Raw genomic sequence first — 112,659 nt, 5'->3', positions numbered from 1 at the left:
ACCCTGCGCGAGCGCGACGGCGTGCACCTGTTCGGCGTACGCCATCACAGCCCGGCGTGCGCGGTCGCCGTCGCCGCGCTGGTCGAGGAGGTGCGCCCGTCGGTCGTGCTCGTCGAGGGCCCGGAGGAGTACACGCGGCTCCTGCCCGCGCTGCTCGACGAGCGGACGGTCCCGCCGGTCGCCGTCCTCAGCCTCGCCGGCGACCCCGCGGACGCGGCGGGAGGCGGTGCGCGCGGCGCGGGGTTCTACCCGCTCGCACGGTACTCGCCCGAGTGGGTCGCGCTCCGGGCGGGGCACGCCCTCGACGCGCGGCTCGCGTTCGTCGACTCCCCGTGGGGTGCGCGGCAGGCGGAGGACGACGGCGAGGGCCCGGCGGCCCGCACCGTCCTCGTGGAGCGGCACCTCGCGCACTCGCGCACCGTCGCGCGGCTCGCCGAGCGCCTCGGGTGCCGGGACCACGACGAGCTGTGGGACCACCTGTTCGAGGCACGCGACACCGCGCGGCTGCGCGGCTGGCGCGAGCTCGCCGACGACGTGTTCGCCTGGGCGGCCCTCGCTCGCCTCGACTACGAGGACGAGGCGCTCGTGGCCGACGGGTCGCTCGACCGGGAGGCGCGGATGTCGGCGCGCGTCGCCGAGCACGCGGCGCGCGCTGACGGACCGGTCGTCGTCGTGACGGGCGCGTTCCACACGCTCGCCCTCGTCGAGGCGCTGTCGGGGAGCACGCACGGCGAGGCCGTCGTCGCTCGCCGCCCGGCGGGCGGGTACGGCGACCTGGCCGACGCGCCCGCGTGGCTCGTGCGGTACGACGACGAGCGGCTCGACGCGCTGCGCGGGTACGGCGCCGGGATGCCGACGCCCGGGTACTACGACCGGCTGTGGGCCGCGCACCACGCCGCGGGCGGTCCCGCGGGCGCGGCGAACGGCGTCCTCGTGGACGTCGGGCGCGGGGCGAGCGCCCGCGGTGCGCTCGTGAGCGTGGCGCAGTCGCAGGCCGCCGTCGAGCACGCGCACCGGCTCGCGGCGCTGCGCGAGCGGCCGTGGCCGTGCCGCACCGACCTGCTCGACGCGATCACGTCCTGCTACGTCAAGGACGCTGACGACCTCGACGCGGCGGGCGACCGACCGCTCGGGCTCGCTGTCGCGGAGGTGTTCGCCGGGCGCGCGCTCGGCGAGGTGCCGCCCGGGGGCGCGTCGCCGCCGCTCGTGGAGGAGGCGCGCTCGCGCGCGCGGGCGCTGCGCCTGGACGTGTCCGACTCGGTGCCGCGGACGGTGCGGCTCGACGCGCGACGCCGGGCCGCGCACCGCGACCGGCGCCGGTTCCTCGCGCTGTGCGCGTTCCTCGAGCTGGGGTTCGCGCGCCGGGTCTCCGGCCCCGACCACGTGGCCGGGCGCGGCCTCGGCCTGGTGCTCGAGGAGTGGGAGTACGCGTGGACGCCGCTCGTCGAGGCGCGGCTCGTCGAGCTCTCCCACCGCGGGGCGACGCTCGACGCCGTCGCCGTCGCGCTGCTCGACGACGCGCGCGACCGGGCGCGGGAGGAGCGGTCGAGCGACGCAGTGGCGCGGCTCGTCGCGCAGTGCGTGGTGGTGGGCCTGCCCGACCGCCTGCCCTCGCTGGTCGCCCTCGTGCGCGCGACGCTCGACGTCGACCCGTCGCTCGCCTCGGTGGTCGCGGGCATGCGGCGCCTCGTGGGGCTGTGGCGCGCGCGCACGGAGCTGGAGCTCGGCGAGCACGCCGAGGCGCTGCTCGACCTCGCGGAGCAAGGGCTCGCCACGGCCGCCTACCTCGTCCCGGACCTCGCGGCCGCGGACGAGGCGACGCAGGACGACGCGCTGACGAGCCTCGTCGCGCTGCGTTCCCTGGTCCGGGACCTGCGCGACGCCGGCCGCGACGGCACGGGCTCGGCGTCGGAGTCCGTGGCGCGAGCCCTCGTGCACGTGCGCGAGGACGACGACGCGTCGCCCGCGGTGCGGGGTGCGCTCACGGCGTTCGCCGCCGTCGACGACGAGCTGGACGACGGGCCGGGCGGCGACGGCCTCGTCACGCGTGTCCGGGCGCAGCTCGCACCCGGCGCGGACCCGGTGGCGGCGACGGCGTTCCTCGGCGGCGTGATGCGCGCCGCCCCCGACCTCCTGCTCCACACGCCGGAGATGTTCGACGCGGTCGACGAGGGGCTGCGCGGCCTCGACGAGGACGCGTTCCGGGCGGTGCTGCCGGACCTGCGCCGGGCGTTCACCTGGCTGCGGCCCACCGAGACGCACCGGCTCGCGGAGCGCGTCGCGGCGCGGACCGGGACGAGCGCCGCCGCGCTGGACCGGCACGTCGACGTGACGGAGGACGACCTGCGCGCGGGGCTGCTCGTCGAGCGCGAGCTCGTCGCGGTCCTGGAGCGCGACGGCCTCGGCGCCTGGGTCGCCGGGGGTGCGCAGTGACGGCCGCGGGTCCGGGCACGGCGGACGTGCCGGGGGCGACGTCGACCCGGACCTCGCCGGACGGCCCCGGTCCCGTGGCGAGTTGGCGCGCCGAGGGCCGCGCGGACGACCACGAGGCTGCGCGCCGGTGGCGGCTCGTGCTGGGCCGGTACGCGGGCGACGCGCTGCCCGTCCCGGCGGCGGACCAGGGCCTCGACCGGACGCTCGGCCACCTGTACGACCGCGAGTACACGGCCCGCGGGCACCGGCACGGCAGCGGTGACGGGCCCGGTGACAGGCGAGGCGACGGGCGGGGCGCGGGCGGGCGTGGCGGCTCCGTCGTCGCGGGGCTGGACTGGCTCGAGTCCGCGCGCGAGCTGTTCCCGCGCGAGACGTTCGAGCGCATGCAGGTCGAGGCCGTGGGCCGGTACGGGATGACGGAGCTGCTCGCCGACCCGCGCGCCGTCGACGCGGTGGAGCCCAGCACGGAGCTCGCGTCCGCGCTGCTGCGCGCCCGGGGACGGCTCGGGCCCGGGGTGCAGGACGGTCTGAAGCGGCTCGTCGCGCGCGTGGTGGAGGATGTCGTGAAGCGCCTGCGGCCGCGCTTCGAGACCGCTGTGGACGGCCGGCGCGACCGGTCGCGCCGCTCGTTCGTGCGGTCGAGCCGCACGTTCGACGCGGCCGCGACCGTGCGCGCGAACCTCGGGCGCTGGGACCCGGAGCGGCGGCGCCTGCTCGTCACGGACCTGCGCTTCTCGGCGCGGCGCCGTCGCGCGCTGTCGTACGACGTGGTGCTGCTCGTCGACCAGTCCGGGTCGATGGCCGCGTCCGTGCTGTACAGCGCGGTGAGCGCCGGCATCCTCGCGGGGCTGCCCGGCATCACGGTGAGGCTCGTGCTGTTCGACACGTCCGTCGTCGACATGTCGCACCTCGCGCACGACCCCGTGACGGTGCTCCTCACGGCGCAGCTCGGCGGCGGCACGGACATCGCGCGCGCGGTGCGCTACGCGGAGCAGCACGTGCGCGACCCTCGCCGGACCGTGGTGGCGCTCGTCACCGACTTCGAGGAGGGCGGCTCCGTGTCGCAGCTCGTGGCGAGCGTCGGGCGGCTGCACGCGTCCGGCGTGCGGCTGCTCGGCCTGGCCGCGCTCGACGGCCAGGCGAACCCCGCGTACGACCGCGGCGTCGCCCGGCGGCTCGCGGAGCAGGGCATGGAGATCGCGGCGCTCACCCCGGAGCGGTTCGCCGAGTGGCTGGGCGAGGTGCTCCCGTGAGCGGCACCACCGGTCCCGTCCCGTGGGCGGCGGTGTACGCCGGGTACGACGACGCCGCGCTCGCCACCCTCGCCAACGCGGGCCTGGTGCGCCGCGCCCGCAAGGACGTCGCCGCGGGGAAGGTGGAGGTGCTCGAGCTGCGCGGGGACGGTGCCGCGCTGTCCGTCGGGGGCGCGCGCGTCGAGCTCGACGCGCGCGGTCCCGCGGGTGCGCGGTGCGCGTGCCCGACGCCGGGTGCGTGCCAGCACGTCGTGGCCGCGTGCCTGTGGGCGCGCGACGCAGCCGCCGAGCCGGTGGCCGATGCGGCGACCGAGCACCTGGAGCCCGTCGCGGCGGCCCGTGACGACGCGGCGGTGGTGCGGCCGACGGCCGACGCTCCCGCCGATGCCGATGCCGATGCCGATGCCGATGCCGATGCCGGCGCCGACTCCGGCGCCGACTCCGATGCCGATGCGGACGCCGGCCCCGATGCCCGCCCCGATCCCGCAGCCGTCCGCGCGCGTCACGGTCGAGCCGACGCCGGTTCGGCGGGTCCGACGGCGCAGCGCATCGAGGCAGGCGCGCCCCCGGAGCCAGACGCTGGTCCTCGTGCCGCGTCGGGGGCCGACCCGCTGGGCGAGATCCTCGCGCTCGACCCACGGGCGGTGCACCGGGCGGCCGGGGCCGTCGTGGTGCGCGTGGTCGCCCAGGAGCTGCGGGAACGCGCGGACACGCCGACGCGCGGCTCGACGGACGTGACGGTGGACGGTCCCCGCGTGGTGATCGCCTGGCCCGGCGCCCCGCGCGTGACCTACGTCGCGGGCGCCGGGTTCGCGGGGATGCTCGTGGAGCGCGAACGTCCCGGCGCTTCGCCCTCGGCGGCCAGGGCGGACGACCGTCGGTGGCGGCTCGAGGCGCTCGCCCGCGTCTGGCGCGCCCACGGCCGTGCCTGGCCGTGGCCCGAGGAGGCGCCCGCCGCGGCGCCGCGCGCGACGGGGGTCCCCGACGCCCGAGCGGTGGCGGACGAGGTCGCGCGCGCGGTCGAGCGGGTGCTCGACGTCGGGCTCTCGCACCTCGGCCGCGACGACCTGGAGGAGCTGCGCGGCGCCGGTGTGCTCGCGCGGCTGGGGCGCCGGCCCGCGGTGCAGCGGCTCGTCACGTCGGCGGTCGGGCGGCTCGAAGCGCTCGCGGACCGCCGGGACGCCGTCGACGAGGAGGAGTGCCTGCTCGCGCTGGCCGAGCTCTGGGCGTTCGTGCGGGCCGAGCCCGCGCCGGACGCCGCGGCACCGGACGAGCGCGTGACGGACCTCCCGCACCTCCTCCCGCTCGGGGCGCGCTGGTGGGTCGCCGCCTCGGGGGCGCGCGGGGTGACCGTGCACCTGTGGGACGTCGTCGAGGGCCGGACGCGGGCGGTCACCACCGGCCGGCCGCCCGGTGCCGACCCCACGTTCCGCCGCTCCTGGGACCTCCCGCTCGTGTGGGGGCGCTCGGTGGAGTCGCTGTGCCGCGGCCCGTTCGCCCTGCGCGGCGCGACCGAGCGCGCGGGGACGCTGCGCGCGGGCGAGGGGCCCGGCGTCGAGCCGCTGGGGACGCTCGACGCCGACGCGCTGCGGGACGTGGCGGAGCGGACTGCGTCGCTCGACGCGCGGGCCGAGGTCGGGTTCGGGCGGAGACCCGCCGTGGTCCGCGTCGTCATGGTCCGGGACGCGGGCCGCATCGGCGTCGACGAGGTCGCGCAGGAGCTCACGTGGCACCTCGTGTCCGCGGACGGCACCCCGACCGTCGTGCGCGTCGACGCCGCGGACGAGGCGGCCTGCGACACCCTGCTCGGGGTGGCGGCGGGGAGCCGCCGGCTCGTCGCCGTCGCGGTCGAGCACGACCTCGACTCCGGTGGGGTCGAGGCCGTCGGCCTGTTCGTCGAGCGCCCCGGCGGCGGGCTCGGGCTCGTCGTGCCCACGCTCACGCCCGCCTACGACCACCGCGCCTGGTCGAGCACGTGGACCCGGCTGCGCGCACGCGTCCGGGCGCTGCGCGGGCGCGCCACGACCCAGGTGCACGAGGTCACGGCACCGGCCCCCGTCGAGGACGTCTGCGCCACCGTGCTCGACGCCGCCGTGGCGCTCGCCGCGACCGGCCGGCGGCACCTGAGCCCCCAGCAGGAGGCCGCGCTCGCGCGCGCGGCGCGGACCGCGGACGACGTGGGGGCGCCGACGCTCTTGGGCGCGGTCGCGCTCGTCGCCCGCGAGCCCGACGCCGCGCGGCTCCTGCGCGCGGCGCTCGTCGCGTCGCGCGGTCGCGCTCTCGCGCGCGCCGTGACTGCCCCGAGTGGCACGGCCGACCGGGCGGCGCGGGCATGAGCACCTACGCCGTCCGCATGGGGCCGCCGGACCGGGCCCGGGTCGAGCACGTCGTCGACGGCCCGGCGGACCCGGTCCGCGAGACGTGGGACGACACGAACCGGTGGTACCCGCGGCTCCTCGCGGAGGGCCGGCGCGTGGAGCGGTCGCACGACCTGCGCCTCTCCCACGTCCTGCTGCGTCGTTCACAGCTCGCGGCGGGGTCGGTGCTCGCGCGGCGCGACCCGGGGCCGTGGGACGCGCTCGCCGCGGTGCCCGCAGGCCGCGAGCCGACGGCGGTGCCGCGTCCCGTCGGCCTGTTCGAACTCGGGCCGCAGGACGCACCGCGCGTCGAGCTGGACACGGTGGCGGAGCTGCGCGACCAGCTCACCGCGGTCGCGGGCGCCGACGGCCCGGGCGGACCGGGGCGACTGCGGATGCTGCTCGCCGCCGAGTCGGCGGGTGCGCTGGTCGCCGCGGAGATGCACCACGCGGGCGTCCCGTGGCGCGCCGACGTGCACGACGCGATCCTCACGGACGCGCTGGGCCCGCGTCCGCGACCGGGCGAGCGGCCCGCCCGCATGGAGGACCTCGTCGCGCGCATCCGCGTCGCCCTCGACGCGCCACCGACCCTCAACCCGGACTCGCACCCGGACCTGCTCAAGGCCCTGCAGTACGCGGGCGTCGGCGTGCGGTCGCTGCGCAAGTGGGAGCTCGAGCGCGCCGACCACCCGGTCGTTGAGCCGCTGCTCGAGTACAAGAAGCTCTCACGCCTCTTCACCGCGAACGGCTGGTCCTGGCTCGACACGTGGGTCCACGACGGGCGGTTCCGCACCGAGTACGTCGTGGGCGGCGTCGTCACGGGCCGGTGGGCGTCGAGCGGCGGCGGGGCGCTGCAGCTCCCCCAGCAGGTGCGGCGCGCGGTCGTCGCCGACCCGGGCTGGAGGCTCGTCGTCGCGGACGCCGCGCAGCTCGAGCCGCGCGTGCTGGCCGGGCTCGCGCACGACGAGCGCATGGCGGCGGCCGGGCGCGGGGGCGACATGTATGCGGGCATCGTCGCGTCGGGGGCGGTCGCGACGCGCGACCACGCGAAGGTCGGGATGCTCGGGGCGATGTACGGGGGCACGACCGGCGACAGCGCCCTCGTCCTGCCGCGGCTCGCGAAGGCGTTCCCCGACGCGATCGGCCTCGTGGAGCGCGCCGCGCAGGCGGGCGAGCGCGGCGAGGTCGTGTCGACCCTCCTGGGCCGCAGCTCGCCGCGCCCCGGCGAGTCGTGGCAGGCCGCCCAGGAGGGCGCGTACGCGGTCGAGGACGGCGCGGACGACGTCGAGAGCGGCCGGACGGGCGCGGACGCGCAGGCCCGCGCCCGGTCGTACACCCGCGCGTGGGGCCGGTTCACGCGGAACTTCGTCGTGCAGGGCACGGCGGCCGAGTGGGCGCTCTGCTGGCTCGCGTCGATCCGTCGCCGTCTGTGGGAGCTGCCTCTCGCCGCGACCCCGGGTGCCGCCCCAGCGCCGTTCGCGGACCGGGCGCACCTCGTGTTCTTCCTCCACGACGAGGTCGTCGTGCACGCGCCGGCCGAGCTCGCCGAGACGGTGGCCGACGAGGTGCGCGCGGCCGCGGCGGAGGCGGGTCGCCTCCTCTTCGGGGAGTTCCCGGTCGACTTCCCGCTCACCGTCGCGGTGGTCGACCACTACGCCGAGGCGAAGTGAGGGGCGGGCGACGGGTCGCCGCGGACCCGTCGCCCGGTGGTGTCGTCGCCCGGCGGCGTCAGCGCCGCGGCTCGCCCCGGTAGGTGCCGAACGACCACAGGTTGCCCTCGGGGTCCTGGAGCACGAGCTCGCGGCTCCCGTAGTCCGTGTCCCGGAGCGGGACGACGACGCGTCCCCCGGCTCCCGGCGCGCGCTCACGGAGCCGCGTGCCGAGCGCCTCGATCTCGTCGTCGGGGACGACGACGTACGTGCCGCAGGTCCCGGGCTCGCGCGACCACTCCCGGTCGGGGGAGTGGCTGCCGAGCATGATCCCGCCGCCGTGCGGCCAGTCGAGCTGGGCGTGGGCGACGTCGCGGTCCTCGCCCGCCATGACGGCCGTCGCGACGAACCCGACGACGTCGGTGAGGAACGTGACGAGCGCGCGGGCGTCGCGCGCCTGGAGCGTGGGCCACACCAGAGGCTCGGGCCGTTCCCCGTCGGTGACGGTGGTGCCCTCAGCGTGCTGCGCCGTGCTCTCGTGGATGCTCATGCTCGTCCTCCTGCTCGGATGTTTGCTCGTGCTCCCAGCCTGGGCCGTCGGAGTGCCCGCCGGCTTGGATGTTCCCGAGCTCTTCGCGGACCCAGGCCGTCGGGCTCGTGCCGGCGAACCGGCGGAAGTCGCGCACCAGGTGGGAGTGGTCGGCGTACCCGGTCCGCGCGGCGACGTCGGCCAGCGTCCGGGCGCCCCGGCCGAGGGCGAGGCGCTGCACCTGGCGGCGCGCGGCGTCGAACCGCACGAGGCCGCGCGCGGCCCGGGGCGTGACGCCGAGCTCGGCCCGGAACAGCGTCTCGAGCTGACGCTCGCCGAGGGCCACGTGACGCGCGACGTCACGCACGCGCGCCCGGCCCCGGGTCCGGACGAGCACGCGCCAGGCCTCCGCGACCTCGGCGCGCACCTCGGCGCGGACGGGGAGGGCTCCGGGACCGCCGGGCCGGCCGTCCCGGCCGGCGAAGGCCGCGAACACCGCCTCGAACGCGGCAGCCCAGGAGCCCGCCTCGGCAGCCTGCTCGCGCAGCCGCGCGGCGGCGGGGCCGAGGACGGCGTCGCCGTCCTCGACGAGCCCGAGGTCGCCCGCGCGCACGCCCAGCAGCGCCCGGCAGGCGAGCGGGTCGAGCGCGAGCTGCACGCCCGCCTGCTCCTGCGGCTGGTGGATCAGGGCGGGCCGGGTGTGCAGACCGCCGACGAGCGACTCGTACCGCACCGGCACGGCGTCCGGCCCGGGCGACGTCGGGACGACGCCCGCGGTGCTCACGACGAGCGTGAGCCACGGCGAGGGCAGCCCACGGTGGACGGACGGCGCGCCGTCCGTTGTCTCCGTCCGCAGGCGGTACCCGACCATCGACACGACGCCGGGCGGCAGCGTGTCGGACGGGGCTCGCACGAACTCGTGCACCGCTCCAGGCTAGGCAGTCAGGTCGACGGGCGCAGCCCCCGCACCTGGGGGACGTCCGTGCCCCGGGCGGCGCGGCGCACGTGGGAGCGCGCGTGCTCGATCGCGTCGTCGAGCGTGTCGAAGAGGTGGTTCTCGTGGCGGAGCTCGGCGAGCGCCCCGACGTTCGTGAGGAGCGACCGGTGCCGTTCCTGGACGCCCTTGACGAGCACGGTCACGCCCCGTGCCTCGAGCCCTTCCACGAGATCGCCGAGCGCCCTGGCACCGGTCGCGTCGACCATGCGGAGCTGGGAGAGCCGCAGGACGACGACCGCGACGTCGTCGTGCGCCGAGGCGTCGGTCACCTCGGTGAGCACGCGGTCCGCGGCACCGAAGAACATGGAGCCCTCGAGGCGGAAGAGCGCGACGTGCTCGTCGCCCGGCTCGGCCGGCCCGGGGAGCGGGTCGCGGTGCACGGCGGAGGCGCGGGCCACGGTCCGCAGCGCGAAGAACGCGGCGACGAGGATGCCGATCTCGATGGCCTGCACGAGGTCGAACGCGACGGTGACGACGGCGGTGACGACGAAGGTCGCGGCGCTGGACCGCCCGGCGACGACCACCGAGCGGATCGTCCGGGCGCCGATCATCCGGAAGCTCGTCACCATGAGCACACCGGCGAGCGCGGCGAGCGGGATCCGGGAGACCGGGCCGGTGGCGAGGTAGATGACGGCGAGGATCACGACCGCGTGCACGACGGCGGCGAGCCGCGTGCGGGCGCCGGAGCGCACGTTGACCGCGGTGCGGGCGATGGCTCCCGTGGCGGGCATGCCGCCGAAGAGGCCGCTGGCCACGGACGCGAGGCCCTGTCCGACGAGCTCGCGGTCGGGCTGGTAGACGGAGCCGCCGGGCGACCCGGTCTGCACCATGGACGCCGCGACGCGGGCGGACAGCAGCGACTCGATGGCTGCGAGCGCGGCGATCGTGAGGGCGGCGCCGCCGAGGTCGCGCAGCGCGCCGGGGGTGAACGTCGGCACGACGGGCGCGGGCAGCGACGACGGCAGGGCGCCGATGCGCGGGACGGGCGCGCCGAGCGCCTCGACGAGGACGGTGGCCAGCACGACCGCGACGAGCGACGCGGGGATCGCCGCGTGGAGGCGGGGGAGCAGCAGCATGGTCGCGGCGACGAGCGCGACGCACCCGAGCGTCCACAGGACCGGGGCGGGCGGGACGTCGGTCACGGCGGCGCGCACGGCCTCGACCGCGGTCACGAACGTGTTGTGACCGGGGGCTGCTTCGACCCCGACCGCGGCCGGGACCTGCTGGAGGAAGATGATGCAGGCGATCCCGAGCGTGAACCCCTCGACGACCGGCCAGGGGATGTACGTGACGACGCGCCCGAGCCGGGCGAGCCCTGCGACGAGGACGACGAGCCCGCCGAGGACGGTGACGAGCGCGACGGAGCCCAGGCCGTGCGTGACGACGATCGGCGCGAGCACGACGGCCATGGCCCCGGTCGGGCCGGAGACCTGGTGGTTCGACCCGCCGAGCACGGCGGCGACGACGCCGGCGATGACGGCGGTGACGAGCCCGGCCGCCGCCCCGACGCCGGAGCTGACGCCGAACGCGAGCGCGAGCGGGAGGGCGACGACGCCCACGGTGACGCCCGCGAGCAGGTCGGCGCGCAGGGTCCGGGGTCGCAGGTCGTAGTCGGAGCGGCGGGGGAGCAGGTCGCGGACGGCGGCGAGGCGGCTCATGCGGAGGCGGTCGACGTGGTCGCGTCGAGCACGGCCCGCGCCGACGCGCCCGGCAGGGCGGGGAGCCGTCGCGCGGCCTCGAGCTGGTCGGACGCGCCCGCGAGGCTCGAGAGGAGGAACGCGCGCGCGACGACGAGGAGCTCGGCGACGAGGGGCTCGGCGAGGCGGTACTCGACCGCGTTGCCGCTGCGGGTCGAGGTGACGACCCCGGCCCGGCGCAGCACGGCGAGGTGCTGGGAGAGCTGGGAGGGCTCGCACCCGGTGACGTCCAGGAGGTCGGACACGGGCGCGGTGTGGTCGGCGTCGGCCGCGAGGACCTCGAGCACCTGGATGCGGGTGGGGTGCGCGAGGCACCGGAAGAGCTCGGCCTTGATGCGGTAGAGGGGAGCGGCCTCGTCGGTGCCGTGGGCGCCGTCGTCGGGCCGGGCGGGTCGGGGTGTGCGGGACACGGGTCCTCCGGGGCAACGGAATGATGGATTGCGCAATCCATCAAACCATGTCCGGCGGCACCCCGTCGCCCCGCGCGGGATAGCCTGCCGCCATGACCGTCGCGCCCGATCCGAGCACCGAGACGAGCACCGCGACGACGAGCGCCGACCCCTCGTCCGCCGTCCCCGTGGCCGACGACGCCGCGCGCCCGACGCTCGGCCGTGTCGTGCGGACGCTGGACGAGCTGTACCCGCCGTCGACCGCCGAGGCGTGGGACGCCGTCGGGCTCGTGGCCGGGGACCCGGGCGCTCCCGTGCGCCGGGTGCTGTTCGCCGTCGACCCGGTCGAGGAGGTCGCCGACGAGGCGCTCGCCTGGGGCGCGGACCTGCTGGTCACGCACCACCCCCTGTTCCTGCGGCCCGTGCACTCGGTCGCCGCGACGACGTTCAAGGGCTCGCTCGTGCACCGGCTCATCCGGGGCGGCTGCGGCCTGTACGTCGCGCACACGAACGCCGACGCGGCGGAGCGCGGTGTCGCCGACGCGCTCGCGGACGCCCTCGACCTGCTGCACCGCGTGCCGCTCGTCGCCCACCCGGCGCCGTCTCCGCACGAGGCGGCGTCGACCGGTACGGGCCGGGTCGGGCGCCTCGCGGAGCCGACGACGCTGCGCGGCTTCGCGCAGCGCGTCGCCCAGGTGCTCCCGCCCACGGTCCAGGGTGTGCGCGTCGCGGGCGACCTCGACGCACCCGTGGAGTCCGTCGCCGTCGTCGGCGGGTCGGGCGACTCGCTGTTCGACGCCGTCCGTGCGAGCGGCGCCGACGTCTACCTCACGTCGGACCTGCGGCACCACCCGGTCTCCGAGCTGCGCGAGCGCGCGCGGCTCGAAGGCGGTGGAGAGGCGGGGACACCGTTCCTCGTCGACGTGCCGCACTACGCCTCCGAGTGGCCGTGGCTCCGTTACGCTGCCGAGGACCTGGCTCGCGTCCTCGCGCGCGCGCAGCCCGGGACGGTCGTCGAGACGCGCGTGAGCACGCTCGTCACGGACCCGTGGACCGCACGGATCGCGTCCGTGCCGGCCGACTCACCCGCCGATCCGCGAGCCGACCCGCACGCCTGACTCCCCGACCCCGCACGCCGGCCCCGCACAGGGCCCACGAAAGGAACCACCTGTGGCCACCGCACCGCCCGCCGACCAGCTCCGCCTGCTCGACGTCCAGGAGCTCGACACGCGGGCGCAGCAGCTCGCGCACCAGCGCAAGAACCTGCCCGAGCACGCGCGCATCGCCGAGCTCGACGCCCAGATGGCGGACCTGCGGGGCAAGCTCGTCGAGTCCCGCACCGCGGTGAGCGACCTCAAGCGCGAGCTCACCAAGGCCGAGACCGACGTCGAGCAGGTGCGCACGCGCGCGACGCGCGACCAGTCGCGGCTCGACTCGGGGCAGGTCGGGGCCAAGGACGCGCAGGCGCTCGTCGCGGAGCTCGAGTCCCTCGCGCGGCGCCAGGGCGTGCTGGAGGAGGTCGAGCTGGACGTCATGGAGCGGCTCGAGGCGCACGAGGAGGCGCTCGCCAAGCTGGAGTCCGCGAACGCCGAGCTGGAGGCCGCGAAGGCCGAGGTCGTGGCCGCTCGGGACGCGCGCTACGCCGAGCTCGACGCCGAGGCCGGCCAGGTCGCGGGCAAGCGCACCGACGCCGTCGCGGGCCTCGACGCCGGGCTCCTCGCCCTCTACGAACGCGTGCGCGACCAGAACGGCGGCCGGGGCGTCGTCGCCCTGCGCGGCCAGCACGTGGCCGGGCTCAACGTCTCCCTGAGCCCGGCCGAGCTCGCAGCGATCACGTCCGCCGCGCCCGACCAGGTGGTGCGCCTCGAGGACTACGGCCACATCGTCGTGCGGCCGGAGGGCGCCGGCGCGTGAGCGCGGACGGTCGACGGCACCTCGTCGTCGAGGCCGACGGCGGGTCCCGGGGGAACCCCGGACCCGCGGGCTTCGGCGCGCTCGTGCGCGACGGCGCGAGCGGGCAGGTCCTCGCCGAGCGCGCCGCGTTCCTCGGGACGACGACGAACAACGTCGCCGAGTACTCCGGCCTCGTCGCGGGGCTGCGCGCCGCCGCGGAGATCGACCCGGACGCCCGGGTGACCGTGCGGATGGACTCGCGGCTCGTCGTCGAGCAGATGTCGGGGCGCTGGCAGATCAAGCACGACGACATGCGCCGCCTCGCCGCCGAGGCCGCCGCGGTGCTGCCGGCGGGCCAGGTCGCGTACGAGTGGGTGCCGCGCGCGCAGAACTCCGCGGCGGACGCCCTCGCGAACGAGGCGATGGACACGGCGGGCACGGTCGTGCGCGACTACCCGGCGGGCGCTGCGCCGGGTGACCCCGACCGCGATCCGGGTCTCGACGCGGCCGAGGCGTCCACCGACGTCCCGGGCGAGTCGGCCGCGTTCGACACCCCCGCCCGCCCGTCCGGCGCCGCGGTCCGGTTCGACGACGCGCCCGCGCTCACGGTCGTGCTGGTGCGCCACGGGCAGACGCCGCTCACGGTCGCGGGTGCGTTCAGCGGGTCGTCGGTCCCCGGCCCGTCGCTGACGGCGCGCGGCCGCACGCAGGCCGCGCAGGCGGCCGACCTGGTGTTCCGGATCGGCCGCCAGGCGTGGCCCGACCTGCCGCGGCCGTCCGCGATCGTCGCCTCGCCCATGGTGCGCGCGCAGGAGACCGCGCGAGCGGTCGGCCGCCGGCTCGGCGTCCACGTCACGACGGACGACCGGTTCGCCGAGGTCGACTTCGGGGAGTGGGAGGGGCTCACGGCCGCGGAGGTCGACGCCGCGTGGCCGGGCCGCCTGCACGCCTGGCACACGACCGGCACGACCGCGGCCCCGGGCGGCGAGTCGTACGCCGACGTCGGCGCGCGCGTCTGGCACGGGCTCCAGGACCTCGTCGACACGCTCCTGCCGGGTGCGGGTGCGGGTGCGGGTGCGGGGGCGGCGGGCCGGACGGCGGTCGTCGTGGGCCACGCGGTGCAGGTGCGCGCCGCGATCGGCACGGCGATCGGCGCGCCGCCGTCGCAGTGGTCGCGCGTGCGGGTGCCGCCGGCGTCGGTGAGCATCCTGCGCCTGTGGGCCGACGGCACGAGCGAGCTCACCGCCCAGGGCGTCCCGAGCGACCTCTGACGTCCGTCCTCCGCCAGATAGAGCCTCCGGTCGCGAGGTAGAGCTCCGCGCGTTCTACCCCGAGGCGGCGGGTTCTACCTCGCCGTCGGAGTCTGACGTCGATCGGGCGGGTCACACTTTCCGGGGCTTCTTCGCCTTGGCGGGTTCCGTGAGGGCGTGCTCGACGGCCGTCGCGACCCACGCGTCGAGCTCGTCCGGGTCGGCGACCCGCGCGCCCTCGACGAGGATCATCCCCGTCATCGGGCGACCGCCCATCTCCATGACCGTTCCGCCGCGTTCGAGCGCCGCGCCCGTGCCGTCCTTGCCGACCCGCACCATGAGGTCGTCCCGGGTGACGCCGAGCGCCAGGTGCGTGTTGACGAGGAACGCGATGCCGCCGAACATCCTCCGCTCGTCGAACGGGGCGCGCGGCCCCAAGGCGCCGCGGATCCGCTCGGCGAGGTCCTCGCTGTAGACCATGGGTCCACTGTGGACCTCGCCGCGCCGGGCCGCAGTGCGTGCGAGCCCAGGGTTCCGTCGATCGCTCGGCCGATCGCTCAGGCGATGACGAGCTCGAGCGTGCGCGGCCCGTTCCGGGTGGTCGCGTCGTGGAGCGTCGTCTCCAGGAGGCGATAGCTCAGGCCCGAGCCCACCTCGGTGCCGATCACCGTGCCGACGAGCTCGCCCGCGGCGTCGAGCAGCTCGGCGGCCGACGACGGCGACGCCGCGGCCCGGCGCAGCAGGTGCCCGGCGAGCACGCCGCGCGTGTGCTTGGCGTTGTGCGAGACGACGGTGCGCTTCCCGGCGTGCTCGCGCACCACCCGCACCGCGACCCAGTCGGCCGAACGTGGCCCGGAGGTCGAGGGCTTCCACGCGCCCACGTACGTCGCGGACCGGCAGTCGACGACGACGTCGCCCGCCGCGCGCTCGTCGAGCACGGGGGCGAGGTGCGGGCGCCACGCGGTCGCGAGCTTCCCGACGCCGGGCAGGTCGACCGCCATGGAGAGCCGGTACGCCGGGACGCGGTCGGCGGGGGAGAGTGCGCCCCACAGCGCCGACACGACGCGGACGTCCTCGCGCGTCCGCCGCGCGGCCTCGCCGCCCGACGCGAGCGCGCCCGCGAGGTCGGCCGCACCGTAGAGCACGCCCGTGTAGACGTCGGCGGCGGTACCCGCCGGTGCCGTCCGCAGGGACGCGTTGCGGCGCACCTCGTCGGCGAGCCCCGGCGTCGTGCCGAGGACGTCGTGCGCGTCCGGGCGCGCGCTCGCGGCCGCGAGCGCGTCGAGCACCTGCGCGCGGTGCGCGGTGAGGGCGGGAGAGGTGAGCGCGGCGAGGTCGACCGGCGTGGCGCCGTCGGGCGCGGGAGTCTTGCCCTCGGACGGGGGGAGCAGCACGAGCACGCGGCCACTCTACGAGCGGACGCCGCGTCGTCGCGGCGCGTGACCAGGGACGACGGCGTGGGGTGCGTCACGGCTACGCTCGCCCGATGGCCCAGGTGAAGATCTACGGACGGCGCAGCGTGTGGGGCGAGCGGCGGGCGGAGGTGTCCGACGCACTGCACGACGCGCTCGTGCGCACGTGGCAGCTCCCGCCGGACAAGCGGTTCCACCGCTTCCTGCTCCTGGACGACGACGACCTGGTCGCCCCCCGCTCGGACGCGTACCTCGTCGTCGAGGTCGTGTGCTTCACGGGCCGCACGCGCGAGGCCAAGCGGGCGCTGATCGCGGCACTGTACGACGACGTCGTGCCCGCCCTCGGCCTGACCCCGGACGACGTGGAGCTCGTGATCCTGGAGAGCCCGCGCGAGAACTGGGGCATCCGCGGGGTCAGCGGCGACGAGCTCGCGCTGTCGTACCGCGTCGACGTCTGACGCCGGTCCCGGGTCTTGCCCCGCCGCAGGCGACGGGGGACGGCCCCGAGCCCGGGGTGCGCCGGCTCATCCCGCCTCGGCGACGACCGCCAGCACCGCGTCGCCGTACCGGGCCAGCTTGTTCTCGCCGACGCCGCTCACCAGCGCGAGCCCGTCGAGCGAGGCGGGCCGAGCGGTCGCGATCCCGCGGAGCGTCGCGTCCCCGAACACGATGTACGCGGGCACGCCCTGGGTCTTCGCCTCGCCCGCCCGCCAGGCGCGCAGCGCCTCGAAGAGCGGGACGTCGGCCTCGGCGAGCTCGGCGCCAGCGGCCGCCTTCCGTACCTTCGTCGCGCGCACCGGACGCGCCGGCTCGTGCCGCATCCGGACCTCGCGTCGCTGGGCCAGGACCTCCCCGCTCCCCGCGGTGAGCACGAGCGTCCCGTGCACGCCCTCGACCGTGAGCAGCCCCTGGGCGAGCAGCTGACGCACCACGGCTCGCCACTCGTGCTCGGACAGGTCCTTCCCGACCCCGAACACCGACAGCTCCTGGTGCCGGAACCGTCGGACCTTCTCCGTGTCCCGGCCGAGGAGGATGTCGACGACCTGCCCGACGCCGAAGCTCTGCCCGCGCTCGCGGTCCAGACGGAACACCGTCGAGAGCACCTTCTGCGCGGCGACCGTCCCGTCCCAGGCCTCGGGCGGGGCCTGACACGTGTCGCACGACCCGCAGCCCCCGGGGTGGTCCTGGCCGAAGTAGGCGAGGAGCTGGGCGCGGCGGCACTCGACGGTCTCGCAGAGGGCGAGCATCGCGTTCAGGTGCTGGCCCAGGTTGCGCCTGTGCGCGGCATCACCATCGGACGTCGCGATCAGCTTGCGCTGCTGCACGACGTCGGCGAGGCCGTAGGCCAGCCAGGCGGTGGACGGCAGCCCGTCACGCCCGGCGCGCCCCGTCTCCTGGTAGTACCCCTCGACGGACTTGGGCAGGTCGAGGTGCGCGACGAACCGGACGTCGGGCTTGTCGATGCCCATGCCGAAGGCGATCGTCGCCACCATGACCAGGCCGTCCTCGCGCAGGAACCGGGACTGGTTCGCGGCGCGCACCGACGCGGGGAGCCCCGCGTGGTAGGGCAGCGCCTGGATCCCGTTCTCGACGAGCGTCGCGGCGGTCTTCTCCACCGACGCGCGCGAGAGGCAGTAGACGATCCCCGCCTCCCCGGCGTGCTCGGTGCGCAGCAGCTCGAGCAGCTGCTTCTCCGGCCGGTCCTTGGGCACGATCCGGTAGGTGATGTTGGGCCGGTCGAAGCTCGAGACGAAGTGCCGCGCGCCCTCCAGGTCGAGGCGCTGGGCGATCTCGGCCCGCGTGGCCGCCGTCGCCGTCGCCGTCAGCGCGATGCGCGGGACGGACGGCCAGCGCTGGTGCAGCACCGACAGCTCGAGGTAGTCGGGCCGGAAGTCGTGGCCCCACTGGGACACGCAGTGCGCCTCGTCGATCGCGAAGAGCGCGATCTGCGTCCTGTCGAGCAGGTCGAGGGTGGCGCGGCTCCGGAGCCCCTCCGGTGCCACGTAGAGCAGGTCGAGCTCACCCGCCACGAGCGCGCGCTCCACGGCGCGGCGGTCCTCGACGGACAACGTGGAGTTGAGGAACGCCGCGCGGACGCCGAGCGCCGCGAGGGCGTCCACCTGGTCCTGCATGAGGGCGATGAGCGGTGACACCACGACGCCGGTCCCCGCGCGGACCAGGGCGGGGATCTGGTAGCACAGCGACTTGCCCCCGCCGGTGGGCATGAGGACCAGGGCGTCTCCGCCCCCGACGACGGTGTCGATGATGGCGGCCTGCTCGCCCCGGAACGCGTCGTACCCGAAGACCCGCCGGAGCACGTCGAGCGCGGTGTTCGTCGCAGTGTCGGTCGCAGTCGTTGTGGCCACCCGGGCACCCTACCGACGAGGACCGACACGGCGGCCCGGCGCGTCCGTCCGGCGCGCCGAGGCGCACGTCAGGGGCGGCGGAGCTCGGCGGGCAGGTCGTCCCGGTGGCGGACGGCGAGCGACGTCACCGCGCGGGTCAGGCAGACGTACAGTCGCCGCAGGCCAGTGACCCGGTCGGGCTCGCCCCGGACGACGCCCTCCGGGTCGTCCAGCACGACGTGGTCGAACTCGAGCCCCTTCGCGAGCGACGCGGGCACGAGGTCGAGGCGCGCGTCGAACTCGACCGTGCCCGCGTCGTCCGACCCCTCGCCGACGACCGCGAAGGGGAGGCCGGCCTGGGTGAGCGCCCTGCGCGCGGCCTCCGCGCCGCCGTCGGGCACGATGAGCCCGACCGAGCCCTCGCGGCCGAGCGCCGTGCGGACCAGGTCCACCAGCGGGCCCGTGGTGAGGACCAGCTCGCCCCGGGCGCGACGGACGGCGACCGGCGGGTCGAGGTCCGGCGCGATCGAGGGCAGCAGGCGGGCCGCGTACTCGATGACGTCGCCGGGGACGCGGAAGCCGGCGGTGAGCTGCTCCACGTGGCCGTCGGGCTTGCCGAGGTGCGTCAGCGCGTCGGTCCACGAGGAGACTCCCCACGGCGTGGTCGCCTGGGCCAGGTCGCCCAGCACCGTCAGCGAGCCGGTGCGCGCCCGGCGCCCGAGAGCGCGCAGCATCATGGGCGACAGGTCCTGCGCCTCGTCCACCACGACGTGCGCGACCGACGCGCCGCGGGCCAGCAGGTCGGCGACCTCGTCGAGCAGGACGAGGTCGGCCAGCGTCCAGCGGGCCGTGCCCGGCGTGCGGGACGGTCGGGCCGGGCGCAGCAGCTCCTGCTCGGCCGTGGTGAGCACGCCGTCGGCGCTCGCGGCGAGGAACGCGGGGTCGACGAGGAGCCGGTGCAGAAGCGCCGGCGGCGTGACCTTCGGCCACACCGCCGCGGTGTAGTCCCGGACAGGCCGGGTGCGCGCGAGCGCGTCCCAGGCCCGCTCGTCGAGCGCCTCGCCGGACTCCTCGATCTGCACGAGGATCCGGTGCGCGAGCGCGTGGCGCAGGTGGTCGCGGCCGGCGTCGAAGCGCGGCTCCCGGCCGACCACCTGGGCCACGGCCTCGCGTGCCTCGTGCGCGGCGACGCGCCAGCGGCGCGCACCGCGCGGCAGCACCAGCGCCTCGGACGGCTCGACGAGGTGCGACCACACGGCGCGTCGGAGCACCTCGGCCATGCGGACGTCGCCCTTGAGCCGGGCGACGTCCGCGGGCTCCGTCCCGCGCAGGCGGCCGTGCGCCGTGACGATCTCCTCGACGGTGGTCTGGGTCGCGTCGACCTCGCCGAGGGCGGGCAGGACGTCGCGGATGTACCGCAGGAAGCTCGCGTTGGGCCCCACGACGGTCATGCCGGCACGGCTCACCCGCTCCCGGTGGGAGTACAGCAGGTACGCGGCACGGTGCAGCCCGACGGCGGTCTTGCCGGTGCCGGGCGCCCCCTGCACGACGACGGTCCGGTCGAGCCCGCTGCGCACGATGACGTCCTGCTCGGGCTGGATGGTGGCGACGATGTCGCGCATCGGCCCGGTACGGGGTCGCTCGATCTCGGCCTCGAGGATCGCGGAGGACTCCGCACCGGGACCCGGGGCGGTGAGCGACTCGTCCTCGAATCCGGTGAGGGCACCGCGCTGGAAGCCGTAGCGGCGGCGGGCGGCGACGCCCATCGGCTCGGTGCGGGTGGCCCGGTAGAAGGGCGTGCTCACCGGGGCGCGCCAGTCGACGACGAGCGGGTCGCCCTCGGGGTCGGAGACGTGACGACGCCCGATGTGGAAGACCTCGGCGGGCTCGTGGTCCACGGCGTCGAGGTCGATGCGTCCGAAGAAGAGCGGGACCTCCGGGTCGTCGGCGAGCTGGGCGAGCCGGCGGGCGAGCGCCGCCTCGAGGTACTCGGCGCTGACCCGGTCCCCGGCGAGGGCGTGGAGCGACCCGGCCCGCTCGCGCATGCGGGCGAGCTGCGTGCGGGCGGCGGCCAGGAACTCCTGCTCCCGCGCGAGCTCGCCCGAGGCGTCCCCGGCAGGTGCGCCGGTCGGTGCGTCGGGGCCGGACGGTACGGCGGGGGCGGGCACGTCAGACCTCCGGGATCCGGGTGTGAGGGGGGCGGGCCATCCTACGGGGCCGCCGCCCCCTCAGGTGGGCCGGTCGCTGGTTCGACGATCCGCCCGGGACCGGTAATCTTGCCGGTGCGGACGAGTCGGTCGGACGGTCGCGTCGAGGGGCCTCGTGCTCCTCGCCGAGGAACGTCCGGGCTCCGAAGGGCAAGGTGGTGGGTAACGCCCACCCGGGGTGACCCGCGGGACAGTGCCACAGAGAACAGACCGCCACGTCAGGACGGGCTTCGGCCCTGCCCGGCGCGGTAAGGGTGAAACGGTGGTGTAAGAGACCACCAGCGGGCCGGGTGACCGGCCCGGCTCGGTAAACCCCACCTGGAGCAAGGTCAGACAGACTGTGTCTGAGGGCTGCCCGCCCGATTCTCCACGGAGAAGCACAGTCGGGTAGACCGCTCGAGCCCTGCGGCGACGCAGGGCCTAGATGGATGACCGTCGCCCGCGCGAGGGTGACCTCGCGCGGGAACAGAACCCGGCGTACAGACCGGCTCGTCCGCCCGCCTCCCGGCACGACCGGGACGACGGCACTCCGTCCTACTCGTGCCGAGGAGCACCATGTCCCACCACGACGCGCACACGCCCCCGCTCGCCTACGTCATCGCGGGGTCGGAGGCCACCGGCGGTGCCGGGATCCAGGCCGACCTCAAGACGTTCCAGGAGCTCGGTGCGTACGGCGTCGGCACGCTCACGTGCATCGTCTCGTTCGACCCGAAGAACGACTGGGGCCACCGGTTCGTCCCGGTCGACCCTCAGGTGATCGCCGACCAGTTCGAGGCGGCGACGGTCACGCACGAGCCGTCGGTCGTGAAGATCGGCATGCTCGGCACGCCTGCGACGATCGACGTCGTCGCGGAGTCGCTGCGCTCTCGCACGTGGGAGCACGTGGTGCTCGACCCGGTGCTCATCTGCAAGGGCCAGGAGCCGGGCGCGGCGCTCGACACCGACACCGCGCTGCGCGCGCAGGTCCTCCCGCTCGCGACCGTCGTCACGCCCAACCTCTTCGAGACGCGCACGCTCGCGGGCGTCGAGTCGATCGAGACGGTCGAGGAGCTCGTCGACGCGGCGCGCAAGGTCCAGGCGCTCGGCCCGCGCGCCGTCGTCGCGAAGGGTGGCGTCGAGCTGCCCGGCCCGGACGCGGTCGACGTGCTGGTCGACGGCGACGAGGTGCACGTGCTGCGCACGCCGAAGATCGGCGAGGAGCGCGTGAGCGGAGCGGGCTGCACGTTCGCCGCCGCGATCACCGCCGAGCTCGCCAAGGGCGCCTCGGTGCTCGACGCCGCGCGCGTCGCCAAGGACGTCGTCACCGCCTCGATCGAGGACCGCGTGACGTCGAACGCGCCGTTCGACGCGGTGCGCGTCGGCGCGCGCCGCTGACGGCGACCGGTCCGGGGTCGCGGGCTGCGACCCCCTGCCGACCGGTGCTCGACCGACGATCACCCCTCGGACGCCTTCACGTCCCCTGACGGTCAAGGAATACTCTCGTCACCGTGAACGACCTCTCCCCTTCGGAACTGTCCCCGTCGCCGGGTGCTGCCGACGGCCCTGACCGGGCCGCCGCCGACGTCTCCGACGACACCGGGCACGCAGGGCGCGGCCTCGCCCGCCACGACGTGCCCGCCCCGCTGCGCGACGACGTCCGCCTGCTCGGCGGTCTGCTCGGCACCGTGCTCCGCGAGACGGGCGGCCAGGACCTGCTCGACGACGTCGAGCGCCTGCGCGAGCTGTCCATCCGCGCGTACGACGACCCGTCCGGCACGGTGCTCGCCGAGGCGGAGACCCTCGTCGAGGGCCTCTCCATGGCGCGCGCCGAGCAGGTCGCCCGGGCCTTCACGTGCTACTTCCACCTCGCGAACCTCGCGGAGGAGTACCACCGCGTGCGCGTCCTGCGCGAGCGCGAGGCCGAGTTCGCGACCCGCGCGACGACGCCCGACGACTCCCTCCCGGAGGCGTTCGAGCAGCTCGTCGGCGAGGTGGGCCGTGAGGAGGCGCTGCGCCGGCTGCGTCGCCTCGAGTTCCGCCCGGTGCTCACGGCGCACCCGACCGAGGCCCGCCGTCGTGCGGTGTCCGGCGCGGTGCGCCGCATCGCGACCCTGCTCGACGAGCGGGACGCGCAGCGCCTCGGCGGCACGTCGCTCGCGGAGAACGAGCGCCGCCTGCTCGCCGAGATCGACACGATGTGGCGCACCGCGCCGATCCGCGAGCACAAGCCGTCCGTCCTCGACGAGGTGAAGACGGCGCTCGGCGTGTTCGACGCGACGATGTTCGACACGTTCCCCACGGTCTACCGGCGCCTGGACGACTGGCTCCTCGGCGACGAGGCGGGGCGCGAGGAGCCGCTCGTGCGGCCGTTCGTCAGCCTCGGCACGTGGATCGGCGGCGACCGTGACGGCAACCCGAACGTCACGGCCGAGGTCACGCGCCAGGCGGCCGCGATCGCGGCGGACCACGCGTTCGCCGCGCTCGAGCAGCAGACGCGCCTCGTCGGGCGCAAGCTCACGCTCGACCAGGACGGCACGCCGCCGTCGGACGGGCTGCGGGCGCTCTGGGAGCGGCAGCGCCGCCTCTCGGAGGCCGTGACGGCCGCCGCGTCGGCGGCGTCCCCGGGCGAGCCGCACCGTGCGGTCCTGCTCGTCGTGGCGGACCGGATCGCCGCGACGCGCGCCCGCAACGCGGACCTCGCGTACGCGACCGCGGAGCAGCTCGAGTCCGACCTGCGCGTCGTCCAGGAGTCGCTCGTCGCGGCGGGCGCGCCCCGCGCGGCCTACGGGGACCTGCAGCAGCTCGTCTGGCAGGTGGAGACGTTCGGCTTCCACCTCGCGGAGCTCGAGGTGCGTCAGCACTCGCAGGTCCACGAGGCCGCGCTCGCGGAGATCGCGGAGAAGGGCCTGCGGGGCGACCTGTCCGACCGCACGCGCGAGGTGCTCGACACCTTCCGCGCTCTCGGCGCGGTCCAGGAGCGCTACGGCGTCCGCGCCGCGCGCCGCTACATCGTGTCCTTCACGCAGAAGCCCGAGCACCTCGCGGCGGTGTACCAGCTCGCGGAGCTCGCGTTCGAGGGCGCCGACGAGGTGCCGGTCGTCGACGCGATCCCGCTGTTCGAGACCTTCGCGGACCTCCGGGCGAGCGTCGACATCCTCGAGTCGATGCTCACGCTTCCCCAGGTGCAGCGCCGGCTCGCCGAGAACGGGCGCCGCGTCGAGGTCATGCTCGGCTACTCGGACTCGTCGAAGGACGTCGGTCCGGTCTCGGCGACGCTCGCGCTGCACGACGCGCAGAGCCGCATCGCGCAGTGGGCCGAGCGGCACGACATCACGCTGACGCTGTTCCACGGCCGTGGCGGTGCGCTCGGTCGCGGGGGCGGTCCGGCGAACCGTGCGGTGCTCGCCCAGCCGCCGGGCTCGGTCGACGGCCGGTTCAAGCTCACGGAGCAGGGCGAGGTCATCCTCGCGCGCTACGGCGACCCGACCATCGCGTCGCGCCACATCGAGCAGGTCGCCGCGGCGACCCTGCTGGCGTCGGCGCCGTCGACGGAGAAGCGCAACGCCGAGGCGACCGAGCGGTACCGCGACCTGGCCGCGGCGCTCGACGTGTCGTCGCGCCGCCGGTTCCACGAGCTCGTGCGCGCGGACGGCTTCCCGCAGTGGTTCGCCGAGGTGACGCCGCTCGAGGAGGTGGGCCTGCTGCCCATCGGCTCGCGTCCGGCACGCCGCGGCCTGTCCGTCTCCTCGCTCGACGACCTGCGGGCCATCCCGTGGGTGTTCTCGTGGTCGCAGGCCCGCATCAACCTCGCGGGCTGGTACGGGCTCGGGACGGCGTTGAAGGAGTTCGGCGACCTCGACCTGCTGCGCGAGGCGCACCGCGAGTGGCCGCTGTTCGCGACGCTCCTCGACAACGTCGAGATGTCGCTCGCCAAGACGGACGAGCGCATCGCGGAGCGGTACCTCGCGCTCGGCGAGCGCGACGACCTCGCGCAGGCGATCCTCGACGAGCTGCGGCTCACGCGCGAGCAGGTCCTCGCCGTCACGGAGAACGCCTGGCCTCTCGCCGGGCGCCGCGTCCTGGGCCGCGCGGTCCAGCTCCGCAGCCCGTACGTCGACGCGCTCTCGCTGCTCCAGGTGCGTGCCCTGCGCGGCCTCCGCTCGGGCGCGGAAGGGCCGGTCAAGGACGAGCTGCAGCACCTCCTGCTGCTCACCGTGAACGGCGTCGCCGCCGGCCTGCAGAACACGGGCTGACCCCGCAGCGCCCACGCGCACGACGGCCGCCACGCCGACCCGGCTCAGGGTCGAGTGGCGGCCGTCGCCGTCTGGACACCCGTCCAACTGTTGAATGAATCCTCAACGATCGCTCCGGTGAACGATATCGACGGCCTCCAGGGTAAAGCCTTCGCCAGAGGCCTACCTGCCCGCGGCATCCGTGGGGTACGCTAGCGACGACCGATCACGCCGGAGCCTCGTTGTCGCCCGACGACGTACGACATCAGGTAACGACCGATCGGAGCGTCAGGCAGGAGGCGCGGTACTCGTCGGGGTGGGCGAGGCAGGGCGGGACGAAGGGCGGGGCAGTGTTGGTGCAGGAGCTGGAGCGGAACGACGCCGAGGCGGGGACGGGCGGCATCCGGCTGCTCGAGGAGCCCGAGGCGAGCGTCGTGGACATGTGGGGCGAGATCGACGTCGCCCTCCGCAGCGAGGCGAGCGCCGCGCTCGCGAACGCGCTCGAACGGGACGTCCCCGTGGTGATCGACACGTCCAAGGTGACGTTCATGGACTCCACGGGCATCGCGTTCCTCGTGCAGTTCTACACGATCGGCTCCGAGGAGGGGCTGTCCGTCACGCTGCGCAACCCGCCGACGGTCGTGACCGACGTCCTCGAGATGCTCGGCGTCATCGACATCTTCGGCACGGAGCGCCACGAGGTCACGACGAGCTGACTCCGGTCAGCGCGCGTCCGCCGCGAGCGACGCCGCACCGACGATGCCTGCCGCGTTGCGGAGCTGGGCCGGGACGATCGGTGCCCGGAGGTGGAGCAAGGGCAGGAAGTGCTCGTGCTTCTTGCTCACGCCCCCGCCCACGACGATGAGGTCGGGCGAGAACAGGTCCTCCACGACGCCGAAGTAGCGCTGCAGCCGCTCGGCCCACTGCGCCCAGTCCAGGTCCTCCCGGTCGCGTGCGGCGTCGGAGGCGCGCGTCTCGGCGTCGTACCCGTCGATCTCGAGGTGACCGAGCTCCGTGTTCGGGAGCAGGTGCCCGTCGACGACGATGGCGCTGCCGATCCCGGTGCCGAGCGTCGCGACGAGCACGACCCCGTCCGCGTCGCGTGCCGCGCCGTACCGCACCTCGCCGACCCCGGCGGCGTCCGCGTCGTTGACCGCGACGACGTGGCGCCCGGTCTCGCGCGCGACGAGCGCGGGCAGGTCGACCCCGGTCCACGACTGGTCGAGGTTCGCGATGAAGCGCACGACGCCGTGCTGCAGCGGCGCAGGGAACGCGACGCCGATCGGCACGTCCTGCGGGAGGTCGTACTCGCCGACGAGCTCGGCGATCACCTCGGCGACGGCCTGCGGGGTCGAGGGCTGGGGCGTCGGGATGCGGTGGCGCTCCTGCGCGAACTCGCCGGTGGTGAGGTCGACCGGCGCGCCCTTGATGCCGCTGCCGCCGATGTCGATGCCGAAGGCGGTGCGGGGAGCGGAGTGAGAGTCCTGGTGGGCGTTCATGGCAGTGTGAGGATCTCCGCTCCGTCGTCGGTCACCAGCAGCGTGTGCTCGAACTGCGCGGTCCGCGAGGCGTCCGCGGTGACTACCGTCCACCCGTCGTCCCACATCCGCCACTCGGACGTCCCGAGCGTGAGCATCGGCTCGATCGTGAAGACCATCCCGGGCTCGATGACGGTCGCGTGGTCCGGCGCGGCGTCGTAGTGCGGCACGACGAGGCCCGAGTGGAACGCACGCCCGACGCCGTGCCCCGTGTACTCGCGCACGACCCCGTACCCGAACCGGGCCGCGTAGCGCTCGATGACGCGCCCGACCACGTTGATCTGGCGTCCCGGCGCGACGGCCTTGATGCCGCGGGCCAGGGCCTCGCGCGTGCGCTCGACGAGCAGCGCAGAGTCCTCGTCGACCGCGCCGACGGTGAAGGTCGCGTTGGTGTCGCCGTGCACGCCGCCGACGTACGCGGTGATGTCGACGTTGACGATGTCGCCCTCGACGAGCTCCGTCGAGTCCGGGATGCCGTGGCACACGACCTCGTTGAGCGACGTGCACAGCGACTTGGGGAACCCGCGGTACCCCAGGGTCGACGGGTAGGCGCCGTGGTCCAGGACGAACTCGTGCCCGACGCGGTCGAGCTCGTCGGTCGTGACGCCCGGGGCGACGTGGCGTCCCACCTCGACGAGAGCCTGGGCGGCGATCCGCGACGCCACGCGGATGCGGTCGACCGTCTCGGGGTCGTTGACCTCGCTGCCCGTGAACGGCCGCGGTCCCGGCCGCCCGACGTACTCGGGTCGTTCGATCGAGGCGGGCACCGTGCGCAGCGGTCCGACGACGCCCGGGACGAGCGGTCCACGCCGGTCCGGACCGGGGGGCGCGACGGCGTCGGGCGAGGTGGGGGACGGGGTGGGGCTCATGGCGGCCAGTCTACGAAGGTGCGCGGGGCGCGGACGGACAGGCGGCCCGGGATGGGGGAGGATCGGAACATGAGCACCGGATCACGCTTCAGCGACGACGGCGAGCCCGCGACCGAGGACCAGTTCTACTTCGACACCCGCACGGGTGAGGTGCACCGCGGACCGAGCGGCTCGTGGACGCACCGCATGGGGCCGTACCCGACGCGCGAGGCTGCGGAGAAGGCCCTCGAGACCGCCCGTGAGCGGTCCGACGCCTGGGACGAGGAAGAGCGCCGCGAGCGCGGCGAGTGACCCACGGCCCACCACCCGGCCCGCGGCGCGCATGGTCGGGGCGCCTCGGCCTGCTCCTCGTGGGGCTCGCCGTCGGCGCGCTGACGTTCCTCGTCGCACTGCAGGTCCGCGCCGTGTCCGGGGGAGACCCGACGACGCTCGCCCCGTCCGGCGACGCCGTCGCCTCGGCCCCCGCACCCGGGCCGACGACCGCGTCCCCGGACCCGACGGTCACGAAGACCGGCCCGCCGCCCCCGCTCGCCGGCCTCACCGTCGCCGTCGACCCCGGGCACAACGGCGCCAACGGGGCGAACCCGCTCACGGTCAACGCGCCCGTCCCCGACGGGCGGGGCGACACCAAGGCCTGCAACACCGTGGGCGCGTCCACGGACGCGGGCTACCCGGAGCACGCGTTCGCGTGGGACGTGAGCAGCCGCCTCGCGGAGGGGCTCACCGAGCTCGGCGCCGTCGTCGTGCTCACGCGCCCCGACGACGCGGGCGTGGGTCCGTGCGTCGACGCGCGGGGCCGCTTCCCCCAGGAGAACGACGCCGACGTCCTCGTCTCGATCCACGCCAACGGGACCGAGGACCGTCGCGCGCACGGATTCTTCGCGATCGTCTCGGACCCGCCCGTGAACGAGGAGCAGGGAGCACCGAGCGTCGCGCTCGCGCACGAGCTCGTGGCGGCGCTGACCGCGGCCGGGTTCGCGCCGTCGTCCTCGGTCACCGCGGACGACGGTCCGATCCAGCGGCGCGCCGACCTCGCGACCCTCAACCACGCCGAACGCCCCGCGGTCATGCTCGAGCTGGGGGAGATGCGCAACCCCGACGAGGCCGCGGTCATGGAGTCCGAGGAGGGCCGCCAGCGCTACGCCGACGCCCTCGCCGCGGGGCTCGCGGCGTGGGTGGGCGACGGCGGTGCGGACGTCGGCTGACGCCGGGGCTCCCCGCCCTCGGACACCCGGGAGGTCAGCGCGCGAAGCTGTGCGCGTCGTCGGGGAACGTGCCGCCCCGGACGTCCGCAGCGTAGTCGGCGGCGGCCTGGCCGAGCGCGGCGCCGATCTCGGCGTACCGCTTGGCGAAGCGCGGCGACCAGTCCGTCATGCCCGCCATGTCCGTCCAGACGAGCACCTGGCCGTCGCACGCGGCGCCCGCGCCGATGCCGATCGTGGGGATGCGCAGGATCTCGGTGATCCGGGCGGCGACCTCGACCGGGACCATCTCGAGCACGACGGCGACCGCCCCAGCCTCGGCCACGGCGAGGGCGTCCTCGCTGAGCCGCTCGGCGGCGTCGTCGCCCCGACCCTGGACCCGCGGCCCGCCGAGCGCGTTCTCGGACTGCGGCGTGAAGCCCAGGTGGCCGACGACAGGGATGCCGGCGTCGGTGAGCGCGCGGACCTGCGCGGCGACGCGGCGCCCGCCCTCGAGCTTGACCGCGTTCACGCCGGTCTCCTTGAGGAAGCGCACGCCCGTGGCGAGCGCCCGCTCCGCGCTCGCCTCGTAGGACCCGAACGGCAGGTCGACGACCGTGAACGCTCGTCGAGCGGCGCGTGCGACAGCGCGGGCCGGGGGGATCAGGTCGTCGACCGTGACGGGGAGCGTCGTGGCGTGCCCGTGCATCGTGTTGCCGATCGAGTCGCCGACCAGCAGCATGTCGATCCCGGCGTCGTCGAAGATGCGCGCCGTCACCGCGTCGTACGCCGTGAGCATCGTGATCTTCTCGCCGCGCGCCTTCGCCTCGGCGAGGTGGTGCACGCGGACGCGGCGCGGTCCCGTGCCGCCGGTGGCGGCGGGCTCGGGGGCGGTGTGAGCAGACATGACGGCCTTTCCTGGGTGCGGGGTACGGGGCGGACGGCGCGCGGGGTGACCGGCGGCGTCAGTCGAGCGGCTCGCGCCAGCGGTTGGTGATGGGCAGGCGACGGTCGCGGCCGAACGCGAGGGCGGTGACCTTGGGGCCCGGCGGGTACTGGCGGCGCTTCCACTCGGCGCGGTCGACGAGCGTGACCACCTTGTCGACGACCTCGGGGTCGAACCCGCGAGCGAGCAGCTCGGCGCGGCCCTCGGCGTGCTCGATGTAGGCGTCGAGCACCTCGTCGAGGAGGTCGTAGGGAGGCAGCGAGTCCTGGTCGGTCTGGCCCGGGCGCAGCTCCGCGGACGGCGGCTTGGTGATGGACGACTCGGGGATCGGCGGGATCTCGCCCCGGTCGACCGCCTGGTCGTTGCGCCAGCGCGCGAGCCGCCACACGCGCGACTTGTCGACGTCCTTGAGGGGCGCGAAGCCGCCGATGCTGCCCGCGTCGTAGATCGTCGCGTACCCCGTCGCGAGCTCGGACTTGTTGCCCGGCGCGATGACGAGGTGGCCCTCCCGGTTGGAGATCGCCATGAGGATCACGCCGCGCACGCGCGCCTGGAGGTTCTCCTCGGCGACGCCCTCGAGCGCGAGCTCGCCCTGGAACGCGTCGACCATCGGCGCGACGGGCTGGACGCGGTAGTCCCCGCCGAGACGCTTCAGGAGGTCGGCGGCGTCGTCCTTGCTGTGCTCGGACGAGTACTGCGAGGGCATCGAGACGCCGACGACGTTGCTCCCGCCGATCGCGTCCGCGGCGACGGTCGCGGTGAGCGCCGAGTCGATGCCGCCCGACGCGCCGAGCACGACCGAGCGGAAACCGTTCTTGCGGACGTAGCCCGCGAGCCCGGTGACGCAGGCCCGGTAGACCTCCTCGTCGGGGTGCAGCTCCGGGGCGAGGGACCCGCGCGGGGCCCGGCCGTCGTCGGGCAGCTCCCACACCAGCAGGTCCTCCACGAACTGCGGCGAGCGCGCGACGACCGCGCCCGCGGCGTCGGTGACGAACGAGCCGCCGTCGAACACGAGGTCGTCCTGCCCGCCCACGAGGTTGACGTACGCGACCGGGGCGCTCACCTCGCGCGCGCGGCGCGCCGCGAGGTCGGTGCGGACGTGCCCCTTGCCCTCCTCGTACGGGGAGCCGTTGAGCACGAGCAGCAGGTCGAGCCCGTTCCCCGCCTCGTCGAGCGTCGCCATCTCGGCGACCGGGCCGCCGTCCTGCCAGATGTCCTCGCAGATCGCGATCCCCACGCGGCGGCCCTCGACCTCGACGACCGTCGTGGTCTCGCCGGGCGCGAAGATGCGGAACTCGTCGAACACGCCGTAGTTGGGCAGGTGGTGCTTGTCGTACGCGGCCTGCACGACGCCGTCGCGCAGCACGACCGCGCGGTTCGTCGGGAGGTCGGCGGGCGAGCCGGACGCCTCGCGCTCCGCCGCTCCCGCGCCGCGGGGCGCGCCCGCGGTACCCACGGTGCCGAGCACCACGGTGACGTGGCCCAGGCCCTCGGCGTCGAGCCGGGTCGCGATGTCCGCGGCGGCGTCCCACGCCGCGCGCCGGAACGACGCACGCAGGGCGAGGTCCTCGATCGGGTAGCCGGTGAGGGTCATCTCCGGGAACGCGACGAGCCGCGCGCCCGCCGTCGCGGCCTCCCGGGTGCGCGCGAGGACGAGGGCGGCGTTGCCGTCGAGGTCCCCCACGCACGTGTCGACCTGTGCCAGCGCGACGCGCAGATCAGCCATGCGGCCAGCCTAGACGAGCGGGCGCGCGCGATCGGTCCGCGGCGTCGTCCGGACGCGCGACGTCCGCCACACGACCGTGTCACCCGTTCGTCACACGGATCAGGCAGGATGTACCGCATGGACAGGCAGCAGGAGTTCGTGCTCCGCACGGTCGAGGAGCGCGACATCCGCTTCATCCGGCTCTGGTTCACCGACGTGCTCGGGATGCTGAAGTCGGTGGCGATCGCGCCCGCGGAGCTCGAGTCGGCGTTCGCCGAGGGCATCGGGTTCGACGGCAGCTCGATCGAGGGCCTCACGCGCGTGTACGAGGCCGACATGATCGCCAAGCCGGACCCCACCACGTTCCAGGTGCTCCCGTGGCGCGGCGAGCGGCACGGCACCGCGCGCATGTTCTGCGACATCCTCACGCCCGACGGCGAGCCGTCCCTCGCGGACAGCCGCAACGTGCTCAAGCGTGCGCTGGCCAAGGCGAGCGACAAGGGGTTCACGTTCTACACGCACCCCGAGGTCGAGTTCTACCTGTTCAACCAGCCCGCCGACGCCGAGGCGCCGCTCGTCCCGGTCGACCAGGGCGGGTACTTCGACCACCTCGCGCGGGGATCGACGCACGACTTCCGCCGCGCCGCGATCACGATGCTCGAGTCCATGGGCATCTCGGTCGAGTTCTCCCACCACGAGGCCGGGCCGGGGCAGAACGAGATCGACCTGCGCTACGCGGACGCGCTGACCACGGCCGACAACCTCATGACGTTCCGCACGGTCGTCAAGGAGGTCGCGCTCGAGCAGGGCGTGTTCGCCTCGTTCATGCCCAAGCCGATGGCCGACCAGCCGGGTTCGGGCATGCACACGCACCTGTCGCTCTTCGAGGGCGACCGCAACGCGTTCCACGAGCCCGGCGCCCAGTTCGAGCTGTCCAAGACGGCGCGCCAGTTCATCGCGGGGCTCCTGGTCCACGCTGCGGAGATCACGGCGATCACCAACCAGTACGTGAACTCGTACAAGCGCCTGTGGGGCGGCGCCGAGGCGCCGAGCTACGTGTGCTGGGGCCACAACAACCGCTCCGCGCTCGTGCGCGTGCCGATGTACAAGCCGGGCAAGGGCAACTCGAGCCGCGTCGAGTACCGCGCGCTCGACTCGGCCACGAACCCCTACCTGGCCTTCGCCGTCATGCTCGCGGCCGGTCTCAAGGGCATCGAGGAGGGCTACGAGCTCCCCGAGGCCACCGAGGACGACGTGTGGGAGCTCACCGACGCCGAGCGTCGCGCGCTGGGCATCAAGCCGCTCCCGCAGTCGCTCGACGAGGCGATCGCGGTCATGGAGAAGTCGGAGCTCGTGGCCGAGACGCTCGGCGAGCACGTCTTCGACTTCGTGCTCCGCAACAAGCGGCAGGAGTGGGACGGCTACCGCGCGCAGGTCACGCCGTTCGAGCTGAAGCGGTTCCTCCAGGTCCTGTGAGCGGGCCCACGACGACGTCAGGTCGGTCCGGCGGTTCCCGTCGGCCGACGCTCACGGGTCGCCTCGCGCGCGTCGGCTTCGCCGACATCTCGCGCTCGGCAGGCCTGCTCGCGGACCCTGACCTCGCACTCCTGCTCGACGGCGGGCGCCCGCCAGGAGCGGACGGGGAGGCCGCGGACCCGGCGTCCGCGGTGGACGACGAGCTGCTCGCCGCGTTCGGTGCCGCGGCAGATCCGGACCTCGCGCTCCTGCAGGTCGTGCGGCTGGCCGGCACGCTGCGGCCCGACGTCGAGGCGCGGGCGCCGCTCGCGGACCTCGCCCGGCGCAGCCTCGGGCCGGGCGAGGCGCGCGACCGCCTGCTCGCGGTGCTGGGGGCCTCGGTCGCGCTCGGCGACGACGTCGTGCGTCGTCCTGCGTCGCTCGAGGTCCTCGCGGACCCGACCCCCGGGACCGGGGTCGACGTGCGCGACGTGCGGGCCGAGCTCCTGCGCGCGGCGGGCGCCGACCCGGACGCGGCGGTGCCCGTCGCCGACCGGCCCGGGCCGGGACGCGTGGACGCCCTGCGCCGCGCCTACCGTGAGCGGATCCTGCGCATCGCCGCGACCGACCTCACCGTGACCGACCCGCTCACGCGCATGCCCGCCGTCGGCGCGGCGCTCGCGGACCTCGCCGCCGCCGCGCTCGAGGGGGCGCTCGCGATCGCCCGCGCGGAGCTCGACGACCACGGTGCGGGCGTGCGGCTCGCCGTCATCGGCATGGGCAAGTGCGGGGCGCGCGAGCTCAACTACATCTCCGACGTCGACGTCATCTACGTCGTCGAGCCCGCCGAGGGGTACGACGAGGCGTACGCGACGAGCGTCGGGGCGCGGCTCGCGACGAGCCTCGCGCGCGTGTGCTGGGGCACGTCGGGGGAGCCCGCCCTGTGGCAGGTCGACGCCGCGCTGCGCCCCGAGGGCAAGCAGGGCCCGCTCGTGCGCACGCTCGAGAGCCACGTCGCGTACTACGAGCGCTGGGCCAAGACCTGGGAGTTCCAGGCGCTGCTCAAGGCGCGCACGGTCGCGGGGGACCGGGACCTGGGCCGCGCGTACGAGGAGGCGATCGCGCCGTTCGTGTGGTCGGCGGCCGGCCGCGAGAACTTCGTCGAGGACTCGCAGGCGATGCGCCGCCGCGTCGAGGACCACGTGCCCGCGGCCGAGGCCGACCGCCAGCTCAAGCTCGGCAAGGGCGGCCTGCGCGACGTCGAGTTCACCGTGCAGCTCCTCCAGCTCGTGCACGGGCGGTCGGACGAGTCGATCCGCAGTCGCGGGACGCTCACCGCGCTCGCCGAGCTCGCCGCCGCGGGATACGTCGGCCGCGAGCATGCCGCCCGGCTCGGGGTCTGCTACCGGTTCCTGCGCTCGCTCGAGCACCGCATCCAGCTCGTCCGGCTCCGCCGCACGCACCTCGTCCCGACCTCCGAGGACGAGCTGCGCCGTCTCGCCCGGTCGCTCGGGATGCGCACCGACGGCGCCGAGGGGCTCACCGAGCGGTGGCGCGCGACGCGCCGCGAGGTGCGCGGGCTGCACGAGGAGATCTTCTACCGCCCGCTCCTGCCCGCCGTCGCGCAGCTCTCCCCGGACGAGGTGAGCCTGGCGCCCGAGGCCGCGAAGGCCCGCTTCGCCGCGATCGGCTACCGCGACCCCGCGGGCGCGATGCGCCACGTCACCGCGCTCACCGAGGGCGTGAGCCGGCGCGCGGCGATCCAGCGCCAGCTCCTGCCCGTCATGCTCGGCTGGTTCGCCGAGGGCGCCGACCCCGACGCGGGACTGCTCGCGTTCCGCACCCTCTCCGAGACGCTCGGTGCGACGCACTGGTACCTCAAGCTCCTGCGCGACTCCGGCTCCGCGGCGCAGCGGCTCGCGCACCTGCTCGCGAACTCCCGCTACATGGCAGACGCGCTGGCCCGCTCGCCCGAGTCGGTCCGCTGGCTCGCGGAGGACGCCGACCTCGCCCCGCGGGGTATCCAGCGGCTCACGGCCGAGACCGACGCCATCCTCACGCGCGCCGACGAGGTCGATCCGGCGACGGTGAGCCTGCGCGCCGTGCGCCGCCGCGAGCTGGCCCGCACCGGCGCCGCCGAGCTGCTGGGCGTCGTCGACGCCGTCGCCGCCGCGCGGAGCATCTCCGACGCCGCGGACGTCGTGCTCGCGGGTGCGCTCCGCGTCGCGGAGTTCGTCGCGCGCGGCGAGCTCGGGTACGACGCCCAGGACCCGGGCTCCGCTCCGGCGCGCCTGCTCGTCGTCGCGATGGGCCGCCTCGGCGGTCGCGAGATGGGCTACGGCTCGGACGCCGACGTGATGTTCGTGCACGACCCGGTGCCCGGAGCCGAGAGTCGCGACGCTCAGGCGTACGCGCTCGCCGTGGCGACGCGGCTGCGCCAGCTCCTGTCGGCCGTCGGCCCGGAGCCCGCGCTCCCGGTCGACGCCGACCTGCGGCCCGAGGGGCGCAACGGCCCGCTCGTGCGCTCGCTCGCGTCGTACACCGAGTACTACGAGCGGTGGTCGAGCGTCTGGGAGGCGCAGGCGCTCCTGCGCGCGCGCCCGGTCGCGGGCGACCTCGACGGTCTCGGCGACACGTTCACCCGGGTCGTCGACGGCCGGCGCTACCCGCAGGGCGGGCTCGACCTCGCGGAGGTGCGCGAGGTGCGGCGCATCAAGGCGCGCGTCGAGTCCGAGCGGCTCCCGCGCGGCGTCGAGGCGTCGCGTCACCTCAAGCTCGGCCGCGGGGGAGTCTCCGACGTCGAGTGGACCGTCCAGCTCCTCCAGCTCCAGCACGCCCACGAGGTGGCCGGTCTGCGCACGACGTCGACCGTCGACGCGCTCCGGGCGGCCGTGACGGCCGGGCTCGTCGACGCGGACGACGCCGCGGTGCTCGGCGAGGCCTGGCACCTCGCGTCCCGCCTGCGCAGCGCGCTCGTGCTGTGGTCGGGCCGGACGACCGGCTCGACGGTCGACGTGCTGCCGCACGACCGGTTCGCGCTCAACGGCCTCGCGCGCGTGCTCGACCTCCCGGACGTGGACACGGGGGCCGAGCTCGAGGAGCACTTCCTGCGTACCGCGCGGCGCGCCCGGACGGTCATGGAACGCGTCTTCTACGGCGAGGACTGACCGTGGCCCGGCGCGACGAGCCGCCCGTCCCAGGACTGCTCGGCCGGCAGGAGCCCCGCCTGCTCGGCGCGCGCGATCGTCGCGCCGTCGCGTCGGAGCACGGCGGCCGCCCGCCGGGGTCGTTCTACGGCGCGCGCCTGCGCTGGGCAGGGTGGATCGCCTGGGCGCTCGCGGCGTTCGCGGTCGTGCTGGCCGTCGTGTGGCAGAGCCCCGAGCCCCTTGCCGCCGCGGTGCTGTGGGGCCTGGCTGGCCTCGGCTGCCGGCGGTCCGCTCGCCTCGTGGACGGGCCGCTCGAACCGGCCCGCGCGCTCGTGCTCCTCGGCCTCGTGGTCGCGCTCCTCGTGCTGCTGATCGTGGGCGCAGGCCTCGTCGCCCGGGGCGAGCCCGCCTGACGCGCCCGCCCCGGGACCGGGTCAGATCGTGCGGGGCGCGCGGGCGAGGTTCGCGCGCAGCTCGTCGGCGTCCTGGCGCGCGACGTACGCCGGGCGGTCGCGCTCGACGCGCCACGACTCCGCGAGCGGGCTCGTGTCGACGGCGTCGAACCCGATCTCGTCGTAGAAGCGCTCGACCCAGGCCGCGGCCTCCGGGAAGTCGCTCGCGGTCGCCAGGGCCCGACGCCCCGGCGTGCCCGCGGGGGTCCCGTCGGTCGTGATGTGCGCCGACTGGATGTGGTTGAACGCCTTGGCCACCTTGGACCCGGCCAGGTGCTCCTGCAGCAGGCCCGACGACGTGGCCTCGCCCCGGTCGATGGCCTCGACGTGCCCGTCGCGCTCCCAGTAGTAGTTGTTCGCGTCGAGCACGATCTTCCCGTCGAGCGGCTCGACCGGGACCTCGCGGTACGACCCGAACGGCACCGCGACGACGGCGACGTCCGCGGCGCGCGCCGCCTCTTCCGCGGTCGCCGCCCGCGCCCGGGGCCCCAGGTCGGCGACGAGGTCGTCCAGGGTCCGGGGGTCCCGCGAGTTCGCGATGACCACGTCGTAGCCGTGGGTGATCGCGGCCCGCGCGACCTGAGAGCCGATGTTGCCTGCGCCGATGATCCCGAGTGTCGTCATGGTCATCGACAACGCACCGGCGCGCCCACTATTCCGGTGATCTCCCGGACGGGGGTCGTGTGGCATCCTGACGTCCCATGGGGTGCCCATGATCGATCCGCTGGTCGCGACGTTCGTGATCCTGGCGCTGGCGGTCGTGGGCTTCATGACCAACCGGCTCCCTCTCGTCGTCGTCGCGCTGTTCGTGCCCGTCGCGCTCTGGGCGACGGGCGTGCTCCCGCTCGACGCGGCGCTGAGCGGCTTCAGCGACCCGATCGTGCTGTTCATCGCGACGCTGTTCGTGCTGAGCGACGCGCTGGACTCCACGGGCATCACCGCGTGGATCGGGCAGTGGCTCGAACGGCGCGCGTCCCTGGGACGGGCGGGGCTGCTCGCGCTGATGGTCGGGGTCGCGGCGCTCCTCGCGGCAGTCATCAGCATCAACGGCGCCGTCGCGGCGCTGCTCCCGGTCGCGGTGGTGGCCGCCGCCCGAGCCGGCATCGTCCCCTCGCGCATGCTCATCCCGCTCGCGTTCGCCGCGGGCGCCGGCTCGCTCCTGACGTTGACCGGTACGCCGGTGAACATCATCGTGTCCGAGGCGGCGGCCGAGGCGGGCGGCCAGGAGTTCGGCTACTTCGAGTTCGCGCTGGTGGGGATCCCGCTCGTGCTCGCCACGGCGGTCCTCGTGGTGACCTTGGGGGACCGGCTGCTCCCGGAGCGTGTCCCCGAGCACCTGGCCGAGACGACGGCCGACCCTCGCGAGCGGGTGCGCTCGTGGCGCGAGAGCTACCCCGCGGAGCTCGACACCGGTCGCCTCTTCACCGGCGGCACGGGGGTGGTCGAGGTGCTCATCGCGCCGCGCTCGTCCCTGGTCGGGCGTCGGGTGAGCCCCGGCATGACGACGCGGGACGAGGGCCTCGTCGTGCTCGCCATCCGCCGCGGCGACGGCAGCACCACGGGCCCCGAGTCCGAGGCGCCCTCGGGGCCGATGATCCTCCAGCCCGGCGACGCGGTGCTCGTGCGCGGACCCTGGGACGCGCTCCACCGGTACACCCAGTCGCCCGACGTCATCGCCGTCGACTCCCCGCGGAGCCTGCAGCGGGGCGTCCCGCTGGGGCGCGGCTGGCGGCGCTGCCTCGCGGTGCTGGTCGTGACGATCGTGCTGCTCGCGACCGGGGTCGTGCCCCCCGTGATCGCTGGGCTGCTCGCGACGGGAGCTCTCGTGCTCACGAAGGTCGTCACCGTGCCGCAGTCGTTCCGCGCGATCTCGTGGGACACCGTCGTCCTCATCGCGGCCCTCATCCCGCTGTCCGCGGCGTTCGTCTCCTCGGGTGCGGCCGACGCGATCGCGGACGTCGTGCTCCGGCTCACCGGCGGCGGCTCTCCGCACCTCGCGCTGCTCGTCGTGTGCGTGCTCACCCTCGTGCTCGGCCAGTTCATCTCGAACGTCGCGACCGTCCTCGTGATGGCGCCGGTCGCGGTGTCGTTCGCCCAGACGCTCGGGGTGAGCGTGCAGCCGTTCATGATGGCGCTCACGGTCGCCGGCGCTGCGGCCTTCCTCACCCCGATCGCGACGCCGGTCAACCTCATGGTCCTGCAGCCGGGCGGCTACCGGTTCGGCGACTACTGGCGTCTGGGCCTCCCCCTCGCGGTGGTGTTCCTCGCCGCCGCGGTCCTCTACGTGCCGCTCGTCTGGCCGTTCTGACCAGGCTGGTCGGAGGCTGGCCCGCCGTGGCAGGAAGCCCCCGTGCGTGGGACGGTATACCGCATCGCACGGGCCGTCAGCCCGGCGGTGTCCGGACGGATCTGAGACAGGGGAGCGGTGCATGGGCGATGTGGCGAGCGGCGGCGGGACCTACGACGCGGTCGTGATCGGGGCGGGCTTCTCGGGGCTGGCGATGCTCCACCATCTGCGGGAGGTCGGGCTCTCCGTCCTCGTGGTCGACGCCGCCGGGGGAGTCGGCGGGACGTGGTGGGCCAACCGGTACCCGGGTGTGCGCACCGACTCGGAGTACCTCGCGTACGCGTTCTCGTTCTCCCGCGAGGTGCGGGACGAGTGGGACTGGAGCGAGCGCTACCCGCGCGGCGAGGAGATCCGCGCCTACCTGGAGTTCGTCGCCGACCGGCTCGACCTGCGGCGTGACATCCGGTTGAGCACGACCGTCGAGCGGGCCGAGCACTCGGACGCCACGAACCAGTGGACCCTCACCCTCGCCGACGGGTCGACGTTGCGCGCCACCTACCTCGTCTCGGCGACAGGGCTGCTCTCGCGCCCCCTGTACCCGGACGTCCCCGGCCTGGACACCTTCACCGGGCCCGCACACCACTCGGCGAGGTGGCCGCACGAGGGGGTGGACCTGTCCGGCAAGCGCGTCGGGCTGATCGGCGTCGGCGCCTCGGGGATCCAGATGCTCCCGGAGCTCGCCGCCCAGGCGGCCCAGGTCACGGTCTTCCAGCGCACCCCGAACTACGTCCTGGAGACGACGAGCCCCGCCGTGACCGCCGACGAGCTCGCCGCGCTGCGGGCGGACTACGACGCCGTCTTCGAGCGCGCAGCCCAGCACCCGTTCGGCGTGCCGATGGAGGTCCCGACGCGGTCCGCGCTCGAGGTCGACGCCGAGGAGCGCCGTCGGGTCTTCGAGTCACGGTGGGAGGCCGGGGGCTTCCGGTTCGCCAACGAGTGCTTCACCGACCTCGTCTCCAGCCCCGAGGCGAGCGCGCTCGCGTCCGAGTTCCTCCGCGGCAAGATCCGCGAGATCGTCACCGACCCCCGGACCGCCGAGGCGCTCAGCCCCTCCACCTACACGTTCATGGGCAAGCGCCCGCCCACCGGGCACGGCTACTACGCCGCGTACAACCGGGACAATGTCGAGCTCGTGGACGTGCTCGCGAACCCGATCACGCGGGTCACGCCCAGCGGCGTCGTGGTCGGCGGCTCCGAGGACGGGGGCGAGCAGGAGGTCGAGCACGAGCTCGACGTGCTCGTGCTCGCGACGGGGTTCGACGCCATGACCGGCGCGCTCACGGCGTTCGACGTCGTGGGGCGCGAGGGCGTCACGCTGCGGGAGCGGTGGGAGCGGGACGGGCTGCGGACGTACCTGGGGATCTCCGTCCACGGGTTCCCCAACTTCTTCTTGTCGCTCGGCCCGCAGACTCCGCTGTCCAACCTCACCGTGCCGGTCCAGCGTGGTGCGCAGTGGCTCCAGCGGGCGCTCGCGTACGCGCGGGAGAACGGCGTCGCGCAGCTCGAGGCCACGCGCGAGGCCGAGGAGTGGTGGTACGAGGAGACCGAGCGCGCGGGGCGGGCCACGGTCATGTACGAGGAGGGCAAGAAGGCCGGCGCCTGGTTCGTCGGCGGCAACGTCCCCGGCAAGCGCGCGGAGATGGCGGTGTACCTCGGCGGGGGACCCGTCTACCAGGACGAGTGCGCACGGGCCGCGGCCGAGCAGTACGCCGGGTTCCGTCCGGGCTCCGGGCTGCCGACGGCTCACGTGCCCGCCGCCGCCACGCAGACCGCCGCAGTCCCTGCCGCAGGCTGACCGGCGGGTGCGGTGCGCCCCCTGCGCGCACCGCACCCGCCTCACTGCACGCGGGCCAGCCCGGTCAGCAGTACAGGCCCGAGCCCGGGGCCACGCCCAGGACCTCGGTGATGCGCACGTAACGGTCCACCCGGGACTGCACGGAGGCGGGGTTGCCGCCGTCGCACTCGAGCGCACCGTTGAGCGAGTTGATGGTCTGGCCGAACCCGGAACCCGAGACCATCGCCTGGTGCGACGTCATCACCCCGGGGCCGTTCTGCGTGTTCCAGTACCAGAGCGCCGTCTGCCACGCGACGGACGGGTCCTCCTCGACCAGCCACGGGTCGTTCAGCAGGTCGATCCCGAGCGCGTCGCCCGCAGCCTTGTAGTTGAAGTTCCAGCTGAACATGATCGGCCCGCGACCGTAGTACGCCGTCTGGCCGGCGGGGCAGCCGAACGGCTGGGAGTAGTCGCACTTGATCCAGTAGTTCGCCTCGTTGATCTCCTTCACGTACCGCAGGCCCACCGACTCGAAGTCCGCGTGGGTGAGGAACGCCGCGACCTCGCGCGTCCGTGTCTCGGGCGTGCCCGTGCTCGCGAACGCGGGGTAGGCGCCCAGCGCGTCGACGAACCCGTCGTACGTGTAGAACGGGTGCCGGTTCGGGAAGATCGCGTCGAACTCCTCGCGGCTGACGACGAAGTCGTCCCCGCCCCCCGTGCACCGGCCCGCGTCGACCCAGACGCTCGTCGAGCCAGGCGTCTCGCGCTGCGTCCACCAGCGGGCCGTCCAGTTCCGCCCGTGGTGCGACGCCGTCTGGCCGCCCGAGTACGCCGTCGTGGCCGACCACGTCGCGGCGCACGCGGCGCTCGCGGACGGGTCGGCGGCCGCGGGCGCCGCGGACGCGCTCGCCGGAGCGGCGAGCGACGCCGCCACGACGGTCGACACCAGCGCGGACGCGACGGCCGTGAGGGCGCGCCGGAAGCGTGTGCTCATGAATCCCCCTGCTCGTGTGGGCGGCATCGTTACCGCCGCTCACAAACTAGCGCGCGACGTGCGTGCCTGACAACCAGGACTTCTGGGGCCTCCTGACCGGGCAGAAGATCACAGGGGCGACGGGCGAAAGCACTCGGTGAGCCGCCGAGCCGCGGCTAGGTTGGGCACCGTGTCGTCCGAGCCGGGAAGAAGCGCAGCCGCCGAGAAGCTCTTCGTCGTGGCCGACTTCCCCGAGTTCGCCGACACCGAGGGGACCGTTAAAGACCGGGCCCTTCCGGACAGGGCGGTGCGTGGCGAGGCGCATCGGGTTCTGAGCAGTGACGAAGTCGACGCGCTCCTCGGACAACCGGAGGACCGGGAGTGACTCCGCGTGGCCGAGACCTTCTCCGTCTCCTTGCCGGAGGATTGGGCACGAGCGACGTCGACCTCGACGACGAGCACAGCCGGTGGGCCGTCTACGCGGGCGCGGTCCGGCGCGAGGACCTCCGTCCGCTGCTCAAGGAAGCAGTCGTCGAGGGCGATGAGATGGCCAGGGTCGTCGTCGTAGACGTCCTGCAGCACGTCGACCTCACCGAGGGCCGCTCCTGGGTCGACGGTCTCGGGGCATCGCCCGGAAGGGCCTTTGCAGAACAGAGACTCCGGGAATGGGCGCTGATTCGTGACCTCGTCGTGCGACCCCGGTCGATCGTCGATGACCTGCCCGACCTCACCCTGTGGTGCCAGCGACAGCTGGTGGAGAACGTCACCGCCGATGTCGTCCTCGACGATCTCGCCGAGCGCGGGACGTCGCGAAAGGTCCGGCACGCGGCGCGGGAACGTCGTGCGGGTCGGCGGAGGGGGACCTGATCGAGTGGTGGGAGTCGCTCGAGGACGCTTAGCCGTCGTTGGGCTTGAAGAGCCCGAAGCTCCAGCCGCCGATCTTGCGCCGCTCGACGCGAAAGTTCCCGCCGTTCAGAGGGACATTGCCGGCGTAGACGACCGCGTCCTCGAAGTGGATGTACGAGAAGGCCGGGTACGGAAGCTCATGAGCGTCCAACGCGTCGACGAACTCCTCGTAGTCGGTCTGGATGTCGTCGAAGAGCCTCCCAAAGGCGCCGTCAACGGCCTCATTGCCCGTTGTGAGGCTCGCGCGCAGATGCTTGGACCATCGGCGCGCGGAGACCACCGTTCCGCTCACGACTCCGCCCGGCGTGAGCACGGTCAGGGGGAGGCTCGTGTCCTCGTTCTCGGAGCGGTTCCCCAAAACTGCCTTGAGGACGGTGTCGAGGTAAGGGTCGGCGCCTTCGGTGAGCTGCTCAACCTGCTGATGAAGGCTTGTAGCGTCGGTGGGTGGGACCAGAGGGTCTTCCGTGTTCGTCATGCCCCGGAGCATCCCACGCCCCACCGACATGCGCGGGGGTAGGGTCTACTTCGCATCGAGCACCCAGGTCGTCTTGCACCTCGGGCAGCAGAACACGGGAAGCGGCACCAGCGGGACGTCGGAGATACCGGGCACTCTGCCGTTGGCGCTAAGCCTGGTCGGCACGTTGCACGTCGGGCACGTCTTCGGAGCGTCGCTCATGCCGGACTAGCGGAAGGTCCAGGCCGTCACGTTGCTGGGCACGATGTAGTACGTCTGCGGGCGCCGAGCACCGTCCTCAGACTCGATCTCGGCGACGCCGCCCTTGAGTCGGTCCTCGAGCAGCGCCTTGTACTCCTCCACCCTGCCGTCGTCGACGGTTAGTGCGAGCGTCGGCTGACCGGACCCTGTGAATATCTGAAGCTGTGCCATGGCCCCGAGCATGGCACGTTGCGCCGACAGGTTCACCGACTTCTCGCTACTGTGATCCAGGTCACGATGGTCGTGGCGAAGGGGAGGGTGAGCATGTCGTTCGAGCGCGAGTCCGAGGTCAAGGTTCCGGAGGATGCGACCGAGGCGGAGGTCGAGGCTGCGATCGAGAAGGCCGTCGACAAGGAGGTCGACAAGATGATCGACGATGAGCTTGGTGGGTTGGGGCTTTGATGGCCGACGGAGTGCCCATCGGGAACCACTTTTGCTCGTACTGCAACGCCTGTCGGCCGTTCTTCCTGCACAAGCTCGGCAGTGTCGAGGCGCTCCAATGTGGGAAGTGCGGAGAGATCGGCACGGATGTTGGTCGCTGCTAGAGGCCTCACCAATGGGGGCGAGTTCAGCGCGCCGCGGGCCGCTTCTGCGCGGTAAGGATCGCCGACGTGGCTTCGACACGCGCCTGTTGGCGGACGTAGCCGCGGAAACTGGTGCCGTCGACCTCGATGGTGATGTTCGCGCCCTCAAGCGACACGGACGTGGGTGTCATGACACCCGACTGCGGCAGCACGGGCTGGCGACCCTGGTTGATCGCGTCGAGGAGCTGCCGGTTCTTCGCGGTGGCGTCGGCGTTGACGAGGTACTCGCCGGACGCGACGTCGGCGCGCAGGTTGTCGGTGGACGAGGGCATGCCGGGGATGATGCCGCCGCGGGCCCTGCGGATCTGGGACGGTGCGGTGGCGGGGTTGTAGTTCGGGTCCGCGTCAACGCGTGCCTGGATGCGAATCTGCTGCGATCGGGCGTTCGCGCAGATCAAGGCCGGGCTCGGCGGGCACCGGCTACAGGGGCTGCGGGCGTCGCACGTGAAGACGTGGGTGGCGTCGCTGAAGGACGGGGGAGCGGCGCAGTCCTACGTGTACGCGCTCCATGCTCGACTGTCGCAGATCCTCACGGACGCGGTGCACGACGGGATGATCCCGAGGAACCCGTGCTCGCGGCGGACGGCACCGCCGGCCAGGAAGCAGCGGGCATTCATTGCGTCGACGGATCAGGTGTGGGTGCTGCACGACGCGATGCCGTTCGGGCTGCGTCCCGCGGTCCTGCTGGGCGCGTTCGCGGGCCTGCGAACCGCGGAGGTGTGTGGGCTACGGGTCGTCGACATCGACTTCATGCGCGGCGTCATCTCGCCGACGGTCCAGTACCCCGCCGAGCTGCTCAAGACGGACGAGTCGAAGAACCCGCTACCGATCGCGCGGGAGCTCTCCCTCGAGCTGGCGGCGCACCTCAAGGAGCATCCGTCGGACGGGACGTTCCTGACGACCGAGTTGCAGGAACAGGTCGGGCCGTGGCAGCTCACCCGCGCCGTGCGTGATGCGCGGTTCGCGGCCGGGTTGCCAGCCGTGTTTCGGTTCCACGAGCTGCGGCACTACTACGCGTCGCTGCTCATGGCTGCGGGTGCGGACGTGAAGGTGGTCCAGGCGCGGTTGCGGCACGCGTCCGCGAAGACGACGCTCGACACCTACGCCCACCTGTGGCCAGACACAGAAGAGTCCACACGAGCCGCCGTTGGTGCAGTGCTGGCGGCTCGTGCGGACTCTCTGCGGACTACAGCATCGTCCGGCTAGCGTCTGCGCAGGTCAGACGCACAGGACCGATCAGATGTCGTAGTAGAGCTCGAACTCGTGGGGGTGCGGGCGCAGGCGGATCGGGTCGATCTCGTTGGCGCGCTTGTAGTCGATCCACGTCTGGATGAGGTCCGGCGTGAAGACGCCACCCTCAGTGAGGTACTCCTGGTCGGCCTCGAGCGCGTCGAGGGCCTCGCCGAGCGACGCGGGGACCTGCTGGATCTGCGCGTGCTCCTCGGGCGGCAGCTCGTAGAGGTCCTTGTCGATCGGCTCCGGCGGCTCGATGCGGTTCTTGATGCCGTCGATGCCGGCGAGGAGCTGCGCGGCGAACGCGAGGTACGGGTTGGCCGACGGGTCCGGGACGCGGAACTCGACGCGCTTCGCAGCGGCGGACGAGCCGGTCACCGGGATGCGGATGCACGCGGAGCGGTTGCGGGCCGAGTAGACCAGGTTGACCGGGGCCTCGTAGCCGGGGACCAGGCGGTGGTAGGAGTTCACCGACGGGTTCGTGAACGCGAGGAGCGACGGAGCGTGCTTGAGCAGGCCGCCGATGTACCAGCGCGCGAGGTCGGAGAGACCGCCGTAGCCCTTCTCGTCGAAGAACAGCGGCTTGCCGTCCTTCCAGAGGGACTGATGGGAGTGCATGCCCGAGCCGTTGTCGCCGAAGATCGGCTTCGGCATGAAGGTGACGGACTTGCCGGCCTCGAACGCCTCGTTGCGGATGACGTACTTGAACTTCATCAGGTCGTCGGCCGCGTGCAGCAGCGTGTTGAAGCGGTAGTTGATCTCCTGCTGGCCGGCGGTGCCCACCTCGTGGTGCGCGCGCTCGACCTCGAGGCCGACCTGCTCCAGCGTCGCGCACATGTCGTCGCGCAGGTCCGCGAAGCGGTCGGACGGGGAGACGGGGAAGTAGCCGCCCTTGTAGCGCGTCTTGTACGCGAGGTTGCCACCCTCCTCCTCGCGACCGGTGTTCCACGCGGCCTCGATCGAGTCGAGGTAGTAGAAGCTCGAGTGCTGGTTCGTCGCGAAGCGGGCCTCGTCGAAGAGGTAGAACTCGGCCTCGGGCGCGAAGAACGCGGTGTCGGCGATGCCGGTGGAGCGCAGGTACGCCTCGGCCTTGGCCGCGATGTTGCGGGGGTCGCGCGAGTACGGCTCACCCGTGAACGGGTCGACGATCGAGAAGTTCACGACCAGCGTCTTGCGCTTGCGGAACGGGTCCACGAACGCGGTCTTGACGTCCGGCACGAGCTTCATGTCCGACTCGTGGATCGCCTGGAAGCCGCGGATCGACGACCCGTCGAACATCAGGCCGTCCTCGAACGCCTTCTCGTCGAACTGCGAGACGGGGATGTTGAAGTGCTGCATGATGCCGGGCAGGTCGCAGAACCGGACGTCGACGAACTCGACGCCCTCGTTCCGCGTGAAGGCGATTGCCTCCTCCGCGTTGTTGAACATCCGTTGCTCCTTGATCGGGTGGTGCCGTCGGGCTGCGCGGCGAACCTGCCGCTGACGTGGCGCCCACGAACCTAGGCCGAGGCGGTTTCCCCGCCATGTACCCATTGTTTCGGGCGTGTTACGTCCCGCGTCCCCGTGTGACGTTCGTGCTACACGAGGGCACGCGGCAGCCGCCGGCGGGCGGTGTGCCGTTCGGCACGATACCGCCGTGCGCGCCCGCACCGTCGAGGTCGTCCACCGACCGGCACGTACCCTGGTCCCGTGGTTTCACGCGAGGACATGGGTTCGTGGCTCGAGGGCACCCCGGGCGGACAGCAGGACGGCCGGGGCGCGCGGCTCGGCCTCCCGCCGGACGGACCGGGCTCGCTCGCGACCCTGGGGCGGCGCGTCGTCGCGCTCGTCATCGACTGGGTGCTCGCGACGCTCGTCGCGTTCCTCTTCTTCCGGCCCGCCGCACCGGGATTCTTCGAGGGCATCTCGGCGCTGCCGGTCTGGTCGCAGCCGCTGGTCTTCGCTATCGAGAACGTCCTGCTGGTGAGCACGCTCGGCTTCACGGTCGGTCACCGTGTCATGGGCATGCGGGTCCGTCGCCTGGCTGAGCCGGCGCGCATGGTCGGGATCGGCCGCGGGGCGCTGCGGACCGTGCTCCTTTGCCTCGTCATCCCCGCGGTCGTGTGGGACGCCGACGGGCGCGGGCTCCACGACCGCGCTGCGGGCACCGTCCTGGTCCGCACCTGACGGCGGCTCCGACGTGCGTCCCGCGCAGCGGGGTCACCCGGGGCCAGCAGTCACGCGGGACGACGACGCCCGGCCGGTGAGGAGCGAGCCTCGCCCGGCCGGGCGTCGTCGTGCAGCAGGAAGTCTGGTCAGCGACCCTTGAGGCCCTTGCGGTCGGGGCGGGCGCGCGTCGGGTCGATGCCCTTGGGGATCGGCAGGCGCGAGACCCCGAGGGCGCGCAGACGCTTGGACACCTCGGCCGTCTCCGGCTTGGTGAGCGACGGCTTGAGCTTCTGGACGGCGCGCGGGAGCTTGGGGAGGGCGACCTGGCCCTCCTCGTCGCCGACCTGGATCGTCGTGATCGGCACGTTCGGCAGCACGCGCGCGACGCGCTTGCGCTCGGCGTCGAGCTGACGCTTCGCGCGGTGCGCCGGACCCTCGCTCACCAGCACGACACCCGCCCGGCCGACGCCGCGGAACACGAGGTCCTGCGTGCGCGGGTCGATCGCGACCGGCTCCTCGTCGAACGTCCAGCCGCGGCGGATCGTCCCGAGCGCGGCGCGCGCTGCGCCGGGCTGACCCTCGATCTGCTGGTAGGCGGCGCGCTCGGCGCGGCGCGTGAGCACGAACATCGCGCCCAGCGCCGCGAACGGGATGCCGACGATGAGCGTGTAGACCCACTGGCCCCACCACAGGCCGATGCCGAGCGCGACGGCGAGGATGCCGACGAACACGCCGAGCATGACCCACGTGACCGCAGGGTCCTGCTTGCGCGTCATCTGGTACGCGGCCCACACCTGGTGGTACCAGCGCTGCTTCTTGGGCTTCTTCTGCTTCGCGACCTGCTCGCCGGCGGCGGGCGCGCCGGTGCTGTCCGAGTTCTTGCGGGCCATGCCGGTCAGTCTAAAGCCTGTCGAACGACTATCCGTGGCGGTCGAGTCGGCGTAGCAGGAGCCGGGTCTGGGAGAGGATGATGAATGCTTCGTGGGTTGTGAGCGGGCTCTCGTACTGGCGGGCGAGGCGTCGGTGGCGGTTGATCCAGCCGTTGGTGCGTTCGACGACTCAGCGTCGTGGTTGGACGACGAACCCGTCGACGGGTTTGGGGCCGGAGACGATCTGAAGCTCGATCCCGGCCTTGGTCGCTGCTTGGGTGCCTGCTTGGCCGGTGTAGCCGTTTTCGGCCCCAGACATGCGTCACCGACGGGCACGGGTTCTTCATGAGCGGGTCGGCGAGCGCGGGCCGGTCCTGGACGTTTGCCGCGGTCACGTGGGTGGCCGGGGGCCGTCCGGCGGTGTCGAGGAGGATGTGTCGTTTGATGCCGTCGACCTTCTTCGCGCTGTCGAACCTGCGTGGTCCTGGTACAGGTGTGGACTGGACGGACGAGGAATCCTCGACTGCGGCGGTCGGGTGCTCGTGGCGCCCGTCCGCGCTCCGGTCCTGGCCGCGCAGCATGGTGAGCACACGTTGCCACAGCCCGCGGCTGGTCCATCTGGTGAAGTGCTTGTGCGTCGCGGACCAGGAGACGGCGAAGTCGTGCGGCAGCGCTCGCCAGGGGATGCCTGTCGTCACGACGAACGGCAGCGCGTTGACGTACTCGCGCCACCGGTGCTCGCAGCACGGGCGCCCGCCGCGGTCGTGGATGGGGACCACGAGCGCTGTGATGCGCGCCCAGGCGGCGTCGGTCAGGTCGGAAGGTTAGCAGCGGCGAGGGCCGGGACAGTCACACGGACGGGAATCGTGGAGGTCGGCACAGACATCCCCGGGTCGTGTCAGTGCTGGTCGCTACCGTGCTGGTCGATGACTCGGCATACGACGTTCCAGTGGGTGGCTGACCCCACCGTGGAGCAGGCACGCGCCCTGGCCCGCCACGAGGGCGCCGCGCGGTTCGCGTTCAACCAGGGCCTACGCCTGCACCTGAACGCCCGCCACGCCGTCAAGAAAGCCGTCGTCGACGTCGAGGTCCCGTGGACCGGGTTCGACCTGATCAATGCGTTCAACGCGTGGAAGAAGTCCGAGGACGCCGGCCGCCGCTTCGTCGTCGACGGCTCGGGTGCTGCGCAGTTGGAGGTCACCGGCCTTGCCTGGCGCACCGAGGTATCCGCGCAGGTCTTCGAGGAAGCCGTGGTGGATCTCGGCAAGGCCCTGAAGGCGTGGACCGACTCCCGGCGCGGCAAGCGCGCAGGACGGCCGGTCGGGCACCCCAGGTTCAAGAAGAAGAACCACGAACGCGGCTCGTTCCGCATGCGCAACAAGGTCTCCACGACCAAGGCTGGCCAGCGCGCCACGATCCGTCTCGGTGAGGCCGGACCCCGGTCGGTCACGCTGCCCGGCATCGGCGCGATCAAGGTCCACGACGACACCCGCCGGCTGCGGCGCATGATCGCTTCCGGGCGGGCGCGCATCCTGTTCGCGACGGTCTCCCGCCGTGGCGGGCGGTGGCGCATCAGCGTGAACGTCGAGGCCACCGACCTCCACCCCGCCGCCCGCCACCCCGTGCGTGACGACGCCGACCGCGGCGGGTGGGTCGGCGTGGACCGTGGACTGCACGCACCCGTCGTCGCCGCCCTTGCCGACGGCACCCAACCGCTGCGCATCGCGGAGGCGCCCAAGGCCCTGCGGGCGGCGCAACCCGTGACCCGGCGTCTGCAGAAGTCCGTGTCCCGCAAGGTCAGGGGCTCCGTGAGTCGGCGTGCCGCCGTGCGCCGGCTTGCCCGTCACCATGAGCGGGTCCGTGCTCGCCGTCATCACTTCCTGCACCAGGTCTCCAACCTGCTGGTCCAGACTCACGACCGGCTCGTCATCGAAGACCTGAACATCACCGGCATGCTCGCCAACCACCGGCTCGCCGTAGCCATCTCTGATGCGGCCTGGGGCGAGCTCGCCCGCCAGATCACCTACAAGCAATCCTGGCGAGGCGGCCACGTCCTGGTTGCCGACCGGTGGTTCCCTTCCTCGAAGACCTGCTCCGCCTGCGAGAACGTCAACCAGACACTCACGCTCGCCGATCGCGTCTTCGTCTGCGAGCACTGCAAGCACACCACCGACCGAGACCTGAACGCCGCGGTCAATCTCGCCACCTGGGGCGAGCGCCACTTCTCCCAGGTCCTGGACCCCGAAGCACGAGGCCAGGTCACCAACGCCCACCGACGGGAAGGCTCTGGCCCGCGCATTCGCGCGAGTGAAACCAGCCCGAACGACGTGGGAACCCTCGCCGCCAACGTGGGATAGGGACGTCCGGGAAGGACGCTGCCGAACACCTCACCGACGTTGTTCGACAGGCTTTAGTGGGGTGCGCGGGCCAGCAGGCTCGCGGCCTCCTGGCGGGACGTCGTCGGCTCGGCGAGGTGCGCGAGCGCCGCCGGGATCTCCATGCCGCGGCGCGTCATGGCCTGGCCCCACAGGCGTCCCGCGCGGTACGACGACCGCACGAGGGGGCCGGACATGACGCCGAGGAAGCCGATCTCCTCCGCGGCGTCGGACAGCTCGACGAACTCCTCGGGCTTGACCCACCGGTCCACCGGGTGGTGGCGCAGCGACGGGCGCAGGTACTGCGTGATCGTCACGAGGTCGCAGCCGGCGTCGTGCAGGTCCTGCAGCGCGTCCTTGGCCTCCGCGATCGTCTCGCCCATGCCGAGGATGATGTTCGACTTGGTCACCAGCCCGGCCTCGCGCGCCCGCGTGAGGACCGACAGCGAGCGCTCGTAGCGGAAGCCCGGGCGGATCTGCTTGAAGATGCGCGGCACGGTCTCGAGGTTGTGCGCGAGCACCTCGGGGCGCGACGCGTTCACCTCGTCGAGCAGCTCGGGGATCGCGTTGAAGTCGGGGATGAGCAGCTCGACGCCGGTGCCCGGGTTGAGCTGGTGGATCTGGCGGACGGTCTCCGCGTAGAGCCAGGCGCCGCCGTCGGGCAGGTCGTCACGCGCGACGCCCGTGATCGTCGAGTAGCGCAGGCCCATCGCCTGGACGGACTCCGCGACGCGACGCGGCTCGTCGGCGTCGAAGTCGGCCGGCTTGCCCGTGTCGATCTGGCAGAAGTCGCACCGCCGCGTGCACTGGTCGCCGCCGATGAGGAACGTCGCCTCGCGGTCCTCCCAGCACTCGAAGATGTTGGGACAGCCCGCCTCCTCGCAGACCGTGTGCAGGCCCTCGCGCTTCACGAGGCCCTTGAGCTCGGAGTACTCAGGACCCATCGTCGCGCGGGTCTTGATCCACTCGGGCTTCTTCTCGATCGGCGTCGCGGCGTTGCGGGCCTCGACCCGCAGCATGCGCCGTCCTTCAGGTGCGATCGTCACGGGTGTCTCCCGGTCGTCGTGGCGAGTGAGCGCCGACGTCGCGCCGAGCAGGCAGGTGGGCGGCGCACCGTTCGGGTGCGCGTGCCCTGGTACGACGCCGGACTCCGGTCAGACTACGCGCTCGCGCTCGTCGTCTCCCGCGCGTCGCTCACCCTGTGGACGTGACGTCAACGACACCCCGGTCACGACGAGCAGGACCGCCGCGACCACCGGGAGCGCGAAGGCGCTCGTCGTCGACACGGCGTCGGCGAGCGCGCCGCCCCCGGACGCGCCGATCGCGACGCCGACGACGTTCGCGCTCGCCACGAGCGTCATGGCCGACGCCGTCCGCCCGGCAGGGGCACGGTCGCCCGCGACGGTGAACACCGTGACCATGACCGGCCCGACGAACAGGCCGGTCGCGGCGACCGCGACGACGACGGCCGTCAGCGAGCCGCTCGCGGCGGCGAGGGCAGCGGAGAGGACGAGGGCGAGCGTGCCCGCGACGAGCCCGGCGGCGAACGTGATCCACCGGCTGCGCAGACCCCACCGGCGGGGGAGCGCGACGACCGACAGCGCGGTGACGGCGGAGCCCACCCCCATCACGGCGTAGACGAGGCCCGCGCTACCGGGGACGCCCGCGTCGCGGGTGAGCGCGGTGAGCGCGGCCTGCGTCCCGCCGAACAGGAGGCCCATCGCGAGCATCCCGACGAGCACGACGGCCTCACGCCGCACGAGCGCGAACGTCCCGACGGCACCCGTGGCCGACCTCGTCATGCCCTCGCCCGGAATGGCGTCGGACGAGGCGGCGGGGAGCTGGACGCCGGTCGCGCGCGCCGTCGGGTGGAGGGCGAACGCGGTGCCGAAGACGGCGATGCCGCCCGCGGCGACGAGGACCGCGACCTGTGGCGAGCCGGCCGACGCGAGGACGCCGACGAGCGCGGGGCCGAGCACGAAGCTCACCTCGTCGGCGGTGCTCTCGTAGCTCATCGCGGCCTCGACGGTGCGCGGCTCGTCGGCGGCGAGCCGGAGCCAGCGCACGCGCGCGAGCGGGCCGACCTGCGGTGCGCTCGCCCCCGTCACCGCCGCGGCGGCGAGGACGGCGGCCGTCGCCCCGGGCGCCGTGGCGGCGAGCACGAGGCCGAGCACGGCGAGCGTCGCGACGGGGACGGCGACGAGCAGGACCCGGCGCTGACCGACGCGGTCGGCGAGCGCGCCCTGGGCCGGGCCGCCGAGGGCCGTGCCGAGCGCCGTCGCCGCCGAGGCGAGCCCGCCGAGCGCGACGGACCCGGTCGTCGACGAGACGAGGAGCAGGGTCCCGATGGTGAGCATCGAGAACGGGAGCCGGGCGAGGAACGCCACGGGGAGGAACGCGCGCCCCGCGAGCTGCGGCAGGCGGGCGTATCCGGTGCGCGCGGGCGCGTCCGGTCGGGGAGGTGCAGGCAGGGGTGGGGTGGTGCGGGCGCGCGACGTCGGGCGCGCGGGGGTGGTGGTCATGCGGTCCAGGTCCTCGGGGTACGTCCTACCGCGCGCCGACCCACCCGTACTCCGGCGCGCGAGGATTCCCTGGACTTCCCAGCCTAGCCCGCGAGCGCGTCCTGCGGGGCGGCGACGGGGGCGTGGTCGGACGCGGTCGCGGCGAGCAGCGGCGCGAGCGCGTCCTCCAGCGCGGCCACGAGCAGCGGCGCGACCTCGGCGAGCGTGACCTCGCGCCCGAGCTCGGCGGTGAGCGACGTCACGTCGGCGTCCTCGATCCCGCAGGGGACGATCCGATCGAAGCGGGAGAGGTCGGGGACGCAGTTGAGGGCGAGGCCGTGCATCGTCACGCCCTTGGCGACGCGCACGCCGATCGCGCAGACCTTGCGCTCGCGGCGGGTCTCGTCGGCCGCGACCCAGACCCCGCTCCGCCCCTCGACGCGCATCGTCACGAGGCCGAGGCGCGCGCACACGCCCATGACGGCCTCCTCGAGCGCGCGCACGTACCCGACGACGTCGACCGGCTCGGCGAGCCGCACGACCGGGTAGGCGACCTGCTGGCCCGGGCCGTGCCAGGTGATCTTCCCGCCGCGGTCGACGTCCACGACAGGCGTGCCGTCGTCGGGCCGCTCGTCACGGCGCGTGCGGCGGCCGGCGGTGTAGACGGAGGGGTGCTCGACGAGGATCAGGGTGTCCGGGCGGGTGGTCGCGACGACGTCGTCGTGCACCGCGCGCTGGAGGTCCCAGGCCTCGTGGTACTCCGTGATCCCGGGCAGCGCGAGCAGGTCCATCGGCTCAGGTTAGCCCTCGTCGTGGGGTGTGCGGGGCAGGGTCTCGAGCAGGGCGAGGAGGGCGTCCCGCAGCGCCGCGACCTGCGCGTCGTCGAGACCGCGGGTCGCGAGCTCCTCGGCGGGACGACGCCGCGCGGCGGCCAGGCCCGCCTCGCGCCCGGCCGCGGTGATCGCGACGGCGCGGCGGCGGCGGTCGGCGGGGTCGTCGGTGCGGGTCACGTACCCGGAGCGCTCGAGCCGGGCGACGACCCGGCTCATGGTCTGCTCGGTCACGCCCGACTCCTCGGCGAGGACGCGCTGCGAGCGGGGTCCGGCGAGCAGGTGCATGAGCACGGGGAAGCCCGCATGGTTGAGGTCCCACTGCCCGAGGTGGGCGTTCCACTCCCGCTCGATCCGGCGCGCGACGGCGAACAGGAGGCGGCCGGTGGCCCACTCCTGAGGGTCGGTGGGTGTGGGGTCGCCGACGTCGGGGCCGGCGTGCGGCCCGGCGGCGTTGTTGCTCGACGCGTGCTCCAACGTGCATTCCTCCCTCCGCCATGGCACCATTCCTCAGCATGCTGAGCAATAGGACGGGCGGGTTCCTCCGCGGGCTGATCATTGTCGCAGTCATCGGTCTGTGGATGGCGATCGGCGCGCTGGGAGGGCAGGCGCAGGGCCGCCTGAGCAGCGTGCAGACGAACGACGCCGCCGCGTTCCTCCCGGCGAGCGCCGAGTCCACGCGCGCGGCCGAGGTCGCGCAGGAGTTCACGGACTCCGAGACCCTCCCCGCGCTCGTCGTCGCCACGACGGGTGACGGGAGCGCTCTGACACCCGACGACCTCGCCGCGCTCGACGCCTACGCGAAGGCCGTGCCGGGCGCCCCGCTCGAGGGCACGTCGGGCGACGAGCCCGCGACCGTGGGCGACGTCTCCGTCGCCGACCCGGTCGTCGTGCCGTCCGAGGACGGCGAGGCCGCGCTCGTCGTCGTCTCTCTCGACGCCTCCGTGGCGTCGGACCGGATCGGCGCCGACGAGGACAGCGTGAGCGAGCTCGCCGTCGGCGCGCTGCGCGACCTCGCCGCCGCGGACGCGTCCGAGGGCGGGCTCGCGGGTACCTCGCTCGACGTGTGGGTCACGGGCCCGGCCGGGTTCGTCGCCGACCTCGTCACCGCGTTCGGCGGGATCGACACCGTCCTCCTGCTCGTCGCGCTCGGCGCTGTGCTCGTCATCCTCGCGATCGTCTACCGGTCGCCGATCCTGCCGTTCCTCGTCATCCTCACGGCCGTGCTCGCACTGACGCTCGCCGGCCTCGTCGTCTACCACCTCGCCGCGGCCGACGTCCTCACGCTCAACGGGCAGTCCCAGGGCATCCTCTCGATCCTCGTCGTCGGCGCCGCGGTCGACTACTCGTTGCTCGTCGTCGCGCGGTACCGGGAGGAGCTGCGCCTCGTCCGCTCGACCACGACGGCGCTGCGGCGCGCCGTGCGCGCGTCCGTCGAGCCGATCGCGGCGAGCGCCGGGACGGTGATCGCGGGCCTGCTGTGCCTGCTCCTGTCCGACCTGTCGTCCAACCGCAGCCTCGGCCCGGTCGCGGCGATCGGCATCGCCGCGGCGTTCGTCGCGGCCCTCACGCTCCTCCCGGCGCTCCTGCTGGTCGCGGGCCAGCGGTCGCGCGGCCTATTCTGGCCGCGCATGCCCCGGTACGAGGGCGCGCACACGCAGCACGACGGGGGAGTCGCGGACGCGCAGCCCGCGGACGTCGAGAGCGACGACGCGGTGCGCGTCGAGGGCCACGGCGTCTGGTCGCGCGTCGCGAGCTTCGTCGGCCGGCACGACCGGCGCGTGTGGGTCGTCACGGCACTCGTCCTCGCCGCGTGCGCGGCGTTCGTCCCGACGCTCGACGCCGAGGGCACCGGTGACTCGGAGGTGTTCCTCGCGGACGTCGACTCCGTCGCCGGGGAGGCGGCGCTCACCGAGCACTTCGAGGGTGTCTCCGCGCAGCCCGCGACCGTCGTCGCCCCCGAGGAGGACCTCGACGCCGTCGTCGCGGCCGCCGAGGGCGTCGAAGGCGTGGCGGCCGCGAACCCCGTCACGGACCAGCCCGCAGCGGCGCCGGGTGCGCCGGCGCAGGGCGACCCCGTGGTCGTCGACGGCCAGGTGCGCGTCGACGTCACCACGGACGCGCCCTCGGACAGCCAGGAGGCCGTCGAGACGGTCTCCGCGCTCCGTGACGCCGTGCACGACGTCTCGCCCGAGGCGGTGGTCGGCGGTGCCGCTGCTGAGCGCCTCGACACCCAGCTCGCGGGCCAGCGCGACCTGCGGGTCATCGTGCCGGTCGTCCTCGCCGTGATCCTGCTCATCCTCGTCCTGCTGCTGCGGTCGATCGTCGCGCCGGTCCTGCTCATGCTCGCGAACGTGCTGTCGTTCGGCGCCGCGCTGGGCGTCGCCGCGATCGTGTTCGACCACGTGCTCGGCTTCCCGGGCGCCGACCCGGCCGTCCCGCTCTACGCGTTCTGCTTCCTCGTCGCGCTCGGGGTCGACTACTCGATCTTCCTCATGACGCGCGTACGGGAGGAGAGCCTGCGGGTCGGGACACGGCGCGGCGTGCTGCGCGGTCTCGCGGTCACCGGGTCGGTCATCACGTCCGCGGGCGTCGTGCTCGCGACGACGTTCGCCGCGCTCGGCATCATCCCGTTGCTGTTCCTCGCCCAGCTCGCGTTCATCGTCGCGTTCGGCGTCCTCGTGGACACGCTCGTGGTGCGCTCGCTGCTCGTGCCCGCGCTCGTGCACGACGTCGGTCGTCGGGCCTGGTGGCCGAGCGCCCTCGGGCGTACCGACCGGGGGCCGGGGGAGCAGGGTCAGCCCGCGGGGACCGGCTCGGCGGGGCAGTCCTCGAGCACGCGTGCCATCGCCTCCGACTCGGAGGGCGTCACGGAGAGCTCGTAGGCGGTCTTCACCGCGATCTGCCGTGCGACGTACGGGCATCGGAACGCGTGGTTCGGGGGCAGCCACGCCGACGCGTCGCGCGCGCCCTTGGACTGGTTCGCGGGGCCGTCGGACGCGAGCAGGTTGAGCGGGTCGTTGGCGAACTGCCGGCGCGTCTCGTCGTCCCAGGCGCGCGCGCCCTTGCGCCACGCGTCCATCAGCGGGACCACGTGGTCGATCTGGACGGCCATGCTCGTCGCGTTGCCGCGGCGGAAGTCGATGGTCTCGCCCGTGTACGGGTCCTGGAACGTGCCGGTGCGCACCTCGCAGACCTCGCCCCGCGTCGAGAACGTGAGGTCGGTCAGGTCGCGCGCGAGGATGTCGTTGCGGGTGTCGCACCCGTTGCCGTCGACGTCCGCCCACGCGGGACCGAAGAGCTCCCGCTCGTAGCCCGTGTCCGGGCCGGGGCCCTTGACCTCGAGCCGCGCCAGCGCCTCGAGCGCGCTGCCCGGGGCGGGGTCCGGCTCGTCGTCGGCGGCGACCGACTGCTGGTTGATGACGTTCGCGACCACGATGGCGACCGCCAGGGCGATCAGCACGTAGCGCAGGACGCTCCGACGAGGGACGCGGCGGCTCGTGGTGCTCAAGGGACGACCTTCCCGAAACCGATTCTCGGCCCGACCCGCGCGAGACGGTACGCAGCGCTCCATACCGGACCAACGCGCACATTCTGCCAGGTCCGGGAGGGTGCTCGGACCACTCCACGGGACCCCGCCGGTACCGGTCGGCGGCACGGCTAGATTGGTCGGCATGGACACCGCCGCACGCACGCTCAGGGTCGGGATCGTCGGGTACGGGGGAGCGGGCCGCGGCATCCACGCGCGCCTCGTCCGCGAGACCGGGCACGTCGTCACGGCGGTCGTCGTCCGGTCGCCCGAGCGTCGCGCCGCCGCGGTCGAGGACTGGCCCGAGGTGCACCTGCACGACGACCTCGACAGGCTCGTCGCCGACCGCGCCGCCTACGACGTCGTCGTGGTCGCCAGCCCGTCCGCCCTGCACGCGGACCACGCCTCGGCGCTCCTGCGCGCGGGGGTGCCGGTCGTCGTCGACAAGCCGCTCGCGCTCGGCGCCGTCGCCGCCGGCGCCGTCGTCGCCGCCGCGGAGGAGGCCGGCACGCCCCTCACCGTCTTTCAGAACCGTCGCTGGGACCCCGAGCAGCTCACCCTGCGCTCGGTGCTCGTCCGCGGGGAGATCGGGCGCGTCCACACCTTCGAACGCCGGTGGGAGCGGTGGCGCCCCGTGCCGCAGCAGCGCTGGAAGGAGAATGACCCCGTCGGCGGCGGCCTGCTCCTCGACCTCGGGCCGCACCTCGTCGACTCCGCGACCCAGCTCTTCGGGCGCGTGACGGCCGTGTGGGCCGAGCTGCGCTCGCACACCACCCCCACCGAGGACGACGTGTTCCTGGTGCTCCACCACGAGCCCGACGCCGACGGCAACGCGGTCGTGAGCCGCCTCTGGGCCGGCTCCGTCGTCGGCGCCCCGGGGCCCCGCACGCGCGTGCTCGGCACGGCCGGGGCGTACGTCGTCACGACGTTCGAGAACGACGCGTCGCCCTTCGAGGTCTTCGACGACGCCGCCCCCGAGGGCACGCTCGGCTGGGTCACGCGCGGTCGCGAGCGCGAGCCCGTCGCGCAGGCCCCGGGCGGGCACGCCGACTTCTACCGTGCCGTCGCCGCCTGGATCCTCGACGACGGCCCCGTCCCCGTCGACCCGCGCGACGCCGTCCGGACCGCCGAGGTCCTGGACGCCGCCCGCCGCAGCGCCCGCGAGGGCCGCCTGCTCGACGTCTGACCGCCCCCGGGAACCCGGCCGCGCGGCCCGCGATCCGGCCTGTGGACAACGGTGCTTCAGGGGCCGGCACGCGGTGAGATGGTGACATGCCCTTGCCGACGCCGCGCCGTGCGCGACCGCCCGTGGAGTCCGTCGCGGACCTGGTGCCCGTGCTCGCCGCCGCGGGGTGGTCGGTGCGGCGGGAGCCCGGCGCGACCGGGGGGATCGTCGCCTCCGACGCCGTGGGCACCGTGTGCGAGGTCACGCGGCTGACGGTCCCCGAGGAGCCGGGGGCTCGCGCCGCGCTGGTCGAGCACCTGCGTGCCCTCTCCGAGGATCACGAGCACCTCGTGGCGGTGCGCGGCGTCGTGGAGGCGGGGGAGGCGTCGCTCGGGGTCCTCACCGACCACGTCGACGGGCTGCGCCTCGACGAGCTGGCGGCTGCCCGGGAGCCCTTCCGGGCCGCCGAGGCCGTCACGGTGCTGGTCCCGGTCGCGCAGGGCCTCGCCGCGCTCCACCGGGACGGGCGCGTGCACGGTGGCCTCGACGCCGCGTCGGTGGTCGTCTCGGCCGGCGGTCGTGCGGTCCTGCGGCCATCTCTGGCGCCCGCACGCGGGACGGCCGCGGACGACGTGCGCGACCTCGCGCGCCTGGTGCTCGACCTCGTGCCGCCCCCGGCGTCGAGCCATCCGTCCTACCGGGCGTCCGGCGACCCGGACGACGCCCGCGACCTCACGGCGCTGCACGCCGAGCTCGCGGTCGCGCTGCGCGACGAACCCTCTGCACGCCCGGCCGCGGGGACCTTCGCCGCACGCTGCTACGACGCCGTCGAACCGCGGCCGGTCGTGATGCCCGACGCCGCGCGTCTCGTCGCGGGCGCGTTCGGCGGCCGGCGTGCCGTGCGGCCGGGCGTCGGGTCGCCGACGGCGTCCGCGAGCGCCACGGGGGGTGGTGCCACGATCCGAGGGCGGGGCGCCCGGACCCGACGACGACGGACCCTCCGCGCGGTCGGCACGAGCCTGGCGATCCTCGCCGGGTGCGCGGCGCTCGTGCTGCTGCTGGTCCTTCTCGGGCCGTCCGGGACGGCGCCGCTCGACGGCGACGAGCCCGCCCCGGTCGCGGCCACGACCGCCGTCGAGCCGGAGGCGGACGCCCGGGCGGTTCTCGACCCGGCCGACCCGAGCGGCGCTGCGCGCGCGCTCACCGCACGGAGGCTCGCGCTGCTCACCGAGGGCACGGGCGACCTGTCGTCGGTGGTGGTCGCGGGCTCGTCGGCGGAGGCGCGCGACGTCGCGGTGCTCGAGGCGCTCGACGGCGTGGACGTGCTCGACGCGCGCGCGGAGGTCTTCGACGCCCGGCTCGCCGAGGACTGGTCACCCGCGACGGCGGGGGAGGGCGTCGAGCCCGCGGACCCGGTCGTCGAGGTCGACTACGCCGTCAGCGCCCACCGGCAGCGTACGGGCGAGGGCGAGCTGCAGGTGCCTGCGACGCCACGGACCACCGTCGTGCTCGTGCTCCGCTGGACCGACGACGGGTGGCGTGTCGCCGAGGTGCGGTGACCCGCACCGTCACGCGCACGGCTCGGCCCGAACGCGTCGGAGCATGAGGTCAGCGGCGCTCCGCGACCCGTCGGGCGGCGTCGGCGAGGAGGGGGTCGGAGAAGGCGAACCCGCTCGCCTCGAGCACGCTCGGGAGGGCGCGCTGCGAGCCGAGGATGTCCGACGCGAGCTCGCCGAGCACGACGCGCAGCGCGACGGACGGGACGGCCACCACGGCCGGGCGGTGGAGCTCGCGGGCGAGCGCGCGGGTGATCTCCGCGTTCGTGGCCGGGTGAGGGGAGCACAGGTTGACCGGCCCGTGCACGGGAGCGGTGAGGAGGTGGCGCAGCGCGTCGACCTCGTCGCGCAGCGTGATCCAGCTCCAGTACTGGGTGCCGGGTCCGAGGCGACCGCCGACGCCGAGCCGCAGCAGCGGCAGGAGCCGGCCGAGCGCGCCGCCCTCGGAGGACAGCACGATGCCCGTCCGGGCGTGCACCACGCGGACGCCCGCCTGCTCGGCCGGCGCCGTCGCGGCCTCCCACTCCCGGACCAGGCGGGCGAGGAACCCGTCGCCCGACGCCGACGTCTCGGTGAGCACCTGCGCGCCACGGTCGCCGTAGTAGCCGATCGCGGAGCCCTGGACCCAGACGGGCGGCGGCGCGTCGAGACCGGCCATCGTCCGGGCGAGGAGGCCGGTGGTCCGGGTCCGGGACGTGACCAGGGTGCGCTTGTACTCCGTCGTCCAGCGGTGGTCGCCGATCCCCGCGCCGGCGAGGTTCACGACGGCGTCGGCCCCCTCGATCACGCCGGGGTCCAGGACGCCGGCGTCGGGGTCCCACTCGTGCTCGTCGGACGTCTGCGGGGCACGCCGCACGAGCCGGCGCACGTGGTGGCCGTCCTCGCGCAGCCGTTCCAGCAGCTCGCCGCCGATGAATCCGTGCGAGCCCGCCACGACGATATCCATGGGGCCACGCTACGGGTCCACGACGGCCCTGCGCACCAGTGGCCGGGAACTTCCCTGTCGGTCGACGGCGGGACCGGGCCCGAGCACGCCGCGAGGCCCCGACCGTGGTGGTCGGGGCCTCGCGGCGGTGCGTCAGGGAGCGCGGAGCGTCAGAGGCCGACCTCGGACTCGAACGCGCCCTCCTCGATGCGGTTCTTGATCGTGGTGAGGAAGCGCGCGGCGTCCGCACCGTCGACCAGGCGGTGGTCGTAGGACAGGAAGATGAAGCACGTCGAGCGGATGCCGATCGTGTCGTTCCCGTCCGCGTCCGTGACGACGACCGCGCGCTTGGTGATGGTCCCCGTGCCGAGGATCGCCACCTGGCCGACCGGGACGATCGGCGTGTCGAAGACGGCGCCGCCCGAGCCGGTGTTGGTGATCGTGAACGTCCCGCCCGCGAGCTCGTCCGGCCCGACCTTGTTGGCACGCGTGCGCGAGCCGAGGTCGGAGATCTTGCGCGCGATGCCGGCGAGGTTGAGGTCGCCCGCGTCCTTGATCACCGGGACGACGAGGCCGCGCTCGGTGTCGACCGCGATGCCGACGTTCTCCTGGCCGTGGTACGTGATCTCGTCCTCGGCGAAGGTCGCGTTGATCTTCGGGTAGGCCTTGAGCGCCTCGACCGCGGCGAGCGTGAAGAACGGCAGGAACGTGAGGTTGGCGCCCTCGCGTGCCTTGAAGTCGGCCTTGGCACGGTTGCGCAGCGCGGCGACGCGCGTGACGTCGACCTCGACGGCCGTCGTGAGCTGGGCCTGGGTGCTCAGCGCCTCGACCATGCGGCTCGCCACGAGCTTGCGCAGGCGGCTCGTCTTCTCGGTCGTGCCGCGCAGCGGCGAGACGGCGGGGACGGTGGCCTTCTTCGGGGCGCCACCGGCCGCGGGTGCCGCGGGAGCGGCGGCCGGGGCGGCCTTGGCCTCCTCGGCCTTGCGGGCGGCCTCGAGCACGTCCTCCTTGCGGATGCGGCCGCCGACGCCCGTACCCGAGAGGGTCGAGAGGTCGACGCCCTTGTCGGCGGCGAGCTTGCGCACGAGCGGCGTGAGGTAGGTGCCACCGGCCTTGGCGGCCGGGGCCGGGGTCGCACCCGGGGCCGACGGCGCAGCCGGCTTCTCGGCGGCGGGAGCGGGGGTGCTCGTCGCCGGGGCAGGCGTCTCCTCCTGCGCGGCCTGGGCCGGGACGTCCGCCTCGCTCGCGGGCGTGCGCGCCTCGGTCGGCGCCGGGGCGGGAGCGGCTTCCTGCTTCGGGGCCTCCTGGGCGGGCTGCTCGGCCGGGGCCGCGGGGGCCGCGGCCGGGGCGGCGCCCGAACCGACGATCGCGAGCACGGTGCCGACCTCGACCGTCTCGTCCTCCTGGACGAGGATCTGCTGGACGGTGCCCGCCACGGGGGAGGGGACCTCGGTGTCGACCTTGTCGGTCGAGACCTCGAGCAGGGGCTCGTCGACCTCGACGGTGTCGCCGACCGACTTCAGCCACCGGGTCACGGTGCCCTCGGTGACGGACTCGCCGAGCGCGGGGAGCGTGATCTCCTCGCCGCCCGACGCCTGGGTGGGAGCGGCCTCCGCGGCGGGAGCCTCCGGCGCCGCCGGGGCGGGGGCCGCAGGAGCCTCCTGCGCGGCGGGCTGCGCGGGCTCGGGCTCCGCCTGGGGCGCGGGCGCCTCAGCCGCAGCGGGGGCGGCGTCGCCGCCACCGGAACCGTCGCCGATCACGGCGAGGTCGGTACCGACCTCCACGGTCTCGTCCTCCTGGACGAGGATCTGCTCGAGCACGCCCGCGACGGGCGAGGGGATCTCGGTGTCGACCTTGTCGGTCGAGACCTCGAGCAGCGGCTCGTCGACGGCGACGGTGTCGCCGACCGACTTGAGCCAACGGGTGACGGTGCCTTCGGTGACGGACTCGCCGAGGGCCGGCATCTGCACGTTCTCAGACATGACCTGCCTGGTCTCCTTCGATCGTTGGGGTCAGTTGTGGGCGTGCAGAGGCTTGCCGGCCAGGGCCAGGTGCGCCTCTCCGAGTGCCTCGTTCTGGGTGGGGTGGGCGTGGACCAGGGCGGCGACGTCCTCCGGGTACGCCTCCCAGCCCACGATGAGCTGGCCCTCGCCGACGAGCTCGCCGACGCGCGCGCCGATCATGTGCACGCCGACGACGGGCCCGTCCTTGCGGCGCACGAGCTTGACGAAGCCGCTGGTCGCGAGGATCTTGCTCTTGCCGTTGCCGGCGAGGTTGTACTCGAGGGACTCGACCTGGTCGGCGCCCCACGTCTCGATCGCCGCGGCCTCCGTGACGCCGACGGACGCGACCTCGGGCTCGCAGTACGTGACGCGCGGGATCGACGACTCGACGATCGGCGTCGGGTCGAGCCCGGCGATCTGCTCCGCGAGGAAGATGCCCTGCGCGAACCCGCGGTGCGCGAGCTGGAGGCCGGGCACGATGTCGCCCGCGGCCCAGATGTTCCCGACGCCCGTGTGCAGGCGCTCGTCGACGATCACGAACCCGCGGTCGAGCGTGATGCCCTGGGCCTCGAAGCCGAGGTCCGCGGTGCGCGGTCCGCGCCCCACGGCGACCAGCAGCAGCTCGGCCTCGAAGGTCTTGCCGGACTCGAGCGTGACGGTGACACCCGAGTCGGTCTCCTTGACGCCCGCGAACCGGTCGCCCAGGGAGAACTGGATGCCCCGCTTGCGGAACGCACGCTCGAGCGACTTCGACAGCGCCTCGTCCTCGTTGGGCACGAGGTGGGGCAGCGCCTCGACGATCTGGACCTCGGCGCCGAACGACTTCCACACGCTCGCGAACTCGACGCCGATCACGCCGCCGCCGAGCACCACGACCGACCTCGGGACGCGGTCGAGCCGCAGCGCCTGGTCGGAGGTGATGACGCGGCCGGCGATCTCGAGGCCGGGCAGCGAGCGCGCGTACGAGCCGGTCGCGAGCACGACGTGGCGGCCGGTGTACCGGGTGCCGTCGACCTCGACGGTGTCCTGCGACACGAGCCGGCCGTGGCCCTCGACGAACGTGATGCCGCGCGAGGAGACGAGGCCCTGCAGTCCCTTGTAGAGACCGGCGACGACGCCGTCCTTGTAGCCGTTGACGCCCGCCATGTCGATGCCCTCGAGCGTGCTGCGGACGCCGAACCTCGCGCCCTCGCGGGCGCCGTCGGCGAGCTCCGCCGCGTGGAGCAGGGCCTTGGTGGGGATGCACCCGTTGTGCAGGCAGGTACCACCGAGCTTGCCCGACTCGACGAGCGCGACGGAGAGGCCGAGCTGGGCGGCGCGCAGCGCGGTGGCGTAGCCGGCGCTGCCTCCGCCCAGGACGACGACGTCGAATGGTGTGCCGGGTTCGGCCACGTGCGACTCCTTCAGCGAGGGGAGAGCGAGGGCGGACGTCCACGGCACGTCGACGGGCCGGACGGGAACCGCTGGCCCACGGTGCGTGAACGTTCTCCGGGTGCCATCTTGGCACCTCGGGCACGGGCTCCCCAATCGAAACCAGGGCCTCGCTGCTGTGACGCTGCAGACAGCGGTGCCCACCGTATGACCAGGGTCACGCTGTAACCTTCCGCTGTGCCCCGGCTGCCCAAGCTGTCCAGCCTGTTCTCTCGCCGCCCCGCGACGACCCCGTCCGCGAGCGGCTCCGCCGCCGCGCCGTCGGACGCCCGTCGCGCGACGCTCGCCCACCTCCAGGACTTCGTGCGCACGCGCGTCGGGGTCGAGGCGTACGTCGAGCCGCCCACGCAGGACACGGGGGCGACGCTCCTGCTCATCGCGACGACGGGCGAGTGGACGCGGCGGCGCGTCCCGGACGAGAAGACGGCGTTCGACGTCGCCGGCTCGCTGGGCGTACCCGTCTACAACGTCCGCTTCACCGGCTACCCGCAGCGCATGCGCGACTGGAACTCGCGCCAGCGTCGTCGCTGACGCCGGCGCGAGCTCCCCTCGTCGTCCGGCCTCAGCGCTGCGCGCGGCCCTCGACGAGGCCGAGCAGGGTGCGGACGGCGACGCCCGTGCCGCCGACGGGGGTGTACCCGTGCGCCGAGCCCTCGTTGAACGCCGGGCCGGCGATGTCCAGGTGGGCCCACGGCGTCTCGCCGACGAACTCCTGGAGGAACAGGCCCGCGACGAGCATGCCGCCGAACCGGTCGCCGATGTTCGCGAGGTCCGCGACCTTCGACTTCAGCGACGCACCGAGCTCCTCCGGCAGCGGCATGGGCCAGAACTGCTCGCCCGCGGCGTCCGCCGACGCGACGACCTCGGCGCGCACGTCGTCGGCACCCATGACCGCGGAGACGCGGTTGCCGAGCGCGACCATCTGCGCGCCGGTGAGCGTCGCGACGTCGAGCACGACGTCCGGCTTCTCCTCGACCGCGGCGACCAGGCCGTCGGCCATGACGAGGCGGCCCTCGGCGTCGGTGTTGAGCACCTCGACGGTCTTGCCGCCGCGGATCGTGATGACGTCCGACGGGCGCTGGGCGGTGCCCGACGGCATGTTTTCCGCGAGGCACAGCCAGCCCGTCACGGCCACGGGCAGCCCGAGGCGCGCGGCGGCGACGACCGTCTGCAGGACGGCGGCGGCGCCGGCCATGTCGGACTTCATCGCCTCCATGCCCTTGGCCGGCTTGATCGAGATGCCGCCCGAGTCGAACGTGATGCCCTTGCCGACGAGCGCGACCTTCGCGGCGGGCCGCGACGGCGCGTAGGCGACCTTGACGAGGCGCGGGCCCCGAGCCGAGCCCTGGCCCACGCCGACCAGGCCGCCGTAGCCGCCCGCGGCGAGCGCCTTGTCGTCGAGCACCGTGACCTTGAGGCCCTTGGCGCCCGAGTCCTTGACGGCCTGCTTCGCGACGTCGGCGAACGCGGCGGGGAAGAGGTCGTTGGGTGCCGCGTTGACGAGGTCGCGCGTCGCGTTGACGGCGGCCGCGACGACCTTGGCCCGCTCGACGGCCGCCTTGGCCGCGGCGCTGCGCGAGCTCCCGGCGAGGATCTCGACGGTCGCCGGCGGGCGGCTCGCGGCCGTCGCCTCGCCCGTGCGGTAGCGCGCGAACGCGTACGCGCCGAGCAGCGCGCCCTCGGCGACGGCGCCGAGCTCGGCCTCGTCCTCGACGGGGAGCGCGACGGCGACCGACGAGGTCCCGGCGAGGGCACGCAGCGCCGCCCCGGACGCGCGGCGCAGCGACTCGGCGCTGAACGTGCCGTCGGCACGGCGGGCGCCGAGCCCCACGAGCACGAGCACGTCGGCCTTGAGCTCGGGCCCGGCGGGCACCTTGCGGACCTCGTCCGCCGCGCCCGTGATGCCGAGCGCGGGTGCGAGGCCCTCGAGGGCGGCGACCACCGGGCGAGGCAGGTCGCCCCCGACGATCGCGACGCCGTCGGACGTCGTATGGGTGCCGACGACGAGTGCGTCGACCTTGGCACCGGCGGGATTCTTGCTGGAGACGGTCAGTTCAGCCACCCCGCGATGCTATCTCCGGGAGCGCCGCCCCTGCCCCCGCGACGTCAGCGGGACCTGTGGACCGATTCCGTGGCCGCGGGCCGCCCCCGGTACGCTCGGCCGCGTGGTCCTTCCCCTCCTGCTGCTCGTGGTCGCGGCGTGCGTCGCGCTCGCCGGCTGGGCGCTCGTGTTCGTCGCGCGCGACCGTGCGGTGATCCTGCGCCAGCTCTGGGGTGCGGCGGTGATCGAGGGACTGATCCTCGTGCAGGCGGTCGTGGTGGGCGTGCTCGGCGCCACCGGGACCGCGCCGAGCGACCCCGTGCTGCTGTGGGGCTACCTCGTGACCACCCTCTTCATCCTGCCCGTCGCCGCCCTGTGGGCCTTCGCGGAGCGCTCGCGCTGGAGCTCCGTCGTGCTCGCGGTCGCCGCGCTCACCGTCGCGTTTCTCGAGTGGCGCCTGTGGCAGATCTGGAACGCCTGACCTGGAGGTCCTCGCCATGAGCGCACCCGCCGCCCCGGACGGGGCGGACCCGACGGCGACGCCCGCGCCGCGCGGCACCGCTCCGCGCCCGAGCACGAGCCGCCGTACGAACACCGGCTTCGGCCGGGTCCTCGTCGCCGTGTACGGGATCTTCGCGCTCGCGGCCTCGGCGCGTGCCGGCGTGCAGCTCCTGCGCGACTGGCACGAGGCGCCCCTCGCGTACGCGCTGTCGGCGCTCGCGGCCGCCGTGTACGTCGTCGCGACGATCGCGCTCGCGCGGGGCGGGGAGGTCGCGCGCCGCGTCGCGTGGGTCGCGGTGGGCGTCGAGCTCGTGGGCGTGCTCGCCGTCGGTGCGTTCTCCCTCGCCGACCCCGAGGCCTTCCCCCGCGCGACCGTCTGGTCCGGCTTCGGGCAGGGCTACGGCTACGTGCCGCTCGTCCTGCCGTTCGTCGGCCTGTGGTGGCTCTGGCACACCCGTCCGGGCGGCGCGTCGCCCGCCGCCGCCCCGAGCACCACCAGCACCCGCCCCGACGCCCCGGAGGACGCCGCATGACCCGCCGCCGCCCGCTCCTCTACGGACTGCTCTTCGACACCGTCTTCCGGCGCATGGACCCGGAGCGCGCGCACCACGTCGCGTTCGACCTCATCGGCGCCGCCGGCCGGGTGCCCGTGCTGCGTGACGTCGTGCAGGGCGCGCTCGCGCCCTACCTGGGCCGTGCGGCCGGGGGCAGGGGCAGCGTCGAGGTCCTGGGCAAGGTCTTCCCCGCGCCCTTCGGTCTCGCGGGCGGGTTCGACAAGGACGCGCGCGCCGTGCGCGGGCTGACGATGCTCGGCTTCGCGTTCGTCGAGATCGGCACGGTCACCGCGCACGCGCAGCCGGGCAACGAGAAGCCGCGGCTGTGGCGCGAGCTCGACGTCATGGGCGTGCGCAACCGCATGGGCTTCAACAACGAGGGCGCCGCGGCGGCCGCCCGCCGGCTCGCGGCGCTGCGCTCGACGAGGTCGGGGCGCGCCGTGCTCGTGGGCGCCAACATCGGCAAGACGAAGGTCACGCCGGCAGCCGAGGCTGCGGCGGACTACGCGACGAGCGCGGGCCTGCTCGCGCCGTACGCCGACTACCTCGTCGTCAACGTGTCCTCGCCCAACACCCCGGGCCTGCGCGACCTCCAGGAGGTCGAGTCGCTGCGTCCGATCCTCGTGGCGGTGCGCGAGGCGGCCGACGCCGCGACCACGGACGCGGGCGTCTCCCGGGTGCCGCTGCTGGTCAAGATCGCGCCCGACCTCGCGGACGAGGACGTGGACGCGGTCGCCGACCTCGTCGACGAGCTCGACCTCGACGGCGTCGTCGCCGTGAACACGACGATCGGGCACGACCGCGGCCCGGGCGGGCTGTCCGGCCCGCCCGTCCGTGCCCGGGGCCTCGCCGTGGTCGCGCGCCTGCGCGAGCGCCTCGGCGCGCGTCGCGCGATCATCGGCGTCGGGGGCATCACGACCGCGCACGACGCCCGCGACTACCTGCACGCGGGTGCCGACCTCGTCCAGGGATACACCGGGTTCCTCTACCAGGGCCCGCTCTGGGCGGCGCGCATCAACCGGTCGCTCGCGCGCCACCCGGAGCCGGGCGAGCACGTGCGGGGCGCCGAGGCGAGGGAGGCACGATGATCCGGCCGCAGTGGGTCTGGGAGCTCGACGACGCCGAGGGCCACGTCCTCGCGTCACCCGTGAGCCCCGTGTTCACGACGCAGTACGACGCGGAGCAGTGGCTCGGCGAGACGTGGCGCACCCTCGCGGCCGAGGGTGCCGCGGTCGCGCGGCTCCTGCACGACGGGACGCAGGCGACCGCACCGGTGGAGCTCCGCGCGCGCTGACACCACCGGGTCCGTGCGCCCGACGGCGTGCGCCCGCGTCCGGGCGGACCCCTCGCCTCAGGCGCGCGTCACCTCCGCCCAGGCCGCGCCCAGGCGCGTCGCGGCCGAGCGCAGCGACCCCTCGTCCGCGGTGAAGGTGAGCCGGACGTGCCCGTCGCCGGCGCCGTCGGGCGTGAGACCGGGCCCGGGCGCCACGAGCACGCCGCGCCGGGCCGCCGCCGACGCGAGCGCGTGCGCGCGGGGCTCCCCGAGCGCGACCCAGAGCGACAGCCCGCCCCGCGGGCGTGCCACGTGCCACGCCGGGACCTCGCGGCGCAGCGCGGCGCGCAGCACGTCGCGACCGTGGCGCCACCCGGAGAGCCGTCCCGGCAGGTCCTGCGCCTGCCGCGCCCACAGCTCGACCGCCACGAGCTGCTCGACGACGGGCGTCGCGACGTCGTCGGCCGTGCGCACCTCGACGAGCCGGTCCACGACCCGGCGCTGCGCCCGCACCCAGCCCACGCGCAGCCCGGGCCACACGGTCTTGGCGAGCGAGCCGACCGCGACGAGCGGACCGGGGCGGTCCCCGAGCACGGGCTCGGGGACGGCGCCGTCCAGCACGACGTCCGTGAGCGTCTCGTCGACGACCACCGGCACGTCCCACGACCGTGCCCGCTCGCGCAGCTCGACGCGCTGCCCCGCCGAGAGCGTCGACCCCGTGGGCGCGTGGAAGTCGGGCACGAGGAACACGAGGCGCGGGTCCGCCCGGCCCACGACCGACGCCAGGCCGGCGAGGTCGAGCCCGTACCCGTCGGGGTCGGCGGCGTCGCGGTGCCGGCTCTCGAGGAAGCACCCCGACCGGGCGAGGTAGCGCGGCGGCAGGCGCGGCACGGCGTCGTCGTCCGGGACCGTCGGCACCCCGACGAGCCGGGCGCGCGCCGCGCGGGCCGCGGCGAGCGCGCCCGGGTAGGTCGGGGACTGGACCACGACCCGGTCCCGCGCACCGACCCCCGCGCGCACGACGAGCGAGATCGCGTGCTGCGCGCCCGAGGTCACGAGGATCTCGTCGGCGCTCGTGGGCGTCCCGCGCGCCGTGTACCGGGCGGCGACGAGCTCGCGCAGCTCGGCGACGCCCCGCGGCGCGAGCCCGGGGGACGCGAGCAGGGGGCCGGCTCGCTCGACGGCGGCGCGGTACGCGTCCGCGAGCCCCGCCGGAGCCGGGGGGACCGCGGCGGACAGGTCGACCGGGTCGTCGTCGCCGAGGCGCAGCGGGGGCGGTGCGGCGGGGCCCGCCGCCGGGTGCGGCAGCGTCACCGTCCCCGAGCCGACCCGGCTCGACACGACCCCCGCGTCCCGCAGCCGCTGGTACGCCGCCGCCGTCGTCGACCGCGACACCCGCAGCACGCGCGCGAGCTCGCGCTCGCCCGGGAGCAGCGTCCCCGGCGAGACGACGCCCGCCTGGAGCGCGGTGGCGAACGCGTCGGCGATCGCGACGTACGTCGGCACGTCCGTGCGCCACTGCCCGAGCACGCGCACCGCGGCGCGCGGGGAGAGCCGGCCGAGCACGGCCGGAGCCACGCCGTCGAGTGCCCCCACCAGGCCACTGTGCGGCGAGTGGACCTGTCGGCGCAACGGCGGCGCCCGGACAGTGGTCTGCATGGTGACGACCGCAGGGGGCGGCGGGGTCGGCCACGTGCCGAGGACGCGACGCCTCGTCCAGCTGTTCGCAGGCCTCGTGGCGTACGCGTTCTCGACGGCGATGCTCGTGCACGCCGGCACGGGGTCGCGCCCGTGGGACGTGCTGCACGAGGGGCTCGCGCGCGTGACGGGGGCCAGCATCGGCACCGCCGCGGCGGCGACCTCCGTCCTCGTCATGGCCCTGTGGTGGCCCCTGCGCGAGCGGCCGGGCTCGGGCACGATCGTCAACGTCGTCGTCACGGGCGTGAGCGTGGACCCGAGCCTCGCGCTCCTCGACGCGCTCGCGCCCGTCCCGTCGGCTGGGCAGCGCGTGGCGCTCGCGGTCGGGGGCGTGGTGCTCAACGGCGTCACCACCGCTGCCTACCTGGGCGTGCGGCTCGGTGCGGGGCCGCGCGACGGCCTCATGACCGGGCTCGTCCGGCGGACCGGCGTCGGCGTGGGCGTCGTGAAGACCGCGCTGGAGGTCGTGGTCGTGGCCGCGGGCTGGCTGCTCGGCGGGACGCTCGGGTGGTCGACCCTCGCGTACGCGTTCGGGGTGGGCGTCGTGGTCCAGGCGTGCACGCGCGTGCTCGACCTCGGCCCGGCGGGTCGCCGGTGGTGGCGGCGCGGGGCGGTCGTCAGCCCGCCACGCGCGCCCACGCCGCGGCGAGCCGGGGCACCGCCCGCTCCAGCTCCTCGGGCGGGCGCGAGAACGTGAGGCGCAGCCGGTCCGCGGCGCTGCCGTCGGGGGTGAACGTCGGGCCGGCGTTGACGAGGACGCCCGCCGCGGCGGCCGCGGCGGCGAACGCCTGGGCGACGGGTGCGCCGACGTCGACCCACAGGGACAGCCCGCCCTCCGGGACGTGCACGCGCCAGTCGGGGATGGCCGCGCCCAGGAGCCCGCACAGCTGGTCGCGCTGCGTGCGCAGCATCCTGCGGCGTTCGGCGAGCACGCTGCCCGCGTCGTCGAGCAGCTCGACGACGGCGAGCTGCTCGAGCACCGCGGTCGCGATGTCGGCGGACTGCCGCGTGCGCGCGAGCCGTGCGACGAGGTCGGGGTGCGCGCGGACCCACCCGACGCGCAGCCCGCCCCAGAACGACTTGGACGCCGACCCCACGGTGACGACGTACGGCGACGTCCCGTCCCCGGCGAGCGGCTCGGCGACGGGACCGACGGCGTCGGGGTCGCCGTCGAGGTCGAGGTCCGTGAGGGTCTCGTCCCCGACGACGGTCACGCGGTGCCGCGCCGCGGCGTCGCGCACCCCGGCCCGCTCCTCGGGGGTGAGCGTGTACGCGGTCGGGTTGTGGAAGTCCGGCACGAGGTACACCAGCCGCGGCGAGACCTGGCGCAGCGTCGAGCCGAAGAGGTCCACGTCGAACCCGGGCGCGTCCCGGTCGCGACCCGGGTGCGTCCTCCGGTCGCCGCGCCCCACGGGGACGGGCACGAGCCGCGCCCCGGCGCGCCGCAGCGCCTCCATCGCGTGGTAGTAGGTGGGCGACTGCACGACGGCGCGGTCGCCGCCGCCGAGGAGCGTGCCCGCGAGCGTGGTGATCGCGTGCTGGGCGCCGGTCGTGACGAGGACCTCGTCGGGCGTCGTCGGCGTGCCGCGTCGCGTGTGGTGGTCGGCGATCGCCTCGCGCAGCACGCCGACGCCGTACGGCTCGTACCCGCCCCCGGACAGGTACTCGGGCAGACGCTCGAGCGCGCGCGAGTACGCGCCGTGCAGCCCGCTCGGGGCGGCGGAGGTCGCCTGGGAGAGGTCGGCGAGGTCGATCGGTGCGACGTGCGGGGCGGGGGCGGGCGGGGCGTCGCCCCCGCGGGCGCGGGGTGCGGTGCGGGGCCGCGTCGCGCGGGGGAGCACGACGACGGTCCCCGACCCGGTGCGCGAGCGCGCGAAGCCCAGCTCGCGCAGCCGCCCGTACGCGGCGGCCGTCGTGGTGCGCGAGACGCCGAGCGCGACCGCGAGGTCGCGCTCGGACGGGAGCCGCGTGTGCGGCGCGAGCGTGCCGGCGAGGACGGCGGCGCGGAGCGCGTCGGCCAGCGCCGTGTACGCGGGACCGCCGGCGTGCCAGCGACCCAGGAGCCGCGCCGCGGCGGCGGGGGAGAGGTGGCGGTGGACGTCGACGGACCCGAGCGGGGCGAGGCTCATGAGGCCACTCTCTCGCGATTGGCTATGGATGTCGATGCCACTTGGTCGTCAGGATGGCTCGCATGAGCCCCGCCCGTCGTGCCGTCCAGCTCCTCCTCGGCCTCCTCGCCTATGCCCTCTCCATGGCGATGCTGCTCCACGCGGGCCAGGGCGGGATGCCGTGGGACGTCCTGCACCAGGGCGTCGTGCTCCGCACCGGGCTGCCGTTCGGCGTCGTCGTCGGCTCGCTCAGCGTGCTGGCGCTGCTCGCGTGGATCCCGCTGCGCCAGCGCCCCGGCGTCGGCACCGTCGCGAACGTCGTCGTCATCACGCTGACCATCGACCCCGCGATCGCGCTCGTGACGCGCCTCGTGCCCGACCCCGGCGTCGCGGCGAGCGTCGCGCTCGCGGTCGGCGGGATCGTGCTCAACGGGCTCGCGACCTCGGCGTACCTCGGGGTGCGCCTCGGGCCCGGCCCCCGCGACGGGCTCATGACCGGGCTGGTCGCGCGCACGGGGTGGTCGGTGCGCCTCGTGCGCACGCTCATCGAGGTCGCCGTCGTCTCGGTGGGCTGGGCGCTCGGCGGCACGCTGGGCTGGGCGACGGTCGCCTACGCGCTGGGCGTCGGGCCGATCGTCCAGCTCACCGCGCGCTGGTTCGCCCCGCGGGGGCTCGTCACCCCGCGCCCCGCCCGGGCGCGCCGTCGGGCGCGCGCCAGGACGGAACCGCGGGAGCCGGTCCCCGCGACCACGGGCCCCCGGTCGGGCGAGGGAGGCATGCCCGAGCCCGGCCGGTGAGGAGACGGCGACGGCCCCGGTGGTGATCCGCCGGGGCCGTCGTCGCGCGCCGGGGCGCCGGACTTAGGCGACGCGCGTCTGCGGCGCGTTCTCGGCGGTCTTGCCCGGGTCACGCTCGACGGCGTCCCCGAGGACGTCGTCGATGCGCGCCAGGAGCTCGGCGGGGATCGTCACGCCCGACGCCTTGACGTTCTCGGCGACCTGCTCGGGCCGCGACGCGCCGACGAGGGCCGCCGCGACGTTGTCGTTCTGCAGGACCCACGCGACGGCGAGCTGCGGCATGGTGAGCCCCAGCTCCTCCGCGACGGGCTTGAGGCCCTGCACGCGCGTGAGGACGTCGTCGGTCATGAACTGCGAGATCCCGCCGCGCCCCGCCTTCTCGTCGGCCGCGCGCGACCCCGCGGGGGCCGCCTGGCCGGGCAGGTACTTGCCCGAGAGCACCCCCTGGGCCATCGGGGACCAGACGATCTGGGACAGCCCCAGCTCGCGCGAGGTCGGCACGACCTCGTCCTCGATGACGCGCCACAGCATCGAGTACTGCGGCTGGGACGAGATGAGCTGGAAGCCCAGCTCCTTCGCGAGCGCGGCGCCGGCGCGGATCTGGTCGGCGGTCCATTCGGACACGCCGATGTACAGGGCCTTGCCCTGCCGGACGATGTCGGCGAACGCCTGCATCGTCTCCTCGAGCGGCGTCTCCGTGTCGTACCGGTGCGCCTGGTAGAGGTCGACGTAGTCGGTGCCGAGGCGTTGGAGCGAGCCGTTGATCGACTCCATGACGTGCTTGCGGGACAGTCCCGTGTCGTTGGGGCCGCCGGGCCCTGTCGGCCAGTAGACCTTCGTGAAGATCTCGAGCGACTCGCGACGCTGCCCCTTCAGCGCGTCGCCGAGGACCTGCTCGGCCTTCGTGTTCGCGTAGACGTCCGCGGTGTCGAACGTCGAGATGCCGGCGTCGAGCGCCGCGTGGACGCACGCCGTCGCGACGTCGTTCTCGACCTGGGAGCCGTGGGTGAGCCAGTTGCCGTAGGTGATCTCGGAGATCTTGAGCCCGGAGTTGCCGAGGTAGCGGTAGTCGACCATGGGCTCAACCTAACCGCCGGACGGTTGCCTCAGGAACCGCTCCGGGTCACTCCGGGTAGACGCCGTGCTTCTTGTGCGTCGGCTTGGGCAGGCGCGCGCGGCGGAGCTGGAAAGCGCGCATGACCGCGTACATGACGGTGCCCTTGGGGACCTCGCCGAACTTCGCGAGCAGGCGCTTGCGCAGGCGGCGCCACATGATGAAGCCGTCCACGACGGTCAGCAGCACGATGACGTAGAGCGTCATCACGGTGAGGAACGCGAGGTCCTGGTTCTGCGCGGTGAGGAACGAGAAGACGATGAACACCAGCGCGACGGGGAGGAAGAACTCGCCGAGGTTCCAGCGCGCGTCGACGTACTCGCGGACGTAGCGCTTGACCGGACCCTTGTCGCGGGGCGGCAGGTAGCGCTCGTCGCCCGTCTGCATCGCCTGGTACTGACGGTCGCGCATCTCGCGCTGCTTCTCCCGCGCGGACTTCGCGGCGGCGCGGCGGTCGTTCGGCACGAGGGGTCGCTTGTTCGCGGCCTCGGAGACCTTGCGCTTGGGCGTCGGTCGGCCCTTGCCGGCGGCCTCGATCTCGGCCGCCTGCTCGACGGGGTCGGGGGCGGCGGACGTCGCGGCGGGCTTGTTGCGGGAGAACACCCCTCCAGGGTAGTCGAGCCGGGGCAGTGCCGGACGCCGGTCCCAGGACCGGCCGGCACGTGGTGTCGTACGGTGCTCGTCGTGACGAACTCACCCGACCCCACCGTCCCTGTGCCCGGCACCGCGCCCGACGCCGCGCCCGGTCACGAGCTCGCGACCACGCTCCGCGAGACCGTGGCCCGCCTGTTCCCCGCGCTGCGCGCGGACCTCGAGTCCCTCGTGCGCGTGCCCAGCGTCTCGAACGCCGCGTTCGACCAGGCGCACGTCGCGGCGAGCGCCGACGCCGTCGCCGCGCTCCTGCGTGACGCCGGTCTGCCCGAGGTGCAGGTGCTGCGCGCCCGGACCGCCGACGGCACCGAGGGCGCGCCCGCCGTCGTCGCGCGCCGTCCGGCTCCCGACGGCGCGCCGACCGTCCTGCTGTACGCGCACCACGACGTGCAGCCACCGGGCGACGCCGCCACGTGGGAGACCGACCCGTTCGAGCCGACCGAGCGCGACGGGCGCCTGTACGGCCGCGGCGCGGCCGACGACAAGGCGGGCGTCGTGGCGCACCTGGGCGCGCTGCGTGCTCTGGCTGCGAGCACAGCGCTCGGCGACCTCCCGGTCGGGGTGACGGTCTTCGTCGAGGGCGAGGAGGAGATCGGCTCGCCGACGTTCCTGCCGTTCCTCACGCAGTACCGCGACCTGCTCGCGGCCGACGTCATCGTCGTCGCGGACTCCTCGAACTGGAAGATCGGCGTCCCGGCCCTCACGACGTCGCTGCGCGGCCTCGTCGACTGCGAGGTCGAGGTCGCGGCGCTCGACCACGCGGTGCACTCGGGCATGTTCGGCGGCCCCGTGCTCGACGCCGTGACGCTGCTCGCGCGACTGATCGCGACCCTGCACGACGACGCGGGCAACGTCGCGGTGCCCGGGCTGGTCACGGCGGCCGAGCCGACCGTCGACTACGCCGAGGCCGACTTCCGGGCCGACTCGTCGCTCCTCGACGGCACGATCCTCGCGGGGGAGGGCAGCATCGCCGGGCGGCTGTGGACCAAGCCGACGATCGCCGTCATCGGCCTCGACGCGCCGAGCGTCGCGCACGCGTCCAACACGCTCACCCCCCGCGCGACCGCGAAGCTCTCGGTGCGGCTCGCGCCGGGGCAGGACCCGGCTGCCGCGATGGCCGCGCTCCGCACGTACCTGGAGACGAACGCGCCCCTCGGCGCCCGGGTCACCGTGCGCGACGGCGAGCAGGGCAAGCCGTTCCTCGCCCCCGGCGACTCCGAGGCCATGCGGGCGGCGCGGTGGGCGTTCGCGACGTCGTGGGGCACCGACCCGGTCGACATCGGCGTGGGCGGCTCGATCCCGTTCATCGCCGACCTGCTCGAGGTGTTCCCCGACGCGGCGATCCTCGTGACGGGCGTCGAGGACCCGGACTCGCGCGCGCACGGCGCGAACGAGTCGGTGCACCTCGGCGAGCTCGAGAAGGTCGTGCTCGCCGAGGCGCTCCTGCTCGCCTGGCTCGGCGGCGCGATCGCCTGACCTGCGCCCGCGTTCCCACGCGACGGCGCTCGCCCGGTCAGCGGGGGAGCGCCGCCCGCAGGTCCGCCGCCTCGGCGAGGGTCGGCCCGACGGCGGCGCGCACCTCGGAGGCGAGGGCGCCCGCCAGCGCCTCGAGGTCGTCGAGGTGCGTGCGGGCCGCGTCGGGGTCGCCCGCACGGACGGTCAGCTCGGCGAGGTAGGCGAGGGCGCGCACACGGTCTGCGGGGTCGGCGTCGTCCCCGGAGCGCCGGAGCGCGCCCGCGAGGATCTTGCGCGCCTGGACGGGGTCGCCGTGCGAGTCCGCCTGCACGACGGCGTCGTCCAGCGCCCGCGCGAGCCGCCCCTCGGGGCGGGCGGCGTACGCGTCGACGGCGGACGCCCCGGCCGCGTCCGTGGTCGGCGCCGCCGCGGCGGGGGAGCGGCGCATCACGCGGACCCAGTTGCCGGCGGGGTCCACGAGGCTGAAGCCCGTCGTGCCGCCCGCGTTCGCGCGCCGCCGGGGTCGGGTGATCCGGGGGAAGCCCGTGAGCGGCAGGCGCCCGTAGCGGGCGCGCAGCCCCGCGGCGAAGGCCTCGAAGACCGGCGCCGTGTCCTCCACGACGACGATGCACGTGCTGTAGCTGTCCTGCGGCTCGATCCCGGCGAGCCCGAAGTAGTGGATGTCCACGCCGCCGCGGCGCACCGCGAGGTACGGGTTGGGCCGGAGCTGGCGGTAGGTCACGTCGAAGCCGAGCGCGGTCCAGAAGTCGCGCAGCTCGTCGATGTCCCGGCAGGGCAGGGCCGGGACCATGGTCGCGTCGAACGGGTCGGTGGCGGGGCGGTCCGGGTTCGGGTCGGGGTCAGGTGCTCGGTCGGCGGTCACCGAGCCATCGAAGCACCCGACTGCGCGCGGGACCAGGGTGCCGGTCGTCAGCCGCGGTGCGCGACGTCGACCGCCCGTGACCACCGGGCGACGTCGTCGGGGAGCTCAGGCGAGGCGACGTCGCCCCCGAGGAGCCCGACGACGGCGGGCGCGGCGATCCGGTCGCCGGACCCGCGCGCGAGGAACCGCCCCGCGACGAGGCCGCGCGCGCACAGGTCGCCGCCGCGCGAGAACACCTGCTCGAGGTAGACGACGCGCTCGTCCCACCCGAGGACGCGCGTGGCGATCTCGAAGCGGTCCCACAGCTGGAGGGAGCGGCGGTACTTCATGGTCGACGCCGCGACGACGGGGTACCAGCCCTTGTCCCTGAGCAGGGGGAACCCGCCGAGGTCGGCGATGAAGTTGCTGCGCGCGACGTCCATCATCTGGAGGTACGTCCCGTTGTTGACGTGCAGGTAGAAGTCGAGGTCGCCCGGGTGCACGCGCATGCGGGTGACGGACGGCTCGAGGACGCCGCGGCCCGGCACGGCCTTGCGCGGCAGCGTGCTGGCGACGAGGAGCTGGATCTGGCGGGTCACCCGGGCAGGCTACTACCTCGCACCAGCGGTATCAGGTACCTCCGCCGCAGGAGTCCCGGGCGGCCCTGTCATCTGCGTGTGCGAGGATGCGCGCCGTGACGACGACGAGCCCCGCCCCTCGCCCCACCGCCACCGCCGACACCGGGTCGCCCACGCCGGCGCACCCGTGGCAGGTCCGTGCCTTCCGCGCGGTCGCGATCGCCGAGGCGTTCTCCTGGGCCGGGCTGCTCGTCGGCATGTACCTCAAGTGGGTCGCCGGCACGACCGAGCGCGGGGTGGAGATCTTCGGACCGATCCACGGCGCCCTCGTGCTCGTGTACGTCGCCCTCGCCGTGCTCGTCGCCGTGCGCGTCCGCTGGTCGCTCTGGACGACCTTCCTCGCGCTGGCCGCGACGGTCCCGCCCTTCTGCACCGTCGTCTTCGACGTCTGGGCGCACCGCTCGGGCCGCTACACGCGCCCGGCGAGCCGGACCGAGGTCGCCGGAGCCTGATCCCGCGGGCGTCGCGACGACGGCGCCTCAGACCGGCGGGTCGGGGTCGTACTGGATCGCTCGTCGCACCGCGCGCGCGACCTCGTCGCTCTCCAGGCGCGCGACGAGGTACAGCGCCATGTCGATTCCCGCGGACACGCCCGCGGACGTGACGACGTCGCCGTCGTCGACGAACCGCGCCTCCGTGTCGACCACGACGCTCGGGTCGATCTCCGTGAGCTCGTCGTAGTGCTCCCAGTGGGTCGTGGCAGGCCGACCCGAGAGCAGCCCTGCGGCCGCGAGCACGAGCGAGCCCGTGCACACGCTCGCGATGACCGGGGTCTGGGCGCGCATCGCGCGCAGCCACTCGAGGTGCACCCGGTCCGCGAGCAGAGAACGGGTTCCCCAGCCGCCGGGGTAGACCAGCAGGTGCAGGGGGCCGACGTCGTCCGCCGAGCGGTCCGGCAGCAGCCGCAGGCCCTTCGCGAGGCGCACGCCGCCGCCGTCCCACGAGAACGTGGAGACGTGCGGCTTGAGCGCGGAGTGCTCTGCCCAGGCGGACAGCACCTCGAACGGCCCGGCGACGTCGAGCTCCTCCGCCTCGTCGAAGACGAAGATCCCGACGTTCATCCCGTTCCCGGTGCTCATGCCTACCTCCGCGTGCCCCGGCGTCTCGAGGCTCTCGTCGGCTCCTGCGTCCGAGCGCCCTAGATGCCCGGCAGGGCGAGCATCTGGTCGAGCGCGACGCGCGCCCAGTGCGCGTCGTCGGCGTCCACGACGATCCGGTTGACCACGCGACCCGCGACGAGCGACTCCATCGCCCACACGAGGTGCGGCAGGTCGATCCGGTTCATCGTCGAGCAGAAGCACACCGTCGAGTCGAGGTAGTGCACCTGCTTGTCCGGGTGGGCGCGCGCGACGCGGCGCACCAGGTTGAGCTCGGTCCCGATCGCCCACGAGGAGCCAGGCTCCGCGGCGTCGAGCATCTTGATGATGTACTCCGTCGACCCGACGAGGTCCGCAGCCGTGACGACCTCGTTCTTGCACTCCGGGTGCACGAGCACGTTGACGTCCGGCACCGCGGCGCGCATGTCGCTCACGTTCTTCGCGGAGAACCGCCCGTGCACCGAGCAGTGCCCTCGCCACAAGATCATGCGTGCGTCGCGCAGCTCGGCGTCCGTGAGGCCGCCGTTCGGCTTGCGCGGGTCGAACACGACGCAGTCGTCGAGCGACATCGCGAGCTTCAACACCGCGGTGTTGCGGCCCAGGTGCTGGTCCGGGAGGAACAGGACCTTGCCCGTGCCGTCCACGCCGCCCACCTGGTCGAACGCCCAGCGCAGCGCGACCTCCGCGTTCGACGACGTGCAGACCGTGCCGCCGTGGCGGCCCGTGAACGCCTTGATCGCGGCCGAGGAGTTCATGTACGTCACGGGGATCGTCGCGTCGGCGATGCCGACCTCCTGGAGCACGTCCCACGCGTCCTCGACCTGGTCGATCGCCGCCATGTCCGCCATCGAGCAGCCGGCCGCGAGGTCCGGCAGCACGACCTGCTGCGCGTCGGACGTGAGGATGTCCGCGCTCTCCGCCATGAAGTGCACGCCGCAGAAGAGGATGAACTCGGCCTCGGGCCGCGCGGCGGCCTCGCGCGCGAGCTTGAACGAGTCGCCCGTCACGTCGGCGAAGTCGATGACCTCGTCGCGCTGGTAGTGGTGACCGAGCACGAACGCCCGCTCGCCCAGCGCGGCGCGCGCCACCCGGGCGCGCTCCACGAGGTCCGGGTCGCTCGGCGCGGGCAGGTCGCCCACGCACTCGACCCCGCGCTCGGACGCGAGGTCACGGCCCTGTCCCAGCAGGAGCAGGGCGGAAGGACTGGGTTCCGCGAACCCGCCCTGGCGCGAGGTGTTCGGCCCGTCCACGGACGACAGCAAGGTGCTACCAGTGCTCACGGCACCATCGTCGCACAGCGCCGCCGCGGTCGAGCGGGCGTCCCGCGGGGACCGGACGGGCCGTGGCCCTGGCACAATCCGGGCATGCGCGTGCTGCTCACCGGGTCCGCCGTCCCACCCGTGCCCGACGGCGCGTGGCCGGCCGCAGAGGCTCCGTCGCCACCCGGTCCCGCCGGGCCGACGCTCGACGACGTCGCCGGGTGGTGGTCGCCGCACGCCGACGTCGAGACCGTGGCGCTCGCCGTGGCCGGGCCCGCGTTCCTCGACGCCGTCGCGCCCGTGGCGCCCGAGGTCCTCGCCGGTGTGGTCCCCGGGCCGGACGGGGTCGACGTCCCGGTCGCGGTGCGCCGCCGGACCTCGGCCGGCGACGGCACGGGCGCGCGCCGGACCGTCTACGCCGACGCCTCGCAGGTGCCCGCGACCGGTGCGAGCGAGGTGCTCGAGGGCGACGCGGGAGCGGTGACCGTGCCCGCCCGGTCCTCGACCGCCGCCGGGCACCTCCTGGCGCTCGCGGCCGACGCGGCGCGCGGACCGGACGGCGCGCCCGGGCGCGTCGTCCTCGCCACCGGCGGGAGCACGAGCCACGACGCCGGGCTCGGCGCGCTCCTGGCGCTCGCGGGGTCGCCGACGCACGTCGGTGACCACGGGACCACCGTCCCGGACGACGTCGTGCGCGCCGCGCGGGCCGCTCTGGGCGGCACCGACCTCGTGGCGGCCGTCGCGTCCGACCTCCCGCTGCTCGGGCTGCACGGGGCGAGCGCCACGCTCGATGCACGCCACGTGGACCCGGCGGTGGCGCAGCACCTCGAGCGCGCGCTCGGCGCGGTCGCGCACGACGTGGCGTCCGCCGTCGAGCACGCCGGAGCGACAGCGGGGGGCGGAGGCGCGCTCGCGGGCCGGGGCCTCCTCGCCGCGTCGTCGGCGGGCCGTCGCCTGGCGGGCCTGCCGGGGACGGGGAGCGGGGGCGGGCTCGCCCACGCGGTGGTGGCGCTGGGCGGCCGTCTCGTGCCCGCGCTGCGCGTGGTCGCCGACGACCTGGGTCTGGACGCGCGGCTCGCGGGCGTGGACGCCGTCGTCGTGCTCGCGGACGAGCTCGGTGCGCACGAGCTCGGGGGCGGGACGGTGCGCGAGGTCGCGGCCCGGGCCGCCCACCACGCGCTCCCGGTGGTCGTGGTGGCGCGCGCGGTCGTCGCGGGGCGGCGCGAGCAGGCCGCGGCCGGTGTGAGCGGCACCTACGCGTGGGGCGACGGCGACCCGCGCGCCCTCGTGGAGCGCGTCGCGCGGACGTGGTCGCGCGGCTGACGCCCCAGGTCGCCTCAGCCGAGGTCGACGGTCCCGTCCGCGCGGACCGACCAGGCGGGGTTGTGGGCGATCTCCCACACGAGGCCGTTGGGGTCGGCGACGTGCGCGTGGAAGACGCCGCCGAACTCGCCCTCCTGCGGTTCCTTGCGGACGGTCCCGCCCGCGGCGACCATCGCCTGCGCGAGCTCGACGACCGCTGCCCGGGAGCCCACGTTGTGCGACAGCGTGAGGCCCGTCGTGGCAGGCGTCGCGTCGGGGGTGCCGGCGTCGCGCGCGAAGGCCGACTCCTCGAAGAAGCCGAGGAGCTGGCCCGCCGCCGAGCGGTAGAAGACGATCTCGCCGGGCACGTCGAGCTGCGCGGTCCAGCCGAGCGCGCCGTAGAAGCTCCGCGCGGCGTCGAGGTCGCGCGTCGCGACCGTGACGAAGTGCAACGCCTGGTCCATGCGTCTCCCGTCGGCGGGCCGCGCCGCCGGTGCGGCGCGGGCTCCGTTCGACCGTACGCCGCCGGGTGGTCGTAGACTCGGGAACACGACCGGCACGAGTGGTGTTGAGGACCTGACGGGATCTCTCTCGAGAGGTCCGTAGAAGCCGGCCACCACCGGGGCAGCACTGCCCCCGACAGCGCGGAGACGAGATGAGCGAGACCACCGACATTGCCACGCACGGCGTCAACCTGACCGACGGAGCCGCGGACAAGGTCCGCACCCTCCTCGAGCAGGAGGGTCGCGACGACCTGCGCCTGCGCGTCGCGGTGCAGCCCGGCGGCTGCTCCGGACTGATCTACCAGCTCTACTTCGACGAGCGCGTGCTCGACGGCGACGCGCTGCGCGACTACGACGGCGTCGAGGTCGTGGTCGACAAGATGAGCGTCCCCTACCTCGAGGGCGCGACGATCGACTTCGCGGACACGATCGAGAAGCAGGGCTTCACGATCGACAACCCCAACGCGGGCAGCGCCTGCGCCTGCGGCGGCTCCTTCAGCTGACCCGCCCGGCGTGCCCCGCGCACGCCGTACCGGACCGCACGAGCCCGGTCACCCGCACCGCGGGTGGCCGGGCTCGCGTCGTCGCGGGACGGTGCCGCCGCGTCAGGCGCCGAGCTCGACCGTGATCGCCCAGGCGTCCCCGTCGTGGTCGTCGTGCGCGCGGGGGAGCGGCTCCTCCCCGACGACGGTGTGACCGCGCATCCGGGCCCAGGCCGGGACGTCGAGCCGCGCGGCCGGGTCCGTCGACCACACCGTGAGGCGCGTGCCCGGGGCCCGGTCGCGTGCGGCCGCGGCGATCCGGATCACGGGGAGCGGGCAGCGCAGCCCGCGCGCGTCGACCACGTCGGGGGCGTCGTCCGTCACAGGCCCTGCACCCCCAGCGTGGCGCGCACGCGCGCGACCGCCCCGGGCAGCACGGCGAGCAGCCGGTCGACGTCCGCCTCGGTCGTCGACCGGTCGAGCGCGACGCGCACGTTGCCGTGCGTGAGGACACCCATCGCGGCCAGGACGTGCGACGGCTCCAGCGAGCTCGACGTGCACGCGGAGCCCGAGCCGACGGCGATCCCCTCGCGGTCGAGGTCCGTGAGCAGCGCCTCGCCGTCCACGTAGAGGAACGAGAAGGTCACGACGTGCGGCAGGCGGTCGACCGGGTCACCCACGACCTCGACGTCGGGGATCTCGGCCACGCCCGCGCGGACCCGGTCGACGAGCGCGCGGCGCCGCGCGTCCTCGGCCTCCCGGTCCGCCAGCACCGCCTGGAGCGCCACGGCGGCCGCGAACGCCGCGGGGACGGACACCCCGCCGGGGGCCCAGGGGTCGGGGTCCTCCGGGAACGGGCTGCGCCGTCGTACGCGGGACCGGACCGCCAGGACCCCGACGCCGGGACCTCCGCCCCAGTCGGCAGGGTCGGCGGCCAGGGCGTCCCAGGCCACCGGGACGGCGTCGTGGCCGATGCTCGCCCCGGCGTCGACGAGGAGGGGGACCCCGGCGCCCCGTGCGGCCTCGTGCACCGCCGCGACCGGCTGGCGCGTGCCCACCTCGCCGTTGGCGAGCTGGAGCGCGGCGAGCGCGACGCCCGGGCGCGCGACGGCGACGGACATCGCGGCGGCGTCGACCCGACCGGCGCGGTCCACGCCGACGACCTCCCGCTCGAGCCCGCCGTGCTCGGCGGCGTGCAGGAGGGCGGCGCGCTCGACGGCTCCGACGACGACCTGCCGGCCGACGCGCGAACGTGCCCCGGCGAGCGCGGCGACGGCGGTGTGCAGCGACGCGGTGTGGGAGGGTGTGAGGTGGACCTCCTCCGTCCGCGCGCCGAGCGCTGCGGCGACGGCTTCGCGGGCGCCGTCGAGCAGCGCGGCGGCGCGGCGGCCCTCGGCGTGCAGGCGGCGGGGGTCGGCCCAGCCGTCGTCGAGCGCGCGGTCGAAGGCCTCGCGCGCGAGCGGGTGCCAGGGCGCGCGCCCGCCGTTGTCGAGACGGGCCCGGCGAACGGGGGTGGTGTGTGTCACATGGTCTCCAGGGCGCTGGCGGTCGCGTCGCAGGGCGAGGCGCGGGCCGGGGGAGCCGGTCGACCGCGCCCGGGCGGGCGCGTCGTGGTCTCCCGCGGGGCATCGGATCGTTGCGCTCACGCGGACCGCGACGGGGCGTCGGGGCCGGCCCGCACGCTCCACCGGCACGGTACCGCTCCACCGCCCGGCGTGTCGGTGTGGCAAGGATCTGACAGACGTGGCGCGGGTGTGGTGAACCCGTCCTGACCGGCCACGACGTGTGCCGCATCTCGCCCGCCCGCAGCGCGTTCCGGGCCACGAAGGGCGGAATCCCGCGCTAGGCTTCGTGTGTCGAGGACGAAGGTCCTGTGCTGGGCTCGTAAAGGCGGGCTCGGGCAGGACGTGACGTGAAAGGCCCCCCTTGCACTCGCAACCCCCTAGCCGCACACGGCGCACCATCCTGCGGGCGACGGCCCTCGCCGTCGCCGTCGCTGCGGTGGCGTCCGGCTGCGCCAGCGACACGGTCCAGCGCGGGTTCCTGCCCGGTTACGAGGACGGGGAGGTGACCAACCAGACCGCCCGGATCACGTCGCTGTGGACCGGCTCGTGGATCGCCGCCCTCATCGTCGGCGTCATCACGTGGGGCCTCATGCTGTGGTGCGTCGCGGCCTACCGCAAGCGCAAGGACGACCACCGGCTCCCGATCCAGACGCGGTACCACCTGCCGCTCGAGATCATGTACACGGCCGTGCCGATCATCATGGTCCTCGTCCTGTTCTTCTACACGGACCGCGACATGAGCGCGATCGTGGACAAGGACGTGGAGTCCGACATGACCGTCCAGGTCATCGGCAAGCAGTGGAGCTGGGACTTCAACTACGTGGACGAGGACGTCTACGAGAGCGGCCAGCACCTCGCCGACGTCGGCGGCACGATGACGGTGGACGCGGAGATCGACGGTGCCCCCGGCACGTCGGAGGCGCTGCCGACGCTGTACCTGCCCGCGGGCGAGAGCATCCGCTTCGTCCTGGACTCGCGCGACGTCATCCACTCGTTCTGGATCCCCGCGTTCCTCTACAAGCTCGACATGATCCCGCACCGCACCAACGAGTTCGTGGTCACCCCGCAGCGCGAGGGCGTCTACGCCGGCAAGTGCGCCGAGCTCTGTGGCGAGCACCACTCCGGGATGCTCTTCAACGTCGAGATCGTCGACCGCGCCGAGTTCGACGCGCAGATGGAGGCGCTCCGCGAGAAGGGGCAGGAGGGCCAGATCCCGGTGGAGGGATTCAGCCGCCTCCAGGACCCGAACCCCGTCCCTGCTAGCACGGAGGGTGAGCACTGATGGTCGCGCAGGCCGAAGTCATCCCCGGTCTCGCCCCTCGGCGGCAGACCCTCGGTCGGACCGTGATCAAGTGGGTCACGTCCACCGACCACAAGACCATCGGGTACATGTACCTGATCACGTCGTTCATCTTCTTCTGCATCGGCGGCCTCATGGCCCTCGTGATCCGCGCGGAGCTCTTCGAGCCCGGGATCCAGCTCGTGCAGAGCAAGGAGCAGTACAACCAGCTCTTCACGATGCACGGCACGATCATGCTGCTGCTGTTCGCGACCCCGCTGTTCGCCGGGTTCGCCAACGTCATCATGCCGCTGCAGATCGGTGCGCCGGACGTCGCGTTCCCGCGACTGAACATGTTCGCGTACTGGCTCTACCTCTTCGGCGGGCTCATCGCCTCGGCGGGCTTCTTCACGCCGCAGGGCGCGGCCTCGTTCGGATGGTTCGCGTACGCGCCGCTGTCGAACACGACGTTCAGTCCGGGTCTCGGAGGAGACCTGTGGGTGTTCGGCCTCGCGCTCGCCGGTTTCGGAACGATCCTCGGTGCCGTCAACTTCATCACGACGATCATCACCATGCGCGCGCCCGGCATGACGATGTTCCGCATGCCGATCTTCACGTGGAACACGCTCATCACGAGCCTCCTCGTGCTCATGGCGTTCCCGCCCCTGGCCGCCGCGCTCTTCGCGCTCGGCGCCGACCGGCGCTTCGGTGCTCAGATCTTCAACCCCGAGAACGGGGGTGCGATCCTCTGGCAGCACCTGTTCTGGTTCTTCGGGCACCCTGAGGTCTACATCATCGCGCTGCCGTTCTTCGGCATCGTGTCCGAGATCTTCCCGGTCTTCGCCCGCAAGCCGATCTTCGGCTACAAGGGCCTCGTCTACGCGACGATCGCCATCGCGGCGCTCTCCGTCACGGTGTGGGCGCACCACATGTACGTGACCGGCGCGGTCCTGCTGCCGTTCTTCGCGTTCATGACGATGCTCATCGCGGTCCCGACCGGTGTGAAGTTCTTCAACTGGATCGGCACGCTGTGGCGAGGCAAGCTCACGTTCGAGACACCGATGCTGTGGTCGATCGGCTTCCTCGTGACCTTCCTCTTCGGCGGTCTGACGGGCGTCATCCTGTCGAGCCCGGCGCTGGACTTCCACCTGTCCGACTCCTACTTCGTGGTGGCGCACTTCCACTACGTCGTGTTCGGCACCGTGGTGTTCGCGATGTTCGCGGGCTTCTACTTCTGGTGGCCCAAGTTCACCGGCCGCATGCTCAACGAGCGCCTCGGCAAGCTGCACTTCTGGCTGTTGTTCATTGGCTTCCACACGACGTTCCTCATCCAGCACTGGCTGGGTGTCGAGGGCATGCCGCGTCGCTACGCGGACTACGCGCCGTCGGACGGCTTCACGTGGGAGAACCAGGTCTCGACGGTCGGGGCGTTCATCCTCGCCGCGTCGACCCTGCCCTTCCTCTGGAACGTCTACACGACCTGGCGCAACGCGCCCAAGGTCGAGGTCGACGACCCGTGGGGCTACGGCCGCTCGCTCGAGTGGGCGACGTCCAGCCCGCCGCCGCGGCACAACTTCACGTCCCTGCCGCGCATCCGCTCCGAGTCGCCCGCGTTCGACCTGCACCACCCCGAGGTCGCGGCGATGGACCACGCCGAGCCGAACCCGAACGTCCTCGAGAAGGTCTACGGCGAGGCTGACCGTCGGGGCGAGAAGAGCGTCGCGCTCGACCGCCTGAGCGGCGCGGAGAGCACGAGCGACTCCACGACGACCACGATCGTCGACGAACCCCGCACGGGCACGACGGACGAGGAGGCCGGGAAGTGAAGGTCGAGTACAAGCTGTTCCTCTACGGGACGCCGTTCTTCATCGCCGCAGGGCTCGTCTACGGCTTCTGGAGCCACTGGGAGCCCGTCGGGTCGGTCGCCATCCTCCTGACCGGTGCGCTGGTCGCGATGATCGGTGCCTACCTCATGCTCACGGCGAAGCGCATCGACGCCCGTCCCGAGGACGACCCCGAGGGTCTCATCGAGCAGGGCGCGGGCGACCAGGGCGTCTACGCCCCGTGGAGCTGGTGGCCGCTCGCCATCGCCGGCTCGGCCGCGATCGTCTTCCTCGGTCTCGCCGTCGGCTGGTGGCTCGTCTACGTGGGGATCGCGCTCGCCGCGGTCGCCCTCGTCGGCTGGGTCTTCGAGTTCTCTCGCGGCCAGCACGCTCACTGATCGACCCGACGTCCCCCCTCGGACGTCCGAGCGGCCCGGCCCCCTCGTGGGGACCGGGCCGTTGGTCGTTTCCGGGTACCCGCCGAGAACGAGGTTGGTCCCGTTATCCGGTGGATAACGGGACCAACGTCGTTGTGGTGGGGGAGCAGGGTCGTGCTCGCCCGGGGGTGGCTTCGTCAGGCGGGGACGATGAGGCCGGCGGTCTGGGTCTTGGCGCGCTGGAGGCGGGCCTCGGCGTCGGACCAGTTGACGAGGTTCCACCAGGCGGTGACGTAGTCGGCGCGCACGTTCTGGTAGTCGAGGTAGTAGGCGTGCTCCCAGACGTCGAGCAGCACGATCGGCGTGAGGCCGAGGGTGAGGTTGCCCTGCTGGTCGTAGAGCTGGACGGTGACGAGCTTGGAGCCGATGGAGTCCCAGGCGAGGATGGCCCAGCCGGAGCCCTGGACGCCGGCGGCGACGGCGGCGAACTGCTTCTTGAAGGCGTCGAAGGAGCCGAAGTGCTCGTCGATCGCGGCGCCGATCTCGCCGGTGGGCTCGCCGCCGCCCTCGGGGGAGAGGTTGGTCCAGAACGCGGAGTGGTTGACGTGGCCGCCGAGGTTGAACGCGAGGTTCTTCTCGTGCAGGTTGATCGCGGCGAAGTCGCCGGTCTCGCGGGCCTCGGCGAGCTTCTCCAGGGCGGTGTTCGCGCCGGTGACGTAGGCCTGGTGGTGCTTGGAGTGGTGCAGCTCCATGATCCGCCCGGAGATGTGCGGCTCGAGCGCACCGTAGTCGTAGGACAGCTCGGGCAGGGTGTAGACAGGCATCCGGAGTACCTCCTGGTACGGAACCGCGGGAGAGCGTCTCGCGGCCGCTGTGTGGTGAACTGACGGTGTCTCTGGCCCTCAGGCGGGCGCGGTTGCCCGCACCCGGGTGCCGAGACGACGATGACCCGCGACCCGTCCGCCTCGATGAGGGGACTGGTCGCGGGTCATCGTCCTACTGTGCAGGAACCTCAGGGTCGACGCTCGTCGGCGCCCTTCTCCGGCTCGACGAGGTCGCGCCCACCACCGACGGTGGCGGCACCGGCCTCGATCTGCTCGTGGCTCTCGCTCTCGAGCGCGTCGTGCTCGCCGTGGGAGTGCGCGGCCGCGAGCTCGGCGGGTGACACGGGCTCGATGCGGTCCTCGTAGAAGAACCGCGACAGACGCTGGAGGCGCTTGTCCTTCTTGTAGCCCTTGCGCCGGACACCGCGGGAGTCCGTCGCTGGCTCGATCTCGAGCGGCTCGTGAGCCTGGTAGTTGACCCGGAGCCAGCGCTCCTGCTCGTCGAGCGGGCGGTGGACCTCGATGTACTCGCCGTGCGCGAACCGCACGATCCGGCCCGTCTCATGGCCGTGGAGCACGAGCTCGCGATCCTTGCGCTGCAGGCCGAGGCAGATGCGCTTGGTGATCCAGAACGCGAACCAGGGCCCGACGAAGAAGAGGACGCGGAACGCCCACGTGATCGTGTTGATCGACATGTGGAAGTGCGTCGCGATGAGGTCGTTCGACCCGGCGAGCGCCAGGATGATGAACGCCGTGAGGAACGCGACGCCCAGGCCGGTGCGGACCGGCACGTTGCGCGGGCGGTCGAGGACGTGGTGCTCACGCTTGTCCTTCGTCACCGCGGCCTCGAGGAACGGGTAGACGAAGAGGAACGTGAACAGCAGACCGGGTACCACCACCGCCGGGATCAGGACGTTGAGGGGCACGGTGTAGTCGCCCCACGTCACGAACTCCGCCTGGCCGGGCATCAGTCGTAGCGAGCCCTCGAGGAACAGCATGTACCAGTCGGGCTGGGCTCCCGCGGACACCGGTGACGGGTCGAACGGGCCGTAGTTCCACACGTTGTTGATCGCCATCGTGCCGCCCATGAGGGCGAGGATGCCGAACACGACGAAGAAGAAGCCGCCGGCCTTGGCCACGTACACCGGGAACAGCGGGTAGCCGACCACGTTCTTGTCCGTGCGACCGCCACCGGGGTACTGCGTGTGCTTGTGCAGCACGACGAAGAACAGGTGGAGCGCGACGAGCGCGAGGATCAGGCCCGGCACGAGCAGGATGTGCACCGTGAAGAGTCTCGGGATGATGTGCTCGCCCGGGAACTCGCCGCCGAAGATGAAGTACGAGAGGTACGACCCGATGAGCGGGATCGACTTCACGACGCCGTCGGTGATGCGCAGGCCGTTGCCGGAGAGGACGTCGTCCGGGAGGGAGTAGCCGGAGAAGCCGGCGGCGAGGCCCATGATCATGAGCAGCATGCCGACGAGCCAGTTGATCTCGCGCGGCTTGCGGAACGCGCCGGTGAAGAACACGCGCATCATGTGCGTGACGATCGCCGCGAGGAAGATCAGCGCCGCCCAGTGGTGGATCTGCCGCATGAGCAGACCGCCACGGACCTCGAACGACATGTGCAGCGTCGACGCGAACGCGTCGGACATGAGCACGCCGTTCATCGACGCGGGCTCGCCGTGGTACGTGACGAGCGACATGCTCGGCACGAAGAACATCGTCAGGAAGATGCCCGTGAGGATCAGGACGACGAACGAGTACAGCGCGATCTCGCCGAGCAGGAACGACCAGTGGTCGGGGAAGACCTTGCGCGCGAACTCCTTGACGGCGACGCCGACGCCCGTGCGCTGGTCCAGGTAGTCGGCGGCCTTGCCGGCGGGGGTCGTCGGCGCGGCTGCCTTCGGTGCGGCCGCCTTGGGTGCGGCGGTTCCGGTGCTGGTGGTCACTTCAGACGCTCCCAGAAGCTCGGGCCGATGGGCTCGTGGAAGTCGCTCTGGGCGACCAGGTAGCCCTCGTCATCAACGGTGATCGGCAGCTGCGGCAGGGGCCGCTTCGCGGGCCCGAAGACCACCTTGGCGCTGTCGGCCACGTCGAACGTCGACTGGTGGCACGGGCACAGCAGGTGGTGCGTCTGCTGCTCGTAGAGCGCCACGGGGCAGCCGACGTGCGTGCAGATCTTGGAGAACGCGACGATGCCGTCGTACGACCAGGTCTCACCCTCGGGGGACTGGTCGGACACGATGTCGCGCGGGTCGAGACGGACCAGCAGGACGACGGCCTTGGCCTTCTCCGTGATCCACTCGTGGGACTGCATCTCTTCCTGGGAGGCCTCCGGGATGATGTGCACGACCGAGCCGATCGTCACGTCCGCCGCCTTGATGGGCCGACCGGAGGGGTCGATCGCGAGGCGCGTCCCGGGCTTCCAGAGCGTGTGCTTGAACTTCGAGACGTTCCAGTCGCCCCCGACGCTCCCGACGAGCGGGACCGCGATGGTGAGCGGGAACAGCGCGAGCGCGGAGATCACCGCGCCCTTGAGGACGCCGCGGCGGGCGATGCCCGAGTCCTTGGCGCCGGCCTCGAGCTCGGCGATCGCGCCGACGCGGGTCTCCGCGTCGCTCGCGATCGGGTGGCGCTCGTCCACCTTCTCGTGGTCGGACATGAGCACCTTCGCCCAGTGCACCGCGCCGAGGCCGATGCCGAGCAGCGCGAAGGCGATGGCCACACCGAGCGAGAGCGTCGACAGGCGCACGCCCGCCGTCGTCCCGTCCGGGGGGATGACGAAGTAGACGACCAGCGCGGCGATCGTGCCGATCACCGAGATGCCGAAGAGCGTCGCGACCTGGCGCTCGCCGCGCTTCGACGCCTTCGGGTCGCGGTCGGCCATGCGGCTCTTGTGCTCCGGCAGACCGGGGTCCGGGAACGTCTCGAGGGTGCCGTGCTCCTCGCGGTGCCCGACCTCGCGGTGCGAGGACTCGGGCGACCGGGGGTTCTGGTAGTCGCTCACGAGGACTTCGCTCCGATCCACACTGCGGCCCCGATGAGGAGGCCCATTCCGACGATCCAGGCCCACAGGCCCTCGCTGACCGGGCCGAGCGAGCCGAGCGACAGGCCACCGGCCGAGCCCTCGCGCTGGAACTCGAGGAACGCGATGACGTCGCGCTTCTCCTCGGGCGTGATGGTCGCGTCGTTGAAGACCGGCATCGACTGCGGGCCGGTGAGCATCGCCTGGTAGATGTTGCGCTCCGACGTCTCCCACAGCGGGGGCGCGAACTTGCCCTCGGAGAGCGCGCCGCCCGCGCCGACGGCGTTGTGGCACATCGCGCAGTTGGTGCGGAAGATCGCGGCGCCGTTCGCGACGTCGCCGAGCGAGGCGTCGACCTGCTCGTCCGTCGGGATCGCCGGGCCGGCACCGAGCGAGGCGACGTAGGCGGCGAGCTGCGCCGTCTGCTCCTCGTTGAACTGGCGAGGCTTCTGGATGGCCTGCGGACCGTCCATCTGCATGGGCATGCGGCCGGTGGACACCTGGAAGTCGACCGACGCGGCGCCGACGCCGACGAGCGACGGAGCCGTGTCCGTGCCCTCGGCGTTCGGGCCGTGGCACGTGGCGCAGTTGGCCTGGAACAGCTTCTGGCCGGTCTCGATGTCCTCGGTGCTGGCGGTCTCGGCGTTGGCCGGAGTCGGTGCAAAGGCGGCGTAGACGCCACCGGTGACCAGCAGCGCCAGCAGCAGCAGCACGACCGGCGCGAGGCGGTGGTGTCTGCGGGCGGCGAGTGCCTTCACGAAATGATCCTCGTCTCGCAGGTGGGGGAGCAGGGGGGCGGGTGGGCGGGCCGGGGCGGACCCCGGGCGTGTCGTCAGCGCAAGATGTAGATCACGAAGAACAGCGCGATCCACACGACGTCGACGAAGTGCCAGTAGTAGGACGTCACGATGGCCGTCGTGGCCTCGTGGTGCCCGAAGTTCTTGGCCGAGAACGAGCGGCCGAGAAGGAACAGGAACGCGATCAGGCCGCCGACGACGTGGAGTCCGTGGAAGCCGGTCGTGATGTAGAAGACGGAGCCGTAGGGCGTCGAGGAGATCGAGACGCCGTGCTCGACGAGCTCGGCGTACTCGAAGATCTGACCGCCGATGAAGAACGCGCCCATGAGGAACGTGAGCGTCATCCACTCGTTCATCCCCCAGCGGTTCACCTGGAAGATCGAGCCGGTGCGCACGGGCTGGAAGCGCTCGGCGGCCCACACGCCCATCTGGCACGTCACCGACGACAGCACCAGGACGGTCGTGTTGATCGCCGCGAAGGTCAGGTTGAGCTTGTCCGCCTGCAGGGCCCACTCGTCGGCGGGCATCACGGCGCGGACCGTGAAGTACATAGCGAAGAGGCCGGCGAAGAACATGAGTTCGCTGGCCAGCCACACGATCGTCCCGACCGAGACGGGGTTCGGTCGGTTGACGCTCACGTGCTGATGGGCGTGGGGGGCAGCCGTTGCGGTCGACACAGGAGCCATTATGGCCGACGAACGGCCCCTTCGCGGCACGCAGACGGCCGCCCGGAGGCGGTGAATCTCACAATGTCTCCAGATCTTCCCACGGAGACCTGCACTTGGTGACGGATCGCTGCTAAGTGCCATGAAACTGGCGCGCTCACGAACCCGGCCAGGGCCCTTGGTCCCGGGTCCGTGGCCGGTCGGCGCCGGGACCGCGCGAGGGGGTGCTGCGATCGGCTCCGACGTGCCAAGATGCCAGTCGGGACGCGCGCACCTCAGGCGCTGGGGTGCGCCCTCCCGGACCACCCGAGGGAACCACGAAGGCGACGGTGACGACGATGACGACGACCGTGACGACGACGCACGGGGACACGACCGTGACCCCGCGCGCGCCGCGCATCCTCCTCTACAGCGACGACGTGTCGGTGCGCGAGCAGGTGCGCCTCGCCGTCGGGCGGCGGCTGGGTGCGGGTCAGCCGGACATCGAGTGGCTCGAGGTCGCGACCCCGGCGGCCGTCGTGACCTCCGCGGACGCAGGTGGCTGGGACCTGCTCGTCCTCGACGGCGAGGCCGACAAGGCCGGCGGCATGGGTCTGTGCCGCCAGCTCAAGAACGAGGTCTACCGCTGCCCGCCCGTCCTGGTCCTCACCGGCAGGCCGCAGGACGGTTGGCTAGCATCGTGGTCGCTCGCCGACGACGCGGTGCCCCGGCCGTTCGACGCGGTCGCGCTCCAGCGTGCCGTCGCCGACCTGCTGCGTGCCGCCGGCACGCGGTAGCCGACAGGAGACCGACCAGCCGAAGGGCCACCCGTGACCGCCACCCCGCACCCCGCCGCCTCGACCACGAGCGACTCGACGGGCACGGGACTCACGTGGCCCGGCCTGCTGACCGAGCTCGTCGCGGGGCACGACCTCGACGCCGACTCCACCGCGTGGGCGATGGACCAGGTGATGTCGGGCGAGGTGTCGCCGGTGCGGCTCGCGAGCTTCCTCGTGGCGCTGCGCGCGAAGGGCGAGACCGTCGCCGAGCTGACGGGCCTCGCCGACGCGATGCTGGCCCACGCGAGCCGGTTCGCCGTGGACGGGCCGGCGGTCGACATCGTCGGCACGGGCGGCGACCGCGCCCACACGGTCAACATCTCGACCATGGCCTCGCTCGTCATCGCAGGCGCGGGCGTGCGGGTCGTCAAGCACGGCAACCGGGCCGCGACGTCGTCGTCGGGCGCGGCGGACGTGCTCGAGGAGCTGGGCATCCGGCTCGACCACGGGCCCGAGCGCGTGGCGCGCATCGTGCAGGAGGCGGGGATCACCTTCTGCTTCGCCATGGTCTTCCACCCGTCCATGCGCCACGCGGGCGTCGCGCGCAAGGAGCTCGGCATCCCGACGGCGTTCAACGTCCTCGGCCCGCTGACGAACCCCGCACAGCCGCGTGCGGCGGCGATCGGCGTCGCGGACGCGCGCATGGCGCCGCTCATCGCCGGGGTGCTCGCGGGGCGCGGGACCTCGGCGCTCGTGTTCCGCGGCGACGACGGGCTCGACGAGCTCGCGGCGACGGGCGGGGCGACGGTGTGGGAGGTGCGCGACGGCGTCGTCGCCGAGCACCGGCTCGACCCGGTCGCGGACCTGGGGCTCGCGCCGGTGACGATCGCCGACCTGCGGGGCGGCGAGGCGGCGCACAACGCCGACGTGGCGCGACGCTTCCTGGCGGGCGAGACCGGTCCCGTGCGCGAGACGGTGCTGCTCAACGCGGCCGCCGGGCTCGTCGCGGACGGCACGCTGCCCGGGACCGCCGCGGGGACGCTCGCCGAGCGGCTCCGCGCCGCCTACGAGATCGCGGCGCGCAGCGTGGACACCGGCGCGGCCCGCGACGTCCTCGCGCGTTGGGCCGAGGCCGCCGCACGGGACTGACCCGCTCTCACGGGGACGAGCCGGCCGGCACGTGCCGGGCGGCCCGTCAGTCGTCGAGGCCGAGCGCGAACGCCTGCTCGAGGTCGACGTTCGAGTAGGCGCGGAACGCGATGAACGTCTCCGTCCGCACGACCCCGGGGACCTTGCTGATGCGGTCCGCAATGACGTCGGCGAGCTGGTCGTGCTCCTGGACGCGCACCATCGCGACCAGGTCCGCCTTGCCCGTGACCGAGTAGACCTCGCTGACGCCGCGGAGGTCCGCGACCTCGGACGCGACCTCGGGGATGCGGTCGGGCTCGGTGTCGATCAGGACGATGGCGGTCAGCATGGTTCCTCCGGGGTCGGGTCGTCGACTGGCGACCACTCTACGGTCACGCCGGGCGCCGCGTGCGCCAGCTCGGGCCGGTCGTCGGGGTCGGCGTGGCGGGCGACGTCGCGAGCCGTGGCGGCGAGGTCCACGTGCGACCCCGCGGAGCGGACCGGGCACGCCCACGGGCCGGTGACGTCGACGATCCGCACGCCCGGCTCCTGGAGCCAGGACAGCAGGATCTCGGCCTCGTGCGGGTGGCTCGCCGGGGCGGGCGGCACGGGCGGCGCCACGGTCTCCGCCGTCGCGACGAGGGCGTCGACGAGCGGCCACGGGTCCACGCCGGGCTCGCTCACCCCGGTCGCGGCCAGGCGCGCGTGCCGCACCACGACGATCTCCCACCCGCCCGCGTCCGTCGCGCGGGCCGCGACGAGCTCGGCGCACGCCGCGAGCGGGGCGAGCCGCTGGGCCCGCGCGGCGCCCGTGAGGAAGGCCCGCAGCCGGTGCGTGAGCTCGCCCGCCTGCTCGAACCGCTCGTCGCGCGAGAGCGCGACGATCCGTCGCCCGAGCTCCGCGACGACGTGGGACGGGTCGCCCTCGAACGCCTCCCGCACGCCGACGGCGACGGCCGCGTAGCCGGCGTCGTGCTCGACGGTCGTGCACGGCGCCGAGCACCGCCCCATCTCGGCGAGGACGCACGCCGTGGCCCCCGGTGAGGCGACGACGGGGAGCCGACGCGTGCACTGGCGCAGCGGGAACGCGTCGTGGAGGGCGTCGACCGCAGCCTGGGCCTGGTGCCTGGACGCGAACGGCCCGATGTGGGCCGCCGGGGCGCGGACGTCCCGCACGACGGACAGGCGCGGGTACGTCTCGTCCGTGAGCCGGACCCAGGTCATGCGCTCAGGGTGGCGCGACCGCCGGTTGTAGCGCGGCGCGTGCTCCGCGATGAGGCGCAGCTCGCGCACCTGCGCCTCGAGCGGCGTCGCGCACACGACCGGGGTGACGGCGTGCGCGATGCGCACCATCTCCGTGATGCGGCTGCGCTTCTCCGAGCGGGTGAAGTAGGACCGGACACGGCGCCGGATCGACGTCGACGTGCCGACGTAGAGCACCTCCTCGCCGGGCCCGCGGAAGAGGTAGACGCCCGGAGCGTCCGGGAGGTCGTCCGCGAGGTGGCGCTTGCGCCGCACGTCCTGCGGGACCGGGTCGGTCGCGCCCGCGAGGTCCTCGAGGTGGGTGACGCCCAGCGGCCCGAGCCGCGCGAGGAGCGCGTGCAGCACGTCCACCGTGGCCCGCGCGTCGGCGAGAGCCCGGTGGTCCGGCGTCACCGTGGCGCGGAACAGGGCGGCGAGGGTCGCGAGCTTGTGGTTCGGTGCCTCGTCCCGGGTGACGACGCGGCGTGCGAGCGGGACGGTGTCGAGCACCTGGTTCCCGGGCCACTCGTAGCCCGCGGCCCGGCACGCCGCCTTGAGGAACGAGATGTCGAACGGTGCGTGGTGCGCGACGAGCACGGCGCCGCGCGCGAACTCCAGGAAGCTCGGCAGCACGGCCTCGATGCGCGGGGCGGTCGCGACCATGGACGAGGTGATCCCCGTCAGCCGGGCCACGAAGGCCGGGACCGGGACTCCGGGGTCCACGAGCGTCTGGAACTCCCCGAGCACCTCGCCGCCGCGCACCTTCACGGCGCCGATCTCCGTGATCCCCGCCCCCGCGGGCGACCCGCCCGTGGTCTCCAGGTCGACGACGACGAACGTCACGTCGCGCAGCGGTGTCCCGAGGTCGTCGAGCGTGGGCTGGACGGGCACGCCGCGTGGCGCGGACCCCTCGCGCGAGGAGGCGAGGAGGGGGCCGGACGACATGGCGGCGAGGTTAGCGACGGCCACCGACACGGCCGGGGCGGGACGCGACGACGTCCTCGGTGCGGCACGGGCACGGCATAGGGTGGTGCCACGGGGAATCGGGACGATCAGGGACGAAATGTCCGGTGGCGTTTTCCCGACGGCAGACACGCAGGAGGCGCAGGGGATGGTGGCCGAGAGGTCGGACGAGGAGGGGCTCGCCGGCGGCGTCCCGCCTGCAGTGCGCGCGCTGCTCGTCGAGGCGGCGGCAGACGTGCTCGGCTCGCTCGACCCGGTCCTCGTCCCCGTCGCCCTGCACCGGGTCAAGGCCTTCGCGCCCCGCCGGCGCGCGTCGGCCGGTGCGGCGCCGCTGTGGCGTGCCCTGGTCGACGACGCCGGGTTCCGCCACGCCGTCGCCGCCGCCTGGTCTCGCGACCACGAGACCGCGTCGGTCGCGCCGCGGGACGTCCCGGTCACCGACGGCCAGGAACCGCCCGACGACCGCGTCGCGGCAGCACGGGAGGACGCCGCGGCGGGACCCGGCGACGAGGGGACGACCGCTCCTGCGCTCGTCCGTGAGCGCGCCGCCGGCGCCTTCCTGCTGCGCCCGGACGGCTGGGAGACGGCCGTGGAGCGCGCCCGCGCGCTGGACACGACGCTACGGTCCGAACGCTCGGAGCGTGGAGAAGCCGCCCGGCTGCGCCGCGACCGCGACCGGCTGGCCGCGCAGGTCGAGGAGCTGCGGGCGCAGGCGCGGGACGCCGTCGCGCGCGCGGACGCCGCGACGGCGGAGCTCGCGGGCGCGCGCCGCGCCGAGCGACGGCTGCGGGCGGACGCCGACCGGGCGCGGGCCGAGGCCCGGGCGGCCCTCGAGGCGGCGGCGGCCGAGCGTGCGGAGGCGGACGGGGCGCTGCGCGACGCGCGCGAGGAGCGTCGCGCCGCGGGGGTCGAGCTCGCCCGGGCGCGCGCGGAGCGGGACGAGGCGCGTCGGGCGCGCACGTCGTCGGCGGACGTCGCCACGGCACGCGCGCGGCTCCTGCTCGACACGGTGGTCGACGCCGCCGCCGGGCTGCGGCGCGAGCTCGCGCTGGGGCCCGCCACGACGACCCCGGCCGACGACGTCGCCGCGACCCTGCCGGACGCCGCCGCCCGACCGCGGCCCGGGTCGCGCGGGCGCGCGGCGGACGACCCCGCGCTGCTCGGCGACCTCCTGTCCGTCCCGCGCACCCATCTCGTCGTCGACGGCTACAACGTGACCAAGACCGGATTCGGCGAGCTCACGCTCGCCGAGCAGCGCGACCGGCTCCTCAGCGGGCTCCTGCGCGTCGCGGCGGGAGGCACCGAGGTCACGGTGTGCTTCGACGGGGCCGACACCGCCGTCCGCCCCGTGCACGCCCCGCGCGGGGTGCGCGTGCTCTTCTCGTCGGGGGAGATCGCCGACGACCTCATCCGGCGCCTGGTCGCCGCCGAGCCCGCCGGCCGGCCGGTCGTCGTCGTGACGAGCGACCGTGCGGTGTCCGACGACGTGCAGGCGATGGGTGCCGTGTGCGTCCCGGCGCAGGCGCTCCTCGCGCGGCTCGCGCGCCGCTGACGCCCGCACCACGCACGGCCCGCCCCGGCGGTGCCGAGTCGGGCCGTGCGTGGGGTGGACGACGGTGCGCAGACGTCAGCGGACGGGGGCGGGCCCGTCCACGTAGATCGCCTCGACGTCGGCCGCGAAGTCCTTGAGCACCTCGCTGCGCTTCACCTTGAGCGACGGCGTGAGGTAGCCGTTCTCGACCGTGAAGTCGGTGGTGAGCACGGTGAACTTGCGGATGGACTCCGCTCGCGACACGGCCTGGTTGGCGCGCGTCACGGCGGCGTCGAGGGCGGCGAGGACGTCGGGGTCCTTGGCCGCGTCCTCGATCGACATCGGCTCCTTGCCGTGCATGCTCGCCCAGCCCGGCAGCCCCTCGGGGTCGAGCGTGACGAGCGCGCCGATGAACGGCTTCTGGTCGCCGACGACGACGCACTGGGAGACCAGAGCGTGGGCGCGGATGCGGTCCTCGAGGACGGCGGGGGCGACGTTCTTGCCGCCCGCGGTCACGATGATCTCCTTCTTGCGGCCCGTGATGCGCAGGAACCCATCCTCGTCGAGCGAGCCGAGGTCGCCCGTGCGGAACCAGCCGTCGACGAACGCGTCCGCCGTGGCCTGCTCGTTGTTGTGGTAGCCGCGGAAGATGTGGTCGCCCTGGAGCAGGATCTCGCCGTCCTCGGCGATGCGCGCCGCGCAGCCCGGGAGCTGCTCGCCGACGGTCCCGATCTTCGTGGTCGCGGGGCGGTTGACGCTCGTCGGCGCCGTCGACTCGGTGAGCCCGTAGCCCTCGAGGATGCGCACGCCGATGCCGCGGTAGAAGTGCCCCAGCCGCTCGCCGAGCGGCGCGCCGCCGGAGACCGCGTACTTGGCGCGGCCGCCGAGCGCGTGGCGGAGCTTCTTGAACACGAGCGCGTCGGCGACCTTGTGCTGGAGGCGCAGCCCGATGCCGGGGCCGGACGGCTCGTCGAGCGCGCGCGAGTAGGCGATCGCCGTGGCCGCGGCCCAGTGGAAGATCTTCAGCTTGCCGCCCGCGGCGGCCTTCTGCTCGGACGAGTTGTAGACCTTCTCGAACACGCGCGGCACCGAGAGGATGTACGTCGGCTTGAAGGTGCCGAGGTCGTCGAGCAGCGTCTTCGTGTCGGGCGTGTGCCCCAGCACCGTCCCGCCGGCGACGACCAGGACCCCGATGAACCGCGCGAACACGTGCGCAAGGGGCATGAACAGCAGCGTGCGACCGCCCGGCTCGCCGAACACCTCGGGCACCGCCTTCACGGCGTTGACCGTGAGCGAGTAGAAGTTCTGGTGCGTGAGCTCCGCACCCTTGGGGCGCCCGGTCGTGCCCGACGTGTAGATGATCGTGGCGACGTCGGCGAGGTTCGCCAGGCCGCGCCGACGCTCGATCTCGGCGTCCTCCACCGCGGCACCGTCGGCCGTGAGGGTCGCGATCGCGCCGGAGTCGATGGCGAGGACGTCGCCGAGCGCGGGGACCTGGTCGCGCACCTCGCCGACGGTCGCCGCGTGCGCCTCGGTCTCGACGACGAGCAGCCGGACGTCGGCGTCCGACAGGATCCACTGCACCTGCTCGGCGCTCGACGTCTCGTAGAGCGGCACCGGAACGGCGCCGGCCGCCCACGTGGCCCAGTCGAGGAGCGTCCACTCGTAGCGCGTGCGCGACATGATGCCCACGTGGTCGCCCGGCTGGATGCCGCGCGCCACGAGCCCCTTCGCCACGGCGACGACCTCGGCGTCGAACCCGCGGGCGCTGAGGGCCTGCCACGCACCGTCGGCGCCGACGCGGCGCTCGACCATCGGCGCCGCCGGGTCGGCCGCGACGCGGCTCGCGAGCAGGTCGTTGAGGTTCTTCGAGGGATCGACTTCGACGATCCGTGGGGCGCTGATCTCGTCCATTCTGGCTCCAGTGGCAGTAGTCGACGGTGGGAGAACCCTACCCAGTGGCGGTGTGTGCCCGGGACCTGTCGATGTCGGTAGGCTTCAGGTGCTGTGCGCTGCTTGCGCAACGTTTCGCGCGGGCGCGGAGTTCCGGCAGGGACGACCCGGGCGCGGGGTCGTGAGCCGTCGTCGTGCGTCGCCCGTGCGCGGGCAGCACCCGCAGCGTGAGGCTTCCAGCCAGCGGTTAGTCAGCGGTTACCGAGCGAGTGAGGACGGGACATGCACGCCATCGGTGTGGACATCGGCGGGACGAAGATCGCGGCCGGGGTCGTCGACGAGAAGGGCGAGATCCTCGTCCAGACGCGCCGCGACACCGAGCCTGACGACGTCGCGAGCATCGACCGTGCCATCGCCGACGTGTATGCCGAGCTGACCGCCGAGCACGAGGTCGGCGCGATGGGTCTCGCGGCGGCGGGCTTCGTCAGCCCCGACCGCACCTCGGTGCTCTTCGCGCCGAACATCGCGTGGCGCGAGTACCCGCTCGCGCGCAACGTGCGCGAGCTCATCGGGGACACCGACGTCTCGATCGTCGTCGAGAACGACGCGAACGCGGCGGGCTGGGCCGAGTTCCAGTTCGGTGTCGGCCGCGACGCGACGGACATGCTCATGCTGACGGTCGGGACGGGCCTGGGCGGTGCGATCGTGGTCGACCGCGAGCTCGTGCGCGGCAAGTGGGGCGTCGCGGCGGAGGTGGGGCACATGCGCGTCGTCCCGGGCGGGCACTACTGCGGCTGCGGCCACGAGGGCTGCTGGGAGCAGTACGCGTCCGGCCGCGCCCTGGTGCGCGACGGCCAGAACGCGCTCATCGCCCAGCCGGACCGCGCGACGCGCCTCCTGGAGATCTGCGGCGGCGACCCGGACAAGCTCAACGGTCCCCAGATCACCCAGGCCGCGCAGGAGGGCGACGACCTCGCGGTCGAGCTGCTCGCGACCCTCGGCCGCTGGATCGGCGAGGGCGCGGCCTCGGTGACGGCCCTGCTCGACCCGGAGCTCATCGTCATCGGCGGCGGAGTCGGCGCGGCCGGCGACCTGCTGCTCCAGCCCGTGCGCCGCGCGTTCGCCGACCAGCTCTCCGCGCGCGGACACCGTCCCGAGGCGCGCATCGAGCTCGCCGAGCACGGGAACGAGGCCGGCATCGTCGGCGCGGCGGACCTCGCCCGCCGCTGACCGGGCGCCGACGGACGGGCAGCACGACCGGGTACGGGCGGGGCCCGGGCGTCAGACGACGGCGCCCGGGCCCTCGTCGTCGTCGCCACGGCGGTGCGGCATGCGCCAGAGGAGGATCGCGAGCCCGGCGAGGAACGCCCCGCCGCCCACCTGCGCGACGATCACGGGGTACGGGCGCACCACGACGAGCACGACGAGCAGCAGGATCGGCACGCCGACGACGAGCGCCCAGGCCATGGTGAGGAGCGGGTCGCGGCCGAGGACGAGCGGCGGGTCCGGCGGCACGAAGTGGCTCTCGGCCTCCTCGAGGTCCTCGACCTCCGGCGTCGTCGGCCAGTCGCGGGGACCGCTGGTGCGGACCCAGGGCGCGACCGGCACGGACCCGAGCACGTCGCGGCCGTCGCGCGGCGCCGGCCCGTCCGTGCCGTCCCCGTCCTCGGGGCGGCGCGCGGCGTCGCGGTCGAGCTCGGACAGGTCGGCGAGCTCGGCCACGATGCCGGCCCACTGCGCGTCGACGTCGAGCGCCGGCTCGCGCGGCACGTCGTCCTGCCGGGCGCTCTCCTCGTCGGGCTCGGGTCGCTGCGGGTCCCGTGACGCGTCGTCGGGCGTGGGGTCAGGTGCGTCGTCGGGCTGCGGGGAGTCCGGCTGGGCGTTCGGTGCGGCCATAGGAATCACTCTAGAGTCGGATGCACGTCCCGCGCCGGGACCCCGCGAGGAGGAACGTTGTTCTACTGGTTCATGAAGCAGGTGATGGTCGGCCCGATCCTGCGGGTCCTGTACCGTCCCTGGACGCGGGGCGTCGAGCACGTGCCGGACGAGGGCGGTGCGATCCTCGCGAGCAACCACCTCGCGGTCATCGACTCCTTCATCCTGCCGCTCGTCCTCGACCGCAAGGTCCAGTTCCTCGGCAAGTCCGACTACTTCACGGGCACGGGGGTCAAGGGACGCCTGACGGCCGGGTTCATGCGCGGCGTCGGCACGATCCCCGTCGACCGGGCCGGCGGCAAAGCGAGCGAGGCCGCGCTCGAGACCGGGCTGCGCGTCCTGCGCGAGGGCGACCTGTTCGGCATCTACCCCGAGGGCACGCGCAGCCCCGACGGGCGGCTGTACCGCGGCAAGACGGGCGTCGCGCGCCTCGCGCTCGAGTCGGGTGCCCCCGTGGTCCCGGTCGCGATGGTCGGCACGAACATCGCCCAGCCGATCGGGAAGGTCATCCCCAAGCCCATGCGCATCGGGGTCGTCGTCGGCGAGCCCCTCGACTTCTCGCGCTACCGGGGCATGGAGAACGACCGCTTCATCCTGCGCGCCGTCGCGGACGAGATCCAGTACGCGATCATGCGGCTGTCGGGCCAGGAGTACGTCGACATCTACGCCGCGACGGCCAAGGCACGCCTCGCCGCGGGGCACACCGAGTCCGAGGAGGCGGGCGGGGCGCCCGGCGGCCGCCCGGCCCCCGACGTCCAGGTCCCGGAACCGCCGCCGGAGCCCGGCGCGACGTCAGTAGACTGAGCGACGGCCGGTCGCGCAGTGCTCGTGGTGCCCCTCGCGGGGCACGTGCCCGCCGCCGTCGCCGCCACCCCGCCGGACCGCGTCCGTCCGGCGCAGGATCCGTCCTACGAGAGGTTCTGAGTTCACATGTCGGTTCGTCGCGTCGCCCTCCTCACCGCGGGCGGTTTCGCCCCGTGCCTGTCCTCCGCCGTCGGGGGTCTCATCGAGCGGTACACGGAGCTCGACCCGGAGATCGAGATCATCGCCTACCAGTACGGCTACCACGGCCTGCTGACGGGCACGAAGATCGTCGTGGACGAGGAGGGCCGCAAGCAGGCCGGCATCCTGCACCGCTTCGGCGGGTCGCCGATCGGCAACTCGCGCGTCAAGCTGACGAACGCGGCCGACTGCGTCAAGCGCGGCCTGGTCCAGGAGGGTCAGGACCCGCTGCAGGTCGCGGCGGAGCAGCTCAAGACGGACGGCGTCGACGTCCTGCACACCATCGGTGGTGACGACACCAACACGACCGCGGCCGACCTGGCGGCGTACCTGCACGACAACGGCTACGAGCTCACCGTCGTGGGTCTGCCCAAGACGATCGACAACGACGTGATCCCGATCCGTCAGTCGCTCGGCGCCTGGACCGCGGCCGAGGAGGCGGCGGGCTTCGCCGCGAACGTCATCGGCGAGCACCGCTCGGGCCCGCGCATGCTCATCGTGCACGAGGTCATGGGCCGCCACTGCGGGTGGCTCACCGCCGCGTCCGCGGCCGAGTACCGCAAGTGGCTCGACGCGCAGGAGTGGGCCCCGGCCCTCGGCCTGTCACGGGAGCGCTGGGACGTCCACGCCGTCTTCCTGCCGGAGCTCGCGCTCGACATCGACGCCGAGGCCGAGCGCCTCAAGGCGATCATGGACGAGCAGGGCAATGTCAACATCTTCCTGTCCGAGGGCGCCGGCATGCACGAGATCGTCGCGCAGCTCGAGGCGGCCGGCGAGGAGGTCCAGCGCGACCCGTTCGGCCACGTCAAGCTGGACACCGTCAACCCGGGCCAGTGGTTCGCCAAGCAGTTCGCCGACAAGCTGGGCGCCGAGAAGGTCATGGTCCAGAAGTCCGGCTACTTCTCGCGTGCCGCGGCCGCGAACGCCGAGGACCTGCGCCTCATCAAGTCGATGACCGACCTCGCGGTCGAGTGCGCGCTGCGCGGCGAGTCGGGCGTCATCGGGCACGACGAGGAGAACGGCGACCGCCTGCGTGCGATCGAGTTCCCGCGCATCGCCGGCGGCAAGGCGTTCGACGTCACGCAGCAGTGGTTCGGCGAGCTGCTCGAGGGCATCGGCCAGCCGCTCGTCGCCGCGGCCCCCGCCGCGCACTGATCCGGGCAGCGGGATGACCACCACGAGCGAGCCGGGGACCGACGCCGGGCTCGACCACTTCCGCACGCTCGTCGCGCTCCAGCAGCCGACGTGGCCGGACGAGGCGGCGCTCGACGCCGTCCGGGACCGGCTGGCGGCCTCCGCGCCGCTCGTGGTGCCCGCCGCGGCCGACACGCTGCGCTCCCGCCTGGCCGCGGCCGGGCGGGGCGAGGCGTTCCTCCTGCAGGGGGGCGACTGCGCCGAGACGTTCGCCGAGGCGAACGCCGACCGGATCCGCAACAAGATCCGCACCATCCTCCAGATGGCGGTCATCCTCACGCACGGGGCGAGCATGCCCGTCGTGAAGATGGGCCGGATGGCCGGGCAGTACGCGAAGCCGCGCAGCTCCGACGCGGAGACGCGCGACGGCGTGACGCTGCCCGCGTACCGCGGCGACATGATCAACGGGCACGCGTTCACGCCCGAGGCGCGCGTGCCCGACCCCGAGCGCCTCGTCCAGGCGTACCAGATCTCGTCGGCGACCTGGAACGTCGTGCGGGCGTTCACGACCGGCGGGTTCGCCGACCTGCGCCAGGTCCACGAGTGGAACCGCGGCTTCATGCGCAACCCGGCGTACGCGCGCTACGAGCAGACGGCGTCGGAGATCGACCGCGCCATCCGTTTCATGGACGCGTGCGGCGCCGACTTCGACGCCCTGCGCACGGTCGAGTTCTTCGTCAGCCACGAGGCGCTCGTGCTGGACTACGAGCGCGCGCTCACGCGCCGCGACACGCGCACGGGCGACGCGTACGACACGTCGGCCCACTTCCTGTGGATCGGCGAGCGCACGCGCCAGCTCGACGGCGCGCACGTCGACTTCCTGTCGCGCGTCGCCAACCCGATCGGCGTCAAGCTCGGGCCGACCACGACGCCCGAGGTCGCGCTCGAGCTCGCGCGCCGGCTCAACCCGGACGACGTCGAGGGCCGTCTGACGTTCGTCACGCGCATGGGCGCGGGGAACGTGCGCGACGCGCTGCCGCCGCTCGTCGAGGCCGTCTCCCGCGCGGGCGTGCCCGTCACGTGGGTCACCGACCCGATGCACGGGAACACCATCACGTCCGCGAGCGGGTACAAGACGCGCCGCTTCGACGACGTGCTCGACGAGGTCCGCGGGTTCTTCGAGGTGCACCGCGCGGCGGGCACCGTCCCGGGCGGCCTGCACGTCGAGCTCACGGGCGACGACGTGACCGAGGTGCTCGGGGGCAGCGAGGAGATCGACGACGCCGGCCTGGCCCTGCGCTACGAGACTCTCGTCGACCCGCGCCTCAACCACCAGCAGTCGCTGGAGATGGCGTTCCAGGTCGCGGAGATGCTCCGCCGCTGAAGGGCACGGCGTTCCCGCCACATGCTCGGGTGTCGGTGTCAGAAGACGTTGATGACGATCGTCGAGCCCTTCGGGGCGGTGCGGCCGTCGCCGCCCGGGGGGTCCTGGGCGTAGACGATGTTGAGCGGGCTGATGCCCTGCGGGTGCCGGACCTCGACCGTGAACCCCGCGTCGGTGAGCGCCTTCTCGGCGGCCTTGACGTTCATCGAGTAGGTGTTGGGCACCTCGACGAGCGGGGGACCGAGCGACACCACGACGTTCACCGTGTCCGTCCGGTGCGCGTCGGTACCCTGCTCGGGGTCCTGGCGGATGACGAGGCCCGCGGCGACGGACTCGGAGTACTCCTCGGTCACCGCGGCGACGAGGCCCTGGTCCTCCAGCGCCTGGACCGCGGTGTCCTTCGGGGAGCCCGTGACCTGCGGGACGACGACGGGCGCCGGGCCGGAGGAGACCGTGAGCACGACGGGGACGTCGTGCCGGATCGTGGCGCCCTCCTCGATCGGGTTGCCGTCGGCGTCCGTGACGGCCATGACCTGGCCCGCGGGGATCTCGTCGTGCGCCTGCGCGACGGGCTCGCCGACCGTCAGGTCGGCGCCCTCGAGCGCGGACGTGGCCTCCACCTGCGTGGCGCCCACGAGACCGGTCGGCACCGTGAGCATCCGCACGCCCTGCGAGACGACGAGCTGGACGCTCCCGTCCTTGCGCACCGGCTCGCCGGACGGAGGGTCGGTCTCGACGACGGCCCCCTCGGGCACGGCGTCGTCGTAGCGCTCCTCCACCGTGTGGTCGAGGCCCGCGCCGTCGAGGATCGCTGCGGCCTCGGCCCGGGACACCTCGACGAGGCCGTCCGGGACCTGCGTGTACGCGCCCGGCCCGGACGAGAACCACCAGGCCGCGCCGCCGCCTACCCCGGCCAGGACCAGCAGGACGACGAGCGACCACACGACCGCCCGGCCCCGCCCGCGGCGTCGGGCCGTGACCGGGGGAGCAGGAGGTGGCGGCGGGCCAGGCCGCGTGGTCGGGGCGACGACGTGCCCCACGGCGAGCGGCTCCGTGAGGCCGGCGGCCTCGCGGTCCTGCAGGCTGAGCGCGGCGAGGGGTGCGGTCGCCGCGGAACGGTGCATCGCCGTCGGGCCGGGCGCGGCGCCCTCCGACGGGGGGCCGTCAGAGGCCTCGGGTGGGTCGACGCGCCGCTCGAGGTCGGCAGGGTCGAGCGCCCCGCGGACCGAGCGCACGAGCGCGAGCGCGGCGCCCGCGTCGGCCGGGCGGTCGGCGGGATCGCGCGCGGCGAGCGCGCACAGCAGGTCGTCGACCTCCGGCGGGATCCACGGGGCGACGTCCGAGGGCGGCGGCACGTCGTTGTTGACGTGCTGGAAGGCGACCTGGATGGGAGTCGTGCCGGTGTGCGGGACCGTGCCCAGCAGCATCTCGTAGGCGAGGATCCCCACGGCGTAGACGTCGGTCCGCGCGTCGCAGGAGCCCGTCGCGATGAGCTCGGGGGAGAGGTAGGCGACAGTCCCGAGGATGGTGCCGGTCGTCGTCGCCGTGACCTCGTTGACCGCGCGCGCGAGCCCGAAGTCGGTGACCTTGAGCCGACCCTCGGTGTCGACGAGCACGTTCTCCGGCTTGATGTCGCGGTGCACGAGCCCGGCGCGGTGGGCGGCGGCGAGCGCGTCGAGGACGTCCTCGAGCACGTCGAGCGTGCGGCCGAGCGAGAGCGTGCGCTCCGTGAGCATCGCGCGGCGCAGGTTCGAGCCCGCCACGTACTCCATCGTGAGGTAGCTCGTGTCGCCGTCGAGCCCCTGGTCGTACACGGCGACGAGGCCGGGGTGCGTGAGGCGGGCCGCCGCGCGCGCCTCGCGACGGAAGCGTGAGACGAAGTCCGCGCCGGAGGCGCCCTCGGCGAGGTGGGCGTGCATGACCTTGAGCGCGACCTCGCGCTCGAGCCTCCGGTCGACGGCCAGGTACACCGTCGCCATGCCGCCTCGCGCGATGCGCGAGACGACCTCGTACCGCCCGTCGACCAGGCGGCCGACGAGGGGATCGGTCGTCACGGTGGCCACGGGGAGAGTCTAGGTGGCCGGGCGTCGCGATCCGGTGAGCCCGGCGCGCACGGCGTGGGAGTCGTGTGGAGGCACGCCGTAGGCTTGCCCGGTGACCGACCGCGACCCCAGCCCCCGCCCGACCCTCGACGACCTGGTCGGCGAGTGGCTGACCCTCCCCGACGTCGCCGAGGCGCTCGGCACCGACGTCGGCAAGGTGCGCCGCATCGTGCAGGAGCGCCGCGTCGTCGGCGTGAAGCGCGGCGAGCGCACGACGTTCCAGATCCCGGCCCGCTTCCTCGTGCCGCTGCACCTCGTCGACCCGGCGAACGCCGGCCGCCCGGACGAGAGCGGCCGCGTGGGCGTCCTGTCGAGCCTGCAGGGCACGATCGTCGTGCTCACCGACGTCGGCTTCGACGACGCCGAGATCCTCGAGTGGCTGTTCGCGCCGCACGCCGAGCTGGGCGAGGCCCCGTTCGACACGCTCCTGAGCGGCCACAAGGCGCGCGTGCGCCGCGTCGCGCAGTCCGAGCTCTGACCCGGACCCGAGACGGCCGCGTCAGGCGGTGCGCTCGACGGCGGCCCGCGCGAGCAGCCCGAGCATCGCGGCCCCGGGCTCCGCGAGCCCGGCACCCGCGAGGGCCGAGGACGCGCGCTCGGTGAGCTCGGCGATGAGGGACTCCACGGCGTCGCGCGCTCCCGTCTCGACGAGCACGGCGCGCAGGTCCTCGACCGTGCGCGTGTCGAGGTCCGGGTCGCCCAGGTGCGTGAGCAGGAGGTCGCGCTGCGCGGGTGTCGCCGCGGCGAGCGCACGCACGACGAGCACCGTGCGCTTGCCCTCGCGCAGGTCGTCGCCCGCGGGCTTGCCCGTCACGCGCGCGTCACCGAACACGCCGAGCACGTCGTCGCGGAGCTGGAACGCCTCGCCCACGGGCAGCCCGAACGCGCTCGTCGCGGCGATCGCAGCGTCGTCGGCCCCGGCGAGCGCCGCGCCGAGCGCGATGGGGTGCTCGACGCTGTAGCGCGCGGACTTCGACCGGATCACGGCCCGCGCGCGCTCCTCGTCGGTCGCGGGGTCGTCGCCCCACGGCAGCACCTGCGCCTGCACGTCGAGGTACTGGCCCACGATCACCTCGGTCTGCATGCGGCCGAAGACGACGCGTGACCGCGTCGCGACGTCCGCGGGGAGGGCGTCGAGGGCGTCGCCCAGCTCGCGGTGGCTCGCGATGAGCGCGAGGTCGCCGAGCAGGATCGCCGTGTTCTCGCCGTAGCGGTCGGCGTCGCCCGACCAGCCGAGGTCGCGGTGCCGCGCCCCGAACGCGCGGTGCGCCGTCGGGTGCCCGCGCCGCGTGTCGGAGGCGTCCATGACGTCGTCGTGGAAGAGCGCCGCGGCCTGGAACAGCTCGAGCGCCGCGCCCGCGCGGAGCACGACGTCGCGGTGCGGGCCGTCCGGGTCGCCGCCGTGCGCGCGCCAGGACCAGTAGCAGAAGGCGGCGCGCAGGCGCTTGCCTCCGGCGAGCAGCTCGTCCGTCGCGTCGGCGAGCGGGTCGGCGTCGGGGTGCGTGGAGGAGAGCTCGTCGCGCAGCGCCGCGGTCGAGACGTGCAGGGCCTCGTCGACGCCGGCGCGCACGCCCTCCCGGTCGACGAGCGTGCTCGGGCTCGGGTCGGCGACGCCCGAGGGCGTCCCCGGGCCAGGAGGCGGGGGCGTGGTCGGCAGCGACGGGTTCGGCACGGGGGCAGCCTATGCGGTACGGCACCGCGGAGGCGTCGTCCCACGGTCGGACCCGTCAGCCGGCCGCGACCTGCCCGCTGATCGTCACCAGGCGCTCGGTCTCGTCGTCGAACACGCCGACGGCCAGCGACTCGGTGGGGGACTCGGGGGCGGGCGTCCGGACGAACGTCGTGAGGGAGGTGAGCGCGCTCGGGACGCTCGAGGGCGACACCGCGAACCCGGCCGCGCCGAGCGCGTCGGTGTAGTAGGCGGTGAGGGCGTCGACGGGCTCGTCCGAGCGCAGGTTGAGGGTGACGTCGACCAGCGTGCCGTCGTCCGACGGCCGGGCCGAGCTCGCGAGCACCTGGGCGCCCGGGGGGACCGTGACGAGCTGCGCCGGGAAGCCCTCCACGAGGTCGCCGACCGCCGAGGCCGCGTCGTAGTCGGGCAGCGGCGTCCCCGGGGCGCCGGACGCGTCCTGGGCGGGGGGCTCCTGCGCGTCGCGGGGTCCGGCGGCGCCCAGGACGTCGTCCGGGCCGGCCTGGCAGCCCGCGAGCGTCGTGCCGAGCAGCGCCACGACGAGGACGACGGCGGCCCGACGGGCGGACAGGGCCGCTCGCCGCGCGCGGGCTCGGGTTCGTGGTGGCACGCGCACACCGTAGTCATCGGGGCGCTCGCGGGCCACCACCGGCCCCAGAGGTGAACCACAGGGGCGTCCCGTTCCGGCGCCGGACTCGGCGTGTCCACAGGCACCCGACCGCTCTCCCCGCGAGACCGCGGGACGGGCTGGGATGGGCTCATGACCACCCTGATCCGGGCCCAGGGCCCGCGCGAGCTCCTCTCCTACGTCCCCTACCGGCTCGGCTACCGGCCGCACGACAGCGTCGTCCTCGTCGGGCTGCGACCGCCGCGCGGGCGGGTCGGCCTCGTCGTCCGTGTCGACGTGGCGGACGTCGCCGACCTCGAGCACGGTCCCCAGCTCGCGCGCTCCGTGGTCGGGCACCTCGCCGCCGACGGCGCGCAGCGGGTCGTCCTCGTCGTCTACACGGACGCGCCGCTGCGGTCCGGCGGCGTGGAGGCCTCCGTCGCGAGGGCGGCCGTCGAGCACTGCCGGGAGGCCGTCGAGCCGCACCACGGTCCGGTGGACGTCTGGGTCGTGGCGTCGAGCGGCTGGTACGCGCTCGACTGCGCCGAGGACGAGTGCTGCCCACCGGGCGGGCGCCCCCTGCGCGAGCTCGAGTCGAGCGAGGTGGGCGCCCACATGGTCCTCGCCGGGGCGGCGCTCGCGGACTCGCGGGAGGAGGCGCTGCGGATCCCGCGCGCGGGCGCCGACGGGCGGCGGCGTGCGGCGCGCGCCGCACGGCGGGTGCGGGACCGCGCCCGCGCGGGCGGTCCTCTCGACACCTGGGCGGATCCGGACGCCACCGCCGTGGGTCGCCGCGTCGAGAGCCTGGCCGAGTGGCGCGCGGCGGTCGCCCGCGCGGCGGTGCACGAGCGTGAGCGCGCGGCGGGCGAGGGCCCGGGCGCGGGGAACGCGGCGGGGCTGCCTCCCGCCACGGTCCTCGGCCGGCTCGCGGCCGGGCTCGAGGCGGTCCCGGTGCGCGACGCCGTGCTCGTCTCGCTCGTGCCCGGGACGGGTGACCTCGCCGACCGCACGGTCCGTGGCGGGGACGTCGACGCCGGGACGGCGCACGCGATCGCGTCGATCGTCGACCCGGCGGCCGGGCTGGCGCCCGACCCGGCCGTCACGGGGCCGGCCCGCTCCGTGCTCGAGGCGGTCGTGGCCCACGCGCCGCGCGGGAGCACCGCCCCGGCGCTCACGCTCCTCGCGCTCCTCGCCTGGTGGCACGGTGACGGTGGGCGGGCGGGGCGCCGGCTCGACGAGGCGCTCGCGGAGGACCCGACGTACCGGCTCGCCCTCCTGCTGTCGAGCGCGCTCGACGCCGGGGTGCCGCCCGGCTGGATCCGCGCCGACGTGTGAGCCGCGGGGCGCGGGTTCGGGTAGGTTCGACCGCAACACGACCGGCGGTCGCCGCCAGCGGCAGGCCGCGCCCACGAGCCGTTCCCGGAGGACACATGAGCGTCGTCGTCGCGCACCTGAGCACGCCCGAGGGTCGCGAGGCTCTCGACAGCGCGGCCACCGAGGCGGTCCGGCGCGGTACCGAGCTCGTGGTCGTGGTCACGGAGGGCTCGACAGCGACGCCCGAGCTCGCCGCCGCGCACGAGGACGACCTGCTCCGGGTCGAGGAGCGGCTCGCGGGCACGGGGACGACGCTGCGGCGCGAGCAGGGGACGTCCGACCTCGCCGACGACCTCGTGAGCGCGGCCGAGCGCGCCTCGGCGGACCTCATCGTCATCGGCCTGCGGCGCCGCAGCCCGGTCGGCAAGCTCATCCTCGGGTCGAACGCGCAGCGCATCCTGCTCGACGCGCCCTGCCCGGTCCTGGCCGTCAAGCCCGAGCGCCCCGCGGGGGCGTGAGCAGGGAATCTTCGCGGGTGCCCGGCCGTTGTACAGGCCAGGACCCGGGTGTCGGACGTCGCCGAGACGTGGTGGGCGGGGCCGCCGAGCGGCGGTCAGGTCCGAGCTCACCCCGTGTCGCGGCGTCCGGTGCACGGATCGCCGGTACAATATAGGTATCCGCTAGAGCCCGACGACTCACCGTGAGAGTCCACGAGAAGCCCGAACTTCACGGTTCACGTCCCCGCTCCGGCGGCCCTACCGCCCCCCATGATTGCCGAAAGGTCGGTTTGTGGCGCCCTCAACCCCGATTTCCGCACTCCCGCGAGAGTTCGAGCACCCCGCCCTGCAGGAGCTCCTGCGGCGCGGCAGCGCGAACGGTCGCGTCGACGCCGAGAGCTTCCGCACCGCGTGCGAGCAGGCCGCCGTCAACGACGCCAAGCGGCTGAAGGCGGTCTTCCGCGCGCTCGCGGGCGCCGGCGTCGAGGTCGACATCCCGACCACGACGAAGGTCGCCGCCGCGGCGTCGCCGCGCAGCACCACGACGGCGCGCACCAAGACCGCCGCGACGAAGTCGACGTCGTCGACGACGCGGCGCACGACGGCCGCCACCACGGCCGCCGAGGGTGACGCGGCCGAGGCCGCGCCGTCCGGCGGCCCGGCGAAGCCCGCCCGCAAGACCGCCGCCAAGGCTCCGGCCAAGGCGAAGGCGACGCCCGCCCGCGCCAAGAAGAAGGACGACGGCGAGGACGACGCCGAGGTCGAGGACCTCGAGATCGACGTGACCGAGGACGAGGAGGCCGCGGACTCGGGCGCGAAGAAGCCCGCCGCGGGTGCCGCGTCCGAGGAGCCCGAGGAGACGGGCTTCGTCGTGTCGGACGCCGACGAGGACGACGCGCCGGTCCAGCAGGTCGTGACCGCGGGTGCGACCGCGGACCCGGTCAAGGACTACCTCAAGCAGATCGGCAAGGTCGCGCTGCTGAACGCGGAGCAGGAGGTCGAGCTCGC

Annotated in this window: 104 protein-coding genes and 1 other RNA gene (2 of these 105 only partly in view); 53 read left to right on the top strand and 52 right to left on the bottom strand. The window is 74.2% G+C overall.

Translation table 11 applies throughout. The annotated features are described in order from the left end of the window. From JOE63_RS14320 to JOE63_RS14305, 4 genes are all read left to right on the top strand, one after another. Positions 1–2,433: the 3' portion of a DUF5682 family protein gene (locus JOE63_RS14320; RefSeq protein WP_204542258.1), read on the top strand. The gene continues 72 nt to the left of window position 1, outside the view; the window shows 2,433 of its 2,505 coding nt (coding positions 73–2,505); its start codon lies off the left edge, out of view; the stop codon is at positions 2,431–2,433. Positions 2,434–2,507: 74 nt separating this feature from the next. After that, the gene (locus JOE63_RS14315) at positions 2,508–3,686 is read left to right on the top strand and encodes a VWA domain-containing protein (protein ID WP_307840111.1); all 1,179 of its coding nucleotides are present in this window, start codon (positions 2,508–2,510) and stop codon (positions 3,684–3,686) included. Next, on the top strand, positions 3,683–6,022 hold the full coding sequence (locus JOE63_RS14310) for a hypothetical protein (RefSeq protein WP_204542257.1): 2,340 nt from the start codon (positions 3,683–3,685) through the stop codon (positions 6,020–6,022). The genes JOE63_RS14315 and JOE63_RS14310 overlap by 4 nt, the downstream gene beginning before the upstream one ends. After that, on the top strand, positions 6,019–7,713 hold the full coding sequence (locus JOE63_RS14305; RefSeq protein ID WP_204542256.1) for a bifunctional 3'-5' exonuclease/DNA polymerase: 1,695 nt from the start codon (positions 6,019–6,021) through the stop codon (positions 7,711–7,713). The genes JOE63_RS14310 and JOE63_RS14305 overlap by 4 nt, the downstream gene beginning before the upstream one ends. 58 nt (positions 7,714–7,771) lie before the next feature. On the opposite strand, the gene JOE63_RS14300 is transcribed toward JOE63_RS14305, so the two are convergent. The 4 genes from JOE63_RS14300 to JOE63_RS14285 are packed head-to-tail and all read right to left on the bottom strand — an operon-like array spanning position 7,772 to position 11,325. After that, positions 7,772–8,242 (bottom strand): VOC family protein, encoded by a 471-nt coding sequence (locus JOE63_RS14300; RefSeq protein ID WP_239576712.1) that lies wholly within the window; start codon positions 8,240–8,242, stop codon positions 7,772–7,774. Beyond that, entirely contained in the window at positions 8,208–9,146 is a 939-nt protein-coding gene (locus tag JOE63_RS14295) for an AraC family transcriptional regulator (RefSeq protein WP_204542255.1), read from the bottom strand. Before JOE63_RS14295 ends, JOE63_RS14300 begins: the two co-directional genes overlap by 35 nt. A gap of 17 nt (positions 9,147–9,163) precedes the next feature. Then, a complete protein-coding gene (locus JOE63_RS14290; RefSeq protein WP_204542254.1) occupies positions 9,164–10,876 on the bottom strand; it encodes a SulP family inorganic anion transporter in 1,713 nt (570 codons plus the stop codon). Continuing rightward, complete coding sequence (locus JOE63_RS14285) at positions 10,873–11,325, bottom strand: ArsR/SmtB family transcription factor (RefSeq protein ID WP_204542253.1); 453 nt, start codon at positions 11,323–11,325, stop codon at positions 10,873–10,875. Before JOE63_RS14285 ends, JOE63_RS14290 begins: the two co-directional genes overlap by 4 nt. Positions 11,326–11,417: 92 nt before the next feature. Between JOE63_RS14285 and JOE63_RS14280 the strand changes: the two genes are divergently transcribed. The 3 genes from JOE63_RS14280 to JOE63_RS14270 are packed head-to-tail and all read left to right on the top strand — an operon-like array spanning position 11,418 to position 14,468. Continuing rightward, complete coding sequence (locus JOE63_RS14280; protein WP_204542251.1) at positions 11,418–12,422, top strand: Nif3-like dinuclear metal center hexameric protein; 1,005 nt, start codon at positions 11,418–11,420, stop codon at positions 12,420–12,422. A 52-nt stretch (positions 12,423–12,474) separates the two neighbouring features. After that, the gene (locus JOE63_RS14275) at positions 12,475–13,218 is read left to right on the top strand and encodes a zinc ribbon domain-containing protein (protein ID WP_204542249.1); all 744 of its coding nucleotides are present in this window, start codon (positions 12,475–12,477) and stop codon (positions 13,216–13,218) included. Continuing rightward, positions 13,215–14,468: a bifunctional RNase H/acid phosphatase gene (locus tag JOE63_RS14270; RefSeq protein ID WP_204542247.1), complete on the top strand. Its 1,254-nt coding sequence runs from the start codon at positions 13,215–13,217 to the stop codon at positions 14,466–14,468. Before JOE63_RS14275 ends, JOE63_RS14270 begins: the two co-directional genes overlap by 4 nt. A 111-nt stretch (positions 14,469–14,579) precedes the next feature. On the opposite strand, the gene JOE63_RS14265 is transcribed toward JOE63_RS14270, so the two are convergent. After that, positions 14,580–14,927 carry a TfoX/Sxy family protein gene (locus JOE63_RS14265; RefSeq protein ID WP_204542245.1) on the bottom strand — a complete coding sequence of 116 codons (348 nt, stop codon included), beginning with the start codon at positions 14,925–14,927 and terminating at the stop codon, positions 14,580–14,582. 77 nt (positions 14,928–15,004) lie between these two features. Next, positions 15,005–15,847: a YaaA family protein gene (locus tag JOE63_RS14260; protein ID WP_204542243.1), complete on the bottom strand. Its 843-nt coding sequence runs from the start codon at positions 15,845–15,847 to the stop codon at positions 15,005–15,007. An 86-nt stretch (positions 15,848–15,933) separates the two neighbouring features. Here JOE63_RS14260 and JOE63_RS14255 point away from each other — a divergent pair, with 86 nt between their 5' ends. Continuing rightward, entirely contained in the window at positions 15,934–16,317 is a 384-nt protein-coding gene (locus tag JOE63_RS14255; protein ID WP_204542241.1) for a tautomerase family protein, read from the top strand. Positions 16,318–16,383: 66 nt separating this feature from the next. On the opposite strand, the gene recQ is transcribed toward JOE63_RS14255, so the two are convergent. Together recQ and JOE63_RS14245 are read right to left on the bottom strand one after the other, a co-directional pair. Then, a complete protein-coding gene (gene recQ, locus JOE63_RS14250) occupies positions 16,384–18,225 on the bottom strand; it encodes a DNA helicase RecQ (RefSeq protein WP_204542239.1) in 1,842 nt (613 codons plus the stop codon). A 68-nt stretch (positions 18,226–18,293) separates the two neighbouring features. Continuing rightward, complete coding sequence (locus JOE63_RS14245) at positions 18,294–20,372, bottom strand: HelD family protein (RefSeq protein ID WP_307840110.1); 2,079 nt, start codon at positions 20,370–20,372, stop codon at positions 18,294–18,296. A gap of 121 nt (positions 20,373–20,493) precedes the next feature. Here JOE63_RS14245 and rnpB point away from each other — a divergent pair. The 4 genes from rnpB (at position 20,494) to JOE63_RS14225 (ending at position 25,338) form a co-directional block, all read left to right on the top strand. After that, an RNA gene (gene rnpB, locus JOE63_RS14240) (RNase P RNA component class A) lies at positions 20,494–20,907 on the top strand. 59 nt (positions 20,908–20,966) lie between these two features. Then, a complete protein-coding gene (thiD, locus tag JOE63_RS14235) occupies positions 20,967–21,785 on the top strand; it encodes a bifunctional hydroxymethylpyrimidine kinase/phosphomethylpyrimidine kinase (RefSeq protein WP_204542237.1) in 819 nt (272 codons plus the stop codon). A gap of 236 nt (positions 21,786–22,021) precedes the next feature. Beyond that, positions 22,022–24,643 carry a phosphoenolpyruvate carboxylase gene (locus tag JOE63_RS14230; protein ID WP_204543743.1) on the top strand — a complete coding sequence of 874 codons (2,622 nt, stop codon included), beginning with the start codon at positions 22,022–22,024 and terminating at the stop codon, positions 24,641–24,643. 329 nt (positions 24,644–24,972) lie between these two features. Continuing rightward, positions 24,973–25,338 carry an STAS domain-containing protein gene (locus JOE63_RS14225; RefSeq protein WP_244286194.1) on the top strand — a complete coding sequence of 122 codons (366 nt, stop codon included), beginning with the start codon at positions 24,973–24,975 and terminating at the stop codon, positions 25,336–25,338. 6 nt (positions 25,339–25,344) lie between these two features. Here the strand turns inward: JOE63_RS14225 and ppgK are convergent, their stop codons facing one another. Both ppgK and map read right to left on the bottom strand, forming a co-directional pair. After that, the gene (gene ppgK / locus JOE63_RS14220) at positions 25,345–26,121 is read right to left on the bottom strand and encodes a polyphosphate--glucose phosphotransferase (protein ID WP_087472376.1); all 777 of its coding nucleotides are present in this window, start codon (positions 26,119–26,121) and stop codon (positions 25,345–25,347) included. Further along, the gene (gene map / locus JOE63_RS14215) at positions 26,118–27,029 is read right to left on the bottom strand and encodes a type I methionyl aminopeptidase (RefSeq protein ID WP_087472375.1); all 912 of its coding nucleotides are present in this window, start codon (positions 27,027–27,029) and stop codon (positions 26,118–26,120) included. Before map ends, ppgK begins: the two co-directional genes overlap by 4 nt. A 69-nt stretch (positions 27,030–27,098) precedes the next feature. On the opposite strand from map, the gene JOE63_RS14210 reads away from it, so the two are divergent. Beyond that, the gene (locus JOE63_RS14210; protein ID WP_087472374.1) at positions 27,099–27,320 is read left to right on the top strand and encodes a hypothetical protein; all 222 of its coding nucleotides are present in this window, start codon (positions 27,099–27,101) and stop codon (positions 27,318–27,320) included. Beyond that, complete coding sequence (locus JOE63_RS14205; RefSeq protein WP_204542235.1) at positions 27,317–28,234, top strand: N-acetylmuramoyl-L-alanine amidase; 918 nt, start codon at positions 27,317–27,319, stop codon at positions 28,232–28,234. Before JOE63_RS14210 ends, JOE63_RS14205 begins: the two co-directional genes overlap by 4 nt. Positions 28,235–28,268: 34 nt before the next feature. On the opposite strand, the gene panB is transcribed toward JOE63_RS14205, so the two are convergent. Then, positions 28,269–29,117 (bottom strand): 3-methyl-2-oxobutanoate hydroxymethyltransferase, encoded by an 849-nt coding sequence (panB, locus tag JOE63_RS14200; RefSeq protein WP_204542233.1) that lies wholly within the window; start codon positions 29,115–29,117, stop codon positions 28,269–28,271. A gap of 58 nt (positions 29,118–29,175) precedes the next feature. Beyond that, the gene (locus tag JOE63_RS14195) at positions 29,176–30,882 is read right to left on the bottom strand and encodes an NAD+ synthase (RefSeq protein WP_087472371.1); all 1,707 of its coding nucleotides are present in this window, start codon (positions 30,880–30,882) and stop codon (positions 29,176–29,178) included. A gap of 117 nt (positions 30,883–30,999) precedes the next feature. On the opposite strand from JOE63_RS14195, the gene JOE63_RS14190 reads away from it, so the two are divergent. Genes JOE63_RS14190 through JOE63_RS14180 form a run of 3 tightly spaced genes read left to right on the top strand, consistent with a single transcriptional unit; the run spans position 31,000 to position 35,875 of the window. Continuing rightward, positions 31,000–32,337 carry a glutamine synthetase family protein gene (locus JOE63_RS14190; protein WP_087473023.1) on the top strand — a complete coding sequence of 446 codons (1,338 nt, stop codon included), beginning with the start codon at positions 31,000–31,002 and terminating at the stop codon, positions 32,335–32,337. After that, positions 32,334–35,483 carry a bifunctional [glutamine synthetase] adenylyltransferase/[glutamine synthetase]-adenylyl-L-tyrosine phosphorylase gene (locus JOE63_RS14185; RefSeq protein WP_204542231.1) on the top strand — a complete coding sequence of 1,050 codons (3,150 nt, stop codon included), beginning with the start codon at positions 32,334–32,336 and terminating at the stop codon, positions 35,481–35,483. The genes JOE63_RS14190 and JOE63_RS14185 overlap by 4 nt, the downstream gene beginning before the upstream one ends. A gap of 2 nt (positions 35,484–35,485) precedes the next feature. Beyond that, on the top strand, positions 35,486–35,875 hold the full coding sequence (locus tag JOE63_RS14180; RefSeq protein ID WP_204542229.1) for a hypothetical protein: 390 nt from the start codon (positions 35,486–35,488) through the stop codon (positions 35,873–35,875). 21 nt (positions 35,876–35,896) lie between these two features. On the opposite strand, the gene JOE63_RS14175 is transcribed toward JOE63_RS14180, so the two are convergent. Beyond that, the gene (locus JOE63_RS14175) at positions 35,897–36,544 is read right to left on the bottom strand and encodes an NADPH-dependent F420 reductase (protein ID WP_275582786.1); all 648 of its coding nucleotides are present in this window, start codon (positions 36,542–36,544) and stop codon (positions 35,897–35,899) included. Between the two features lie 82 nt (positions 36,545–36,626). Here JOE63_RS14175 and JOE63_RS14170 point away from each other — a divergent pair, with 82 nt between their 5' ends. Further along, positions 36,627–38,222: an SLC13 family permease gene (locus JOE63_RS14170; protein WP_239576710.1), complete on the top strand. Its 1,596-nt coding sequence runs from the start codon at positions 36,627–36,629 to the stop codon at positions 38,220–38,222. Positions 38,223–38,343: 121 nt separating this feature from the next. Then, positions 38,344–40,056, top strand: a complete 1,713-nt coding sequence (locus JOE63_RS14165; protein WP_204542225.1) for a flavin-containing monooxygenase — start codon at positions 38,344–38,346, stop codon at positions 40,054–40,056. Between the two features lie 64 nt (positions 40,057–40,120). Here the strand turns inward: JOE63_RS14165 and JOE63_RS14160 are convergent, their stop codons facing one another. Continuing rightward, the gene (locus tag JOE63_RS14160; protein WP_204542223.1) at positions 40,121–41,029 is read right to left on the bottom strand and encodes a glycoside hydrolase family 19 protein; all 909 of its coding nucleotides are present in this window, start codon (positions 41,027–41,029) and stop codon (positions 40,121–40,123) included. Between the two features lie 169 nt (positions 41,030–41,198). Here JOE63_RS14160 and JOE63_RS14155 point away from each other — a divergent pair, with 169 nt between their 5' ends. Both JOE63_RS14155 and JOE63_RS14150 read left to right on the top strand, forming a co-directional pair. Further along, a complete protein-coding gene (locus JOE63_RS14155; protein WP_204542221.1) occupies positions 41,199–41,393 on the top strand; it encodes a hypothetical protein in 195 nt (64 codons plus the stop codon). A gap of 41 nt (positions 41,394–41,434) precedes the next feature. Next, positions 41,435–41,875: a hypothetical protein gene (locus tag JOE63_RS14150; protein ID WP_204542219.1), complete on the top strand. Its 441-nt coding sequence runs from the start codon at positions 41,435–41,437 to the stop codon at positions 41,873–41,875. A gap of 28 nt (positions 41,876–41,903) precedes the next feature. On the opposite strand, the gene JOE63_RS14145 is transcribed toward JOE63_RS14150, so the two are convergent. Both JOE63_RS14145 and JOE63_RS14140 read right to left on the bottom strand, forming a co-directional pair. Next, positions 41,904–42,389 (bottom strand): hypothetical protein, encoded by a 486-nt coding sequence (locus tag JOE63_RS14145; protein WP_204542217.1) that lies wholly within the window; start codon positions 42,387–42,389, stop codon positions 41,904–41,906. A 207-nt stretch (positions 42,390–42,596) separates the two neighbouring features. Then, positions 42,597–42,800, bottom strand: a complete 204-nt coding sequence (locus JOE63_RS14140) for a hypothetical protein (protein ID WP_204542215.1) — start codon at positions 42,798–42,800, stop codon at positions 42,597–42,599. A 93-nt stretch (positions 42,801–42,893) separates the two neighbouring features. Here JOE63_RS14140 and JOE63_RS14135 point away from each other — a divergent pair, with 93 nt between their 5' ends. Beyond that, the gene (locus JOE63_RS14135) at positions 42,894–43,031 is read left to right on the top strand and encodes a hypothetical protein (RefSeq protein ID WP_204542214.1); all 138 of its coding nucleotides are present in this window, start codon (positions 42,894–42,896) and stop codon (positions 43,029–43,031) included. Between the two features lie 166 nt (positions 43,032–43,197). On the opposite strand, the gene JOE63_RS14130 is transcribed toward JOE63_RS14135, so the two are convergent. Continuing rightward, positions 43,198–43,485: a hypothetical protein gene (locus tag JOE63_RS14130; protein ID WP_204542213.1), complete on the bottom strand. Its 288-nt coding sequence runs from the start codon at positions 43,483–43,485 to the stop codon at positions 43,198–43,200. Between the two features lie 88 nt (positions 43,486–43,573). On the opposite strand from JOE63_RS14130, the gene JOE63_RS14125 reads away from it, so the two are divergent. Next, on the top strand, positions 43,574–44,419 hold the full coding sequence (locus JOE63_RS14125) for a tyrosine-type recombinase/integrase (protein WP_204542212.1): 846 nt from the start codon (positions 43,574–43,576) through the stop codon (positions 44,417–44,419). Positions 44,420–44,449: 30 nt separating this feature from the next. Here JOE63_RS14125 and glnA read toward each other — a convergent pair whose 3' ends face one another. After that, positions 44,450–45,874, bottom strand: a complete 1,425-nt coding sequence (gene glnA, locus JOE63_RS14120; RefSeq protein WP_087472347.1) for a type I glutamate--ammonia ligase — start codon at positions 45,872–45,874, stop codon at positions 44,450–44,452. A 261-nt stretch (positions 45,875–46,135) separates the two neighbouring features. On the opposite strand from glnA, the gene JOE63_RS14115 reads away from it, so the two are divergent. Next, positions 46,136–46,612, top strand: coding sequence for an RDD family protein (locus JOE63_RS14115; protein ID WP_087472346.1), 477 nt, complete (start codon positions 46,136–46,138; stop codon positions 46,610–46,612). 128 nt (positions 46,613–46,740) lie between these two features. Here the strand turns inward: JOE63_RS14115 and JOE63_RS14110 are convergent, their stop codons facing one another. Together JOE63_RS14110 and JOE63_RS21805 are read right to left on the bottom strand one after the other, a co-directional pair. Continuing rightward, positions 46,741–47,484 (bottom strand): DUF4191 domain-containing protein, encoded by a 744-nt coding sequence (locus JOE63_RS14110; RefSeq protein ID WP_047233940.1) that lies wholly within the window; start codon positions 47,482–47,484, stop codon positions 46,741–46,743. Positions 47,485–47,489: 5 nt separating this feature from the next. Then, positions 47,490–48,278, bottom strand: a complete 789-nt coding sequence (locus JOE63_RS21805) for a transposase (protein WP_204543739.1) — start codon at positions 48,276–48,278, stop codon at positions 47,490–47,492. 111 nt (positions 48,279–48,389) lie between these two features. Between JOE63_RS21805 and JOE63_RS14100 the strand changes: the two genes are divergently transcribed. Further along, the gene (locus JOE63_RS14100; protein WP_239576709.1) at positions 48,390–49,820 is read left to right on the top strand and encodes a transposase; all 1,431 of its coding nucleotides are present in this window, start codon (positions 48,390–48,392) and stop codon (positions 49,818–49,820) included. A 53-nt stretch (positions 49,821–49,873) separates the two neighbouring features. Here the strand turns inward: JOE63_RS14100 and lipA are convergent, their stop codons facing one another. The 4 genes from lipA to JOE63_RS14080 all read right to left on the bottom strand — a co-directional run bounded on the left by lipA (position 49,874) and on the right by JOE63_RS14080 (position 53,646). Continuing rightward, a complete protein-coding gene (gene lipA, locus JOE63_RS14095) occupies positions 49,874–50,884 on the bottom strand; it encodes a lipoyl synthase (RefSeq protein ID WP_204542209.1) in 1,011 nt (336 codons plus the stop codon). A gap of 108 nt (positions 50,885–50,992) precedes the next feature. After that, positions 50,993–52,360 (bottom strand): MFS transporter, encoded by a 1,368-nt coding sequence (locus tag JOE63_RS14090; protein WP_204542207.1) that lies wholly within the window; start codon positions 52,358–52,360, stop codon positions 50,993–50,995. Positions 52,361–52,443: 83 nt separating this feature from the next. Beyond that, positions 52,444–53,130 carry a lipoyl(octanoyl) transferase LipB gene (lipB, locus tag JOE63_RS14085; protein ID WP_204542206.1) on the bottom strand — a complete coding sequence of 229 codons (687 nt, stop codon included), beginning with the start codon at positions 53,128–53,130 and terminating at the stop codon, positions 52,444–52,446. 9 nt (positions 53,131–53,139) lie between these two features. Beyond that, positions 53,140–53,646 (bottom strand): MarR family winged helix-turn-helix transcriptional regulator, encoded by a 507-nt coding sequence (locus JOE63_RS14080; RefSeq protein WP_239576708.1) that lies wholly within the window; start codon positions 53,644–53,646, stop codon positions 53,140–53,142. 38 nt (positions 53,647–53,684) lie between these two features. Here JOE63_RS14080 and JOE63_RS14075 point away from each other — a divergent pair, with 38 nt between their 5' ends. After that, positions 53,685–56,054, top strand: a complete 2,370-nt coding sequence (locus JOE63_RS14075) for an MMPL family transporter (protein WP_239576707.1) — start codon at positions 53,685–53,687, stop codon at positions 56,052–56,054. On the opposite strand, the gene JOE63_RS14070 is transcribed toward JOE63_RS14075, so the two are convergent. After that, positions 55,967–56,680 carry an HNH endonuclease family protein gene (locus tag JOE63_RS14070; protein WP_239576706.1) on the bottom strand — a complete coding sequence of 238 codons (714 nt, stop codon included), beginning with the start codon at positions 56,678–56,680 and terminating at the stop codon, positions 55,967–55,969. The two genes, JOE63_RS14075 and JOE63_RS14070, sit on opposite strands and share 88 nt — an antisense overlap. Before the next feature lie 163 nt (positions 56,681–56,843). Between JOE63_RS14070 and JOE63_RS14065 the strand changes: the two genes are divergently transcribed. Together JOE63_RS14065 and JOE63_RS14060 are read left to right on the top strand one after the other, a co-directional pair. Next, positions 56,844–57,884 (top strand): Gfo/Idh/MocA family oxidoreductase, encoded by a 1,041-nt coding sequence (locus JOE63_RS14065; RefSeq protein ID WP_204542202.1) that lies wholly within the window; start codon positions 56,844–56,846, stop codon positions 57,882–57,884. A gap of 86 nt (positions 57,885–57,970) precedes the next feature. Beyond that, a complete protein-coding gene (locus JOE63_RS14060) occupies positions 57,971–59,422 on the top strand; it encodes a hypothetical protein (protein ID WP_204542200.1) in 1,452 nt (483 codons plus the stop codon). Between the two features lie 49 nt (positions 59,423–59,471). On the opposite strand, the gene JOE63_RS14055 is transcribed toward JOE63_RS14060, so the two are convergent. From JOE63_RS14055 to lpdA, 3 genes are all read right to left on the bottom strand, one after another. Beyond that, the gene (locus JOE63_RS14055) at positions 59,472–60,365 is read right to left on the bottom strand and encodes a TIGR01777 family oxidoreductase (protein WP_204542199.1); all 894 of its coding nucleotides are present in this window, start codon (positions 60,363–60,365) and stop codon (positions 59,472–59,474) included. A gap of 149 nt (positions 60,366–60,514) precedes the next feature. Next, positions 60,515–62,326 (bottom strand): 2-oxoglutarate dehydrogenase, E2 component, dihydrolipoamide succinyltransferase, encoded by a 1,812-nt coding sequence (gene sucB / locus JOE63_RS14050; RefSeq protein WP_204542198.1) that lies wholly within the window; start codon positions 62,324–62,326, stop codon positions 60,515–60,517. Between the two features lie 30 nt (positions 62,327–62,356). Beyond that, the gene (gene lpdA / locus JOE63_RS14045; protein ID WP_087473017.1) at positions 62,357–63,739 is read right to left on the bottom strand and encodes a dihydrolipoyl dehydrogenase; all 1,383 of its coding nucleotides are present in this window, start codon (positions 63,737–63,739) and stop codon (positions 62,357–62,359) included. 216 nt (positions 63,740–63,955) lie between these two features. Here lpdA and JOE63_RS14040 point away from each other — a divergent pair, with 216 nt between their 5' ends. Then, positions 63,956–64,309: an oxidoreductase gene (locus JOE63_RS14040; protein ID WP_244286187.1), complete on the top strand. Its 354-nt coding sequence runs from the start codon at positions 63,956–63,958 to the stop codon at positions 64,307–64,309. A gap of 31 nt (positions 64,310–64,340) precedes the next feature. Here JOE63_RS14040 and JOE63_RS14035 read toward each other — a convergent pair whose 3' ends face one another. After that, positions 64,341–65,840, bottom strand: a complete 1,500-nt coding sequence (locus JOE63_RS14035; protein ID WP_204542197.1) for a leucyl aminopeptidase — start codon at positions 65,838–65,840, stop codon at positions 64,341–64,343. 103 nt (positions 65,841–65,943) lie between these two features. On the opposite strand from JOE63_RS14035, the gene JOE63_RS14030 reads away from it, so the two are divergent. The 4 genes from JOE63_RS14030 to JOE63_RS14015 are packed head-to-tail and all read left to right on the top strand — an operon-like array spanning position 65,944 to position 68,168. After that, positions 65,944–66,300, top strand: coding sequence for a hypothetical protein (locus JOE63_RS14030; RefSeq protein ID WP_053371242.1), 357 nt, complete (start codon positions 65,944–65,946; stop codon positions 66,298–66,300). A gap of 16 nt (positions 66,301–66,316) precedes the next feature. Then, a complete protein-coding gene (locus JOE63_RS14025; protein ID WP_239576705.1) occupies positions 66,317–66,853 on the top strand; it encodes a hypothetical protein in 537 nt (178 codons plus the stop codon). Continuing rightward, entirely contained in the window at positions 66,850–67,962 is a 1,113-nt protein-coding gene (locus tag JOE63_RS14020) for a quinone-dependent dihydroorotate dehydrogenase (RefSeq protein WP_204542196.1), read from the top strand. The genes JOE63_RS14025 and JOE63_RS14020 overlap by 4 nt, the downstream gene beginning before the upstream one ends. Then, positions 67,959–68,168, top strand: coding sequence for a hypothetical protein (locus JOE63_RS14015; protein ID WP_087472331.1), 210 nt, complete (start codon positions 67,959–67,961; stop codon positions 68,166–68,168). The genes JOE63_RS14020 and JOE63_RS14015 overlap by 4 nt, the downstream gene beginning before the upstream one ends. Before the next feature lie 57 nt (positions 68,169–68,225). Here JOE63_RS14015 and JOE63_RS14010 read toward each other — a convergent pair whose 3' ends face one another. Further along, entirely contained in the window at positions 68,226–69,743 is a 1,518-nt protein-coding gene (locus JOE63_RS14010; protein ID WP_204542195.1) for an aminotransferase-like domain-containing protein, read from the bottom strand. Positions 69,744–69,804: 61 nt separating this feature from the next. Between JOE63_RS14010 and yczE (JOE63_RS14005) the strand changes: the two genes are divergently transcribed. Beyond that, positions 69,805–70,542: a membrane protein YczE gene (gene yczE, locus JOE63_RS14005; protein WP_204542193.1), complete on the top strand. Its 738-nt coding sequence runs from the start codon at positions 69,805–69,807 to the stop codon at positions 70,540–70,542. Here the strand turns inward: yczE (JOE63_RS14005) and yczR are convergent. Further along, entirely contained in the window at positions 70,463–71,974 is a 1,512-nt protein-coding gene (gene yczR / locus JOE63_RS14000) for a MocR-like transcription factor YczR (RefSeq protein WP_204542192.1), read from the bottom strand. The genes yczE (JOE63_RS14005) and yczR overlap by 80 nt on opposite strands. Before the next feature lie 62 nt (positions 71,975–72,036). Between yczR and yczE (JOE63_RS13995) the strand changes: the two genes are divergently transcribed. Then, complete coding sequence (yczE, locus tag JOE63_RS13995; RefSeq protein WP_239576703.1) at positions 72,037–72,750, top strand: membrane protein YczE; 714 nt, start codon at positions 72,037–72,039, stop codon at positions 72,748–72,750. A 63-nt stretch (positions 72,751–72,813) separates the two neighbouring features. On the opposite strand, the gene JOE63_RS13990 is transcribed toward yczE (JOE63_RS13995), so the two are convergent. Next, complete coding sequence (locus JOE63_RS13990; RefSeq protein WP_087472327.1) at positions 72,814–73,827, bottom strand: aldo/keto reductase family protein; 1,014 nt, start codon at positions 73,825–73,827, stop codon at positions 72,814–72,816. Between the two features lie 46 nt (positions 73,828–73,873). Continuing rightward, positions 73,874–74,467: a DUF3043 domain-containing protein gene (locus JOE63_RS13985; protein WP_141391294.1), complete on the bottom strand. Its 594-nt coding sequence runs from the start codon at positions 74,465–74,467 to the stop codon at positions 73,874–73,876. Between the two features lie 81 nt (positions 74,468–74,548). Here JOE63_RS13985 and JOE63_RS13980 point away from each other — a divergent pair, with 81 nt between their 5' ends. After that, positions 74,549–75,991 carry a dipeptidase gene (locus tag JOE63_RS13980; RefSeq protein ID WP_374059042.1) on the top strand — a complete coding sequence of 481 codons (1,443 nt, stop codon included), beginning with the start codon at positions 74,549–74,551 and terminating at the stop codon, positions 75,989–75,991. Positions 75,992–76,028: 37 nt separating this feature from the next. Here the strand turns inward: JOE63_RS13980 and JOE63_RS13975 are convergent, their stop codons facing one another. Together JOE63_RS13975 and JOE63_RS13970 are read right to left on the bottom strand one after the other, a co-directional pair. Next, positions 76,029–76,853 carry a hypothetical protein gene (locus tag JOE63_RS13975; RefSeq protein ID WP_204542191.1) on the bottom strand — a complete coding sequence of 275 codons (825 nt, stop codon included), beginning with the start codon at positions 76,851–76,853 and terminating at the stop codon, positions 76,029–76,031. Positions 76,854–76,900: 47 nt separating this feature from the next. Beyond that, entirely contained in the window at positions 76,901–77,431 is a 531-nt protein-coding gene (locus JOE63_RS13970; RefSeq protein WP_204542190.1) for an acyl-CoA thioesterase, read from the bottom strand. Between the two features lie 95 nt (positions 77,432–77,526). Here JOE63_RS13970 and JOE63_RS21465 point away from each other — a divergent pair, with 95 nt between their 5' ends. Then, positions 77,527–77,922, top strand: a complete 396-nt coding sequence (locus JOE63_RS21465; protein WP_307840108.1) for a DUF3817 domain-containing protein — start codon at positions 77,527–77,529, stop codon at positions 77,920–77,922. 27 nt (positions 77,923–77,949) lie between these two features. On the opposite strand, the gene JOE63_RS13960 is transcribed toward JOE63_RS21465, so the two are convergent. Then, positions 77,950–78,549 carry a DJ-1/PfpI family protein gene (locus JOE63_RS13960; protein WP_204542188.1) on the bottom strand — a complete coding sequence of 200 codons (600 nt, stop codon included), beginning with the start codon at positions 78,547–78,549 and terminating at the stop codon, positions 77,950–77,952. A 59-nt stretch (positions 78,550–78,608) separates the two neighbouring features. Beyond that, positions 78,609–79,817 carry a quinolinate synthase NadA gene (nadA, locus tag JOE63_RS13955; RefSeq protein WP_204543737.1) on the bottom strand — a complete coding sequence of 403 codons (1,209 nt, stop codon included), beginning with the start codon at positions 79,815–79,817 and terminating at the stop codon, positions 78,609–78,611. Between the two features lie 114 nt (positions 79,818–79,931). On the opposite strand from nadA, the gene JOE63_RS13950 reads away from it, so the two are divergent. Continuing rightward, positions 79,932–81,149, top strand: a complete 1,218-nt coding sequence (locus tag JOE63_RS13950) for a glycerate kinase (protein ID WP_204542186.1) — start codon at positions 79,932–79,934, stop codon at positions 81,147–81,149. 14 nt (positions 81,150–81,163) lie between these two features. Here the strand turns inward: JOE63_RS13950 and JOE63_RS13945 are convergent, their stop codons facing one another. Further along, the gene (locus JOE63_RS13945) at positions 81,164–81,592 is read right to left on the bottom strand and encodes a VOC family protein (RefSeq protein WP_087472321.1); all 429 of its coding nucleotides are present in this window, start codon (positions 81,590–81,592) and stop codon (positions 81,164–81,166) included. Positions 81,593–81,783: 191 nt separating this feature from the next. Here JOE63_RS13945 and erpA point away from each other — a divergent pair, with 191 nt between their 5' ends. Next, on the top strand, positions 81,784–82,134 hold the full coding sequence (erpA, locus tag JOE63_RS13940; protein WP_047234275.1) for an iron-sulfur cluster insertion protein ErpA: 351 nt from the start codon (positions 81,784–81,786) through the stop codon (positions 82,132–82,134). 102 nt (positions 82,135–82,236) lie between these two features. Here erpA and JOE63_RS13935 read toward each other — a convergent pair whose 3' ends face one another. Both JOE63_RS13935 and JOE63_RS13930 read right to left on the bottom strand, forming a co-directional pair. Then, the gene (locus JOE63_RS13935) at positions 82,237–82,497 is read right to left on the bottom strand and encodes a sulfurtransferase TusA family protein (protein ID WP_204542185.1); all 261 of its coding nucleotides are present in this window, start codon (positions 82,495–82,497) and stop codon (positions 82,237–82,239) included. Then, a complete protein-coding gene (locus JOE63_RS13930; RefSeq protein WP_204542183.1) occupies positions 82,494–83,639 on the bottom strand; it encodes a cysteine desulfurase family protein in 1,146 nt (381 codons plus the stop codon). Before JOE63_RS13930 ends, JOE63_RS13935 begins: the two co-directional genes overlap by 4 nt. A gap of 400 nt (positions 83,640–84,039) precedes the next feature. Here JOE63_RS13930 and ctaC point away from each other — a divergent pair, with 400 nt between their 5' ends. From ctaC to JOE63_RS13915, 3 genes are read left to right on the top strand one after another with little or no spacing between them, the layout of a single operon-like run. After that, positions 84,040–84,960 carry an aa3-type cytochrome oxidase subunit II gene (gene ctaC / locus JOE63_RS13925; protein ID WP_087472318.1) on the top strand — a complete coding sequence of 307 codons (921 nt, stop codon included), beginning with the start codon at positions 84,040–84,042 and terminating at the stop codon, positions 84,958–84,960. After that, positions 84,960–86,783 (top strand): aa3-type cytochrome oxidase subunit I, encoded by a 1,824-nt coding sequence (ctaD, locus tag JOE63_RS13920; protein WP_204542181.1) that lies wholly within the window; start codon positions 84,960–84,962, stop codon positions 86,781–86,783. Before ctaC ends, ctaD begins: the two co-directional genes overlap by 1 nt. Beyond that, positions 86,780–87,178 carry a cytochrome c oxidase subunit 4 gene (locus JOE63_RS13915; RefSeq protein ID WP_047234280.1) on the top strand — a complete coding sequence of 133 codons (399 nt, stop codon included), beginning with the start codon at positions 86,780–86,782 and terminating at the stop codon, positions 87,176–87,178. The genes ctaD and JOE63_RS13915 overlap by 4 nt, the downstream gene beginning before the upstream one ends. A gap of 176 nt (positions 87,179–87,354) precedes the next feature. On the opposite strand, the gene JOE63_RS13910 is transcribed toward JOE63_RS13915, so the two are convergent. The 5 genes from JOE63_RS13910 to ctaE all read right to left on the bottom strand — a co-directional run bounded on the left by JOE63_RS13910 (position 87,355) and on the right by ctaE (position 92,492). Further along, positions 87,355–87,981: a superoxide dismutase gene (locus tag JOE63_RS13910; protein WP_053369073.1), complete on the bottom strand. Its 627-nt coding sequence runs from the start codon at positions 87,979–87,981 to the stop codon at positions 87,355–87,357. 188 nt (positions 87,982–88,169) lie between these two features. Next, complete coding sequence (gene qcrB / locus JOE63_RS13905; protein WP_204542180.1) at positions 88,170–89,933, bottom strand: cytochrome bc1 complex cytochrome b subunit; 1,764 nt, start codon at positions 89,931–89,933, stop codon at positions 88,170–88,172. Next, the gene (gene qcrA / locus JOE63_RS13900; protein ID WP_374059040.1) at positions 89,930–90,991 is read right to left on the bottom strand and encodes a cytochrome bc1 complex Rieske iron-sulfur subunit; all 1,062 of its coding nucleotides are present in this window, start codon (positions 90,989–90,991) and stop codon (positions 89,930–89,932) included. The genes qcrB and qcrA overlap by 4 nt, the downstream gene beginning before the upstream one ends. Beyond that, entirely contained in the window at positions 90,988–91,767 is a 780-nt protein-coding gene (gene qcrC / locus JOE63_RS13895; RefSeq protein WP_087472316.1) for a cytochrome bc1 complex diheme cytochrome c subunit, read from the bottom strand. The genes qcrA and qcrC overlap by 4 nt, the downstream gene beginning before the upstream one ends. Positions 91,768–91,841: 74 nt before the next feature. After that, entirely contained in the window at positions 91,842–92,492 is a 651-nt protein-coding gene (gene ctaE / locus JOE63_RS13890) for an aa3-type cytochrome oxidase subunit III (RefSeq protein WP_087472315.1), read from the bottom strand. Positions 92,493–92,809: 317 nt separating this feature from the next. On the opposite strand from ctaE, the gene JOE63_RS13885 reads away from it, so the two are divergent. Next, a complete protein-coding gene (locus JOE63_RS13885; RefSeq protein WP_087472314.1) occupies positions 92,810–93,247 on the top strand; it encodes a response regulator transcription factor in 438 nt (145 codons plus the stop codon). 33 nt (positions 93,248–93,280) lie between these two features. Continuing rightward, the gene (gene trpD, locus JOE63_RS13880; protein ID WP_087472313.1) at positions 93,281–94,378 is read left to right on the top strand and encodes an anthranilate phosphoribosyltransferase; all 1,098 of its coding nucleotides are present in this window, start codon (positions 93,281–93,283) and stop codon (positions 94,376–94,378) included. A 46-nt stretch (positions 94,379–94,424) separates the two neighbouring features. Here trpD and JOE63_RS13875 read toward each other — a convergent pair whose 3' ends face one another. Together JOE63_RS13875 and JOE63_RS13870 are read right to left on the bottom strand one after the other, a co-directional pair. Beyond that, the gene (locus JOE63_RS13875; protein ID WP_087472312.1) at positions 94,425–94,706 is read right to left on the bottom strand and encodes an Lrp/AsnC family transcriptional regulator; all 282 of its coding nucleotides are present in this window, start codon (positions 94,704–94,706) and stop codon (positions 94,425–94,427) included. After that, the gene (locus tag JOE63_RS13870) at positions 94,700–96,544 is read right to left on the bottom strand and encodes a DEDD exonuclease domain-containing protein (RefSeq protein WP_204542179.1); all 1,845 of its coding nucleotides are present in this window, start codon (positions 96,542–96,544) and stop codon (positions 94,700–94,702) included. Before JOE63_RS13870 ends, JOE63_RS13875 begins: the two co-directional genes overlap by 7 nt. A 166-nt stretch (positions 96,545–96,710) precedes the next feature. On the opposite strand from JOE63_RS13870, the gene JOE63_RS13865 reads away from it, so the two are divergent. Then, a complete protein-coding gene (locus JOE63_RS13865; RefSeq protein WP_204542178.1) occupies positions 96,711–98,114 on the top strand; it encodes an NYN domain-containing protein in 1,404 nt (467 codons plus the stop codon). A 75-nt stretch (positions 98,115–98,189) separates the two neighbouring features. Here the strand turns inward: JOE63_RS13865 and JOE63_RS13860 are convergent, their stop codons facing one another. Beyond that, a complete protein-coding gene (locus JOE63_RS13860; protein WP_087472310.1) occupies positions 98,190–100,007 on the bottom strand; it encodes an AMP-dependent synthetase/ligase in 1,818 nt (605 codons plus the stop codon). A gap of 261 nt (positions 100,008–100,268) precedes the next feature. Here JOE63_RS13860 and JOE63_RS13855 point away from each other — a divergent pair, with 261 nt between their 5' ends. Continuing rightward, entirely contained in the window at positions 100,269–101,216 is a 948-nt protein-coding gene (locus JOE63_RS13855) for an ROK family glucokinase (protein ID WP_087472309.1), read from the top strand. Between the two features lie 51 nt (positions 101,217–101,267). On the opposite strand, the gene JOE63_RS13850 is transcribed toward JOE63_RS13855, so the two are convergent. Beyond that, the gene (locus JOE63_RS13850; protein ID WP_087472308.1) at positions 101,268–101,882 is read right to left on the bottom strand and encodes a hypothetical protein; all 615 of its coding nucleotides are present in this window, start codon (positions 101,880–101,882) and stop codon (positions 101,268–101,270) included. Between the two features lie 57 nt (positions 101,883–101,939). On the opposite strand from JOE63_RS13850, the gene JOE63_RS13845 reads away from it, so the two are divergent. The 3 genes from JOE63_RS13845 (at position 101,940) to JOE63_RS13835 (ending at position 105,441) form a co-directional block, all read left to right on the top strand. Continuing rightward, on the top strand, positions 101,940–102,725 hold the full coding sequence (locus JOE63_RS13845; RefSeq protein ID WP_239576702.1) for a lysophospholipid acyltransferase family protein: 786 nt from the start codon (positions 101,940–101,942) through the stop codon (positions 102,723–102,725). Positions 102,726–102,851: 126 nt separating this feature from the next. Next, positions 102,852–104,078 carry a pyrophosphate--fructose-6-phosphate 1-phosphotransferase gene (locus JOE63_RS13840; protein ID WP_087472307.1) on the top strand — a complete coding sequence of 409 codons (1,227 nt, stop codon included), beginning with the start codon at positions 102,852–102,854 and terminating at the stop codon, positions 104,076–104,078. A gap of 13 nt (positions 104,079–104,091) precedes the next feature. Then, positions 104,092–105,441: a class II 3-deoxy-7-phosphoheptulonate synthase gene (locus JOE63_RS13835; RefSeq protein ID WP_204542177.1), complete on the top strand. Its 1,350-nt coding sequence runs from the start codon at positions 104,092–104,094 to the stop codon at positions 105,439–105,441. Between the two features lie 38 nt (positions 105,442–105,479). Here the strand turns inward: JOE63_RS13835 and pknB are convergent, their stop codons facing one another. Then, on the bottom strand, positions 105,480–107,504 hold the full coding sequence (gene pknB, locus JOE63_RS13830; protein ID WP_204542175.1) for a Stk1 family PASTA domain-containing Ser/Thr kinase: 2,025 nt from the start codon (positions 107,502–107,504) through the stop codon (positions 105,480–105,482). A 91-nt stretch (positions 107,505–107,595) separates the two neighbouring features. On the opposite strand from pknB, the gene JOE63_RS13825 reads away from it, so the two are divergent. Continuing rightward, on the top strand, positions 107,596–108,021 hold the full coding sequence (locus tag JOE63_RS13825; RefSeq protein WP_087472304.1) for an Rv2175c family DNA-binding protein: 426 nt from the start codon (positions 107,596–107,598) through the stop codon (positions 108,019–108,021). Positions 108,022–108,042: 21 nt separating this feature from the next. Here the strand turns inward: JOE63_RS13825 and JOE63_RS13820 are convergent, their stop codons facing one another. Both JOE63_RS13820 and JOE63_RS13815 read right to left on the bottom strand, forming a co-directional pair. Further along, positions 108,043–109,215 carry a polyprenyl synthetase family protein gene (locus JOE63_RS13820; protein WP_307840106.1) on the bottom strand — a complete coding sequence of 391 codons (1,173 nt, stop codon included), beginning with the start codon at positions 109,213–109,215 and terminating at the stop codon, positions 108,043–108,045. Positions 109,216–109,270: 55 nt separating this feature from the next. Next, entirely contained in the window at positions 109,271–109,843 is a 573-nt protein-coding gene (locus tag JOE63_RS13815; protein ID WP_157759648.1) for a hypothetical protein, read from the bottom strand. 150 nt (positions 109,844–109,993) lie between these two features. On the opposite strand from JOE63_RS13815, the gene JOE63_RS13810 reads away from it, so the two are divergent. The 3 genes from JOE63_RS13810 to JOE63_RS13800 all read left to right on the top strand — a co-directional run. Continuing rightward, entirely contained in the window at positions 109,994–111,175 is a 1,182-nt protein-coding gene (locus JOE63_RS13810) for a DUF4192 family protein (RefSeq protein ID WP_204542173.1), read from the top strand. 95 nt (positions 111,176–111,270) lie between these two features. Next, a complete protein-coding gene (locus tag JOE63_RS13805; RefSeq protein ID WP_204542171.1) occupies positions 111,271–111,672 on the top strand; it encodes a universal stress protein in 402 nt (133 codons plus the stop codon). A gap of 271 nt (positions 111,673–111,943) precedes the next feature. Beyond that, on the top strand, positions 111,944–112,659 hold the 5' end (the start) of the coding sequence (locus tag JOE63_RS13800) for an RNA polymerase sigma factor (RefSeq protein WP_204542170.1). The gene runs 829 nt beyond the window's last position; the window shows 716 of its 1,545 coding nt (coding positions 1–716); it begins with the start codon at positions 111,944–111,946; its stop codon lies beyond the right edge, outside the window.

It is taken from the genome of Cellulosimicrobium cellulans, assembly GCF_016907755.1.
GTDB lineage: Bacteria > Actinomycetota > Actinomycetes > Actinomycetales > Cellulomonadaceae > Cellulosimicrobium > Cellulosimicrobium cellulans_D.
This window is presented reverse-complemented; position numbering and strand designations above follow the sequence as displayed.

What these genes read in the sequence shown, in the direction of transcription:
- JOE63_RS14305 (WP_204542256.1), top strand. Translation starts at nt 6,019, where the DNA reads ATGAGCACCTACGCCGTCCGCATGGGGCCGCCGGACCGGGCCCGGGTC.
- JOE63_RS14300 (WP_239576712.1), bottom strand. Translation starts at nt 8,242, where the DNA reads ATGAGCATCCACGAGAGCACGGCGCAGCACGCTGAGGGCACCACCGTC.
- JOE63_RS14290 (WP_204542254.1), bottom strand. Translation starts at nt 10,876, where the DNA reads ATGAGCCGCCTCGCCGCCGTCCGCGACCTGCTCCCCCGCCGCTCCGAC.
- JOE63_RS14280 (WP_204542251.1), top strand. Translation starts at nt 11,418, where the DNA reads ATGACCGTCGCGCCCGATCCGAGCACCGAGACGAGCACCGCGACGACG.
- JOE63_RS14265 (WP_204542245.1), bottom strand. Translation starts at nt 14,927, where the DNA reads ATGGTCTACAGCGAGGACCTCGCCGAGCGGATCCGCGGCGCCTTGGGG.
- JOE63_RS14255 (WP_204542241.1), top strand. Translation starts at nt 15,934, where the DNA reads ATGGCCCAGGTGAAGATCTACGGACGGCGCAGCGTGTGGGGCGAGCGG.
- thiD (WP_204542237.1), top strand. Translation starts at nt 20,967, where the DNA reads ATGTCCCACCACGACGCGCACACGCCCCCGCTCGCCTACGTCATCGCG.
- ppgK (WP_087472376.1), bottom strand. Translation starts at nt 26,121, where the DNA reads ATGAACGCCCACCAGGACTCTCACTCCGCTCCCCGCACCGCCTTCGGC.
- map (WP_087472375.1), bottom strand. Translation starts at nt 27,029, where the DNA reads ATGAGCCCCACCCCGTCCCCCACCTCGCCCGACGCCGTCGCGCCCCCC.
- JOE63_RS14210 (WP_087472374.1), top strand. Translation starts at nt 27,099, where the DNA reads ATGAGCACCGGATCACGCTTCAGCGACGACGGCGAGCCCGCGACCGAG.
- panB (WP_204542233.1), bottom strand. Translation starts at nt 29,117, where the DNA reads ATGTCTGCTCACACCGCCCCCGAGCCCGCCGCCACCGGCGGCACGGGA.
- JOE63_RS14195 (WP_087472371.1), bottom strand. Translation starts at nt 30,882, where the DNA reads ATGGCTGATCTGCGCGTCGCGCTGGCACAGGTCGACACGTGCGTGGGG.
- JOE63_RS14190 (WP_087473023.1), top strand. Translation starts at nt 31,000, where the DNA reads ATGGACAGGCAGCAGGAGTTCGTGCTCCGCACGGTCGAGGAGCGCGAC.
- JOE63_RS14175 (WP_275582786.1), bottom strand. Translation starts at nt 36,544, where the DNA reads ATGACCATGACGACACTCGGGATCATCGGCGCAGGCAACATCGGCTCT.
- JOE63_RS14170 (WP_239576710.1), top strand. Translation starts at nt 36,627, where the DNA reads ATGATCGATCCGCTGGTCGCGACGTTCGTGATCCTGGCGCTGGCGGTC.
- JOE63_RS14165 (WP_204542225.1), top strand. Translation starts at nt 38,344, where the DNA reads ATGGGCGATGTGGCGAGCGGCGGCGGGACCTACGACGCGGTCGTGATC.
- JOE63_RS14160 (WP_204542223.1), bottom strand. Translation starts at nt 41,029, where the DNA reads ATGAGCACACGCTTCCGGCGCGCCCTCACGGCCGTCGCGTCCGCGCTG.
- JOE63_RS14145 (WP_204542217.1), bottom strand. Translation starts at nt 42,389, where the DNA reads ATGACGAACACGGAAGACCCTCTGGTCCCACCCACCGACGCTACAAGC.
- JOE63_RS14140 (WP_204542215.1), bottom strand. Translation starts at nt 42,800, where the DNA reads ATGGCACAGCTTCAGATATTCACAGGGTCCGGTCAGCCGACGCTCGCA.
- JOE63_RS14135 (WP_204542214.1), top strand. Translation starts at nt 42,894, where the DNA reads ATGTCGTTCGAGCGCGAGTCCGAGGTCAAGGTTCCGGAGGATGCGACC.
- JOE63_RS14130 (WP_204542213.1), bottom strand. Translation starts at nt 43,485, where the DNA reads ATGCCCTCGTCCACCGACAACCTGCGCGCCGACGTCGCGTCCGGCGAG.
- JOE63_RS14125 (WP_204542212.1), top strand. Translation starts at nt 43,574, where the DNA reads ATGCGAATCTGCTGCGATCGGGCGTTCGCGCAGATCAAGGCCGGGCTC.
- glnA (WP_087472347.1), bottom strand. Translation starts at nt 45,874, where the DNA reads ATGTTCAACAACGCGGAGGAGGCAATCGCCTTCACGCGGAACGAGGGC.
- JOE63_RS14110 (WP_047233940.1), bottom strand. Translation starts at nt 47,484, where the DNA reads ATGGCCCGCAAGAACTCGGACAGCACCGGCGCGCCCGCCGCCGGCGAG.
- JOE63_RS14100 (WP_239576709.1), top strand. Translation starts at nt 48,390, where the DNA reads ATGACTCGGCATACGACGTTCCAGTGGGTGGCTGACCCCACCGTGGAG.
- JOE63_RS14090 (WP_204542207.1), bottom strand. Translation starts at nt 52,360, where the DNA reads ATGACCACCACCCCCGCGCGCCCGACGTCGCGCGCCCGCACCACCCCA.
- lipB (WP_204542206.1), bottom strand. Translation starts at nt 53,130, where the DNA reads ATGGACCTGCTCGCGCTGCCCGGGATCACGGAGTACCACGAGGCCTGG.
- JOE63_RS14075 (WP_239576707.1), top strand. Translation starts at nt 53,685, where the DNA reads ATGCTGAGCAATAGGACGGGCGGGTTCCTCCGCGGGCTGATCATTGTC.
- JOE63_RS14065 (WP_204542202.1), top strand. Translation starts at nt 56,844, where the DNA reads ATGGACACCGCCGCACGCACGCTCAGGGTCGGGATCGTCGGGTACGGG.
- JOE63_RS14060 (WP_204542200.1), top strand. Translation starts at nt 57,971, where the DNA reads ATGCCCTTGCCGACGCCGCGCCGTGCGCGACCGCCCGTGGAGTCCGTC.
- JOE63_RS14055 (WP_204542199.1), bottom strand. Translation starts at nt 60,365, where the DNA reads ATGGATATCGTCGTGGCGGGCTCGCACGGATTCATCGGCGGCGAGCTG.
- sucB (WP_204542198.1), bottom strand. Translation starts at nt 62,326, where the DNA reads ATGTCTGAGAACGTGCAGATGCCGGCCCTCGGCGAGTCCGTCACCGAA.
- JOE63_RS14025 (WP_239576705.1), top strand. Translation starts at nt 66,317, where the DNA reads ATGAGCGCACCCGCCGCCCCGGACGGGGCGGACCCGACGGCGACGCCC.
- JOE63_RS14020 (WP_204542196.1), top strand. Translation starts at nt 66,850, where the DNA reads ATGACCCGCCGCCGCCCGCTCCTCTACGGACTGCTCTTCGACACCGTC.
- JOE63_RS14015 (WP_087472331.1), top strand. Translation starts at nt 67,959, where the DNA reads ATGATCCGGCCGCAGTGGGTCTGGGAGCTCGACGACGCCGAGGGCCAC.
- yczE (WP_204542193.1), top strand. Translation starts at nt 69,805, where the DNA reads ATGGTGACGACCGCAGGGGGCGGCGGGGTCGGCCACGTGCCGAGGACG.
- yczR (WP_204542192.1), bottom strand. Translation starts at nt 71,974, where the DNA reads ATGAGCCTCGCCCCGCTCGGGTCCGTCGACGTCCACCGCCACCTCTCC.
- yczE (WP_239576703.1), top strand. Translation starts at nt 72,037, where the DNA reads ATGAGCCCCGCCCGTCGTGCCGTCCAGCTCCTCCTCGGCCTCCTCGCC.
- JOE63_RS13990 (WP_087472327.1), bottom strand. Translation starts at nt 73,827, where the DNA reads ATGGTCGACTACCGCTACCTCGGCAACTCCGGGCTCAAGATCTCCGAG.
- JOE63_RS13960 (WP_204542188.1), bottom strand. Translation starts at nt 78,549, where the DNA reads ATGAGCACCGGGAACGGGATGAACGTCGGGATCTTCGTCTTCGACGAG.
- JOE63_RS13950 (WP_204542186.1), top strand. Translation starts at nt 79,932, where the DNA reads ATGCGCGTGCTGCTCACCGGGTCCGCCGTCCCACCCGTGCCCGACGGC.
- JOE63_RS13945 (WP_087472321.1), bottom strand. Translation starts at nt 81,592, where the DNA reads ATGGACCAGGCGTTGCACTTCGTCACGGTCGCGACGCGCGACCTCGAC.
- erpA (WP_047234275.1), top strand. Translation starts at nt 81,784, where the DNA reads ATGAGCGAGACCACCGACATTGCCACGCACGGCGTCAACCTGACCGAC.
- ctaD (WP_204542181.1), top strand. Translation starts at nt 84,960, where the DNA reads ATGGTCGCGCAGGCCGAAGTCATCCCCGGTCTCGCCCCTCGGCGGCAG.
- JOE63_RS13910 (WP_053369073.1), bottom strand. Translation starts at nt 87,981, where the DNA reads ATGCCTGTCTACACCCTGCCCGAGCTGTCCTACGACTACGGTGCGCTC.
- ctaE (WP_087472315.1), bottom strand. Translation starts at nt 92,492, where the DNA reads ATGGCTCCTGTGTCGACCGCAACGGCTGCCCCCCACGCCCATCAGCAC.
- JOE63_RS13885 (WP_087472314.1), top strand. Translation starts at nt 92,810, where the DNA reads ATGACGACGACCGTGACGACGACGCACGGGGACACGACCGTGACCCCG.
- JOE63_RS13875 (WP_087472312.1), bottom strand. Translation starts at nt 94,706, where the DNA reads ATGCTGACCGCCATCGTCCTGATCGACACCGAGCCCGACCGCATCCCC.
- JOE63_RS13870 (WP_204542179.1), bottom strand. Translation starts at nt 96,544, where the DNA reads ATGTCGTCCGGCCCCCTCCTCGCCTCCTCGCGCGAGGGGTCCGCGCCA.
- JOE63_RS13865 (WP_204542178.1), top strand. Translation starts at nt 96,711, where the DNA reads ATGGTGGCCGAGAGGTCGGACGAGGAGGGGCTCGCCGGCGGCGTCCCG.
- JOE63_RS13860 (WP_087472310.1), bottom strand. Translation starts at nt 100,007, where the DNA reads ATGGACGAGATCAGCGCCCCACGGATCGTCGAAGTCGATCCCTCGAAG.
- JOE63_RS13855 (WP_087472309.1), top strand. Translation starts at nt 100,269, where the DNA reads ATGCACGCCATCGGTGTGGACATCGGCGGGACGAAGATCGCGGCCGGG.
- JOE63_RS13850 (WP_087472308.1), bottom strand. Translation starts at nt 101,882, where the DNA reads ATGGCCGCACCGAACGCCCAGCCGGACTCCCCGCAGCCCGACGACGCA.
- JOE63_RS13840 (WP_087472307.1), top strand. Translation starts at nt 102,852, where the DNA reads ATGTCGGTTCGTCGCGTCGCCCTCCTCACCGCGGGCGGTTTCGCCCCG.
- JOE63_RS13835 (WP_204542177.1), top strand. Translation starts at nt 104,092, where the DNA reads ATGACCACCACGAGCGAGCCGGGGACCGACGCCGGGCTCGACCACTTC.
- JOE63_RS13810 (WP_204542173.1), top strand. Translation starts at nt 109,994, where the DNA reads ATGACCACCCTGATCCGGGCCCAGGGCCCGCGCGAGCTCCTCTCCTAC.
- JOE63_RS13805 (WP_204542171.1), top strand. Translation starts at nt 111,271, where the DNA reads ATGAGCGTCGTCGTCGCGCACCTGAGCACGCCCGAGGGTCGCGAGGCT.